At 50.6% G+C, this 115,343-nt stretch carries 106 protein-coding genes and 1 riboswitch (1 of these 107 running past the window's edge); of the genes, 74 read left to right on the top strand and 32 right to left on the bottom strand.

What is annotated here, in order from left to right; all coding sequences use genetic code 11:
- The 4 genes from I2I11_RS13000 to I2I11_RS12985 form a co-directional block, all read left to right on the top strand.
- Positions 1 to 662: the 3' end of a nitrite/sulfite reductase gene (locus I2I11_RS13000; RefSeq protein ID WP_196268153.1), read on the top strand. The gene continues 1,456 nt to the left of window position 1, outside the view; the window shows 662 of its 2,118 coding nt (coding positions 1,457-2,118); its start codon lies beyond the left edge, outside the window; it ends in the stop codon at positions 660 to 662.
- An 80-nt stretch (positions 663 to 742) separates the two neighbouring features.
- Positions 743 to 1,576, top strand: coding sequence for a uroporphyrinogen-III C-methyltransferase (cobA, locus tag I2I11_RS12995; RefSeq protein ID WP_196268152.1), 834 nt, complete (start codon positions 743 to 745; stop codon positions 1,574 to 1,576).
- A gap of 21 nt (positions 1,577 to 1,597) precedes the next feature.
- Positions 1,598 to 3,121 carry a TSUP family transporter gene (locus I2I11_RS21575; protein WP_196268151.1) on the top strand — a complete coding sequence of 508 codons (1,524 nt, stop codon included), beginning with the start codon at positions 1,598 to 1,600 and terminating at the stop codon, positions 3,119 to 3,121.
- Between the two features lie 211 nt (positions 3,122 to 3,332).
- Complete coding sequence (locus I2I11_RS12985) at positions 3,333 to 4,505, top strand: trans-sulfuration enzyme family protein (RefSeq protein WP_196268150.1); 1,173 nt, start codon at positions 3,333 to 3,335, stop codon at positions 4,503 to 4,505.
- A gap of 217 nt (positions 4,506 to 4,722) precedes the next feature.
- Here the strand turns inward: I2I11_RS12985 and I2I11_RS12980 are convergent, their stop codons facing one another.
- The 6 genes from I2I11_RS12980 to I2I11_RS12955 all read right to left on the bottom strand — a co-directional run bounded on the left by I2I11_RS12980 (position 4,723) and on the right by I2I11_RS12955 (position 10,520).
- Positions 4,723 to 5,148, bottom strand: a complete 426-nt coding sequence (locus I2I11_RS12980) for an OsmC family protein (RefSeq protein ID WP_196268149.1) — start codon at positions 5,146 to 5,148, stop codon at positions 4,723 to 4,725.
- A 201-nt stretch (positions 5,149 to 5,349) separates the two neighbouring features.
- Positions 5,350 to 6,603, bottom strand: coding sequence for a sulfate adenylyltransferase subunit 1 (locus I2I11_RS12975; protein ID WP_196268148.1), 1,254 nt, complete (start codon positions 6,601 to 6,603; stop codon positions 5,350 to 5,352).
- Position 6,604: 1 nt separating this feature from the next.
- Positions 6,605 to 7,513: a sulfate adenylyltransferase subunit CysD gene (cysD, locus tag I2I11_RS12970; protein ID WP_196268147.1), complete on the bottom strand. Its 909-nt coding sequence runs from the start codon at positions 7,511 to 7,513 to the stop codon at positions 6,605 to 6,607.
- A 127-nt stretch (positions 7,514 to 7,640) separates the two neighbouring features.
- Complete coding sequence (locus I2I11_RS12965) at positions 7,641 to 8,360, bottom strand: phosphoadenylyl-sulfate reductase (RefSeq protein WP_196268146.1); 720 nt, start codon at positions 8,358 to 8,360, stop codon at positions 7,641 to 7,643.
- A gap of 367 nt (positions 8,361 to 8,727) precedes the next feature.
- Positions 8,728 to 8,829: riboswitch (SAM riboswitch) on the bottom strand.
- A gap of 309 nt (positions 8,830 to 9,138) precedes the next feature.
- A complete protein-coding gene (locus I2I11_RS12960) occupies positions 9,139 to 9,858 on the bottom strand; it encodes a hypothetical protein (RefSeq protein WP_196268145.1) in 720 nt (239 codons plus the stop codon).
- Between the two features lie 110 nt (positions 9,859 to 9,968).
- Entirely contained in the window at positions 9,969 to 10,520 is a 552-nt protein-coding gene (locus I2I11_RS12955) for a hypothetical protein (protein WP_196268144.1), read from the bottom strand.
- Between the two features lie 396 nt (positions 10,521 to 10,916).
- On the opposite strand from I2I11_RS12955, the gene I2I11_RS12950 reads away from it, so the two are divergent.
- Both I2I11_RS12950 and I2I11_RS12945 read left to right on the top strand, forming a co-directional pair.
- Positions 10,917 to 14,321, top strand: a complete 3,405-nt coding sequence (locus I2I11_RS12950) for a ThuA domain-containing protein (protein WP_196268143.1) — start codon at positions 10,917 to 10,919, stop codon at positions 14,319 to 14,321.
- Between the two features lie 611 nt (positions 14,322 to 14,932).
- Entirely contained in the window at positions 14,933 to 15,292 is a 360-nt protein-coding gene (locus I2I11_RS12945) for a DUF1801 domain-containing protein (RefSeq protein WP_196268142.1), read from the top strand.
- On the opposite strand, the gene I2I11_RS12940 is transcribed toward I2I11_RS12945, so the two are convergent.
- Positions 15,289 to 16,206, bottom strand: coding sequence for a cation diffusion facilitator family transporter (locus I2I11_RS12940; RefSeq protein WP_196268141.1), 918 nt, complete (start codon positions 16,204 to 16,206; stop codon positions 15,289 to 15,291). The two genes, I2I11_RS12945 and I2I11_RS12940, sit on opposite strands and share 4 nt — an antisense overlap.
- Before the next feature lie 154 nt (positions 16,207 to 16,360).
- On the opposite strand from I2I11_RS12940, the gene I2I11_RS12935 reads away from it, so the two are divergent.
- From I2I11_RS12935 to I2I11_RS12920, 4 genes are all read left to right on the top strand, one after another.
- Positions 16,361 to 17,044: a response regulator transcription factor gene (locus I2I11_RS12935; protein WP_196268140.1), complete on the top strand. Its 684-nt coding sequence runs from the start codon at positions 16,361 to 16,363 to the stop codon at positions 17,042 to 17,044.
- Positions 17,041 to 18,435 (top strand): HAMP domain-containing sensor histidine kinase, encoded by a 1,395-nt coding sequence (locus I2I11_RS12930; protein WP_196268139.1) that lies wholly within the window; start codon positions 17,041 to 17,043, stop codon positions 18,433 to 18,435. Before I2I11_RS12935 ends, I2I11_RS12930 begins: the two co-directional genes overlap by 4 nt.
- Before the next feature lie 126 nt (positions 18,436 to 18,561).
- The gene (locus tag I2I11_RS12925; protein WP_196268138.1) at positions 18,562 to 20,133 is read left to right on the top strand and encodes a SulP family inorganic anion transporter; all 1,572 of its coding nucleotides are present in this window, start codon (positions 18,562 to 18,564) and stop codon (positions 20,131 to 20,133) included.
- 181 nt (positions 20,134 to 20,314) lie between these two features.
- Positions 20,315 to 20,983, top strand: coding sequence for a carbonic anhydrase (locus I2I11_RS12920; protein ID WP_196268137.1), 669 nt, complete (start codon positions 20,315 to 20,317; stop codon positions 20,981 to 20,983).
- Between the two features lie 133 nt (positions 20,984 to 21,116).
- On the opposite strand, the gene I2I11_RS12915 is transcribed toward I2I11_RS12920, so the two are convergent.
- Positions 21,117 to 22,031: an SWFGD domain-containing protein gene (locus tag I2I11_RS12915; protein WP_196268136.1), complete on the bottom strand. Its 915-nt coding sequence runs from the start codon at positions 22,029 to 22,031 to the stop codon at positions 21,117 to 21,119.
- Between the two features lie 461 nt (positions 22,032 to 22,492).
- Between I2I11_RS12915 and I2I11_RS12910 the strand changes: the two genes are divergently transcribed.
- The gene (locus tag I2I11_RS12910; protein WP_196268135.1) at positions 22,493 to 22,900 is read left to right on the top strand and encodes an Ig-like domain-containing protein; all 408 of its coding nucleotides are present in this window, start codon (positions 22,493 to 22,495) and stop codon (positions 22,898 to 22,900) included.
- 64 nt (positions 22,901 to 22,964) lie between these two features.
- Here the strand turns inward: I2I11_RS12910 and I2I11_RS12905 are convergent, their stop codons facing one another.
- Entirely contained in the window at positions 22,965 to 25,406 is a 2,442-nt protein-coding gene (locus tag I2I11_RS12905) for a type IA DNA topoisomerase (RefSeq protein ID WP_196268134.1), read from the bottom strand.
- Between the two features lie 774 nt (positions 25,407 to 26,180).
- Here I2I11_RS12905 and I2I11_RS12900 point away from each other — a divergent pair.
- The 4 genes from I2I11_RS12900 (at position 26,181) to I2I11_RS12885 (ending at position 28,922) form a co-directional block, all read left to right on the top strand.
- A complete protein-coding gene (locus I2I11_RS12900) occupies positions 26,181 to 26,999 on the top strand; it encodes a metallophosphoesterase family protein (RefSeq protein WP_196268133.1) in 819 nt (272 codons plus the stop codon).
- 12 nt (positions 27,000 to 27,011) lie between these two features.
- A complete protein-coding gene (locus I2I11_RS12895; RefSeq protein ID WP_196268132.1) occupies positions 27,012 to 27,623 on the top strand; it encodes a hypothetical protein in 612 nt (203 codons plus the stop codon).
- 49 nt (positions 27,624 to 27,672) lie between these two features.
- Positions 27,673 to 27,876, top strand: a complete 204-nt coding sequence (locus tag I2I11_RS12890) for a DUF2905 domain-containing protein (RefSeq protein WP_230680254.1) — start codon at positions 27,673 to 27,675, stop codon at positions 27,874 to 27,876.
- A gap of 281 nt (positions 27,877 to 28,157) precedes the next feature.
- Positions 28,158 to 28,922 (top strand): YdcF family protein, encoded by a 765-nt coding sequence (locus I2I11_RS12885; RefSeq protein WP_196268130.1) that lies wholly within the window; start codon positions 28,158 to 28,160, stop codon positions 28,920 to 28,922.
- Between the two features lie 247 nt (positions 28,923 to 29,169).
- Here the strand turns inward: I2I11_RS12885 and I2I11_RS12880 are convergent, their stop codons facing one another.
- The gene (locus I2I11_RS12880) at positions 29,170 to 30,534 is read right to left on the bottom strand and encodes an NAD-dependent succinate-semialdehyde dehydrogenase (protein ID WP_196268129.1); all 1,365 of its coding nucleotides are present in this window, start codon (positions 30,532 to 30,534) and stop codon (positions 29,170 to 29,172) included.
- A 200-nt stretch (positions 30,535 to 30,734) separates the two neighbouring features.
- Between I2I11_RS12880 and I2I11_RS12875 the strand changes: the two genes are divergently transcribed.
- The 8 genes from I2I11_RS12875 (at position 30,735) to I2I11_RS12840 (ending at position 36,708) form a co-directional block, all read left to right on the top strand.
- A complete protein-coding gene (locus I2I11_RS12875) occupies positions 30,735 to 31,289 on the top strand; it encodes an RNA polymerase sigma factor (protein WP_230680251.1) in 555 nt (184 codons plus the stop codon).
- Positions 31,282 to 32,112: an anti-sigma factor gene (locus tag I2I11_RS12870; protein WP_196268128.1), complete on the top strand. Its 831-nt coding sequence runs from the start codon at positions 31,282 to 31,284 to the stop codon at positions 32,110 to 32,112. Before I2I11_RS12875 ends, I2I11_RS12870 begins: the two co-directional genes overlap by 8 nt.
- A gap of 398 nt (positions 32,113 to 32,510) precedes the next feature.
- Positions 32,511 to 33,215, top strand: coding sequence for a TIGR04282 family arsenosugar biosynthesis glycosyltransferase (locus I2I11_RS12865; RefSeq protein WP_196268127.1), 705 nt, complete (start codon positions 32,511 to 32,513; stop codon positions 33,213 to 33,215).
- Positions 33,216 to 33,389: 174 nt separating this feature from the next.
- Complete coding sequence (locus I2I11_RS12860) at positions 33,390 to 33,725, top strand: arsenosugar biosynthesis-associated peroxidase-like protein (protein WP_196268126.1); 336 nt, start codon at positions 33,390 to 33,392, stop codon at positions 33,723 to 33,725.
- Positions 33,726 to 33,727: 2 nt separating this feature from the next.
- A complete protein-coding gene (gene arsS / locus I2I11_RS12855; protein ID WP_196268125.1) occupies positions 33,728 to 34,795 on the top strand; it encodes an arsenosugar biosynthesis radical SAM (seleno)protein ArsS in 1,068 nt (355 codons plus the stop codon).
- A 21-nt stretch (positions 34,796 to 34,816) separates the two neighbouring features.
- The gene (locus I2I11_RS12850; protein WP_370582976.1) at positions 34,817 to 35,338 is read left to right on the top strand and encodes a rhodanese-like domain-containing protein; all 522 of its coding nucleotides are present in this window, start codon (positions 34,817 to 34,819) and stop codon (positions 35,336 to 35,338) included.
- A complete protein-coding gene (locus I2I11_RS12845; RefSeq protein ID WP_196268124.1) occupies positions 35,331 to 35,939 on the top strand; it encodes a TIGR04282 family arsenosugar biosynthesis glycosyltransferase in 609 nt (202 codons plus the stop codon). Before I2I11_RS12850 ends, I2I11_RS12845 begins: the two co-directional genes overlap by 8 nt.
- A gap of 88 nt (positions 35,940 to 36,027) precedes the next feature.
- The gene (locus tag I2I11_RS12840) at positions 36,028 to 36,708 is read left to right on the top strand and encodes a DUF2461 domain-containing protein (protein ID WP_196268123.1); all 681 of its coding nucleotides are present in this window, start codon (positions 36,028 to 36,030) and stop codon (positions 36,706 to 36,708) included.
- 330 nt (positions 36,709 to 37,038) lie between these two features.
- On the opposite strand, the gene I2I11_RS12835 is transcribed toward I2I11_RS12840, so the two are convergent.
- From I2I11_RS12835 to I2I11_RS12805, 7 genes are all read right to left on the bottom strand, one after another.
- Positions 37,039 to 37,659, bottom strand: coding sequence for a haloacid dehalogenase-like hydrolase (locus tag I2I11_RS12835; RefSeq protein WP_196268122.1), 621 nt, complete (start codon positions 37,657 to 37,659; stop codon positions 37,039 to 37,041).
- Positions 37,660 to 37,799: 140 nt separating this feature from the next.
- Positions 37,800 to 38,405, bottom strand: a complete 606-nt coding sequence (locus I2I11_RS12830; RefSeq protein WP_196268121.1) for a hypothetical protein — start codon at positions 38,403 to 38,405, stop codon at positions 37,800 to 37,802.
- Positions 38,406 to 38,443: 38 nt separating this feature from the next.
- Positions 38,444 to 39,487: a PDDEXK nuclease domain-containing protein gene (locus I2I11_RS12825; protein WP_196268120.1), complete on the bottom strand. Its 1,044-nt coding sequence runs from the start codon at positions 39,485 to 39,487 to the stop codon at positions 38,444 to 38,446.
- A 133-nt stretch (positions 39,488 to 39,620) separates the two neighbouring features.
- Positions 39,621 to 39,899 carry a hypothetical protein gene (locus I2I11_RS12820; protein WP_196268119.1) on the bottom strand — a complete coding sequence of 93 codons (279 nt, stop codon included), beginning with the start codon at positions 39,897 to 39,899 and terminating at the stop codon, positions 39,621 to 39,623.
- Between the two features lie 182 nt (positions 39,900 to 40,081).
- Positions 40,082 to 41,416 carry an MptA/MptB family glycosyltransferase gene (locus I2I11_RS12815; RefSeq protein ID WP_196268118.1) on the bottom strand — a complete coding sequence of 445 codons (1,335 nt, stop codon included), beginning with the start codon at positions 41,414 to 41,416 and terminating at the stop codon, positions 40,082 to 40,084.
- Complete coding sequence (locus I2I11_RS12810) at positions 41,413 to 42,894, bottom strand: cellulose synthase family protein (protein WP_196268117.1); 1,482 nt, start codon at positions 42,892 to 42,894, stop codon at positions 41,413 to 41,415. The genes I2I11_RS12815 and I2I11_RS12810 overlap by 4 nt, the downstream gene beginning before the upstream one ends.
- Positions 42,895 to 42,908: 14 nt before the next feature.
- A complete protein-coding gene (locus tag I2I11_RS12805) occupies positions 42,909 to 43,601 on the bottom strand; it encodes a glycosyltransferase family 2 protein (protein ID WP_196268116.1) in 693 nt (230 codons plus the stop codon).
- A 157-nt stretch (positions 43,602 to 43,758) separates the two neighbouring features.
- Here I2I11_RS12805 and I2I11_RS12800 point away from each other — a divergent pair, with 157 nt between their 5' ends.
- The gene (locus tag I2I11_RS12800; RefSeq protein WP_196268115.1) at positions 43,759 to 44,229 is read left to right on the top strand and encodes a peroxiredoxin; all 471 of its coding nucleotides are present in this window, start codon (positions 43,759 to 43,761) and stop codon (positions 44,227 to 44,229) included.
- Between the two features lie 330 nt (positions 44,230 to 44,559).
- Here the strand turns inward: I2I11_RS12800 and I2I11_RS12795 are convergent, their stop codons facing one another.
- From I2I11_RS12795 to I2I11_RS12775, 5 genes are all read right to left on the bottom strand, one after another.
- Positions 44,560 to 44,808, bottom strand: a complete 249-nt coding sequence (locus I2I11_RS12795) for a hypothetical protein (protein WP_196268114.1) — start codon at positions 44,806 to 44,808, stop codon at positions 44,560 to 44,562.
- Positions 44,809 to 44,838: 30 nt separating this feature from the next.
- Positions 44,839 to 45,120, bottom strand: a complete 282-nt coding sequence (locus I2I11_RS12790; protein ID WP_196268113.1) for a hypothetical protein — start codon at positions 45,118 to 45,120, stop codon at positions 44,839 to 44,841.
- Between the two features lie 2 nt (positions 45,121 to 45,122).
- Entirely contained in the window at positions 45,123 to 45,314 is a 192-nt protein-coding gene (locus I2I11_RS12785) for a hypothetical protein (protein ID WP_196268112.1), read from the bottom strand.
- Positions 45,315 to 45,397: 83 nt separating this feature from the next.
- Positions 45,398 to 45,616 (bottom strand): hypothetical protein, encoded by a 219-nt coding sequence (locus I2I11_RS12780; protein ID WP_196268111.1) that lies wholly within the window; start codon positions 45,614 to 45,616, stop codon positions 45,398 to 45,400.
- Between the two features lie 367 nt (positions 45,617 to 45,983).
- Positions 45,984 to 47,348, bottom strand: a complete 1,365-nt coding sequence (locus I2I11_RS12775) for a neutral/alkaline non-lysosomal ceramidase N-terminal domain-containing protein (RefSeq protein ID WP_196268110.1) — start codon at positions 47,346 to 47,348, stop codon at positions 45,984 to 45,986.
- A 389-nt stretch (positions 47,349 to 47,737) separates the two neighbouring features.
- Between I2I11_RS12775 and I2I11_RS12770 the strand changes: the two genes are divergently transcribed.
- A complete protein-coding gene (locus tag I2I11_RS12770; RefSeq protein WP_196268109.1) occupies positions 47,738 to 47,905 on the top strand; it encodes a hypothetical protein in 168 nt (55 codons plus the stop codon).
- A 220-nt stretch (positions 47,906 to 48,125) separates the two neighbouring features.
- Positions 48,126 to 50,387 (top strand): Tex family protein, encoded by a 2,262-nt coding sequence (locus I2I11_RS12765; protein WP_196268108.1) that lies wholly within the window; start codon positions 48,126 to 48,128, stop codon positions 50,385 to 50,387.
- Between the two features lie 199 nt (positions 50,388 to 50,586).
- Here the strand turns inward: I2I11_RS12765 and I2I11_RS12760 are convergent, their stop codons facing one another.
- The gene (locus tag I2I11_RS12760) at positions 50,587 to 51,936 is read right to left on the bottom strand and encodes a PKD domain-containing protein (protein WP_196268107.1); all 1,350 of its coding nucleotides are present in this window, start codon (positions 51,934 to 51,936) and stop codon (positions 50,587 to 50,589) included.
- Positions 51,937 to 52,443: 507 nt separating this feature from the next.
- Here I2I11_RS12760 and I2I11_RS12755 point away from each other — a divergent pair.
- From I2I11_RS12755 to I2I11_RS12595, 33 genes are all read left to right on the top strand, one after another.
- On the top strand, positions 52,444 to 53,031 hold the full coding sequence (locus I2I11_RS12755) for a hypothetical protein (protein ID WP_196268106.1): 588 nt from the start codon (positions 52,444 to 52,446) through the stop codon (positions 53,029 to 53,031).
- A 229-nt stretch (positions 53,032 to 53,260) separates the two neighbouring features.
- Positions 53,261 to 54,148, top strand: coding sequence for a M48 family metalloprotease (locus tag I2I11_RS12750; protein WP_196268105.1), 888 nt, complete (start codon positions 53,261 to 53,263; stop codon positions 54,146 to 54,148).
- Positions 54,149 to 54,276: 128 nt separating this feature from the next.
- Positions 54,277 to 54,858, top strand: coding sequence for a hypothetical protein (locus I2I11_RS12745; protein ID WP_196268104.1), 582 nt, complete (start codon positions 54,277 to 54,279; stop codon positions 54,856 to 54,858).
- A gap of 270 nt (positions 54,859 to 55,128) precedes the next feature.
- A complete protein-coding gene (locus tag I2I11_RS12740; RefSeq protein WP_196268103.1) occupies positions 55,129 to 55,356 on the top strand; it encodes a hypothetical protein in 228 nt (75 codons plus the stop codon).
- 48 nt (positions 55,357 to 55,404) lie between these two features.
- A complete protein-coding gene (locus I2I11_RS12735; protein ID WP_196268102.1) occupies positions 55,405 to 56,310 on the top strand; it encodes a M28 family peptidase in 906 nt (301 codons plus the stop codon).
- A gap of 169 nt (positions 56,311 to 56,479) precedes the next feature.
- A complete protein-coding gene (locus tag I2I11_RS12730) occupies positions 56,480 to 57,235 on the top strand; it encodes an outer membrane beta-barrel protein (RefSeq protein WP_196268101.1) in 756 nt (251 codons plus the stop codon).
- 110 nt (positions 57,236 to 57,345) lie between these two features.
- Positions 57,346 to 58,365 (top strand): SDR family NAD(P)-dependent oxidoreductase, encoded by a 1,020-nt coding sequence (locus I2I11_RS12725; RefSeq protein ID WP_196268100.1) that lies wholly within the window; start codon positions 57,346 to 57,348, stop codon positions 58,363 to 58,365.
- A 58-nt stretch (positions 58,366 to 58,423) separates the two neighbouring features.
- Positions 58,424 to 58,939, top strand: a complete 516-nt coding sequence (locus I2I11_RS12720; protein WP_196268099.1) for an NUDIX domain-containing protein — start codon at positions 58,424 to 58,426, stop codon at positions 58,937 to 58,939.
- A 402-nt stretch (positions 58,940 to 59,341) separates the two neighbouring features.
- Positions 59,342 to 60,712, top strand: a complete 1,371-nt coding sequence (gene hemN / locus I2I11_RS12715; protein ID WP_196268098.1) for an oxygen-independent coproporphyrinogen III oxidase — start codon at positions 59,342 to 59,344, stop codon at positions 60,710 to 60,712.
- A 948-nt stretch (positions 60,713 to 61,660) separates the two neighbouring features.
- Complete coding sequence (locus I2I11_RS12710) at positions 61,661 to 64,057, top strand: heavy metal translocating P-type ATPase (protein ID WP_196268097.1); 2,397 nt, start codon at positions 61,661 to 61,663, stop codon at positions 64,055 to 64,057.
- 236 nt (positions 64,058 to 64,293) lie between these two features.
- The gene (gene ccoS / locus I2I11_RS12705) at positions 64,294 to 64,467 is read left to right on the top strand and encodes a cbb3-type cytochrome oxidase assembly protein CcoS (RefSeq protein WP_196268096.1); all 174 of its coding nucleotides are present in this window, start codon (positions 64,294 to 64,296) and stop codon (positions 64,465 to 64,467) included.
- A gap of 292 nt (positions 64,468 to 64,759) precedes the next feature.
- Positions 64,760 to 66,949 carry a cytochrome-c oxidase, cbb3-type subunit I gene (gene ccoN / locus I2I11_RS12700; protein WP_196268095.1) on the top strand — a complete coding sequence of 730 codons (2,190 nt, stop codon included), beginning with the start codon at positions 64,760 to 64,762 and terminating at the stop codon, positions 66,947 to 66,949.
- 111 nt (positions 66,950 to 67,060) lie between these two features.
- Positions 67,061 to 67,258 carry a hypothetical protein gene (locus I2I11_RS12695; RefSeq protein ID WP_196268094.1) on the top strand — a complete coding sequence of 66 codons (198 nt, stop codon included), beginning with the start codon at positions 67,061 to 67,063 and terminating at the stop codon, positions 67,256 to 67,258.
- Positions 67,259 to 67,275: 17 nt separating this feature from the next.
- Entirely contained in the window at positions 67,276 to 68,463 is a 1,188-nt protein-coding gene (locus I2I11_RS12690; protein ID WP_230680248.1) for a c-type cytochrome, read from the top strand.
- 520 nt (positions 68,464 to 68,983) lie between these two features.
- The gene (ccoG, locus tag I2I11_RS12685; RefSeq protein WP_196268092.1) at positions 68,984 to 70,393 is read left to right on the top strand and encodes a cytochrome c oxidase accessory protein CcoG; all 1,410 of its coding nucleotides are present in this window, start codon (positions 68,984 to 68,986) and stop codon (positions 70,391 to 70,393) included.
- A gap of 217 nt (positions 70,394 to 70,610) precedes the next feature.
- The gene (locus I2I11_RS12680; RefSeq protein WP_196268091.1) at positions 70,611 to 71,084 is read left to right on the top strand and encodes a FixH family protein; all 474 of its coding nucleotides are present in this window, start codon (positions 70,611 to 70,613) and stop codon (positions 71,082 to 71,084) included.
- Between the two features lie 4 nt (positions 71,085 to 71,088).
- A complete protein-coding gene (locus tag I2I11_RS12675) occupies positions 71,089 to 71,808 on the top strand; it encodes a sulfite exporter TauE/SafE family protein (RefSeq protein WP_196268090.1) in 720 nt (239 codons plus the stop codon).
- Between the two features lie 186 nt (positions 71,809 to 71,994).
- Positions 71,995 to 74,085 carry a phosphate acetyltransferase gene (gene pta, locus I2I11_RS12670; protein ID WP_196268089.1) on the top strand — a complete coding sequence of 697 codons (2,091 nt, stop codon included), beginning with the start codon at positions 71,995 to 71,997 and terminating at the stop codon, positions 74,083 to 74,085.
- A 91-nt stretch (positions 74,086 to 74,176) separates the two neighbouring features.
- Positions 74,177 to 75,388 carry an acetate/propionate family kinase gene (locus tag I2I11_RS12665; protein WP_196268088.1) on the top strand — a complete coding sequence of 404 codons (1,212 nt, stop codon included), beginning with the start codon at positions 74,177 to 74,179 and terminating at the stop codon, positions 75,386 to 75,388.
- Positions 75,389 to 75,690: 302 nt separating this feature from the next.
- Positions 75,691 to 75,993 (top strand): hypothetical protein, encoded by a 303-nt coding sequence (locus tag I2I11_RS12660; RefSeq protein ID WP_196268087.1) that lies wholly within the window; start codon positions 75,691 to 75,693, stop codon positions 75,991 to 75,993.
- Between the two features lie 183 nt (positions 75,994 to 76,176).
- Positions 76,177 to 78,057: a cbb3-type cytochrome c oxidase subunit I gene (locus I2I11_RS12655; RefSeq protein ID WP_230680242.1), complete on the top strand. Its 1,881-nt coding sequence runs from the start codon at positions 76,177 to 76,179 to the stop codon at positions 78,055 to 78,057.
- A gap of 54 nt (positions 78,058 to 78,111) precedes the next feature.
- The gene (locus I2I11_RS12650; protein WP_230680239.1) at positions 78,112 to 79,131 is read left to right on the top strand and encodes a cbb3-type cytochrome c oxidase subunit II; all 1,020 of its coding nucleotides are present in this window, start codon (positions 78,112 to 78,114) and stop codon (positions 79,129 to 79,131) included.
- Positions 79,132 to 79,148: 17 nt separating this feature from the next.
- Entirely contained in the window at positions 79,149 to 79,412 is a 264-nt protein-coding gene (locus I2I11_RS12645) for a hexameric tyrosine-coordinated heme protein (RefSeq protein WP_196268086.1), read from the top strand.
- Between the two features lie 34 nt (positions 79,413 to 79,446).
- Positions 79,447 to 79,692 (top strand): hexameric tyrosine-coordinated heme protein, encoded by a 246-nt coding sequence (locus tag I2I11_RS12640; protein ID WP_196268085.1) that lies wholly within the window; start codon positions 79,447 to 79,449, stop codon positions 79,690 to 79,692.
- Positions 79,693 to 79,840: 148 nt separating this feature from the next.
- Entirely contained in the window at positions 79,841 to 80,098 is a 258-nt protein-coding gene (locus I2I11_RS12635; RefSeq protein WP_196268084.1) for a hypothetical protein, read from the top strand.
- Positions 80,099 to 80,103: 5 nt separating this feature from the next.
- Positions 80,104 to 80,511, top strand: a complete 408-nt coding sequence (locus tag I2I11_RS12630; protein ID WP_196268083.1) for a cytochrome C — start codon at positions 80,104 to 80,106, stop codon at positions 80,509 to 80,511.
- Entirely contained in the window at positions 80,508 to 80,903 is a 396-nt protein-coding gene (locus I2I11_RS12625) for a group III truncated hemoglobin (protein WP_196268082.1), read from the top strand. Before I2I11_RS12630 ends, I2I11_RS12625 begins: the two co-directional genes overlap by 4 nt.
- 52 nt (positions 80,904 to 80,955) lie before the next feature.
- The gene (locus I2I11_RS12620; RefSeq protein ID WP_230680236.1) at positions 80,956 to 81,246 is read left to right on the top strand and encodes a cupin domain-containing protein; all 291 of its coding nucleotides are present in this window, start codon (positions 80,956 to 80,958) and stop codon (positions 81,244 to 81,246) included.
- A gap of 102 nt (positions 81,247 to 81,348) precedes the next feature.
- Complete coding sequence (locus tag I2I11_RS12615) at positions 81,349 to 81,630, top strand: cupin domain-containing protein (protein ID WP_196268081.1); 282 nt, start codon at positions 81,349 to 81,351, stop codon at positions 81,628 to 81,630.
- Positions 81,631 to 81,811: 181 nt separating this feature from the next.
- Positions 81,812 to 82,540 carry a DUF542 domain-containing protein gene (locus I2I11_RS12610; RefSeq protein ID WP_196268080.1) on the top strand — a complete coding sequence of 243 codons (729 nt, stop codon included), beginning with the start codon at positions 81,812 to 81,814 and terminating at the stop codon, positions 82,538 to 82,540.
- 122 nt (positions 82,541 to 82,662) lie between these two features.
- On the top strand, positions 82,663 to 83,100 hold the full coding sequence (locus tag I2I11_RS12605) for an RrF2 family transcriptional regulator (RefSeq protein ID WP_196268079.1): 438 nt from the start codon (positions 82,663 to 82,665) through the stop codon (positions 83,098 to 83,100).
- A 73-nt stretch (positions 83,101 to 83,173) separates the two neighbouring features.
- Complete coding sequence (locus tag I2I11_RS12600) at positions 83,174 to 83,911, top strand: cupin domain-containing protein (RefSeq protein ID WP_196268078.1); 738 nt, start codon at positions 83,174 to 83,176, stop codon at positions 83,909 to 83,911.
- 43 nt (positions 83,912 to 83,954) lie between these two features.
- Positions 83,955 to 84,131, top strand: coding sequence for a hypothetical protein (locus I2I11_RS12595; protein ID WP_196268077.1), 177 nt, complete (start codon positions 83,955 to 83,957; stop codon positions 84,129 to 84,131).
- A gap of 210 nt (positions 84,132 to 84,341) precedes the next feature.
- On the opposite strand, the gene hmpA is transcribed toward I2I11_RS12595, so the two are convergent.
- The 7 genes from hmpA to I2I11_RS12560 form a co-directional block, all read right to left on the bottom strand.
- Positions 84,342 to 85,556, bottom strand: coding sequence for an NO-inducible flavohemoprotein (hmpA, locus tag I2I11_RS12590; protein WP_230680233.1), 1,215 nt, complete (start codon positions 85,554 to 85,556; stop codon positions 84,342 to 84,344).
- Positions 85,557 to 85,883: 327 nt separating this feature from the next.
- A complete protein-coding gene (locus I2I11_RS12585; RefSeq protein WP_196268076.1) occupies positions 85,884 to 86,531 on the bottom strand; it encodes an SCO family protein in 648 nt (215 codons plus the stop codon).
- A gap of 198 nt (positions 86,532 to 86,729) precedes the next feature.
- Complete coding sequence (locus tag I2I11_RS12580; protein WP_230680230.1) at positions 86,730 to 87,533, bottom strand: formylglycine-generating enzyme family protein; 804 nt, start codon at positions 87,531 to 87,533, stop codon at positions 86,730 to 86,732.
- A gap of 10 nt (positions 87,534 to 87,543) precedes the next feature.
- Positions 87,544 to 89,019, bottom strand: coding sequence for a copper-containing nitrite reductase (gene nirK, locus I2I11_RS12575; protein WP_196268075.1), 1,476 nt, complete (start codon positions 89,017 to 89,019; stop codon positions 87,544 to 87,546).
- Positions 89,020 to 89,209: 190 nt separating this feature from the next.
- Positions 89,210 to 89,941, bottom strand: a complete 732-nt coding sequence (locus tag I2I11_RS12570) for a YoaK family protein (protein ID WP_196268074.1) — start codon at positions 89,939 to 89,941, stop codon at positions 89,210 to 89,212.
- Between the two features lie 151 nt (positions 89,942 to 90,092).
- Positions 90,093 to 92,393, bottom strand: coding sequence for a nitric-oxide reductase large subunit (locus I2I11_RS12565; RefSeq protein ID WP_196268073.1), 2,301 nt, complete (start codon positions 92,391 to 92,393; stop codon positions 90,093 to 90,095).
- Positions 92,394 to 92,658: 265 nt separating this feature from the next.
- Positions 92,659 to 94,473, bottom strand: coding sequence for a hypothetical protein (locus tag I2I11_RS12560; RefSeq protein WP_196268072.1), 1,815 nt, complete (start codon positions 94,471 to 94,473; stop codon positions 92,659 to 92,661).
- Positions 94,474 to 94,730: 257 nt separating this feature from the next.
- On the opposite strand from I2I11_RS12560, the gene I2I11_RS12555 reads away from it, so the two are divergent.
- From I2I11_RS12555 to I2I11_RS12530, 6 genes are all read left to right on the top strand, one after another.
- Positions 94,731 to 96,173: a hypothetical protein gene (locus tag I2I11_RS12555; protein ID WP_196268071.1), complete on the top strand. Its 1,443-nt coding sequence runs from the start codon at positions 94,731 to 94,733 to the stop codon at positions 96,171 to 96,173.
- Between the two features lie 328 nt (positions 96,174 to 96,501).
- Complete coding sequence (gene ric / locus I2I11_RS12550; protein WP_196268070.1) at positions 96,502 to 97,461, top strand: iron-sulfur cluster repair di-iron protein; 960 nt, start codon at positions 96,502 to 96,504, stop codon at positions 97,459 to 97,461.
- A gap of 232 nt (positions 97,462 to 97,693) precedes the next feature.
- Positions 97,694 to 98,194 (top strand): hemerythrin domain-containing protein, encoded by a 501-nt coding sequence (locus I2I11_RS12545; protein WP_196268069.1) that lies wholly within the window; start codon positions 97,694 to 97,696, stop codon positions 98,192 to 98,194.
- 9 nt (positions 98,195 to 98,203) lie between these two features.
- Positions 98,204 to 99,028 (top strand): DUF2249 domain-containing protein, encoded by an 825-nt coding sequence (locus I2I11_RS12540; RefSeq protein ID WP_196268068.1) that lies wholly within the window; start codon positions 98,204 to 98,206, stop codon positions 99,026 to 99,028.
- A 4-nt stretch (positions 99,029 to 99,032) separates the two neighbouring features.
- A complete protein-coding gene (locus I2I11_RS12535) occupies positions 99,033 to 100,340 on the top strand; it encodes a heme-copper oxidase family protein (RefSeq protein WP_196268067.1) in 1,308 nt (435 codons plus the stop codon).
- Positions 100,321 to 100,635: a metal-sulfur cluster assembly factor gene (locus I2I11_RS12530; RefSeq protein WP_196268066.1), complete on the top strand. Its 315-nt coding sequence runs from the start codon at positions 100,321 to 100,323 to the stop codon at positions 100,633 to 100,635. Before I2I11_RS12535 ends, I2I11_RS12530 begins: the two co-directional genes overlap by 20 nt.
- 73 nt (positions 100,636 to 100,708) lie before the next feature.
- Here I2I11_RS12530 and I2I11_RS12525 read toward each other — a convergent pair whose 3' ends face one another.
- Complete coding sequence (locus I2I11_RS12525) at positions 100,709 to 101,458, bottom strand: universal stress protein (RefSeq protein WP_196268065.1); 750 nt, start codon at positions 101,456 to 101,458, stop codon at positions 100,709 to 100,711.
- 232 nt (positions 101,459 to 101,690) lie between these two features.
- Between I2I11_RS12525 and I2I11_RS12520 the strand changes: the two genes are divergently transcribed.
- From I2I11_RS12520 to hemA, 6 genes are all read left to right on the top strand, one after another.
- The gene (locus I2I11_RS12520; protein WP_196268064.1) at positions 101,691 to 103,202 is read left to right on the top strand and encodes a sensor histidine kinase; all 1,512 of its coding nucleotides are present in this window, start codon (positions 101,691 to 101,693) and stop codon (positions 103,200 to 103,202) included.
- A gap of 11 nt (positions 103,203 to 103,213) precedes the next feature.
- The gene (locus I2I11_RS12515; RefSeq protein ID WP_196268063.1) at positions 103,214 to 103,657 is read left to right on the top strand and encodes a response regulator; all 444 of its coding nucleotides are present in this window, start codon (positions 103,214 to 103,216) and stop codon (positions 103,655 to 103,657) included.
- 188 nt (positions 103,658 to 103,845) lie between these two features.
- Positions 103,846 to 104,247 (top strand): hypothetical protein, encoded by a 402-nt coding sequence (locus I2I11_RS12510; RefSeq protein WP_196268062.1) that lies wholly within the window; start codon positions 103,846 to 103,848, stop codon positions 104,245 to 104,247.
- Positions 104,248 to 104,266: 19 nt separating this feature from the next.
- Positions 104,267 to 105,499, top strand: coding sequence for an ATP-binding response regulator (locus tag I2I11_RS12505; protein ID WP_196268061.1), 1,233 nt, complete (start codon positions 104,267 to 104,269; stop codon positions 105,497 to 105,499).
- Positions 105,496 to 106,557, top strand: coding sequence for a response regulator (locus I2I11_RS12500; RefSeq protein WP_196268060.1), 1,062 nt, complete (start codon positions 105,496 to 105,498; stop codon positions 106,555 to 106,557). Before I2I11_RS12505 ends, I2I11_RS12500 begins: the two co-directional genes overlap by 4 nt.
- A 319-nt stretch (positions 106,558 to 106,876) precedes the next feature.
- Positions 106,877 to 108,139: a glutamyl-tRNA reductase gene (gene hemA / locus I2I11_RS12495; RefSeq protein ID WP_196268059.1), complete on the top strand. Its 1,263-nt coding sequence runs from the start codon at positions 106,877 to 106,879 to the stop codon at positions 108,137 to 108,139.
- A 465-nt stretch (positions 108,140 to 108,604) separates the two neighbouring features.
- Here the strand turns inward: hemA and topA are convergent, their stop codons facing one another.
- The gene (gene topA / locus I2I11_RS12490; RefSeq protein ID WP_196268058.1) at positions 108,605 to 111,040 is read right to left on the bottom strand and encodes a type I DNA topoisomerase; all 2,436 of its coding nucleotides are present in this window, start codon (positions 111,038 to 111,040) and stop codon (positions 108,605 to 108,607) included.
- Positions 111,041 to 111,204: 164 nt separating this feature from the next.
- On the opposite strand from topA, the gene I2I11_RS12485 reads away from it, so the two are divergent.
- The 3 genes from I2I11_RS12485 to I2I11_RS12475 all read left to right on the top strand — a co-directional run.
- Positions 111,205 to 111,711 (top strand): SixA phosphatase family protein, encoded by a 507-nt coding sequence (locus tag I2I11_RS12485; RefSeq protein ID WP_196268057.1) that lies wholly within the window; start codon positions 111,205 to 111,207, stop codon positions 111,709 to 111,711.
- A gap of 122 nt (positions 111,712 to 111,833) precedes the next feature.
- A complete protein-coding gene (locus I2I11_RS12480; RefSeq protein ID WP_196268056.1) occupies positions 111,834 to 112,580 on the top strand; it encodes a ParA family protein in 747 nt (248 codons plus the stop codon).
- Positions 112,581 to 112,732: 152 nt separating this feature from the next.
- A partial coding sequence (locus I2I11_RS12475) for a HAMP domain-containing protein (protein ID WP_196268055.1) occupies positions 112,733 to 115,343 on the top strand: 2,611 nt, incomplete at its 3' end.

The following is a 115,343-nucleotide window of genomic DNA, read 5'->3' as shown; positions in this document are numbered from 1 at the left end:
GTACCGTGGGCAACGGCGAAGGCCGCGCCGCGCAAAAAATCCTCAAAGTGCCTGCCAAGAAAGCAACGGATGTGCTGCGCTACGTTATCAACGACTATAAAGCAAACAAACAGGACAACGAGCGCTTCAATGATTACTACGACCGGCAGGGCAAGGATTATTTTTACCAGATGCTGAAGCCGCTGGCCGATATCAGCAACCTGACTGCAGATGACTTTGTGGACTGGGGGCACCAGGATGCCTATGCGCCTGCCATAGGCGTGGGAGAATGCGCGGGTGTGATAATTGACCTGGTAGCGACGCTGCTGTATGAATCTGATGAGAAACTGGAGTGGGCGGCGGAAGCACTGGAAGACAAACGTTTTGCTGATGCCATCTACTATGGTTATGGTTCCTACATTAGTACAGCCAAGGCATTGCTGCTGGGTAAAGATGTAAAGTGTAATACGCAGATTGGCATTATGCAGGACTTCGATACGCACTTTGTGGCGACAGGCGAATTCACGTTTGAGCCGGACTTTAAAAGCACGGTAACGCAGCTAAACCAGCACGAGCCGGACGAGGAATTTGCACGGGCCTATTTAGAAGGAGCGCTGCTGTTCCTGCAGCAAGCTACCAGCTACCGCAAGCGGCAACACGAACTGACCGCAGTAGCGCAATAGTTTAAATTTAGAATGAATGACTAATTAGATTTCATTATTCACTCATTCAAAATTCAGTCATTCAAAACTCTAGTAAGAAGATGGCATTAACAAGAAAAGATATAACAGGCAGCCGGCAAGGACCGGCGCAGCCTGCTTCAGATAAACAGCCAAAGCTAACGCTGGTAGGTGCCGGTCCCGGCGATCCGGACCTTATCACCATGAAAGGCATAAAAGCCCTGCAGCAGGCCGATGTGGTGCTGTATGATGCACTCATAAGCCCGGAGTTGTTGCAGTATGCACCCGCAGCGGCGCTTAAAGTATACGTGGGCAAGCGTGCCGGGCAGCACAGCTACAAGCAGGGCGAGATCAACGAACTCATCGTAAAGTTTGCCTTGTCGCACGGCCATGTGGTGCGCCTGAAGGGCGGCGACTCTTTCGTGTTTGGCCGCGGCTATGAGGAACTTGCACATGCGGATAAGTTTAACATCGCAACGGCGGTTGTGCCGGGTATTTCCAGCAGCATTGCCGTGCCGGAATTGCAGCAGATTCCGCTCACCATCCGTGGCGTGAACGAGAGCTTCTGGGTGATTACGGGCACCACCAGTTCCGGCGAAATCTCAAAGGACATTCCGCTCGCTGCACAATCCAGCGCGAGCGTTATTATCCTGATGGGGCTGGGCAAACTGGCGCAGATTGCCGAAATTTATACTTTGGCGGGCAGGGCCGATTTGCCTGTTGCCGTTATCCAGAACGGATCAATGCCGGATGAGAAAATCGCCATCGGCAACATCCATAACATTGTGGAACGCGTGCAGGCGAATGCCGTGGGTGCGCCAGCCATCATCGTTATCGGAGAGGTGGTGGCCTATCATCCATCGCTGCGCTATACCCTGGAATTCGGCCTGCAGCAGCAAGGATTTGTTGCAGCCTGAACCTAAAGTATAAACAACACGATGAGCACCCACTCTCAAGCAGCTGAAACAACACTGCCCGCCAGTGTCGCGCCGCCGGCCAATCCGCTTTTCCCGGTTTTTTTAAAGCTCGAGGAACTGCAGACGCTGGTAGTTGGTGGCGGCGCCGTGGGCCTGGAAAAGCTGAATGCCATACTTAAAAACAGCCCGCAAGCAGCTGTAACGCTGGTAGCGCCCGACATTCACCCTGAGATTTATACGTTGGCCGCGCTGCATCCGAACCTGGCGCTGCAGCAGCGTGATTTTGCAGACGAAGATCTGACGGGCAAAGATATTGTGCTGGTTGCAACCGACGATGCGGTGCTGAACCGCGCTATCCGGGATCTGGCTAAGTCGCGAAAAATACTGGCCAATGTAGCCGATACACCGGAGCAATGCGATTTCTATCTGGGCTCCATTGTGCAGAAGGGAAGTCTGAAGCTGGCCATTTCCACCAATGGCAAGTCACCAACGGTGGCGAAGCGGATAAAAGAAGTACTGAACGAAGCCTTGCCAGACGAGATGGAACAGGTGCTGGACAAACTCACGCAGATCCGCGCAAAGCTTTCGGGCGATTTCTCAGAAAAAGTAAAGCGCCTGAACGAAATTACGGATGTGCTGGTAAGCCCGGCCACAAAGAAGCAGAGCAGATACAGTACAAAGTATATTTTGTTGCTGGTGCTGGCGGCTATTTCCCTGATGGTAACAGGGCACCTGCTGTTCAGTTACATCCCCATGCGCAGCATTGCCCATTTCGCGATGCAGGCGGTGTCGCAGGTAGATTCAGACATACTGGTATACATACTGGCCGGCTTTGTAGCCGAACTGATTGACGGTGCGCTGGGGATGGCCTATGGCGTCAGCGCAACCACTTTCCTGCTCAGTTTCGGCGTAACGCCTGTGGCGGCCAGCGCGAGCGTACACGCCTCCGAAATTTTTACTTCGGGCGTTTCCGGACTGATGCACCTAAAGTTTGGCAACGTAAACAGCAAGCTGTTCAAATCGCTGGTGCTGCCGGGGGTGCTGGGTGCCATTTGCGGTGCCTACCTGCTTTATAGTATGGAAGCATACCTCTACCTCATCAAGCCTGTGGTGGCCTGCTATACTTTAGTTCTGGGCGTGCTGATTATCCGCAAAACCCTGCGCAAGCGCAACCGGAAGAGCCCTGTCAAGCGTCTGGGATTTCTGGCCACTGCGGGCGGTTTTCTGGATGCGATTGGCGGCGGCGGCTGGGGTCCGATTGTGTCTTCCACGCTGATAGCCAAAGGCAGGCACCCGATGTACACAATCGGCTCCGTAAATCTGGCTGAATTCTTCGTTTCGTTTGCCAGCGCGGCTACCTTTATCTCACTCGCCGGTATCTCGCATTGGCAGGTTATAGTCGGACTCATTATTGGCGGCATGATTTCAGCGCCCCTTGGCGCTATACTTGCCCGCAGGCTTCCGGTTAAAACAATGATGATTACGGTGGGCATTGTGGTGATAGTTGTTAGTTTGCGCCTTATCTTTATGGCGTTTATGGGGTGATGGTGTAGATTGTTGAATGGTTAAACCGTTCATACTGCCTCCATTCAATAATTTGCATCTGCAGATGCGCGCCTATGGCTCCTCTGCAGGTGCTGGTGCGAGCTTGCAGCTCGCACCAGCACCTGCAGAATAAATACCAACTGCAAGCCCGCACCAGCAAACCCATTTAACAATTTAACAACCAAGCATTCAACTATCAACAATCTGATTCATGTCTGATAAAGAAACAAAAGCCATCCGCATACAGGCAAAACGCTCACAGAACCGCGAGCACTCGGTGCCCTTATACCTGACCTCCAGTTTCATGTTTGAAGATGCGGAACAGGCCCGGGCGGTGTTTGCCAATGAGGAAGAAGGTAATATTTACTCGCGCTTCTCCAACCCGAATGTGGATGAGTTGCTGGATAAAATGTGTTACCTGGAAAAGGCGGAAGATGGCTTTGCCTTTGCATCCGGAATGGCTGCCGTATTTTCGAGTATGGCGGCGCTGCTGCAGTCCGGCGACCATGTGCTGGCTGCCCGTGCGGTGTTCGGTTCTACACACCAGCTGCTTACAAGTGTATTTGCGAAGTGGGGAATCACGCATTCGTACGCCGATGCCAGTGCGCCCGAAACCTGGGAAAGCCTGATTACGCCGGCTACCAAAATGATTGTGGTGGAAAGCCCCTCTAACCCGGGCCTCGAGCTGATTGACCTGGAATGGCTGGGAGAGCTCAAACGCAAGTATAACCTGATTCTGGTGGTGGATAACTGCTTCGCCACACCCATACTGCAGACGCCTACCGATTATGGAACCGACCTGGTAGTGCATTCGGCTACCAAATACATGGATGGCCAGGGTCGCGTAATGGGTGGCTTGGTTGTAGGCCGCAAAGATCTGATAGCGGAGATACGTTTCTTTGCGCGCCATACCGGGCCTGCCATGTCGCCGTTTAATGCTTGGGTGATTTCAAAAAGCCTCGAAACATTGTCGCTGCGCATAGAGCGGCATTGTGAAAACGCGCTGCAACTGGCGCAGGTGCTCGAGAAGAATGATGCCCTGGAAGAAGTGCGCTATCCGTTTCTGCCTTCGTTTCCGCAGTATGAACTGGCTAAAAAGCAGATGAAGCAGGGCGGTGGCATTGTTACTTTTTCGGTGAAAGGCGGCTATAAAGGAGCGCAGCAGTTCATTGATAACCTGAAGATGATCAGCATTACTTCTAACCTGGGCGATACCCGTACCATCGTAACGCATCCGGCCTCTACCACACATTCCAAACTGACAGAAGAAGAAAGACAGGCAACCGGCATCACGCCCGGCCTGATCCGTATTTCGGTTGGACTGGAAAGTATAAACGACATCATCGAAGACATCGAGCAGGCGCTGGAGAAAGTAACGGTTTAGAAATAAAGTATAACCTGACCTCGCAGCGTGCGCAGCTCCTGCGAGCGTCTGATGCCAGTACTCAGATGCTCGCAGGAGCTGCGCACACCGCGAGGTCTTTGGAAAGTATAAGTATAGTATAGTCAGGAAGGCAAAAGCCGTTCGTCAAACTCTGACGAACGGCTTTTATACTTGATAGCGGGAGCGGTGACGTATAGCACCTCTCCAAATTTCCAAATCAACTTGCTGTCGGATTTACTTCAAAAGAATGCGTGATCGTGGCGGTTTTGTAAAGTATGGCTGCTACCGAGCAGTATTTTTCCAGCGACAGGTCAATGGCCTTGCGTACTTTTTCTGCTTCGAGCGGGCCGCCAAGTATAAAATGCACATGGATGCTTTTGAATACGGAGGGTACCTGGCCGCTTTCGCGTTCCGCATCTACTTTGATATCAAAAGAATCAATCTGCTGGCGCTGCTTTTTTAAAATCTGGATAACGTCGATAGCGCTGCAGCCACCCAGGCCCATCAGCAACAGTTCCATCGGCCGCGCGCCCGCATTGTGGCCGCCAATCTCCGGGGAGCCGTCGATGTTGACGGCGATGCCTGAAGTGCCCGTCGCCTCAAAATGGAAATCCTGATCTATACGTTTTAAATTTACCTGCATATTTTTTGACAAAGATAAAAGACTGCTATAAAAGGCTCATCCCGCAAGTTTAGCGATAACGTAACTTGTGGTAGTAAATGGCAGCAAGTTTTCAACTTGCGCAGGTTATACTATATATGCTCGCAAGTTAAAAACTTGCCACATGAAAAGCCACAAGTTACGCTGTCGCTAAACTTGCGGCATCCAGGTACAAAGTAACGTTTAATACACAACTTCCGCCACCATACCTGCGCCAACAGTGGCGAAGGAGGTTTCATCTACAAGTATAAACCCGCCGTTGGAGCGATTGTCTTCATACTTGTCGAGCAGTAATGGCGCAGCGGTTTTTACCAGCACACGGCAGATGTCGTTGAGCTGTACCTCTTCTATATCTTCCTCGTGGTCGAGGGTATTTACATCTACTTTATACTGTATCTCCCTTACCACGCAGCGCGTTTCCGAAGCATTGTGGCGCAGCAGCAATTTGGCGCCGGACTTTAGGGGTTTGTTGTGCATCCAGCATACCAGTGCTTCAAATTCCTGCGCTACTTCCAGGTTATCTGCCTGCTTCACTATCACATCGCCGCGGCTGATGTCTACTTCATCTTCCAGCTGTAATACCACCGACATGGGAGCAAAAGCTTCTTCCAGTACTGAGCCGCCTATCTCTACGGATTTAACTGTAGAAATTTGGCCGGATGGCATAATGCTTACTTTGTCGCCTTTGCGGTAAGTGCCGCTGATAACTTTGCCGGCATAGCCGCGGTAGTCGTGGTGGCTGGCTGTAAGCGGACGGATAACGTATTGCACCGGGAAACGGGCATCGTCCAGGTTTACATCTGAAGCAACCGGAACCTCCTCCAGGTGCTGTAGCAGGCTGGGTCCTTTGTACCACGGCATGCCCGTAGACGCGGCCGCAATGTTGTCGCCTCGCAACGCGCTGACAGGTATAAACGTGATGTCGCGGGTGTGCAGCTTCTTGGAGAAGCGGGTATAGTCTGCTACAATCTGGTTGAAAACAGCTTCGTCGTAGCCCACCAGATCCATTTTGTTGACGCAAATAACCAGGTGCGGAATGCCCAGCAGCGATGAGATAATGGAGTGGCGGCGCGTTTGCTCCTGCACGCCTTTGCGCGCATCTACCAGAATAATAGATAGGTTAGAGTTGGAAGCGCCCGTTACCATGTTGCGGGTATACTGTATGTGGCCCGGTGCATCCGCAATAATAAACTTGCGCTTATCGGTGTTGAAATACTTATAAGCCACATCGATGGTAATGCCCTGCTCGCGCTCTGCTTTTAATCCATCTGTCAGCAGCGACAAGTCTACGTCGCCATCTTCATTTACGCGGCCGGAGCTTTCCATGGCTTCGAGCTGGTCGAGGTATATCTGTTTGGTATCGTACAGCAATCTGCCGATGAGGGTGCTTTTGCCGTCGTCTACATTGCCAGCGGTAATAAATCGTAGTATATCCATGTTAAAAATAGCCTCCTTTTTTACGGTCTTCCATAGCGGTTTCCGATAGTTTGTCGTCGATACGGGTGGCGCCGCGCTCGCTCAATTTTGATTCCAGAATTTCAGCAATTACGCTGTCCACGTCAAAAGCCACCGATTCTACGGCAGCGGTACAGGTCATGTCGCCTACGGTGCGGAAACGTACCTGCTTTTTTACCACTACATCTTCCGGCTCCCGGAAAATAAAGTCAGACGAAGCCATCAGTTTGCCGTCGCGTACCAGGCACTCGCGCTCGTGGGTATAGTATATGTTAGGCAGGGCAATATTCTCCCGCTTGATGTAGTTCCATACGTCCAGCTCCGTCCAGTTAGAGATAGGGAAAGCGCGCACATTCTCCCCTTTGCGGACACGGCCGTTGTAAATATTCCACAGTTCGGGACGCTGGCGTTTAGGGTCCCACTGGCCAAACTCGTCACGCACTGAAAAGATGCGTTCCTTGGCACGGGCTTTTTCCTCGTCGCGGCGGGCGCCGCCAATGCAGGCATCAAAGCCAAATTCCTCAATCGTTTCCAGCAAAGTATAGGTCTGCAGTCCGTTGCGGCTGGCATAGCGGCCGGTCGGCTCCGACAGGCTTTGCTTTTTGATGGTATCTTCTACGTGGCGCACAATCAGCTTTTCGCCCAAGCGTTCGGCCAGCTCGTCGCGGTACTGGATGGCTTCCGGGAAATTATGGCCAGTATCGATATGCACCAGCGGAAACGGAAACTTGCCCGGGCGAAATGCCTTTTCAGCCAGGCGCACCAGCGTAATAGAATCTTTACCACCCGAAAACAGCAGCGCCGGTTTCTGGAACTGCCCCGCTACCTCGCGCATAATATGGATAGCTTCTGCCTCCAGCTGATCAAGGTAATCAAGATGTCTTGTGCTCATTTCTTTATTCTTATATTGATTCTCGTATTCTTCTTTTGACAAGTGACTGCTAGACAAAGGACTGATTGACAAAAGACGGCTTAGTAAAGAACTCCTTTGTCTTTTGTCAATCAGTCCTTTGTCTGATTTACCGGGCGTGCAGGCCGCATTCTTTTTTGGAGTTGTCTTCCCACCACCAGCGGCCGGCCCTGAAATTCTCGCCTTCCCGGATGGCGCGGGTACAGGGGGCGCAGCCGATGCTCACAAAGCCTTTGTCGTGCAAGGTGTTATAGGGTATGTTGTGTTCCTTTATGGCTGCGCGCACATCGTCTAAAGTATAATCCAGCAGCGGGTTATACTTGATGACTTTAAAATTATCATCCCACTCCAGCAGCTGCATGCTCTGGCGATTATCCGACTGATCGGCACGGAGGCCCGTTACCCATACCTGTACGCCCTGCAGCGCCCGCTTTAGCGGCTCCACTTTACGGATAAAGCAACACTCTTTGCGGTTTTCCAGGGACTCATAGAAGCTCTGCGGGCCCTTGTTGTGCAGCAGCTGCTCCACAGCCTCATGCTTCGGAAAGTATACTTCTATTTTCTGGTCGTAGCGCTGGTTGGTTCTGTGCAGCAAAGTATACGTTTCGTTGAAAAGGCGGCCCGTGTCCAGTGTAAACACCCGTATGGGCAGTTTGTTGTCGAAAATGTAATGCGTTACCAACTGGTCTTCGATGCCGAGGCTGGAAGAGAAGGCAATCGTGCCGCTGAATTTATCAGCCAGATAACGCAGGCCTGCTGCTGCCGGCAAGCCTTGCAAATCGGCAAGCAGGGCAGGGATACTGGTTTCTAAAGCAAGTAAATGACTCATGTATAAATAGGATAAATTCCTGGTGTGATTTAATGACGTGCTGCTCAGTAATTGCCTGATGCCTGCAGGTATGCTATTCCAGACGTTTGACGGCCGTGGCGGCTGCAAAACGGCTAAAAATAAATTTATAAAAACAGGGCATGGACAAAATAAAACACGGCCTGCCGTAGTGAAACGGTACAGGGCTTAACTGACGGGGTTAGTACCAGTAACTAGCACATGCAACAGCAACAACAGCTATAAAAAGGTGTTTGCTGAATTGGCATACTTGATCCGGCAACAATAAGAGAGGAGGAGATGCCCGGCGTGTGAAGCCGGCGGTCTGTAATGGTTGATGATGCGTGTACTTTCGTTTGCATTGCTATTAAATTTATATGTTCCCGTTCGTTCGGGATAGGATTTGGCACCTTCCATGCGGTGGTTGCCAGAGGGTCCGGGAGCCTAGTCTCTCGCCTCTTCTTTATAAATTTCTGCAGAACCTGATACATGTATGAATGTGTTCTGCCCTACAAAGATACGAATTTTTATTTTACCTGTATACAAATATGCAATAAATATATAAAATCTATGTGTTTGGTAGAGATTTAAAAAAACAGTAAACGTTTCAGGGGAGCACTGGCGGGCATTCCGCTGTTTTATCAGCTAAAATTATTTTAAGCATAATGCCGGCACATCCGGAGCAGGCGCTGCTTTAGTTTAAGGCACTCAACCGGCTTTCGTACAGCTAGCGTAATTCCTGTTCCTAGCCAGGCGGTGCTGCCCGGCAGGGCACAGGTGCTTACGCAGCCAGCCTGGTTACATATTTTACCAGCGAACGCTTGGCAATAGGAAGCAGCGCCTGCTCCAGGGGTACCGGAATTTTAGATATAGCCACAAAGGTAGCTGGATTTGGCAGCTCCTGCCGCTCGCGCAGCAGCTGCACTTTCAGGTTTTCGTGGGTTTGCACCAGGCCGCGGCGCACGGTTAACAGGTGGCGGGTGTTAATGCCGCGGTACTTCTCGTACGCGTTTTCAAAAACCGTAATCCGGTACACGTATACCTGTGTTTCTTTGCCCGGCAGCATTTCCAGGAACAAGTATCCTTCGTTATAATATATAGGTGTAATACCAACGGGCCTTAATTCGAGCTGGCGCTCCACAAAGTCGTATAGTTCTTTGCCTTCCGCAACCATCTCATTAAAAAGCGGGGCGGCAAACTGAATAATTTCGGCGAGCTGCTGCATGGTTTCATCATCCTCCACAATTTTCTCATACACCAGCTCCAACTTCTCAAAGTCGGCGCGGCTGATGCGCTGCGGAAACTGCTCGTATACCAGTTGCTTGTGCGCTTTTACCTGCAGGAGGTGGCGGTAGTGCATGAGCAAGTCAGAAAAAACAGGGTAGAGGTGCTGCTTGCCGAACTCAGCTTTTACGGCTTGCAGGTAAGCCAGCAGCACGTATTTTTTATACTCGAAGTCGATGAGTCCTTCGGTTAGCCAGTTGACGGGTAGGGTGTTCATAAGCCTTCAACTTTAAGGGTGTATACCTGATGCTTAAACGAAGAAGGTGCGTGCTTTGGTCTGCCTGCCGGGCAAAACCAACAAAATTATTAAGAGGGTTTTCGGCAGCGCTACAGCGGCCAGTTTCGGGGTAATTTTGCTTTTTGCGCCTGTAGCGGGGCGACTTTGCTGTGCAATTGCTGTAATACATAGTTTGCATCCGCCTCATACTCCACATACAAATCCTCGTGCAGCTTAGCCAGTTTGTGCAGCACAAACTGCATCCGTTTCACCAGGTAATCCTGCAGCGTATCGGCGCGGTAAAGGTGCGCTACTATAAAATCCAGGTGTGTTTGCAGCGTAAGCCGCAACAGGAGCAGGGTGAGTTGTATTTCGCCTTCCTTGTCTTTGGTATACTTTACGTGGCGTGTAATCAGGCTGTTCAGGCTGCGCATGTCCATCATCAGGTAGCCGGGCGAGTAGAGGTCATACGATGCCAGTTTGTTGATTTCCTGTTCTACCGCCTCACGCCTTTGCTGCAGCGTATCGCCCTGCTCCACTAATTCAAACTGCAGGCGGTTACACAGGTCCGGGTCCTTTTTCAGGAGGCGGAAGAGCAGCTTGTCTTTTTCAGCACCAGGCAGCCGGCTGATGGCGGTTTTAAACTCGGTGGTGAACTGCATCTGTTGTTTTGGTTGGCTTATGCAGAAATACGGGAAAGATATCAATAAGGCTTGGTTATCTCAAGATCTCGCGGTGTGCGTAACTCCCGTGCGTGTCTGCACCAGAAACCGGGCGCTCACAGATTATGTCATAACCATAGGTGTAATGCCGCCAGCAAATGGTATAATAGTTGTCTGTTTAAACTATTTTCCTTATACTTATCGGCTGTTAGCGTTTGAACATCATTAACCTGGAGAACAGGCACATGTATGTTTCTGGCAACGGTAGCACATTGATTGCTTCAGGATTGTGGCGCTTTGCCCGCGTGTGATACTTTTCTGTTGCTTTATAGTTATTTATCAACCGCATCCTATTAAATTTATACCCTTAACCATTAAGCATATACACAACTCAGCATGTTAAAAAAGAACCCATTAAACAAGGCGCTCTACCTGATGGCAGCCTGTTTGTTATTCCTCTGCTCGTGCAGTAAAGAGCGCTCCGACAAGCCGAAGGTGCTGGTCTTTAGCAAAACAGCCGGCTTCCACCATGCTTCTATCCCGGCTGGTATTGCGGCCATACAAAAGCTTGGCAGCGAGAACGGTTTTAATGTGGACACCACCACCAACGCCGCTTTTTTTAACGAAGACACCCTAAAGCAGTACAGCGCGGTTATTTTCCTGAGTACGACCGGCGATGTGCTCAACAATTACCAGGAAGCTGACTTTGAGCGCTATATACAGGCGGGGGGCGGCTTTGTGGGCATCCATGCGGCCACCGATACTGAATATGACTGGGGCTGGTACGGCAGGCTGGTGGGCGCTTACTTTAACGGCCACCCGAAGATACAGGAAGCTGTGCTGCATGTGGTAGACAAAGAAAATCCTGCCACCAAGCACCTGCCCGACCCGTGGAAGCGCACAGATGAGTGGTATAACTTTAAGCAACTGAACCCGGAAAACAAGGTGCTGCTGACCATTGATGAAAGCAGCTACGAGGGTGGCACCAACGGCGAAACCCACCCGATGGCCTGGTACAAAGATTATGACGGTGGCCGCTCTTTTTATACAGAGCTGGGCCATACGGACGAGTCTTACCAGGACCCGTTGTACCTGAAGCATATTTTAGGCGGCATTCAGTACGCCATCGGCCATAACCTGGCAGGGGAATATGGCAAGGTAAAGACGCAGCGGGTACCCGAAGAGAACCGTTTTGTGAAGACACCCCTTAGCACTGGCAAATTCTTTGAGCCAACTGAGATGGCTATCCTGCCGGATGAAAACATTCTGGTGGCGCAACGCCGGGGCGAACTGATGCTGTATGATCCAAAGGCAAAGGACATAAAGCAGGTCGGCGCTCTGAACGTATACTATAAAACCGGCGTTGACGGCGTAAATGCAGAGGAAGGGGTACTGGGCCTTGCCGCTGACCCAAACTATAAAGAGAACAACTATATTTACCTGTTCTACAGCCCGGCCGATACGTCCGTAAACCGCCTCTCGCGCTTTGTGTACAAAAACGGCAAGCTCGATAATAGTTCTGAAAAAGTAATGCTGCAGTTTTACTCGCAGCGCCAGATCTGCTGCCACACCGGTGGCTCTATTGCCTTTGGTCCCGGCAACCTTCTATACTTGTCTACCGGCGATAACTCAACGCCCTTTGATGAAAAGAACCAGGCTTATGCCAGCCATGGCTACGCCCCCCTGGACGACCGCCCGGGACACGAGCAGTATGATGCCCGGCGCTCAGCCTCTAATTCCAACGACCTGCGGGGCAAGATCCTTCGCATAAAAGTTAATGAGGATGGCACTTATTCTATACCGGAAGGCAACCTGTTTGCGCCAAATACGCCAAAGACGCGCCCCGAAATCTATACTATGGGCCACCGCAACCCGTACCGCATTTCTGTAGATCAGAAGAACGGTGTGCTGTACTGGGGCGAAGTAGGACCGGATGCCGCTGCCGACAGCCTGGAAACCCGCGGGCCTAAAGGGTATGACGAAGTGAACCGGGCCAGCAAAGCCGGCTATTTCGGCTGGCCTCTGCTGATAGGTAACAACTATGCCTATCATGAGTATAACTACGCCACGGGCACCCCGGGACCGGCTTTTGATCCAGCCCACCCTGTTAACAATTCTGCCAACAACACAGGCATAAAGCAGCTTCCACCGTCGCAGCCTGCCTTTATCTGGTACCCTTATGACGATTCTCCTGACTTTCCGCAGGTAGGTACGGGTGGCCGCAATGCCATGGCCGGCCCGGTATACTATACCGATATGTTTCCGGAAGAAACCCGCTATGCCGACTATTACAATGGGAAGCTGTTTATCTACGACTGGATCAGGAACTGGATGAAGGTGGTAACCATGACACCGGACGGCAAACTGGATAAGATAGAGCCCTTTATGCCCGGAACGAAGTTAACCGGCCTGATAGACATGGAAGTAGGACCGAATGGCAAGCTTTACCTGCTGGAGTATGGCTCTGGCTGGTTTTCTCAAAACGATGACTCCGGCCTTTCCCGCATAGATTACCTGCCGGGCAATCGTCCGCCCAAGATTGCCGAACTGACAGTGAACAAAACCAGTGGCAAATTACCATTAATAGTTACAGCAAAAGTGAATGTGAGTGATCCTGAAAAGGACAAGCTGCACTACATCTGGCAGATAGATAAAACCACCAAAGAAACCTCGGAACCAACGCTTACTTATACTTTTAAAGATAAAGGCGATCACCAAATCAGTGTAAAAGTACTTGACGAAGAGAAAGCAGCGGCTGAAAGCAGCGTGGCAACAGTGTATGCCGGCAACGAGCAACCCAAGGTAGACATCGTCCTGCAAGGCAACCACAGCTTTTACTTTGGCAGCAATCCGGTAAAATACAGTGTAAACGTGTCGGATGCAGATGGTAATGTGGATCAAAGCAACCTGTATGTGTCTACGGATTATATTAGTGGCAGAGATCTGGCCGGTGCATCTATGGGGCACCAGGTGGTTTCGGCGGAAATTCTGGGCAAAAACCTGATGCTGAGCCTGGACTGCAAAGCCTGTCACTCGATAACTGAAAAGTCTATCGGACCAGCTTATACACAGGTAGCGCAACGCTACCAGGGCAATCCGCAGGCATATGAGCACCTGACAAACAAGATTATAAAAGGCGGAAGCGGCGTTTGGGGGGAAGCAAATATGCCGGCGCACCCCAACCTGAGCCCAGCCGATGCCCGCCAGATTGTGCAATGGGTAATGTCGCTGAATAATAGCGAAGAGGCCAGAAAATCATTGCCGGCTACAGGAGCGATAACACCCAAAGTTGATCCGAAGCAGCGGCAAAACTCTGTGATAAAGCTGGCTGCTACTTACACCGACCAGGGAGGAGACGGTGTTCGCCCGCTGTCGGATTCAGAAGTACTTTACCTGCGAAAAAGCGTGCTGCAGCCGGGAGACTTCAACGACGCCAAGGGCTTTGCGGGTAAAGAGGTAGACGGAGGCCATTACTCTATTTTCCCGGCTGAGGAAGGATGGCTGCTGGTAAACCAGATTGATCTGTCCGGTATCAGTGGTATTCAACTTAATGCGCTGAGCGACGGAAGCAAGAGCCGTTACCAGGTAGAAGTGCGGTTGGGCAAACCTAACGGCAAAAAGATCGGTGAAGGAGAAATGACTTTCAACAAGGAAGGAAAAGTAACCACTACGATTCCGCTGCAACAGGTGGCGGCCGGAAACCTGCAGGATGTATACCTAGTAGTGCGCCCAATGGGTGCCGGAGAAGGCAACAAACCGCTGCTCGAAACAGTGCAGTTTATGCCGCAGGCTAACTCCTGATTTGCGAAGTATAGCCATTATAGCAGCGTAAAAGACGCAAAGCGCAGCCGGTATAAATAAGGTACTCGGCTGGTGCTTTGTACTAATACAGTTAAAGTAACGGTAAACAGATTACAAGCGGGCCGGTTTTCAGTGTTATGCAGAAGTATAATGCTGGAAACCGGCCCGCTTTTTTATGGGAGGTTCTGATGCTTTCTGCGCATTACAACGAGGGGAAGCTTAACAGCGGAATTATCCTGCAACAGCTAATTTGCCGGCCTTCACCAAAGAACAGTGCAGGAAGGAGACTGTATAGTTCTGCGGGATATAAGTATAAATCCAGCATGGCAGATAAAGCGCTTAAGTATAGCGCAACCCGCAATAAGCAAGGCAGTTCGCTGCGCTGTGACTTAACTGTTAAAAGAGCTATAGGAAGATGCTTTTGATACTGCCTGCAGGTATATGTGTCGTATCTGGCTCAGATACAGAGTGTTAATCAATTGAGGGAATTTGTATAAATACCTTAAGATTTTTTTTAAAAATAATAAGAAAATTGCTTTGATTTAATATTTAGAAAATAGTATATTTGAGCTGGGAAATACTTCCTCTTAGATGAGGATTTTTTAAATTTTATGAGAAGCAAAGCAACAACAAACCAGGTAGACGAGTATCTCGAGAAACTGGCACCCGAAAAACAACAACTGGCACAGGAAGTACGACGAATCGTTCATGCCTCCGTAGCTCACCTGGAAGAATGCGTGCGTTGGGATTGCGCCTGCTATTTTTTTTATGGTCCCGTGTGTTATTTCGCCTCATCGCGCAGTGGCATCCATTTCGGATTTTTCCGGGGCAAAGAGCTTGCTGATCCGGCAAAACGCCTGGTTAGCCGCAATGGGCAGCTGCCGCATATCAAAATCCGTTCTATGGAAGATATCGATGAAAACTACTTTGCTGACATGGTTCGCGAAGCGGTGCTGCTGAATCAGAACTAAATAATTTCGTCGCAGTTGTGCCGGCTGCATTCCTGGCCCGGCACCTCCAGTTCTACGGTTACATGGCTGATGTCCATGCCCGCCATGGCGGCGCGTACCCGTTGCTTTACGGCTTCTGCGTCCTGTAGCCGTAAATCAGCTTTTACCACAGCATGCATGGTGAGGATGTTGTAAGTGCCGTCCAGCGTCCAGATATGCAGGTCGTGCACTGAATTTATGTCCGGCAGTTGCTCCAACCGGGTCTGTACATCTCTGGGGTTCAGGTTGGCAGGCGTGCCCTGCAGCAATATCTTCATGCTCTGGCGCAGGTTGCGCACCACATTATACAGTACATAACAGGTGATGCCCAGCGACAGCAGCGGATCAATAACGGGAAAATTGAAGAAGTAAAGTATAATACCGCCCACCAGCACCGCCACCCAGCCCAGTACATCTTCCAGCAAATGCAGCCGCACCACACGCTCGTTTAAGGAACTGCCGCTTTTTAACCGCAGCACTGCCGCTCCGTTTACCACAATACCCAGTACGGCAAAGCCCATCATGCCGGCGGCATTAACCGGCTCCGGATGAAAGATGCGCGGAATAGATTCGTACAGTACCACAATAGAACCTACCAGCAATACCACCGAATTGATAACAGCCCCCAGCAGCGAAAAACGCTTGTAGCCGAAAGTATAATGCTGGTCGCGGCCACGCTTGGCCACTTTCTCAAAATACCAGGCCAGCCCCAGCGAGAGCGAATCACCCAGGTCATGCAGCGCATCCGACAGAATGGCCATACTGTTTATCCAGAGGCCGCCAAACAACTCCAGCACCGTGAAGCTCAGGTTTAGAAAAAAAGCTACCTTGATGTTATCCCCGGCATGATGGTGATGGTGTCCGGGGGCAGAATGGTCGTGGTGTGCGTGTGCCATACATTGTAAAACGATTTCTTGTGCAATAGGATTAGCCAGGCGCTGCCCCGGCAACAAAGAAGCATGTTAGTTGTTTTAAAGCGATGCTGTAACTTTACAACCCGGGCGGCGCACAAATTTACAGCAACTGCCTTAAAGTATAGCCAAAACGCGCATGAGAATATTGCTGATTGAGGATGAGCCGAAAGTGGCCGCCTTTATAAAGAAGGGGCTGGAGGAGCAAACTTACGAGGTAGACCAGGCCTACGACGGTACCTTTGGCGTAAAGCTGGCGCTGCAGCATGAATATGATTTGGTGCTGCTCGACATCATCCTGCCCCACATGAGTGGCCTGGACGTGTGCCGCGAAATCCGCAAACATAACCCCACCATCTCCATCCTGATGCTCACTGCGCTGGGCACCACCGACGACAAGATTACCGGGCTGGATGCCGGCGCCGACGATTACCTGACCAAGCCCTTCGAGTTTAAGGAACTGCTGGCCCGCATCCGGGCGCTCACCCGCCGCGGCTCCGACAGCAGCAATGGCGAAAAACTAAGTATAGCCGACCTGGAAATGGATCTGGTAAAGAAAACCGTTACGCGCGGCGGCAGCCCCATCAACCTGACAGCCCGTGAATTTGCCTTGCTCTACTACCTGCTGCGCAACCAGAACAGGGTAGTGTCGCGGGTAGATATTACGGAGCAGGTATGGGAAACATCGTTTGATACCGGCAGCAACGTGATAGACGTGTACATCAATTTCCTGCGCAAAAAAGTAGACAAAGGGCACCAGACCAGGCTTATCCATACATTGGTGGGCATGGGCTACGTGCTGAAAGTACAGGAGGACGCATGACCATCCGCACAAAACTAACCCTGCAGTTTGCCAGCATTTTCGCCCTTATACTTGTGCTGTTTTCGCTGGTGATATACTATTTCACGTCCCTCTACCGACAGGACGATTTCTACAAGCGCATCGGGCGGCGCGCATCCATTATGGCGCATCATTTTTTAGAGGCCGATGAGGTGGATGCCACCACGCGGCACCACAACGAGGTGCTGTCTTACCAGGTGCTGCCGCATGAGGCCGTGCGCATTTACCGTACTGATGGTCGTTTATACTTAGCGGAAGGAGAGGGCAACCTGGGCGTGGATAAGAAGCAACTGGCAGAGGTTGTGCAGAAAAAAGAAGTACGCTTTTCGGAAGGTGTACGGCAGGTGGTGGGTATTTATTACCCCGATAACCAGGGCAATTTTGTCGTGCTTTCTTCGTCCGTAGACGAGTATAGTCTGCAGAAACTACAGCACCTGGAAGTAATCCTGGTGGTAGGTTTCCTGGGCTCGATGGTGGTGGTACTGCTGGCCGGCTGGGTGTTTTCGAAGCAGGCGATGCGGCCCATTATTAAAGTGGTAAGCGAGGTAGAAAAAATCAGTGCGTCGGACCTGCACAGGCGCCTGAGCAATGCGGATGGTGCCGATGAAGTATCGCACCTGGCCCAAACCTTTAACAAGATGCTCGACCGGCTGGAACTGGCTTTTGAGATGCAGAGCACCTTTGTGTCCAATGCCTCGCACGAGCTGCGTACGCCGCTCACCGCCATGATGGGCGAGCTGGAGGTAGCCCTGATGAAACCGCGTGAGCCGCAGGAATACCAGCGCGTGCTGCAATCCATCCTGGAAGATGCCCGCCTGCTCACCGAACTGTCTAATGGCTTGCTACAGATTGCACAGGCAAGTATAGATGCCTCCAAAATAAAGAAAACCTACCTGCGGTTCGACGAACTGGTGTGGATGGCCCGCGAACAAGCACTGAAACGCCAGCCCAACGCCCACATCGATATTGATTTTGCCAACGTGCCCGAAGAGGAAGACCGCCTGGTGGTAAAAGGCAACGAAGCGCTGCTGCTGATTGCCGTGGTGAACGTGTTGGAAAATGCCCTTAAATTCTCTCCGCAGGAGCGCCGCAGCATCAGCTGCCAGCTGGAAGTACTGCGCCACGAGGTAGCGCTGCGGGTGCGGGACAGAGGGCTGGGCATCATGCCGGAAGACTTAAAACATGTGTTCGTGCCTTTTTTCAGGGCTGAAAACGTGCGCAACATTACCGGCCACGGCATCGGCCTGCCCCTGGCCGAGCGTATCCTGAAACTGCACCGCGGCACCATTTCCGTTAACTCTAAAATAAGCGAAGGCACCGAAGTAACCATCACCTTGCCGCAGGCTTATGGCTTTATTCCGTCCGAGCGCTGATTTTAATCGGATTTTAATATTGTTTTAATTCCGGCTTAATGTGGCCGCGATAAGTTTGTAGCACAAAGGCTGAGGAGCACACCGCTCCGGGCTATACTTACAAACGTTATTAACAGTCGGAATAAAATGAAAGAAATTACAAATTCACCGGGGTACCTGAACAGCCTTGGCAAGGACATACCCGCCGGTTTGGTCGTCTTTTTTGTGGCCCTGCCGCTTTGCCTCGGCATTTCGCTCGCTTCGGGTGCACCGCTTTTCTCCGGCGTCGTGACGGGCATTGTGGGCGGACTGCTAGTGTCCTGGCTTAGTGGCTCGCAACTCAGCGTGAGCGGCCCGGCTGCGGGCCTCACTGTTATTGTGCTCAACGGCATCGAAACGCTGGGCTCTTTTGATGCTTTTCTGCTGGCCGTGGTGCTGGCAGGTGTCATCCAGTTGGGGTTGGGTTTTTTTAAGGCGGGCATCATCGGTTTATACTTCCCCTCATCCGTTATCAAGGGGATGCTGGCGGCCATTGGTCTAATCCTTATCCTGAAACAGATTCCGCACTTTCTGGGTGCTGACGAAGATTTCTTTGGCGAGATGCAGTTTTTTCAGCCGGACGGCCGCACCACTTTTTCTGAAATAGGCCACGCTTTTGCAAGTATAGAGTTGGGCGCGCTGCTGATTGGCGTCATCTCGCTGGCTATACTTATCGGGTGGGACCGGCCGGCATTCAAGCGGTTTAAGTTCTTTAAGCTGATTCCGGGCGCACTGGTTGCTGTGCTGCTCGCTATTGTCCTCAATGCGCTGTTCGTTTCTTTCATGCCGGAGCTGGCGGTTGCGCAAAGTCATCTGGTAAGCCTCCCCATTATAAATGGTATTAGTGACCTGGGCAGTGAGCTGCGTTTTCTGAGTTTCGACCAGCTTGCCAGTCCTTCCCTTTACGTGGTGGCGTTTACCATAGCGATTGTGGCCAGCCTCGAAACGCTGCTGAGTGTGGAAGCCGTCGACAAACTGGACCCGCACAAGCGCCGCAGCAATACCAACCGCGAGCTGAAAGCGCAGGGCATCGGCAACATGGTGAGCGGGCTGGTTGGTGGCCTGCCGATGACGGCCGTGATTGTGCGTAGCTCCACCAATGTGGCGGCAGGTGGCCAGACGCGGGTAGCCAGTTTTGTGCACGGTCTTTTCCTGCTGCTGTCGGTCTTGTTTCTGGCAGGTTTCATGAACCAGATTCCGCTGTCTGCACTGGCGGCGGTGCTCCTGGTAGTAGGTTTTAAGCTTACCAAACCAAGTCTTTACAAAAGCCAGTTTAAGCTGGGGTGGGAGCAATTTATCCCTTTTATTGTAACCGTATTAGCTATTCTGTTTACTGATCTGCTGGTAGGTATTAGCATCGGGTTGGCCGTTGGCGTGCTGTACATCCTGAAAGCTAACTACAAATCACCTTATTTCTTCCACAAAGAGGAGCACAAAGACCGCGAAGAAATTCGCATCCGGCTGAGCGAGCATGTCTCGTTCCTCAACAAAGCCAGCATCATCCTCACCCTGGACCATCTGCCGCCTCACAGCCATGTGGTGATAGACGGCGAGAACTCCGCCTATATTGATTATGATGTGGTGGAAGCCATCCAAGAATTTAAGAAAACAGCCCACGAGCGGCACATTGAAGTAGAGCTGCGTAATGTGCCGGAGGTGCAGGTAATGGAGCTGCATTAATGCATTGCGCAGAGTAATAAAAGGAGCTTAAAACGATAAAATGAAAAAAACTGCCTATACTTTGCTGCTGATTCCTTAAACTTGCCTTCCGGAAATTTATGTAAACAACCGCAGGAACTTTACAGTTTAAGTAAAAAGAAGAAGTGTCTGGTATAGCAACAAGCCTGTAACTAAAGACTAAATGGAAAAGATTTTTGAGAACAATAAAAAATGGGTAGAGCAGCGGCTCACCGAGGACAAAGATTATTTTACAAAGCTGTCGCAGGGCCAGGAACCCCGTTACCTGTTTATAGGTTGCGCCGACAGCCGGGTGCCGGCCGGTGAGATTACGGGTACCGGGCCGGGCGAAATGTTTGTGCACCGCAACATTGCCAACATGGTGGTACACACCGATATGAACCTGCTGTCGGTGCTGCAGTATGCGGTGGAAGTACTGAAGGTGCGTGATATTATCGTGTGCGGGCATTACGGTTGTGGCGGCGTAGCGGCGGCGGCCAGCCACCGCCAGTTTGGTTTGATTGACAACTGGCTGCGCAACATCAAAGACGTGATTCGCCTGCATGAGCGTGAGGTGATGAGCATTTACGACGAGGAAAAGCGGCTGCGCCGGCTGGTAGAACTAAACGTAATAGAGCAGGTACACAACCTTTATCAGACCTCCATTATCCAGAATGCCCTTCGGACAGAAACTCCCCCGAAACTGCATGGCCTGGTGTATGATATCCGCGAAGGCTTGCTCCATAACCTCAACATCGATATAAATTCCTTTAAGCGCTACGAGCATATCTATGGCATGCAGGCAGCGCCGCTGGATGAAGAAAATACGCCGGATGATGTTGCGGCGGAGTAAAGTATAAATCCAACTGATAAAGACGCAAAAAGCCCCGCTATATTCGTAGCGGGGCTTTTTATGTGGAGATACATCCACTATTCTCAGGTTAAGAACAACCGTTTACCGTATAAAAACGGATGCCGGTTATTACTTACCACTCGTAATCTCTGCGTGAAGAGGAGCCATAAGAGTATGGAGGCCCGGTGTAGTTGTTTCTGCTGCTTCCATAACGGTTGTCGCTGTCATAGTCGCGGGCGTCGTCCATTCTTCTTCTGCGTTCGGCATCGTCGTCACCAAACCATGATTTTATTTCATCGCCTGCTTTGTCGAGGAATCCACGGTCATGATCGCTGTTGCGATCGTTGTCATAAGACGAGTAGCGGTTCGACGAACTGTAGCGACCTCTGTCATAGTCGTTGTAATCAGATGAGCCATAGTTTGTGCCATAACCTGAACCGTAGCTGTTATAGTTGTTGCTGCGGTTGTAAGACGAGTTCCTGTAACTGTCGTTATCGTTATCGTTTGTCACCCTGTCCCAGGCATTGGATACACGGTCTTTGGTGCGGTCCCAGGCATTTTCTATTTTGTTACCGGCACGATCCCAGCTGCTGCGGCCATTGTTATCTGAATCATAATCGTTGTAGCGGTTACTGGAAGAACCATAGTATCCGGAAGAGCCGTATCGGTCGCTGTTACCATAGTTGCCATAGTTCGACGAGCCATAGTAGTCGCTGTTGCCGGAGCCATAGTTAGCGCCGGAAGAACCATAATTGCTGCTGTAGTCGTTTGAGCCTGATCCGTAGCGGGAGCCTGAACCGCTGCTGCCATAGGTTGCGCCGGAGCCGTAGCCTAAATTGTTGTTATAGCTTGAGCTGGCATAGCCGGAGTTTGCAAACGTATCGCGGCCCGAGCCCATACCGTCCCGGCGGTTACTTACAAAACTGTTGCTGTGGTTGCCATTACCCAGTTCAAAGTCATTGGAATAATAATTTCGTCCTGCGCTCCTTGTTTCAGAGCGCTGGTTGTCGTTATAAGGGTTATACCCTGAATTTTCATAGCTTCTCATAGTTGTCGTTTTTATGTATTTAAAATAATTTCAAAGAATGTATGCTGCAGTCGTTCGCCGCAGTTTATATTTTTTACGGCTAAAAAGTCTATAATGTTATATGCGCCATTGTATCCGGCGCTACCTGATGCGCTTCTTTGGGACAGCAAAACCTATAGATTTCCGGCGGTAATCGCATACTGTGCGGCAACGGTATAAAATAATTGTATTATGAGGTATAAAGTTGAAAGTATGATATCTGATACGATTTATACTTTTAAAAGTCATGAGCTGTAAAGTAGTATAAGGAGGCTTGTTTTATTGGATAGATGTTGCAGGAACAAAATTGCTTAATTGTAATTATATTCATAATATTGTTTTGCGCAATCAACTTGCTTTGTAACTTTGTAGGGAAGTATAAATACCTCTGCAGCAGCTGGTAAACGCTGGCAGCCGCAAATACAAACATTAGCCATAATAGTATGAGCATGAAAGCAAAGCTGGCCGCTTTAGCTGCTGCAAGTATAATGATGTTTACAGCATGTGAGGATCTGTTGGAGGACGGTACCCTGCAGCCGGACGGGTCCAAACCAAGTATAACAGTAAACAACCCGGTCAATAACCAGTCTGTAACAGCCACCAAAGGGCTGCGCGTCAGCGTTACGGCTGTTGACAAAGATGAATTCAGTGATATTACTTTTGTGGTAAAAGGCAGTTCCGGCGAGAAATCCCTCCTTGACTTTAGCAAGGTGGCAGATAAAAATGTACTGGAACTTGATACGCTGCTACCCATCGGCAACTTTATGCCGGGCGATTATACTTTGTCTATCTCAGCGACAGACAAGCGTACCAACGTAATGGTGCAGGACGTGAAGTTTTCTGTGAGGTAAGGTGCCGGCGTCTTTATACCTTAGCAGTGCGGGCAAGTATAATTTTATACTTGCCCGCACTTTTTTAATCGAACTGGTAAACGACCTGCCACTGCTCATTCAGGGCAAGTGCCGCATCAAACGGCTGGCCTGTTTTTTCGGAAACGAAGCCTTTTATCTTTGGTGTTTTACCTTTTAGCAGCAGCGCAGACAGTTGTTTCTCTGTCAGCTGCCTGCCGCCTTTCTCAAACGGAACGATAAACTGGCAGCCCTCCCGGAACCGGCTGCAACCATAAGCAGCTTTGCCCTTGAGCAGTTTGCCCTGTTTGCAGCGCGGGCAAGTTGCAAATGGATCGGCTGCAGCGGCTTTCTCCACCTTTTCCGCAACCAACTGATGTGCCGCATCCAAAGTAAGTATGGCATCGAAATTCTGGCCCTGCGCATCCGTAAAACCTTTGATAACGGGCGTTTTGCCTTTGCTCAACAGCACCTGCACCTGCTTTTCCGTTAGTTGCTTGCCCTGCTGCGCTATCGGAATCAGGAAACGGCAGCCATCGTTGTAGCGGCTGCAGCCATAGGCTTTGGAGCCTTTCAGGATGTGGCCCTGCTTACAGGACGGGCATGTACCGAGGCCGGGCGTGGTAGCAGTTTTAGGTGTGGCAGTGTCTTTCTTCTTTTTGCTTTTGTCTGCGGGCTTTTGCTCCTCTGTCTGCGGCTCCAGCGTAACAGTTGCTTTGTCATACTTTACTTCCTGTACCAGGCTCACTACAAAGTCCTGCAACTCCTGCAGAAAGGCATCGGCTTTAAACTCACCTCCTTCAATCTGGCGCAGTTTGCGTTCCCACTGGCCCGTCATCTCCGCCGATTTCAGCGTCTGGTTCCGTACCACGCCAATCAAATCAATGCCCATCTGGGTAGGCACAATTTTCTTTTTCTCTTTGCGGATGTACTGCCGTTTGTACAGTGTTTCGATGATGGCGGCACGCGTGGAAGGGCGGCCGATGCCATTTTCTTTCAACGCTTCCTTCAGTTCCTGGTCGTCTATCTGGCGGCCCGCTGTTTCCATGGCGCGCAGCAGCGTGGCTTCGGTATACTCTTTGGGCGGGTTCGTCATCTTCTTTTCCAGGAGCGGCGCATGTGGCCCGTGCTCTCCTTTATCGAAGTGCGGCAATACACCAGCCGTTTCCTCTTCTTCTTTGTTCTCGCCTTCCTTACCGCCGGATGGTTCCGGTTTTATGTCTTCGGCGCCGTACAGCACACGCCAGCCCGGCTCCAGAATCTGTTTGCCCCGTACCCGGAACGCATAACCCGCCGACTCGGCCAGCACCGTGGTGTTGCTTACGATACAATCCGGGTAAAAAGCAGCCAGAAAACGGCGCGTGATGATGTCGTATACATCGGCCTCGCGCCCATACAAGCTGCCGGCGCTGGCTCCGGTGGGTATGATGGCGTGGTGGTCAGTTACTTTGTTGTTGTTGAATACTTTTCTGCTCTTGCGGATTTTGCCTTCCAGCAGCGGCGCTACTTCTTGCCTGTAGTTGCTGAGGCCCTGTAGTATACCCGGAATCTTCGGATAAATATCATCTGGCAGAAACACGGTATCAACGCGCGGGTATGAAACAACTTTTTTCTCGTACAGGCTCTGCACTGTTTTGAGGGTTTCGTCTGCCGACAGGCCCAGTTTGTTGTTGCACTCAATCTGCAGCGATGTCAGGTCGAAAAGCCTGGGCGGCGACTCGGTTCCTTTCTTCGTTTCTACGTCCGTTATGGTCAGCTCTGCCTGCTGTATGGCCCCGAGTATCTGTTGTGCCTCTTCCTCTTTCTGAAAGCGGCCGTTGGTGCTGGCAAAAGTGGTGTCGCGGTAAATGGTTTTGAGTTCCCAATAAGGCTGCGGCACGAAATTGGCAATTTCGTGGTGGCGGTTTACGAGCATGGCCAGCGTGGGCGTCTGCACGCGCCCGATAGAAAGTGTCTGGCGGCCCTGTCCATACTTGAGCGTAAAAAGGCGGGTAGCGTTCAGGCCCAGCAGCCAGTCGCCGATAGCGCGGCTCTTGCCAGCCTGGTACAGCGAGTCGAACTCGGAACCCTCGCGCAGCTGGGCAAAACCCTGCCGGATGGCCTCTTCGGTGAGAGATGAAATCCAGAGGCGCTTAAAAGGCTTTCTGTATTTGGCTTCCGTTAGCACCCAGCGCTGTATCACTTCGCCTTCCTGCCCGGCATCGCCGCAGTTAATCACTTCATCAGCCTCAGCCAGCAACTTTTTAATGATCCTGAACTGCTGTTCCACGCCTTTATTCTGTATCAGTTTAATGCCGTATTGTTCGGGCAGCATAGGCAGGTCGTACAGGCTCCAGCGCTTCCATTCGGGGCGGTAGTCGTCGGGCTCGCGCAGGGTACAGAAATGCCCGAACGTCCAGGTTACCTGGTAGCCGTTGCCTTCGTAGTAGCCGTCTTTCTTTGTCCTGGCGCCCAGCACCAGGGCAATTTCGCGGGCGACGCTAGGTTTCTCAGCAATGCAAACTTTCAAGCTCTTCAGGGATTACAGGATTCTACAGAAGCCAAATTTACGGTTTTTAGGGTGCATGTGCGAATTTTAAGAAGTATAAATAGTGGGTTTCCTGTGTAAGGATGCCAGGGTTTGCGTTATACTTTGTTGCAGGTTATACTTGTGGCTATACTTGGTAGCTGTTGTTCATCCTCAGTTTTATACTTGTCCTGTTTCATTTTTACATTGGCGCCCTCAAGGCCGGGAGGCCTCGTCCCTGGGCATCGCGCGGTGTAGCTGAAGCTGCCCTCGCCAGGGCTCATGCTGCCTTCGGCACCGCAACAGCTACAAGGCGCTCAACCCTCGGACTGGAGACATTTCAATAGCTCTGCCTTTTGCTTCTCGTAAAGTATAGACCTCACTTAATTTATTACCTCTTCTTTGTCATCCTGCAAGGATCATGGTGGAAGGGAGTTTAAGCTATCACTACAAAACTTGTGCTTTGGCGTAAGCATCAGAGTTCCCTCTCCTGCTTTGGGGTAGGAGTCCTCTAAAAAGGAGAAGGTTGGGGTGAGGTAAAGCTGCTTATTATTAAAGTATAAACATCTTGAAGGAGTAGCTACGGGTAAGTTAGAAGGCGATGCTTTGAGCCTAAATCAACCACGGGAGTATCGCAGTTATAAAATAGTTTAATACCATATCATGCTGACATTAAAATATTTATGAGAGATTTGCATTATACAGGAACAAAGCCAGAACTTTAGCCGCAACCTCTTGTTATAGGCCTGGTATACTACAGCATAAAAGAAAAACACCATGAGATTTGCTTTTAACTGCCGTTCCGCCGCAGGGGCGCTTTTCCTGCTGCTAAGCCTTGGCTTACAGGCCTGCGAGGAGTTTGAGTACAGCCCTTATGAGGTGCGGCTGGATGACGATGAAAAGGATATCAACACGCGCAACATCGCCAGAATCGAAGCACTGGATATTGCTCCCGGCGATACCCTGCGCTTTATACTTTCGGCTGATGTGCAGGGGTTTTATGAAGAGAACGAAGCCATGGTGCACAACATTAACCAGCGCCACGATATTGATTTCCTATTGCTGGGCGGCGACCTGACCGATTTTGGGCTGGCGCAGGAATTTAAGCTGATACATGAAGATTTTAAAACACTTCAGATACCGTATGTAGCGGTAATAGGCAACCACGATGCTGTAAACAACGGGCAGCTGGCATTTAAAGCCATGTATGGCGACTATAATACCAGCTTTGCAGTAGGCAACAGCAAGTTTATACTACTCAATACCAATTATATTGAGTTTGATAAGCAGGCTCCGGATCTGGACTGGCTGGAGAAAGAGCTGGCAGCTTCTGCGGGCTACGAGAATATATTTGTAGTTTCGCACATACCGCCGGAGAACTATGAGTTCGGGCAGGAAAATGCCGCACGCTACGGGCAGCTGTTGAGCCAGTATAATGTTACTTTTTCGCTACACGGCCACAACCATACTTTTAAGTATAGCTTTCCTTTCGACGGTACTGTGCCATACGTACAAACCACAACCTCTAAAGACCGGGAATACCTGGTGTTTACCGTAATGGGGGATGATGTGAGCTTTGAACGTGTTCATTTTTAGGATCAGAATTTCATGAGAATTAAGATGTTTTGGGGAATGATCTGCTTGCTGGCGGTTCCTTCTCTTGCCCACAGCCAGGATGCCGGAGACAGCAATGCTGCACGCAAATGGTATGCACCGGATGCTGTAACGCTGCAGTTTGCCGGCAACATCGGCATGTTTTCCATTGCACCGGGCTATAGTTTTGCCCATGATAAAATTAATGCCGAACTATCTTATGGCTTCGTGCCGAAGTTTGATGCCGCCGAAGCCCTGCACCTGCTCACGCTGAAAGGAATCTACAAGCCTTTCCGGAAAGTGCCTTTGCATAACGATTTCTCGCTAACCCCGCTGCGGGTAGGTATGGGGCTCAGCTATTACTTCAGGAGCCAGTTTTCTACCAATTGGTCTAACGCGTACCCTGCCAGCGATTATTACTGGTGGACGAGCAGCTTACGCCTGACGGGCGGTTTAGGCCCGGCTGTTAACTATGCCTTGCCCAACAGCAACACGTTCAAAGAGCTGAGCCTCTACGGTGAGGTAGGCACGTATGACCTGATCGCAACCTCAGCTTTCAAAGACGAAACCCTGACCAAGTGGGATATCCTTAGTTTCGGAATTGGTTTGCGGGCAAGTTTTAAATAAGTATAAACTTTAGGGCGGAGGCGTAAACCACATGCAGCCTATAGGTAAAATGATGGTAATACTCGGGGTTATACTGGTGCTGGTTGGCCTGGTGGTATGGCTGGCCGGCGACAAATTCAGCTGGTTCGGCCACCTGCCCGGCGACATCCGCATCGAACGGAAAAACATGCGGTTCTATGCGCCCTTTATGAGTATGCTGCTGCTTAGCCTGCTGTTTTCGCTGCTGTTGTGGCTGTTCAGGCGTTTTTTCTGATTCTGTGCCGCTGCTTTCGCTATACTTTTCTGACTTACCGGGGCAAAGCAAAAAGATTAGTTGGCTGGGATATGCGAGATTATGCAGCCGGCTTTTAAGATATAATAGCGCCTTTCAATATGCCCATCACAAAATAGAGGATTGTGAGAATTTTCATATCCGTATATTTGTATCTTTGTGCTGTAGTCTGTTCAAAATTAATAGCACAAGTATAACAGTGTTGCTGTGTAAGTATAGCTCCGGTTTCCCGGCTGCTCCGGCTGCTGTACCAACTATTCCCTATGTATTTTATTCTTTCCAAAACGCTTGATTTCCTGCTGATGCCTTTCCTGTGGGTGCTTTTGCTCCTGCTGCTTGCTCTCTTCCTTAAATCTGCCGCAAAGAAACGGTTTTGCCTGGTTTCGGCAGTTACTATCTTGCTGGTGCTATCCAACCCTTGGCTGGCCAACATAGCCTGGCGGGCGTGGGAAGTGGATGCTGTTCCTGTCAGCCAGGTAAAGTCCCACGATGTGGCCATTATCCTGACGGGTGTTACAAGTTACCGGAACGATATTCCGGATCGCATTCATACTGCAAAAGGTGCAGACCGGTTCCTGCAGGCCCTGCAGTTATACCGGCTGGGAAAAATCGATAAATTCCTGATTTCAGGCGGGAGTGGGCTTATTATAAAAGACAAGGTGCCTGAGGCAGTTCAAATCAAGAAAATCCTGCTGATCGCAGGCGTACCCGAAGGAGACATTTTCATAGAAAGTAACAGCCGCAATACCCGCGAAAATGCAGTAAATACCGGGAAGGTACTGGCAAAGCATCCGGAATGGGAGCGGCCGCTGCTGGTAACCTCGGCTTTCCATATGCGCAGGGCTGCAGGCTGCTTCCGGAAAGCAGGCATAAAAACCGATACCTACAGTACCGATTTTTATGCCGGTGAAAAAAGTTATGCCCTGGACGACACCATCATCCCCAGTATAGAAGCCTTTGATCGCTGGCACTTGCTGCTGCACGAGATAGCCGGGTATGCGGTATACAAGCTGCTGGGTTATTGTTGAGGTGCTAAGTAAAAGGACATAAGTATCAGGATATTTGACACAAGATTTGTTTGTGTTAGCGAGTTGATTGATAAGCGTTTCATATCAAAATCTCATCCTGAAAAACACATTATTATTTTTTGTCTGCTTACTTAATTGTTCAGAAGTTTGATAGTCAGTGATTTGAGAACGAACATCTTCAAATCACTACATCTTCAAATTTCCTGATTGTAATTAGCACATCAGCACATTAAAAAGCAGCACATTATTATGCTACCCAGATACTCTTTTGGTTTACAAACTCGCGTATGCCGAGGTAGGAAAGCTCGCGGCCGTATCCTGATTTCTTGATGCCGCCAAAGGGCATCTCCGGCGAAGAAGCAACCAACGCATTCACAAACATAGCGCCTGTTTCTACCTGCCGCGCTACCCGCAGTCCGCGTTCCCTGTCCTGTGTCCAGACGGCGCCACCCAGCCCAAAACGGGAGTCGTTGGCAATCCGGATGGCATCTTCCTCATCTTTGGCTATCATAACGGCGGCTACCGGGCCAAACATCTCCTCGTCGTAAGCCGGCATGCCTGGGGTTACATTTTTGAGAATCATGGGTTTAAAGTAGGCGCTTTCGGTGTCGGTGCGGCCACCATCCAGCACTACCTGAGCTCCTTTTCTGAGTGATTGCTGCACCTGTTCTTCCAGCTCTACAGCCAGATCTTTGCGGGCCATAGGTCCATAGTCACAGTCATCCGTAAGCGGGTTGCCAGTTTTCAGGGCGCCCATCATTTCCTTCATACGCTTCAGAAAGTCATCGGCTATACTTTGCACTACAATAAAACGCTTGGCGGCAATACAGCTTTGTCCGGTGTTCACCATGCGCGATTTTACGGCAAATGTAGCAGCTTGCTCAAGGTCTGCATCATCCAGTACAATAAAAGGGTCGCTGCCGCCCAGTTCCAGCACGGTCTTTTTTATCTGCTCCCCGGCTTTGGCAGCCACCATTGATCCAGCGGCTTCACTGCCCGTGAGGGTTACAGCTTTTACCAGCGGGTTCTCGATAACAGCGTCTACTTCTTTTGAACCGATCAGGAGCGTCTGGAATACATCATCCGGGAAGCCCGCCTTGCGGCAGATTTCCGCTATTGCCAAGGCACATTGCGGCACATTAGAGGAGTGCTTCAGCAAGCCTACGTTACCCGCCATCAGGGCCGGCGCCAGGAAACGGTACACCTGCCAGAAGGGGAAGTTCCAGGGCATTACAGCCAGCACCACGCCCAGCGGCTCGTAAGCAATCAGACTGCGGGAGGCTTTGGTTTCTACCGCTTCATCTTTCAGAAAATTTTCGGCATTTTCGGCGTAATAGCGGCAAACTGTGGCGCATTTCTTTACCTCGGCCACGGCATCTTGCAGGGGCTTGCCCATCTCCAGGCTGATGATGCGGCCATACGTTCCTGCTTCGTTTTCCAGGATATCCGCCTGCTGCTGCATGTACTGCGCCCGCTCCCCGAAACCAGTCTTTTTCCAGCTTCTGAAAGCAGCCTCAGCCGCTTCTATTTTCTGCTTCACTTCCTCAGGCGTGTGCGGCGTAAAGGTTTTCACTACCTCGCCGGTGGCTGGGTTTTTTGTTTCTATGGCCATGCTGTTTATGTTGCTTAATTTGTTCTGTAAGTATACGGCAGGGTATAGCCGGGATGTTGTTGTTGTTTCGTAGTTGAAAAGATATTTAGGTTACAGGCAACAATTTACTCTCAAAAGAGTTAGTAAAGCAGTTTCCCAAAATAAAAACATAAATTTGCTGTGGATGACAAAATTCATCCAGGATTTAAGCGTTAGCATCTTTGCCAAACCAACCGACATATAAACTAAGCGAGGAGGAACTGATAGCCCGGCTGCGCGCACGCGACGCACAGGCGCTTTCCGTGCTCTACGACATGTACAGCGCAGCGCTTTATGGCGTGGTGCTGCAGATTGTAAAAGTAGAGGAAACAGCGGAAGACGTGCTGCAGGAGGGTTTCGTTAAAATATGGAACTCATTCCACAGTTATGATGAGGCAAAAGGCAGGCTGTTTACCTGGATGATAAACATTTGCAGGAATTTAGCCATCGACAAAATCCGCTCAAAGCAGCACCGCGTAAGTCAGAAAACGCAGGATATCCCTGTATCGCCGCGGGCAAACCTGGGTACCGAATCCTTTCGGCCAGAGCACATTGGCGTGCGCGAAATCACGGAGAAATTAAGCCCCGATCAAAAGCAGATTATCGATCTGATGTATTTTGAGGGCATGACGCAAAGTGAAATCGCGGAGGAGTTTGATATTCCGTTAGGAACGGTAAAGACAAGAGCGCGCAGTGCAATTAAATTATTGGGAAAGTTTTTTAAAGGACGTGAATAGCGAAGAATACATAGCGTCCGGAATATTGGAAATGTACGCCCTGGGTGCATTGAACCAGCACGAACGGCAGGAGGTGGAGCGTATGGCCGCCAGCTCGGCAGAAATACAAGCTGCCCTGCAGGAGGCTTGCGAGGCAATAGATAATTATGCCCGGCTGCATGCCGTGCCACCAAGGCCGGAACTCAAGGCAAGCATTATGCAACACATTGCTGCAGTATCGCCTTTGGCAGGCGGCTATGCGGACGAAGCAGATAATGTGCGTCCGCTGTATCCTGCTGCGGAAAAGAAAGCGTTGCCTTACAGGTGGATGTTTGCTGCCAGTGTGGTGTTGTTTCTGCTATCAGGTTTCCTGAGTTATCATTTCTATCAGAAGTGGCAGCAGGCGGAAGGAAAGTTGTCTACGGCACTAGCCTCACAGCAAACGCTGGCGCAAAATTATCAGACGGCCTCTTACCAGCTTAACCAGCAGGAGCAGCTCCTGAGAATGCTGCGCGATGAAGATTACAGGCCCGTAAAACTGAAGGGTGTGGAAGCGCATCCTAACGCAAACGTGATGGTATACTGGAGCCCGCAGCAACAGAAAGTATACGTTGATGCTGTGCAACTGCCGGCACTGCCGGCGGGCAAGCAGTACCAGCTGTGGGCGCTTTATGACGGCAAACCCATAGATGCCGGAATGCTGCAGGCAAATGGCCAGCCAGGTATGCAGCAGATGAAGCAGATTGAAGCCGCACAGGCTTTTGCCATTACCCTTGAGCCGGTTGGCGGGAGTATAAACCCCACGCTTGACCAGATGTTCGTGATGGGCGAGATAAAATCCTGATAAATTTTCCGGGTGCCCGTTACTTGTAAAATGGCAGTATTAGGGCGTTGTATAGGTATGAAAACCGCAGCACCCGGCTTGCGTAACTTTGCTATACCTGCGTGCACTGTAACTTAACAAAACAAAAGTGTCTATCTTACAAGTATTCAGCTTGTTAAAATAGTGAAAGCTGTTTGGCTACCAGCGGCTGATGCTGTATTATACCTGACAATTTACCTGTAATGCCCGGCTTTAGGTACAATATAGCGCTGCTTTCCGCATCTGAAATCCCGCATTATGCTGCTGTCCGGCCGGAATAATTTGCAGCCGGATAGCAGAAATATCACTGCTTCTTTTACATTTTACTGTAACAAAATATACTGTAGCAGGTAGAGAGGTATATAAATAATGCGTCCTAGATGAACGAAACTGCCGATACCGCTATTTTGCTGTTTGCACACGATGCAGCCCACGAGACAAAGTATAAATCTTTCTGCTCGGGACATGCTGTCGCCAGGAACAAGGAAGTGGCAGAAGTATTGTTGCAGCACACCTTCAGCGTCGTGAAGCAGAGTAAATTGCCGCTCGTTACAGTTCTAACAGCACAACAGTCCGGCAGAACATTTGGCGAGCGCCTGGCCAATGCATTTCAGGATGCTTTTGAAGCAGGTTACCAGCGGGTAATATGCATTGGCAGCGACTGCCCGGCCCTTTCGGCAGCAGACTTGCGAACAGCCGGAGAATCGCTGCAGCAGCATGACATGGTAATAGGGCCCGCAGCTGACGGCGGCGCCTACCTGATAGGCATGCATATCAGCTGCTTCGACCCTGAGGCGTTTGCTATGCTGAACTGGCAAACCGGCAAGGTACTGGATGAGCTTACCTTGTACTCCTTCCGCCAGCATTCCACCCTCGGGTGTTTTGCCCTGCTTGCCCCGAAAGCAGACATTGACTCGGCCGAAGATTTTACCCGTGTCCTGCAGCGCCTGCCTTTCAGGCTCCGGATAAAGCTGCTGATCATCTACAAAGGACATTTCCTGAGATTCCCGCTGCTCCGTAACCTGTTACTAAAGCCGCTTGAATTATACCTGAGCAAGCTGCTGCTGCGCGCTCCTCCATTTTAAATCACCTTCTTCTGAACTTTGGTAGCCTTTTCCGGTTGCTGTAGTAAGGCTGCCTCCGGATTACAGGCTTGCCCGGCTTTTTTATTAGCATAGCAACTATAAAACAGCAGCTAAATCCGCTTGCGGGTATAGCTGCGTATCTATTGAGCCATATCACTGAAACTACCGCACCACATGGAAAATACGTATTACAACCCGGCTGATCTTGCTAAATTTGGCAATATATCTGAACTGCAGCCTGAAATGGGCCGCAAATTCTTCGACTATTATGGCGAAGTTTTTAAAGAAGGTGCACTGACGGAACGCGAAAAATCATTAATTGCCCTGGCCGTGGCGCATGCGGTGCAATGCCCTTACTGCATTGATGCTTATAGTACCGATTGCCTGCAAAAGGGAGCCGATGAGAACCAGATGATGGAAGCCGTACACGTAGCTGCTGCCATCAAAGGTGGTTCGGCGCTGGTGCATGGCGTGCAGATGATGAACAAAATCAAAGAACTGACCATGTAACAATGGGGTCCACTGTAAAATCATTAAAAGGCCAGCATCACCAGCTGGCCGATTCCGCCTTTCAACTCAATGTACTCCAGCAATCCAGGCGGCAGGGGGATGAATTCCCTGCTTTCGCAGAGCGCCTGCGCGAACACGGGCTGTATCCGTTAACACCAACGGGCACTACCATCCTGCAGGTAAATGTGGGCAAAATGTGCAACCAGACCTGCAGGCACTGCCACGTAGATGCCGGCCCCGACCGCAAAGAGATTATGACGCGCGAAACGATGGCGCTGTGCCTGCAGGCGCTGCAACGGGCACCACAAATCACCACGGTAGATCTGACCGGCGGCGCACCTGAGATGAATCCTGATTTCCGATGGTTTGTAGAGGAAATATCAGCTATGGGGCGGCACGTAATCGTGCGTTGCAACCTCACCATTATACTTGCCAACAAAAAATATCATGATCTCCCGGCGTTTTTTAAGCAACATGGTGTGCACGTAATATCGTCGCTGCCATACTTTCAGGCGTCACGCACCGATGCCCAGCGCGGTGAGGGTGTGTTCGAGAAATCCATCAAAGCCCTGCAACTGCTGAATGAGGTAGGGTATGGGCAGGAAGAAACAGGTTTGTTGCTGGATTTGGTATACAATCCCTCTGGCGCATTTCTGCCGGGCAGCCAGGCGTCACTCAAAGCTGAATTTAAGCGCAGGCTCAGTAGTGGCTATGGCATTGTGTTCAACGACCTGTTCTGCATCACCAACCTGCCCATTAGCCGCTATTTAGATTACCTGGTGCAAAGCGGCAATTACGACAGCTATATGCAGAAGTTGGTAGACGCCTTCAACCCGGCTGCCGCAGCCGGCGTGATGTGCCGCAACACCATTTCGGTAGGGTGGAATGGCTATCTCTACGACTGCGATTTTAACCAGATGCTCGACCTAAAAGTAGCCCCAAAAGCCATGCAGCATCTCCGTGATTTTGATGTTGCCGCCCTTGATGCGCGCCACATTGTGTTGAACCAGCACTGTTACGGCTGCACCGCTGGCGCCGGCTCCAGCTGCGGCGGCGAAACGGTGAAGTAAGGCGCGATATTATACCTGAGGATGATGCAAAAGAAACTATACCTGGTGGCAGCCCTTTGCTGCCTGTTGCTGATGCAGGCGTGCGGGCAATCATCCGGCAGTGCGTATCACCTCATGCTAAAGGGTATTTACAAAGATAATTTTCCACTTATTAAACCCGCACAATTAGCAGCACAGTTGCAGCAATCCGGTGGGCCAAAGCCTCTGCTGCTCGATATTCGCACACCCGCTGAGTTCCGCGTGAGCCACATCAAAGGTGCCCGCTTCGTAAACGCCGATAAATTTGATTTAAAGCAGGTACAGGACATTCCGAAAGATACGCCCATTGTAGTATATTGCTCCGTTGGCGCGCGTAGCCAGAAAATCGGGGAGGAGCTGAAAGAGGCTGGTTATCACCAGGTACAAAACCTATATGGCGGCTTGTTTGAATGGGTAAACGAGGGTTATCCGGTATACAACAGGCAGGGCAGGACCAACCGGGTACATGCTTATTCCAAAACATGGGGCGTGTGGCTGCAAAAAGGAGAAAAGGTGTATGACTGACAGGAGGCTGCTGTTGCTGTTTGTGCGTAATCCCGAACTGGGCAAAGTGAAGACGCGCCTGGCCACCACCATTGGCCCCGAAAAAGCGCTGGAAGTTTACCTGCACCTGCTGCAACATACGCGGCATGTAACGCAGTGCCTGCCGGTAGATAAGCGGGTATACTATACTGATAGAGTAGCGGAAAACGATCTCTGGCCTGAGGCGGAATACCAGAAGCGGTTACAGGCGGAAGGCGACTTAGGCCATAAGATGGAGGCTGCTTTTGCCGCCGCTTTTGCCGAAGGCTATACTTCGGTAGTCATCATCGGCAGCGACTGCCTGCAACTGACGCAGGAAATAGTGCAGCAGGCATTCGATAAGCTGCAGGCGCGTGATGTGGTAATGGGCCCCGCAGAAGATGGCGGTTATTACCTGCTGGGCATGAAAAAGCTATATCCTGCATTCTTCCGGAACAAACAATGGAGCACAGCAGAAGTCTTTCCGGCCACGCTTCAGGACATCGAACATTTACATTTAACTTGCGCCTTGCTGCCGTGCCTCTCGGATGTAGATTATGTGGAGGATTTAGGAACAGATTTCGGTTTGAACTTCTCCTTATAAAAGAACAAGACAGCTCTGGATCTGATGCCCTAATACGAATGTGTCTACCAAAGCCAGCTGCAAAGTATAAAATAAACAAAGAACAAAAATGCCTGCAACTATAGCTAAAAGCACCCTCACCTTTCTGACTGATTTAGCGGAGCACAACACGCGCGAATGGTTTAACGAACACAAAGGCCGTTATGAGGCCGCCCGCAAAGCGTATATTAATTTTCTCGATGAACTCCTGCAGGAGATGCAGCATTTTGAGCCTGCGGCGCGCGGGCAGCAGGGCAAAGACCTGGTGTTCCGGATTTACCGCGATGTGCGTTTCTCCAACGACAAACGTCCTTACAAAGATCATTTCGGCGCCTATATTGCCGAAGGCGGGCGCAAATCCGTGCTGCCGGGCTATTATATCCATTTGGCGGGCAACAACAATTCGTTCCTGGCGGGTGGGCTATGGTATCCCCCGGCGGAACAGCTCAAAGCAGTGCGGCAGGAGATTGATTATAACCTGGATGGATTTACAGGTATAGTGGAGGCGGAGGGTTTCAAGAGCCGCTTTGGCGCCCTGCAGGGCGAGCAGCTTAAAACCACGCCCAAAGGCTACGACAAAGACAACCCCGCCATCAATTACCTGCGCCACAAAAGCTGGAACGGCATCATGCCCCTGCCGGATGAGCTGGTGCTGCGCAATGATTTCCTGGAAGTAGTGCTTGCCGGATTTAAAGCCCTGAAGCCGCTGAATGATTTCCTCACAGCCCCGCTGCGGGAGCCGGAAAGCTAGTGGTGATCTGCACTTCCGGGTTTGTTTCAGTAGCAGCGCATTGCTTGCTGCTGGAAGTATAAATCGTTGCTGTAATGCTGTAATCAGGATATAAGTATAGCTATTGAACTGGCTCTATGCATCTGGCATCCTGAAAGAATCTTGTGGGCAAGCCGCTACTGCTTAACCTCCCGGAATATCCCTTTCAACCAAGATTCATTCAGGATGACAAAGAAAACCAAGTAGCATATTTCAAACTGCAATACTTTACTTCCAGCCACTGTTGGTGTTGTCACCAGCAATTTATACTTAAGTGCACCCATATAGGCGGTCTTCATATATGTTTTAATCTTAGCTATTGTATGGAGAAATTTCTCCATCCTCTACCAGAAAAGCTTTTTCTGCTGCGTCAAGTATGGCTTCCTTGCTGTCGGAGTAAGCTTCCACAATTTTGAAAGGCCGGCCTTTATAGTGTTCCTTTATTCTGCGTAGCTTTTCTTCCTGCTTGCAAGCTTTGCCCTGTACCAGGTAAGTGTCGTTTTCATACTTAACGATTGTCCCGGCCAGCCCGTCAATCGGGTATAGATCAAACAGAGGCTTTACATAGAGTTCAAGGCCACCGGTGGCGCAAAAAACTTCCACGCCATCTGCTTTCAGTTTGTCGAGGCGCTGTTTGAGCTCCTGATTGAATTCCTCCGGATATTCTTTCTCCCAAAACTCTTTAGCATAAGCCTCAACTTGCGCCGGCGGAATGTTATCCAGGTAGTTAAAAAAGTTTTCCTTAAATTCAGTCTGCCTTATCCGGTGCAGGTTTACCAGCAGTTTATAATAAAGCATCTGAAAATAGTACCTGGCATTCTGCGGCTTTTTGGTGCAGATAAATTTAAAGAATTCGTCCTTGGAGCTCTTGTTATAAAAAGTAAGATTCAGATCTATCACAACTACCTTTACTGCTTCTTCGCGGTTAGCCATTGCCTTTGGTTTGGGTTTAAGGTATCACGTATAAGCCGGCTGCTTTGTTCGTGTTTGGCGATGAATTGTTGCAAATAAGAAGTCAGAGGTGGCTGCAGGTTTGCCTTCCTGGTGGTTCCAGTTAGATATCAAATTTCCTCTTACTTTATACCTTTAGACAGGATGTAGGCAAACTGAACGCCTGCAGCCGGGTAAACCTGGCTGTTGTTGAAGTCGAAATCGGTGGCATAACCCAGGCCCAAGTGCATGTTGAAAATAAACTTTTGCCCGAGCGGCCGCTGTATGCCCCAGTGTATTTCGTGGAGCAGCGTTCTGTTTAAGGGATTAATCATTTCCTCCCATGCATTGCTCCTGAACACCCGGTTGGTGGTATACTTCGTCTGGAAAGCTACGTAATTGCCTGTGTTATGCAGGATTGATTTTGATTTGATCAGCCTTTTACGACGATTGTAAGTATACTTAAATTCTGATCTGAAATAGGCCACAGGCTGGTTGATGATGAATGAACTGTTGAAGTCATTCGCATTTCCGCTGTTTTCCAGGTAATACCCGCCTCCCAGTCCGCCGCTTAAATTCAGCGACCACTTCTCAGCAAACGGCACTTCATACCCAAGCCCCAATCCATGCAGTCCCAGCTCTAGTTTAAGCAGCCTGTCCAGTGCTACAGTTTGTGTTGCTTCCTCTGTTTGCGCCAATGCTTTGATGCTGCAAATGGAAAGTATGATTAGCAGGTAGATCTTTCTCATGGTTGGGTGGGTGTGCTTGGTTATAATACCTGATGTGGCTACCGCCTGTTCTTTTCTATTTTTTCGTTCAGGTCATGCTCTAACTCTTCAATAGAGGGGAGCTGCGTTTTTATATTTTCAGGAATTGCCTGGGTCAACTTGTATTCACTTATGCCCATAGGTTTATTAATGTCTCTCAGGGCGTATTCAGCTTCTATTTTATCTTTCTTCTTACACAGGAGTATTCCAATAGTAGAGTTGTCATGTGGTTTTTTTATCTGGCTGTCTACTGCCGAAAGATAGAAGTTAAGCTTACCCGCATATTCTGGTTTAAATTTCCCTGCTTTAAGTTCGATGACTACGTAACTGCGCAGGTCTAAGTGATAGAACAATAAATCTATGAAGTAGTCAGTTTCACTTATTTCGATTTTATACTGCCTACCCACAAACGCAAAGCCTTTGCCCAGTTCCAGCAGGAACTCTGTTATGTTGGCTGTTAACTCATTTTCTATTTCTCTTTCCAATGCCTCATCATGCAGGCCGAGGAAGTCGAAGTTGTAAGGGTCTTTAAAGGTTTGGGAAGCAATCCGGGACTGTTGCTCAGGCAAGGTGCTATCAAAGTTATGTGTAGTATTTCCTGTGCGCTCTACCAGCCTGCTATCCAATTGCATCTCAAGGACATCTCTTGACCAACCGTTCTTTATAGCCGCTTCACAATAAAATATGGCATCTGCAACATCCTTTATCTTGGAAACGATAAGCCGGTTATGTCCCCATGGCAATTGTGCCACAGCTTGTGGCACAAAATCATACTGCTGCGAATAGAATTGATACCATTGCTTTATCGCGTATAAGTTTCTGCGGGAAAAACCTTTGAGGTCGGGAAACTCATGCCTCAGGTCTGTAGAAATTTGTTCTATAATCTTAGAACCCCAATTTGAATTTCCCAGCTTCTCAGAAATATCTTTCCCTAAATCCCAGTATAGCTCTATTAGTTGCGCATTTACTGATAAAGCAACTTTGATTCTGGCTGACTGAATTTTAGATTTTAGCGCTTTAATCCAGGTTCTATACGCAATAATATGCTCGCTATCTTCAATCATATTACCAGATTAAGTATTGTAAACAGAATCTAAAGTTTTTCAAATATGCCCAAAACGGACTTGTGTAGACGATGTGTGAGGAGTAGCCGACGCTTTGCTCATGTGCTTTGTTAGGTAAATCAATTTCATTCGACTATTTAGTTTTGTTCAGCGACCTATAAACCAAATACCACATAACAAAGAACATTATAGCTTGAATAAGTAAAGCCAAGCCAAATCTTTCAGGCTCCATATAAAGTAAACCAAAGCTAGCGAAGGTCACAGGGAGAGTTATAAGCGCACCAAAAAACGCCCAGTCACCATATAAAGGCGAATCTGCGTACATAGACAAAAGGCACAGCGTACCCACACCCACATATATAAGCGAGATAAAAAAAGCTTTCTGAGAAGCCGATTTCTGTACATCATCCATTCTTCAACTTTACTCCTTTTTCTATGACTTTTATTTTACCTAATTATCCGTCAAAGGGAAAACTATTCAGCATATTTGTATTTTTTGAAAAATAAGCCGAATAAACTTCATGCTAAATATAGATAAAATCAGCAGCTATAAAATCATTCATCATTAAATTATTCTAATCCTTTCCTATTGCTTCAATCTGTCAGATTAGCATGGCGGCGCTGCCGGTAAAGGTATAATTCTATGAGCAGCCAGACGAAAACGATGCTATACTCGATAGCAACCAGCAAGAGATTTTCCTGGTAAGCTGGTGTTTGGTAGGCAGCGTAGCTAAGTATAGCCAGGCCCGACCACACCACGGCAAACCGGAAATGGCTGACCACTGTAAGGGCCAGCAGCGTGGTGATATACCAGGGATGCACGGTGGTAGCCAGGAACAGGTACACGGCCAGGGCTGCTGCCATGTAGCCCATCAGCCTGCGGGTGGAGCCCAGCCTTTTAACGGCGGCCATCGACAGCACAGCGCCCAGCGTAACCGCCGACAGCAAAGGGCCAATAACCATAATCAGGTTGAAGCCTGCCAGCCGGAAACCGAGCCAGCGCAGCACGTAATACAGGCTGGCATTAAACTCGAACTTCTGGAAGTATAAGTTCACGCTTTTCAGAATGTGCCTGAGTACCTCCGTAGATACTAGCGGGTAAAACACGGCCACTACTGTTGCCAGCATTATGGTTCCGAAAATCATAAATCTTTGCAGGCCAAGGCGGCGGAGCACCAGGGGCAGAAACAACAGGGGCAATAGCTTTACGCCCACGGCCAGCCCGAAAGCAAGGCCCGCAGGAAGCAGCCGCAGGTAGAAAAGCTGCAACAGCGCCAGCAGCAGGAAAAAAATCATAAGTGCCTCAAAGTGCAGGTTGCCGATGAGTTCTATAATCACGAGCGGGTTAAGCGCATAGAGCAGCACGTGTTTTTCGGGCAGGGCCATTTTGCGCAGCAGCAGGCGCAGCAACAGTATATTGCCCGCATCGGCCAGCAGCAGCACCAGCCGGATAATAACCACATTGCCCACCAGGTTACCAGGAAACAACTTTATAGCCAGCCAGCCCACCGCCTGCGCTACCGGCGGGTACACACTGTAGTAATCCTGCGAGTTCAGGTGCTGGTATAATTCCTGCGTTATACCAGAAATCTGCATTATATGCGGCTCCAGCAACTGACTGGGCAGGTATAAGTATGGGTTACTGCCTGCAGCCAGCAAACGGCCATCCCACACAAACCGGAAATAATCATCGGAGAGGGCGGGCACGGCAAAGAGCAGCAACAGCCTGAAAAGTATAGCCGCCGCCATGCCATACCAGAGGTTGAGTTTGTGGTTGATGAGATAAAGGTAAGCCCCGAAGCAAAAAGTGAAGAGCAGCAGCAATTGCGTAAATTCTGTGCGTTGCGTGGCATAACCCAGCGCAAGGTAGGCCACTGCCGACAAAGCCATTAAAGTATAGGTGGCCGTGTTGCTCCGGGGTATGTTCATGCGCGGCTGCTATGAAAAACGGAGTACGAGAACACCATGCCGAAGCCCAGCGTGAGCAGGACGTGGAACGGCAGAAACCCGAAATCGTGCAGCCGGAAATCCGCCCAGATCCCGAAAACAAAGTATAACGCTAATAATCCTTCCAGCCCCGTCAGCAGGCTTATACTTTCCATAGTATAGGCACGGTGCCGCCATGAGTCTTTTGGCTGGGCCAGGTTATACTTGGGCGTCCGGATGAAGGGTGTTTTGCGGCCCAGGTAACCTTCCAGCACTGCCAGGCTGTTGTGCAGCGACAAGCCCATAGAGATAGCCAGGAACAGGAAAAAGTCAGGTATAAAGCATTGTGCGGTTTTCCGGGCAGAATGCGTTTGCTGGTACAGCGCCGTCCAGTAAAACCCGATAAGTGCCAGCAGGCTCAGCAGCAGCAAAGCGCCCATGTTAAACAGGATATCCAGCTCCGGCAGATTATTTTTGATGTACAGCATCGGCACGCTTAGTATAGCCATGAGGAATACGCAGATAAATACGCCGCTGTTGAGCAGGTGAAAAAACGCATGCAGCCTGGTACTAACCGGCAGCGATGCTTGCAGCACACGGGTCAAATGTTTGCGGGCTGTTTCGGCGGCTCCTTTCGTCCAGCGGAACTGCTGCGATTTTAACGCACCCATGTCTGGAGGCAACTCGGCCGGCGTTTCTGTTTCTTCCAGGTACACAAATTGCCATCCTTTCAGTTGGGCGCGGTAGCTGAGGTCGAGGTCTTCGGTAAGCGTATCGGACTGCCAGCCGCCTGCATCCTCAATGCAGGCGCGCCGCCACAGGCCGGCAGTGCCGTTAAAGTTCATGAAGTGCCCGCCGCTGTTGCGCCCCACCTGCTCCACTGTAAAATGTGCATCCAACCCGAAAGCCTGCAGCCTGGTGAGCAGCGAATAACCGGCATTGAGGTGGCCCCAGCGGGTCTGCACCATTCCGGTGGCCGGGGAAGTGAAGGAGCGGAGCGTTGTTTTCAGGAAATTGGGAGCAGGTACAAAATCGGCATCAAAAATGGCGATAAACTCACCGGTAGCCGTTGCTAAAGCATCCTGCAGGGCACCAGCCTTGTAGCCTGTCCGGCTGGAGCGGCGGATGTGCTCAAAGCAGATGCCGCTTAAGGTATATTCCTGCAGTTTTGCTGCGATAATGGCTGTTGTTTCGTCGGTGGAGTCGTCGAGGATTTGTATTTGCAGGCGGTCGTGCGGGTAATCAAAAGCAACCACAGCGTCCAGCAGGCGTTCTATCACATAGCGCTCGTTGTATACGGGGAGCTGCACCGTAATCATGGGCAAATCCTGGTTTGGCAGGGTCGTACTAGCTGCTGCTGGCAGGTGGTTTTTCCGGCGCCAGTACATAATGGTGAGGTGCAGCTGTATCATACTATAGCAGAAAATAAAAGCAAGACAGCAACCATAAACCGTTATCACCATCACATCCAGTATACTCATATTTGCTGCTGCCGCTACATGTATTTAAAGATAGTAAAAATAATTTTATAGCCTGCTGAAAGCGTGCCTTTCACGGTGCCGGAAATTTTGGAGAACCCGATGCGTTTGCGGTAGTTTACCGGCACCTCGGTGTAGCGGATGCCGTGCTTTGCTGCTTTGGCCTGCATCTCCACCGTCCAGCCATAGGTGCGGTCGCGCATATCCAGCGCCAGCAGCGTATCCAGGCGTATAGCCCGGAAAGGGCCCAAATCGGTAAAAGATGCATTATAAAACAGGCGCAGCAGGGTTGTAGCCAGCCAGTTGCCGAATAGCTGCTGCGGCAGCATGGCCCCGTACTGCCGCTTGCCCAGGGCGCGGGAGCCAATCACAAAATCTGCCTCGCCTTCCAGTATAGGATGTAATAACCGGGGCATCTCTTCGGGATAATCCGAATAATCGCCATCCAGAAACACGATGATGTCCGGGCGGGTAGCAGCAGGCTTGGCTGCAACGTAGGCAATACCAGCCAGGCAGGCGTTGCCGTAGCCGGATACAGGTTGTTGCAGCACCGTAGCACCCGCTGCCTGGGAGGAGGCGGCGGTCTGGTCGGAGGAATTGTTGTTGACCACCACGATGTCGTCTGCCAGCCCGTCGGGAATAGCTGCTATTACTTTGGCAATGGATTTTTCTTCGTTGTAAGCAGGTATAATGACGTTTATTCGGGGCATAGCGGGTGTGCGTGGCACAAAGATGCTGATTTTATGTGTGGTAAACTATAGAACGATGGCTGTTGCGGACTTTTGATAAACACGTCCAGCTAAGCTTACCTTTACAACTATAACATAATGCAGCGGTATATGTTATCAACAATATAAAGCAACAACAATGAAAGAGAACCCTGTGAAAGTGGGCGACAAGGCCCCGGATTTTGAACTGCAGCGGCAGGACGGCAGCATGTTCAGCCTCTATGATTTGCTGAAAGAGAAAAACGTGGTGCTATACTTCTACCCGAAGGACAACACGCCGGGCTGTACCAAACAAGCCTGTGAGTTCCGGGACCAGTATGAGGTGTTTCAGGAGCAGGGGGCAGAGGTCGTGGGCATCAGTTCCGACAGCGTGGCATCGCACCAGCGGTTCGAGCAGGAGTTCCATTTGCCTTTCCTGCTGCTCAGCGACAAAGGTGGCCGCATTCGCGACCTGTATGGCGTACCGCGCAAATTAGGTCTGCTGCCCGGTCGCGTTACCTACATCATCGATAAAAAAGGAATCGTGCGGTATATCTTTAATTCCATGACCAAGCCGCTGGAGCATGTGAGCACGGCACTGGAGGTATTGAAGGATTTAGAGGAAGTATAGGTTAGATAAAGCTTGTAGATAATAATCTCGCTTCGTAGAAAATATTCTTTACAAATTTGAGGTTACAAAATTCATTGTTAGCTTTTCGCCTCGCCGGCTGGGCCCTACTTTTCTCCTTGATGAGAAAAGTAGGCAAAAGAATCAAGACCCTCCAAACTCGCTGAACGCTCGAACAGTGAAGGCTCATAAAATGCACATGGCAGATATTGCTTTGTTTTAGCCTCCCTTCTTTTAAGTATGACCCTTTGTAAAGCACGCCGGATTATTGTGAAAGTATAAAGGTATACAGGGCAACTGCTGTGCTTACTTTTATACTTTTTTCCGGCGTTGTTACTCCAGTTGAAGCAAGCGGCCGTCGTAGTATTCTGCGCTGATAAAGCCAGCTTCTTTGTTATACAGCAGACGTTTCAGGTCGGTGGGTTTGGTGCTGTCCGGCTTCACCTCAAATACATTGGTGTAGTTTGCCCCATTTACCTGTAGCACAGGGTATTGGGGATTTTTCTCCTCCAGTTCCCAGGAACCCTCGTTTTCTGCTGCCACCTGCACTATAAAATTGTCAGGACTGCGGCGGATGAACATGCCCAAAGGCGGATACTGGTGTTTGGTGTCCTAAATGATGCAGGATGCTTCCTCATTTTGTTTATCGATGCACTTGTCGGCAGTACTGTATCCTTCGGCAGGCACGTATGCTGTTGTGGCGCTTGTACAAGTATACAGCACTGTTGTCCCAGACTCATTTACAAACCGGACGCTGCTGCCCTGTTCGTATGGCAGCCACGTCCGGTCTTCAGACTTCAGCTGCGTAATAGTGGGCTTATCGCATTTGCTGCAGGAGCCGAGAAGCATCAGGCTGAAAAGCAGAGCCGGAACCAGGGGAAATAGCTTTTGCATGTTTAAAGGAAACGTTGGAAGTATGCATTACCCGTTCTGGCGTTCGAAGGCGCCGCCACTATAATAATGCCACGGATGTCGCAACCTTCCAGTGCCAGGTTATGGTAGCTGACTGGCTGCTGCCCGAAAGCAAAAGAGCCGGCCAGCACAAAAAGTATACACATCACGTTTTTCATCATCCGAAGCATTGCCAAAATAGGCTGGTATACTTTCAAAGATAATCAATCTGCGATAATACTTAATGCTGATCGGCTCTTGTTTAAAGCTGTCTGCCCGCTTAATTCTTTACAGGAATAGGTTGTGGCTGCAGTTTTGGCCCCAGGCCCAGCCAGCGCAATATATCTGCCAGTATACCTGACAAAAGAATGCCTGTTCCTACAGTCTGGTTAGTAATTCTATGCTGTGGCAGTATAGAACTAAGCCGAACCTTTATAAAATATAATAATCGGGTTATCAATAAGATTATGTTTGATGAAATCATTTCTATCAGCTCCATTATTTCGTTGTTTTTAGATCTCAGCCCAAAAGAGTTTTGCCTCTGGGTATACTTAGTTAAACTCTGATATCAGTTAAATGTTATTTAACTTTTTGAAGATAAGCATTTACTTTCATAAGTACAGGCTTATTATCTAATTGTATTTTAAACCCATTGCCAATTTTGTGCCAGATCTGCGTTCTACAAAGCCTCCCGGCAGCGCGGCCAGGGGCAGCAGTGGCACTGTAATCCCGGCCGGGATATTAAGCCTTGAGTATAGCCGATTAAATACAGATAATGCGAAACCAGGTGGATGAGCCAGGTATGGCCTGATGTGCCGTTCGCCTGGTCTTGGTAAGCTGAAATCCGGCCGGGTATTGCTGTATGTTCAGGGAGCAGTAGCAGGTATACCGGAGCGTTTTAGTAATTGCAGCAGGATGTCGGTAAGGTAACTGCCGGCATGAGGACCAAAGAAATTCATGGCCCGCGCCTCATACTTGTGCAGCTGGTAGTGCTCGTCCGGAATAATGTAGCCTACGTAGCCGCCGTTAAAGCCTGTTAGCAGCACATGCTGGTTCTGCCGTGCGGCCTGCGCCTCCAGCAACGGCATAAACTCCCCCGAATAATCGGCAGGTACGCCCAGCAGCACGATGTTGCCCAACTGCAAAAGGTTTACAGATGCAGTATACTTACCAAAGAAAGTATAAAACAAGCCCGGCGCAAAACGCCGGTGCTCGCCGATGCGCCATTGCGGCTGCGGCAGGTAGAGGGGCCTCTGGGCGGAACCGAGCCTGAAAGTATAAGCCATGGCAACCTGCGGCAACTTGCGCTGTATGGCTTGTGCCAGCTGGCGTCCTACTGCTGCCGTACTCTCAAACGTTTCGCCGGTATACACGGCCTGGTGGCTGCCCACGGCTCCGGCTGCAAAGGCAGCAAAAGTCACTTCCTTTTCCAGCGCATCTACCAGCTCGCCCGGATAATCCCTGGAAAGCACAGGCTGCATAGACGGCAGGATGGTAGGGTGGGCCGCAAACGTACAGAGTATAGCCGTGTTGCCGTCTGTTTGTTCAAATTTGATAAAGCGAAGGGTAGAATCGAGGTTGGCGGTAGCGCCGGTAAGGCGGTTGCGGACCAGCGCTGCAGCGCTCACCTGGCCGTAGCCGATGCGGGCGGGCTGCCGGTTTTGCTGCGCGAGTTGTATACTTTGCAGAATGGCCTGTACTGTTTGCTGTACTACCTGTGGGTTATACTTACCTGCCATGATGCGCCCGGCCAGCTTTCTCTGCCAACCGCCAAAGCTGGTGTGAGTATGGGTGGCCGTCAGGTATACCTGGCCGGGTTGCAGGCCCAGTTTCGGATATGCCTGCTCCAGTAACGCTGCTACGCGCATGGGCGCAATCAGCATGTCCAGCGACACAAGGTAAGCCTGGCTGCTGCCGTTGCTGAAGGCGAAAGTGCGTGCCCAGGCGGAGTCGTGTACCTGCTCGTACCGCATGCCGCGCCGCTTGCCATAACCTGCCATCGGAGTGCCCACGGGTGGCGTAATGTTTACTTTTGCCCAGCCCACCTGCAGGGTATCGCCTGTAGTGGCTTCTGGCACTGTTTGCTGCAACTGGTCAATTGTTTTTTTGTAATAGGCGGTTTGTGCGTAAGGCCTTTCGTCCAGTCGCGGTACCACGCAGCTTTGGCACAGCAGCAGCAACCAGCACAGGCAGCCGGAGAGGGAAGTATAACAATGGATGCGTTTCAACATGGCGAAGATAATACATCTGCCTCTTACAGCACAAAATATAAAGGCTGCTTATCATTCACCTGACAAAAATAAATCTGATGACTCTTTTTGCTGATTATCAACATACTTCTATATGTATAAATTTGAATAAACTGTTTTGACTGCTTCTTCGTAAAGTATAATATGATGTGGTGGTTAATTATATTAGGTTTTATTGCTGCAGGCGCTTTCTGGTTGCTTTTCCAGCCCGACAGCTTCAGAGACTACTTCAGGCATATGGAGGCGCACCGACGTCACTGGCGGCGCCAGCGCAACCGGCGGAGGGCTTCTGCAAACGCCCGTTAGTATTTGCGGTACAGGCTTTTTATGCTTCCGGCAAGTATAATGCAGTCATTTATACTTGCCGAAGCATGAGAGATCATTGTGCTTATGCACCACAGATAACAGCGGCTTTCTCTCCGGTATTGTCCCTTATACCCACTTTATACTTTGCCAGACACTGGCGGCAGGCATTCCGGTTTCCAAACCATACTTCGCTTATACTTTTCCCGGCATACTTCCCTGCCAAACAAGCATAACAACATCAGCATGAAGATATTGTGTCATTCTCCTGGATGGAGTAGAGGCGGCGGAAAAGTAAAAAGATGTATTTACCAGGGCACTTGTTTCTGTAATCGGCCAATATGCTTTAAATTTGCCGGCTGCTAACGAGCCGAATCAAAACTGAAAGCGTTGGAACGAGAGCGGCAAAGGCAGGTGCTTTGTCCTTCATCTTTTGTTTATTTCCCAAACTATACAATGGAATTGAATTTAGAACATCTTTTAAAGATTGCCACCGAACTTACCATTACTATTAAGCAGGTAGAGGCCACCGCTGCGCTGTTGGATGAGGGGGCTACCGTGCCGTTTATTTCCCGTTACCGCAAAGAGGCCACTGGTTCGCTGGATGAAGTGCAGATTGCCGCCGTCCGCGACAGGCTGGAGCAGTTGCGCGAACTGGACAAGCGCCGCGAAAGCATCCTTAAATCCATTCGCGATCAGCAGAAGCTGACGCCGGAACTGGAAGCGCAGGTTATGGCTGCCGAAACCATGGCTGCCCTCGAAGATATTTACCTGCCTTACAAACCGAAGCGCCGCACCAAAGCCACCATCGCCCGTGAAAAAGGCCTGGAGCCGCTGGCGGAGTATATTTTTCAGCAGGAGAACTTTGATGTGGAAGCTGAGGCTGCCAATTTTATCTCTGAAGAAAAAGAGGTGAAAGACACTGCCGAAGCGCTGGCCGGCGCCCGCGACATTATGGCCGAATGGATAAACGAAAACGCCGAAGCACGCGCCGCCATGCGCCAGCTGTTCGAGAAAAAAGGCGTGTTTAAAAGCCGTGTGATGGCGGGCAAGGAAGAAGAAGGCCAGAAGTATAAAGATTACTTTGAGTGGGAGGAGCCGATAGAGAAGTCGCCGTCGCACCGCATACTGGCCATGCGCCGCGGTGAAGCCGAAATGATACTGATGCTTAGTGCGCAGCCCGAAGAGGAAGCCGCACTGGCGAAACTGGAGGATATATTTGTGCAGGGCAACAACGCTGCTTCGGAGCAGGTGAAGCTGGCGATAAAAGAAAGCTACAAGCGTTTGCTCAAGCTAAGTATGGAAACCGAAGTACGCTTGAGTTCGAAAAAGCGCGCCGACGAAGAAGCCATACGCGTGTTTGCCGATAACCTGCGCCAGTTGCTGCTGTCCTCGCCGCTGGGCCAGAAAACCGTGCTGGCATTAGATCCGGGCTTCCGGACAGGCTGCAAACTGGTGGTGCTGGATAAGCAGGGCAAGCTGTTGCATAACGAAAACGTGTACCCGCACACCGGGCAGTACAAGGCGCAGGAAGCCGGACAAAGTATTAAAAGCCTGGTAGATAAGTATGAGGTGGAGGCCATCGCTATTGGCAACGGCACTGCTAGCCGCGAAACAGAAGCGTTCGTGAAAAGTCTGAAGCTACCCGCATCGGTGCAGGTGGTAATGGTGAACGAAAGCGGCGCTTCCATTTATTCGGCTTCGGATGTGGCCCGCGAGGAATTTCCGGATCAGGATGTTACCGTGCGTGGTGCCGTTTCTATTGGCCGCCGCCTGATGGACCCGCTGGCAGAACTGGTGAAACTCGATCCTAAATCCATTGGCGTTGGCCAATACCAGCACGACGTAGACCAGTCGGCTTTGAAGCACTCGCTGGATGATGTGGTGATGAGTTGCGTGAATGCGGTGGGCGTGGAAGTGAACACCGCCAGCAAGCAACTCCTAACGTATGTATCGGGCCTGGGGCCTGCATTGGCGCAGAACATTGTGGATTACCGCAACCAGAACGGCCCGTTCCGCACACGTACCGAGCTGAAAAAAGTAGCCCGCTTAGGTGATAAAGCCTTTGAGCAGGCGGCCGGTTTCCTGCGCATCCGCGATGCTGTAAATCCGCTGGATGCTTCTGCCGTACACCCCGAAAGCTACCCGGTTGTGGAGCAGATGGCCAAAGACCTGGGCGTAACGGTTCTGGATTTAATGCAGAAAGAAGAGTTGCGCAAGCAGATCAACCTTAAAAAATATGTGACAGATACGGTGGGTCTGCCGACTTTGCAGGATATTGTGAGCGAACTGGCCAAGCCTGGCCGCGACCCGCGCCAGACTTTCGAAGCCTTCAGCTTTACAGAAGGTGTGAACGAAATAAACGATCTGCGTGCCGGTATGAAACTGCCCGGCATCGTAACCAACATCACGGCTTTCGGCGCCTTTGTAGATTTGGGTGTGCATCAGGATGGCCTGGTACACGTAAGTCATCTCTCTGATCGTTTTGTAAGCAACCCGCACGAGGCGGTGAAAGTAGGTCAGAAAGTAGAGGTAACCGTGTTGGAAGTGGATGTAAACCGCAAGCGGATCTCGCTAAGTATGAAAGGCGACCCGAACGCCGCGCGGCCTGCAGGCGGTGGTAGTGCTAAGAAGGGCGATGGCCGCAAAGAGAAAGAAGAAGCGCCGATGGATGATTTTCAGGCGAAGCTGGCCAAGCTGAAAGGCATGTTTAAATAGACAATTTGCAGGTAAACTGGCGGGAATAAATCAGGCTCAATTTTTTACTTTCTGCAAGAGCCTTGGTAAAAAGTAATGAAGCGCCCGCTAGATGCTTTGAAACCTCGTGTTGCCAAAAGTGGATGCTGTATTTAATAGTACAAGGGCCCAGTAATTATTACCGGGCCCTTGTACTATTAAGTCTTGAGAAGAGCCTTTTCTATAGCTTTACTACCCTTTGTACAAGTGCAAAGCCTTTTACTTCGAATTTTACGTAATAGAAGCCCCTCTTAAAATTATTCAGATCCAGCCTGATCATGCCACCTGCTGCTGCCATTTTTTCTTCCAAGGCCACTCTGCCCATGCCGTCCAGTACTGTAATGGTAAGCGGAATATTAAGGGGCGGGAAAAAAATAGTGTAGCGGCCGTCAATGCTGGGGTTCGGATATATCAGCAACCTGCCGAAAGCGATAGGCTTGCTTTTTTTATCTACCCGTATAGTTTGCCGGTACTGCTGCATCATCCCGTTTTTGGCGGAGCCGCGCAGCGTAAGGGTATACGTGCCGGCTTTGCCATAAGTATGTGCCGGCGAAGTATAGTTACTGACTGTGCCGTCGCCGAAAGTCCAGTAATACAAACTGGCGCCTGAACTTTTATTTTGGAGCTTCACTGTAAGATCATCTTCCGTTTCATCAAACCTCACCCTGGGCAGCGGGCCCGTAACCGGCAGGTTTACGGGTACAGCATCATAAATCTGTTTCAGTTTGATATACTTCTGCATAAAGGGATTGGCCTGCAGCGTCTGTCGCTCCAGGGTTAGGAAACCCCAGGGGCTTTCAGCGGGCGGCGCATAAGAAGGGTAGTTCCAGTGTGTCTGCATAACGCTATGGTTGGCCACGTCCTGCAGCGCCGGTACTTCTGAGGGATGCGCCAGGCCAAAAGCATGGCCCAGCTCGTGTGCCATCGTACCGTGTGGCACCGCCGGCCAGGCATCTACCCCAACGCCTCCCGAGTAGTAGCTGTTAAATTGCGGAAAATTTTCGATGGCGGCCATGGCTACGCCGCAATAGCCGTCGCACCACTGAGCGCCCAGCCCTAAACCATAGCGGTTACCGGATTTAACCCAGAGGCTGGCCACCGTGCCGTTTTTCCAGATGGGTTGTCCCTGTGCCTGCATTTCGGGCAGCAGCTTGCCCCACCAGTCGCTCTGGTAATAGCTGGTTTCCTGTTTGCACCTGTACACCTGCACTGTATCTGGGTAAGAAAAAGTAAATGTAACCCCGCCGGTGTTTAGCTGGTACCAGGCCTGTATCTCACGCATCACTTTCACAATTGCTTTGTACTCCGCATCACTGTAGGGGGCGTCTTTCGGAAGCACATAAATAACTGCCACACGGTTGGCATTCGTCTGGCTTTGTGCACTTTCAACCGATTGCATACGCGAAACCTGCAGGCTTTGCAGCGCCGGGTTAGGGGTCCTAGTACAATTCAGGGCTTGGGAGCCGGTTTGCGCGAAAATCCGTCCATAAAATAATACAAAAAGAAACGTGAAGCGTAAAGTTGTTCTCATTACAAAAATTTAAGGGTATAATTATATAAGTAAAACAGGTAGCGCCAAATGCAAAAGCATCGGTACTGGGATGTAGCATTAAAACTGCCGTTATAGGATACTATGTACAATTATGTTTACTATTTCCAAGGTATGAGGTCATAAATAATGGTGTAAGTTGCTTTTTTATGGGTGGTAACCAGTTAATAGATAGGCAATGAATATGGTAAAATATGTATATGAGCGTATGAATAAACAAAGGCGGCTGTCAGATATGGAATAGGAGAGTCGCTTATACTGATGATAAACGTAGCTGCCTGAGAGGGCTGCATTCCGGTATTATCTATATTTAGCCACCTGCCAGAAGTCGTAACTTTGCTGCGTTGCTGCTGCTGTCGCTCTTGCCATTATAGCATATCTTGTGGAGGCGGGTTTTTCGCTATAATTACTGTTAACCACCAGGGGTGCAGTAAAAGACGTATAACTGGTGCATAATTTGCTGATGACGGAGTAGACAGATGAGACAGGATGAAGACGCAAACAATAATTTATACTTTACTGCTGCTGGTGTTGAGTTTGGGTTGCCGCCAGGTCAGCGATTTAAAAGCCTTTACAGAGGCAACTTACAGTTTAAGCGAGGTGCACGATGTAAAGCTCGATGGGATAGACGTAATGCAGAAACGCAGCCCCAATGATTTTACGACGCAGGAGGGCGACAGCTTGCTTGCCTCTATCTCTGATAACACGCTGAAAGCCTCAACCACTTTATACCTACACGTACAGCTGCCCGCACCGGACGAGGCGAGTAGTATGACTGTTACCAGACTTGAATGGCAGCTACTGGTGGATGGCGAAGAGACGCTGACAGGTACGATAAACCAGCCAATGATCCTGCATGAAGGTCTGAATAAACTGCCGGTAAACACCAGTGTGCTGATGGCAGAGCAGGAAGGCATTCGCAACTATGAGGGCCTTTCAAAGCTGATGACGCTGCTTGCCAAAAAGCAGAACCTGCGCCGGAACCTGACACTGCAAATAAAACCAACTATAAAAACGCCGGTCGGGGATGTGGAGGCGCCCGGCTATATTACGGTGGGCCAACCTGCGCAAAGCTAAATCAACAGGAATTTTAGCTGAAATTAAGTCTTTTGTGGCACTTAAAAGCATTGTTATACTTCGGCAACTTTGATTTTAGTACGTTTTGCTAAATCAAATATGCTGTTCACCTAAACTTTGGCAGAAAACTTGCTTAGATAAGTTATCCTTCCTGCTGTATACTTGCTGAAGCTTTCTTCACGTTGCATGTAATACAACCGGAATCTTCGCTTTAAACACAAGGTAATATATGCAATACTTAAAAAAAATAACTTTTATACTGGGTTTGCTGCTGGCCCCGGTACTTACACAAGCTGCAGTGCAACCTGCTGCTGCACCTGCAACAACAACCGTGGCTACCACCGGCGCCCGCGATATTGTGCAGGAAATAATCAACGTGATAGGCCTCAAGCCCAGGTTTGAATTGCGCCCTGCCGACATTGACAATGCTGCCGCAGTAATCTACAACGGCCAGCGCTACATTCTTTACAACGAGGATTTTCTGGCAGCTATCAACAACGCGGTGCATACCGACTGGGCCGGTGTCAGTATTCTGGCGCACGAAATAGGCCACCACCTGAATGGCCATACTTTAAAAGGAGGCGGAAGCAACGTGGCCGATGAGCTGGAAGCGGATGAGTTCTCGGGTTTTGTCCTGCGCAAGCTAGGTGCCAACCTGGCAGATGCACAAGCAGCAATCAACCTGCTGTCGGAGGAGGGCAATTCCAGCACTCACCCGGGCAAAAGCTACCGGCTGGCCGCTATCAGCAAAGGCTGGCGCAAGGCCAACGATCAGCTGCTGGCCAGTGCCAAGTCGCCGCAGCCGGATAGCCGTGCTATTGTGAGCAGGCCGGCACAGCGTGCTCCACGGCAGACAGTACAACGCGTCAGCCTCGACAGCCGCCAGGTGCTGACTCGGGTTAACTTCAACGCTGCGCCCGATGAGCAGTTTTATTTAACGAAAAGCATGCAACTGGTGCACCTGACCGAGGAGGGCGTACAGGTAATCGGCGCGCTAAATGAAACCGGTGATTCAGATTATCCCTATTACTTCGAAACCGAGTACCAGCCGCTGTTCATTACGGCAGATGGTGTAGTCGTAAACCGCCAGGGAGAGCGCGTTGGCTACTTTTCATAACCAGGCAGTATAAATTATCCGGCAGCCACTCCTGTTTTCTGAGCAGGAGTGGCTGCTGCATTTAGGGCTTCACTTATACTTTTGCTAAATTGCCCGTTCAGGTAAAATCATTAAAGGTAAAAATATACATGACTCAGAAAATTAGAAACGGTGCGTTGCTGCTGGCCTTGCTGTTGCTGGGCTTTGCCTGTAAAACCAAAAACGACATAGATGCTTTTAAAGAAGCGGAATATAGCCTGGAAAGTATAGATGAGGTGCGCGTAAACGGCATTAACATGCTGGATAAAAAAGGCGCTCAGGACTTTTCTATGGCTGATGCCACGGCTCTTTTCATGGCTTTCTCTGATAATAGCCTTCAGGCGAAGTCAACGCTGGGGCTAAACGTAAATTTAGGCGAAGGCAACGAAGATCGCACCATGACGGTAACGCAGTTAAAATGGCAATTGCTGGTAGACGAGCAGGAGGCAGTGAGTGGTATTGTGCAGGAGCCGGTAGAACTTAAAAATGGACTGAATACAATTACGGTGAATACGCCCCTGAAATTTGCAGAAGTAAACGGCGGAGCCGATTTAAACAACCTGCTGCGCCTGACTACGCTGCTCAACAGCGAGAAAGAAAAGCGGCCGGATGTTATACTGCAAATTAAGCCGACCATCCAAACCTCTGTGGGGCCGGTGGAACTTCCTTCCTTTATCAACATCAAAAAGTAAACAACAGAGCCGGGCCCGCAAGTCCGGCTCTGTTACTTTATCAGAACCTTTAATGCAGCGAGGATGATTGTTATCTCTCAAATGCTGGCGGCGGGCAGGAGCGCTTTAGACATATCAGGCAAAGCCTCTTAAATCCCTTTGATTCTTCAGTAGCACATATATTCTAAATTACCATTCATCAAGGCCCGTCATTATTTGCTTCCGATCAATGCAGTGCGGCATGTTCCTTGTATTACAAGATTTGATTTCGTCATTTTTAACATCAAAGCCATGGAATATGAGGTGATACAGGCAGGCAATCTGCAGTTGCTGGCCAGCACAGTAAAAGCATACCTGCAAAAAGGATGGGTGCTGAAAGGTGAATTCTGGGAGCAGAATGGCACGTATGCACAGGAAATAGAGCGCAGCCTGACTATTACGGATCAATCTGCCAAAAACCTCCGGCTTGCTGCACAGCAGAAAAGCTGGATATCCTGGTCAACTTTCAGGGCTGCATAGGTTTGGCGGATACAGCCGCTTCTGTTACATTCGTATTTTAACGCTGATATGAAAAATATACTTGTCCTGGCCATACTTGTGGCCCTGCCGCTGCTCGGCTGTTCACAGGGCGGCGTGCTGAACAAACAACAGTTGCTGCATGATGTTAAGGTACTTGCTGCAGACTCGATGGGCGGCAGGCTCAGCGGCAGCGAAGGCAACCGCATGGCGCAGGACTATATCCAACAACGCTTTAAGGAAATAGGCCTGCAAGCCTACAACAAAGATTATGTACAGCACTTCCGCTTCGAAAACAAGCGGTTGACAGTGGACAAGGCAACCAACCTGGTAGGCTTCATTCCGGGTAAGTCTACTAAAGCCATTGTGATAACGGCACATTACGACCACGTAGGCACCCGCAACGGAGAAGTATACAACGGCGCCGATGACAATGCCTCCGGCGTAGGCGCTTTGCTGGCAGCGGCCACATACTTTAAGCAGCATCAGCCCAAGCACACTATTATTTTTGCAGCCCTGGATGGCGAGGAGCAGGGATTGCAGGGAGCAAAAGCCTTTGTGGCCAACCCGCCGGTGCCGCTGCAAAATATCCTGCTAAACGTGAACATGGACATGCTCAGCATCAACGACAAAGGTGAACTGTATGCCAGCGGCGCTTACAACAATCCGCAGCTGAAGCCCTACCTGGCTCAGATTCAGCCGCGGCCCCACGCCAGGCTTGTTCTGGGCCACGACCGCCCTGAGCAACAGCACGATGACTGGACCAACCAGTCGGACCACTATGCTTTTTTTAAGCAGCATATTCCGTACATGTATTTTGGTGTGGAAGATCACCCGCATTATCACCAGCCATCCGATGAGTACCGCAACATCAACACCAGTTTTTATCCGGATGCCGCTGCATTGGTTATTGATTTTGTGAAGCTGATGGACAGAAACCTGGAGAAGCTGAAATAAAGGTAACACTGCCATAAACCCGAATATTTATACTTTGCCGCACCTGCCGCTTCGCAAAGCCGGCAGGATACTTCATCCATTTGGTGCACCATACGTAGGGAAGAGAACAAAATTATGTATACCTGCCGGAGCTTACATTCGGTACCCAACAATCAAATCCGGCCAAACTATGCACAGGCACATTTACACGTTTTTTATACTTGCTCTTGTTGCCCTGCTGCCATTCACCGCTTCTGCCCAACTGCGCTTTCTGAATAAGGACAGACCGAGCAATGTGCCGGAAAGAGGATTTGTGCTGCAGGTTAGCGGCGGTATGGCCGCCGTTAAAAGCGATATCTGTAAAGGCTGGGGCTGTAATAATTTCGGGCCGCAGGTAAGTATGGGCGTGTTGTATAAGATGTCGCCGTGGTTTGGCGTCAGTGGCAGCATAGGGTATGCACGCCTGGGCGCGCAGGAAAGTAACCCGCGCCATCCCCGCAATATATCTTTCCAGACGGATGTAATAGAAGTTACCGGAAGCGCTGTTTTTAACCTGGCAGACAGCTACCGCGGGAGCGGCAATTACCGATCGTCGCAGAAGCGTTTTATTGTGCCCTACCTGACAGCAGGGCTTGGCTTTATATACTATAATCCTACTTCTTATCCGGGCCAGGGAAAGCTGAATGAAGCACAGACCAAGTATGAGCCGGCCAGGAACTACCCGGCCATAGCAGCAGTTATTCCATTTGGAGGCGGGCTGCGGTTTCGTTTTACAGATGCATTAAGCGTGGCACCGGAGCTGATTTACCATGTAACCTCCTCCGATTACCTCGACAACGATGGCCGGAATTTGGGCCGCAACCTCATCTATAAAGATCACTATGGTGTGGCATCTGTCAAAATTATGTACACGCCCACTGTAGCAAACCGCCTTTTTTCCCGGTAATCAAAATAATACTGCACTTCTTGCCTGCCAGGAGGTTTAACCACTGGTGCAGGCTGCCGTACATGTATGCGGCGGCTAAACAGCCGCAGGAGCAAAACAAATCTGCAACCATGAAAACGGACGAAAAGAAATTGCTGTGGTGGCTGGCTGCCGGCGCAGGGGCATTGATGGCGGCCCGCACCATCAGCCGGACATTACAAGCCTATGATTTTAACGGGAAAGTCGTGCTGATTACGGGCGGTGCGCGTGGTCTAGGCCTGGTGATGGCACGGCAACTGGCAGACGAGGGCGCCCGGTTGGTGCTTTGCTCCCGCAACGAGCGCCAACTGGAAGAGGCGCATCGGGAACTAACCGGCAAAGGAGCCGACGTGCTTGCCCTGAAATGCGATGTAACGAAGGAGCAGGAAGTAAACGACCTGATCGTACAGGTGCAGAACACCTTCGGCCCCATCGATGTGCTTATCAACAGTGCCGGCGTTATTCAGGCTGGGCCAGTTACGGAAATGGCGGTGCAGGAGTACGAGGAAGCAATGAATACACATTTCTGGGGCGCGCTGTACACGATACTGGCGGTGCTGCCGGAGATGAGAGCCAGAGGCGGCCGCATCCTGAACATTGCCTCTGTTGGCGGCAGAATTAGTGTGCCGCACCTGGTGCCTTACAGCGCCAGCAAGTTTGCGTTAGTTGGCCTGTCGGAGGGGCTGCGGGCGGAGCTGAAGCAGTATGGCATTATGGTAACTACTGCTACGCCGGGGCTGATGGTAACCGGCAGTCCGCGCAACGCCATTGCAAAGGGGCATCACAAAGAGGAGTATGCGCTGTTTAAGATAGTAGATTCGAGCCCGCTGACGGCGATGAGCGCGGAGGCATCGGCCCGTAATATGCTGAACGCCCTGCGCCACGGCGATGCCACAGTAACCACCACTTTGCCTGCCAAATTTGGTGTATTGCTGCACGGCGTGGCGCCCGGCCTGACAGCCGATATCATGGGACTGGTGAACAGGATGCTTCCCGGAGAGGGCGGTATCGGAAAAAGCAGGGCCAAAGGGTACGAGAGCGAATCCAGGTTGTCGATGTCGGGTCTGACAGCGCGTACACAGCAGGCAGCCCGGAAAAATAATGAACTTTAGCATCAACCTTAATTTATACTTTCAGGGGCGGAGTTGCCCGGAAACTGATTTAAAAGCTATGGAGATCAAAAAAAGAGAAAAAGCTTACGATGGCTACTTTAAAATATACAAGCTGACGGTAGCGCAGGAAGGACAGACTTTTACCCGTGAGCAGTTTGAAAGAGGCAGCGCCGTTGCCGCCCTCGTATACGATACCAAAACTGAACATTACGTTCTTACCCGGCAGTTTAGAATTGGTTCAGAATCTGAACTGGTGGAGGTGGTGGCCGGTATGATAGATGAAGGCGAACAGCCGGAGCAAAGTATAAAACGCGAGATTGAGGAAGAAATCGGCTATACCGTAGATCACCTGGAGCAACTTTATACGTTCTATTCTTCGCCAGGCGCAGCTACCGAAAAAGTAACGCTATACTATGCTGAAGTATCAGAGCAGCATGCCAAAGGCGGCGGCAACAGCGGGGAGAACGAGCACATCCAGCTAATGAAGTACACTGCCGAAGAACTGGAGCAGCTTCAAACGCCGGATGCCAAAACCATTATCGCGCAGCAGTGGGCGCGGCTGCAGAGAAAGTAGTTGTTATTCGGTACTTGTTTATAGGTAGATAGGTTTAATAAGTATGAAGGACACTACAAGCGGTGGCCTGAGAGAGTAAACCTTGCAATGTTTTATTGGAAGGTTTTTATAGACAGCCATTGTTTCTTGCAGAAGAACAGATAGGGCGATAGATAACCCAGTGCCGAATGCCTCTTTGTGGTTATAGAAAATTTAGGCTACGCCTTATCCAAACAATTGCTTTTCTGTTTCTGCTCTGCCGTATCGAGATTCCTGCAGAAGCAGCCATTAATGACGAAAGTCACCTGCGGGGCTGCGGTGTATCATTTGCCGGCGGCCTGCCCGTGGCCAATTTTGCAGCTGAAATGTAAGCCAGCCACTTGGGTTGGGGAGGCAGCTCGAAAAACAAAATGGCCGCACACCATGAACACGCACAAAGAACAATTAGTACAAAAGTATAACGTACCCGCTCCGCGCTACACCAGTTACCCCACCGTTCCGTTCTGGGACGATGAGAAGCCGGAAGTCAGCCAGTGGCTGCAGGTAGTAAAACGCACTTTTGCCGAGTCGAACGCCACCAAAGGCATCAGTTTATACCTGCACCTGCCGTTTTGCGAAAAGTTGTGCACCTACTGCGGCTGCAACAAGCGTATCACCAAAAACCATGGCGTAGAAGGCGGCTACATCGAGGCCATACTGGCCGAGTGGGGACTATACCTGGCGCAGTTCCCCGAGAAGCCCATCATCCGCGAGTTGCACCTGGGCGGCGGCACGCCCACTTTTTTCAGTCCCGAGAACCTGCGGTTGTTGCTGGAACGCCTCTATGCCGGTGCCGAACTGCATCCTGAAAAGGAGTTCAGCTTTGAAGGCCACCCCAACAATACCACCACCGAGCACCTGCAAACGCTCTATGAGTTGGGCTTCAGAAGGGTAAGCTACGGCATCCAGGACTTCGACCTGCAAGTACAGCTCACCATCAACCGCTTTCAGCCCTACGAAAACGTAAAGCACGTTACGGACGAAGCCCGCCGCATTGGCTACGAATCCGTGAACTTCGACCTGATTTACGGCCTACCCTACCAGACGCTGAAAAGTGTAGGCGAAACCATTGACAAAGTGGCGACGCTGATGCCCGACCGCATTGCCTTTTACTCGTACGCCCACGTGCCCTGGGTGAGTCCCGGCCAGCGCAGCTATACCGAAAAAGACCTGCCCGACAACGTGGAAAAGCGTGCGCTGTATGAGCTGGGCCTGGAAAAATTTAAGGCATTGGGCTACACCGATATCGGCATGGACCACTTTGCCCTGCCACACGATACCCTCTGCAAAGCCCTGCAAAGCAAAGAGCTGCACCGCAACTTTATGGGCTACACCACCTGCCAGACGGACCTGATGATTGGCCTCGGCACGTCCTCCATCAGCGATGCCAAGTATGCCTACATGCAAAACAAGAAGACCGTTGAGTCCTACAAAGAAGTAGTTTTAGAGGGTGAATTGGCCGTACTGAAAGGCCACTTTTTAACAGACGAAGACCTGTTGCTGAAAGAGGCTATTTTAAGCATCGCCTGCAAAGGAGGGCTGCAACTGACCGAAGAATTGCTTCAACTCATTGGTGTAGCCGGGCAAACTGAACTGCAACAAATGGAAGCCGAAGGCCTGATTGCCTGCACTAAAACCTCCCTGCAAGTAACCACTCTGGGCCAAGCCTTTATCCGCAACATCTGCATGGTCTTCGACCAAAAGCTGCAGCACTCCGAAAGAGTAGGGGAACAGGTGTTCAGCAAAGCGATATGATTTTAATAATTAGAAATTAAAAATTAAAAATTAGAAATGGGTATTTGTCTGAATCTTTTCGAGGGCCCCTACCCCAGGATGGGCAGGTAATACTTTAGGTTAACTATACTTTAGTCTTTCGCTGGCGCGGGCTTGCAGCCCGTGTCCTTCGTTTACTACCGCAAGTTTGAGCGCAGCGGTAACTTGTGGTTGCGTATGATGCCAGTTTGTAACTGGCGTAAGTATAGGTACTGATAAGTATGATTGCTGAAGTAAGGTGATGTTTTTAAATACAGACCTAACCTATACTTCACAATCAAGTCTTCTAATCAGCTTTCGCCTCGCCGGCTAGGCCTTACTTTTCTCCTTGATGAGAAAAGTAAGCAAAAGAATCAAGACGATTTTGAACTCGCTGACGCTCAAACAAAAAATCGTCACGTTCTGCACTTGGCTAATGTGTCTGTTGCATAGCTTACAAGAGTAAGTCTAAAGTATAATTCTGTTCATCTTTTAATCTTATAAATCCTGATTCAGATGAATACTTACCCCAGTTACAAACTGGCATCATATGCAACCACAAGTTACCGCTGCGCTCAAACTTGCGGTAGTAAGAGGAAACTTGAAACAGGAACATTATCATATTCTAATCCTCACATCCTGTCCATCCATTAATCCTGAAAATCATGATTCAGACAAATCCTGTAAATCCTGATTCAAAACAGAAAAGGCAGGCTACAACGTAACCTGCCTTTTCGCGCTTTGTATACCTGGTGCAGCGCTGGCACCTCTTAAACTAAACACTTAAACTCTTTCAGTAAACAACTCACTTGTTGCTGTTTGATAGAACAAAGGTATAGCCGCCCATCCCTTTTCCTACTGACGATAATCACCCACAACCATGACCTTCATCATCTTTTAGGCCATCGTGTCAAATTACTTTTGTAGGAGAACTATAAAAGGAAAATTGAGATGGAAGCCGCACTCCAAACCGATATCCAGCATTGCTACCATTGCGGGGACACCTGCAATGAGGGGCCCATTGTGGCGCACGAAAAAGTGTTCTGTTGCGATGGCTGCAAAACCGTGTACGAATTGCTTGAGGAAAACAACCTCTGTACCTACTATACTTTAGAGCAAAACCCCGGCATCACAGGCAAACAGCCGGTGACCGAATCGCGTTTCGCTTACTTAGACGATGCCGGCGTGGAAGCGCAGCTCATCAGTTTCCGCAACGACAGCATCTGCAAGCTCACGTTTTATGTGCCGCAGATGCACTGCAGCTCCTGCATCTGGTTGCTCGAAAACCTGTTCAAACTCAACCCCGGCATCTCGGCTTCTACTGTTAATTTCCTGCGCAAAGAGGTTTCTGTTACTTACCTGCACCAGCAAACCAGCCTGCGCGACGTGGTGCAATTGCTGGCCCGCATCGGCTACGAACCCGCCATCACGCTGGCCGATACCGACGGTAAAAAAGCCACCAAACCCAACCGCGACATCATCTTTAAATTAGGCATTGCCGGATTTTGCTTCGGTAACGTCATGTTGCTGGCCTTCCCCGATTACCTGGCAGGGGCCGGTATCCAGCAAACCTACGGACAGTTCTTTAGTTACCTGAGTTTGTTGCTCTCGCTGCCCGTGCTCGGGTACAGTGCCCGCGGCTTTTTTACGGCAGCCTGGCAGGGCGTGCGCCAGCGCATCATCAACATCGATATGCCGATTTCGCTGGGGCTGGCGGCGCTGTTTATCATGAGCGTGTACCACATTGTTTTCCGCAATGGTGCCGGATACCTCGACTCCTTTACCGGGCTTGTTTTCTTTATGTTGATTGGCAAATACTTTCAGCAAAAGACCTACGATACGCTTTCCTTCGACCGCGATTATACTTCGTATTTTCCGGTTTCCATCACCGTAATCAAGGAGCGGGGCGAGGAGGTATCGGTGGCGGTGCGTAACCTGAAAACGGGCGACCGCATCCGTATCCGCAACCAGGAGCTTGTACCTGCCGATGCCATCCTGTTGCGCGGTCAGGCCATGATTGACTATAGTTTTGTGTCGGGCGAGTCGGAGCCGGTGGAGAAAGTGGTAGGCGAGGTGATTTATGCCGGTGGCCGCCAGGTGGGCGAAAGCATCGAGCTGGAAGTGGTGAAAGAAGTATCGCAGGGCTACCTCACACAGCTCTGGAACAATACCATCTTCTCCAAAAACGAAGCGCAGGGAATCGACACCTACGCCAACGTAGCGGCCAAATGGTTTATACTGGTTACGTTTCTGGTAGCCGCCGGCGCGCTCCTTTACTGGGTGCCCCGCGATACCGACATGGCGATGAAAGCCTTTACCTCGGTGCTCATTATCGCCTGCCCCTGCGCGTTGTCGCTTTCTACACCGTTTGTACATGGAAACACGCTCCGCATTTTCGGCAAGAACAAGTTTTACCTGAAAAACACGGCAGTGGTCGAAACGTTGTCCAAAATTGATACGGTGGTGTTCGACAAAACCGGCACCCTTACAGAGCCGAGTGCGGCAGAGCTGGTCTATACCGGGAAGGCGCTCACGCCTGCCCAACAGCAAAGTATAAAATCGGTGTTGCGCCACTCCACACACCCGCTCAGCCAGCGCATTTTCCAGAGTATGGCAGGGCAGGTGCAGGCGGTGCAACAGTTTCAGGAGTTTGCCGGAAAAGGATTGGTAGGCGAAGTAAGCGGCCAGTTGGTGCGCATCGGTTCGGCAGCTTATGTGGGCGTTCCGGCAGATAAAGATGCGTTGAAAACAACGGTATACGTGTCGCTGGATGGCATGGTGCTGGGCTTTTATACCTTCTACAACGTGTATCGCCCCGGCCTGAAAGCAATTCTGCACGACCTGCGCGACAAGCAACTTTCAGTTCTTTCCGGCGACAACAACCACGAGGCCGCGCGCCTGCGGGAGCTCCTGGGAGAGGAGGCAGAGCTGAATTTCAGCCAGTCGCCGGTGCAGAAGCTGGAGTATGTGCAGCATCTGAAAAGCGAGAACCGCCACGTGCTGATGGTGGGCGACGGCCTGAACGACGCCGGTGCCCTGCGCCAGAGCGATGTGGGCATTGCGCTCACCAACAGTATCACCAACTTCTCGCCGTCCTGCGACGCCATCCTGGATGCCAGTGCTTTCGACAAGTTGAGCCAGTTCATTGGCTTCTCCAAAAAGAGCATGAACATCATCCTGGCCAGTTTCGCCGTGTCGCTGGTGTACAATGTGGTCGGCCTCACCTTTGCCGTGCAGGGACTGTTCTCACCCATCGTATCCGCAATCCTGATGCCCATCAGCTCACTAAGCGTGATTCTGTTCGCCACGCTGGCAGTAAAGTTTTCAGCGAAACGGGCGGGATTATAGCAAATTGTCTGAATCAGGATTTACACGATTTTGAGATTGACAGGATTCAGAATAAGTACGAGCTACAAGCTCGCACCAGCGCTAAAAAGCATAATAGTCTGTATTGTTTAACTTGGAATCCCGCAAATCCTCTAATCCTGTAAATCCTGATTCAGACACTCGCGGGTCCAAGGACACCGCGAGGTCTTCAAGGCTTCCCTTTCTAACTTTTTAACTCTCTAACTTTTAAACTCAAAATGTACATCATCTTTCTTCTTATCGGTTTCAGCGTATCAGTGGCTGCCTGTTTCCTCGGTGCTTTCTTGTGGGCCGTAAAATCCGGTCAGTACGACGACGATTACACCCCCGCCGTGCGCGTGCTTTTCGATAATGAAGTCAGCGGTACGAAACAGCCTGAGCCGAAGAAGTAAGTTACTCTTGCTCACGGAAGTCTGGAGACTTCCATCATACTTCGTCACAAGTCATGCTGCGCTTAAGACTTGCGCCAGGAAGGATAGGATTGTGTCCGCACCAGCGGGATGCTTTATTGATTAATCCTGTCCATCCTATCATCCGGCAAATCCTGATTCTGACATCAATCACCCCGGAACATGACTTCCGTCATCTTTTCAGAAGCGGCACTTGCTCAATTTTGCAGTGTCAGAAAACACAAGCATTACCAATAAACTCATACATCATCTTAATTAATGGAGGACACCGCACATGTCAACTAGTGTAGCAACAGTCTTAGAAAATGCGCCCGACCGGAAAGTGCCCGACCACTCGGTGCACCGGGCAGCCGAGACCTTCTTTTATGACAACAAGATTGTCCGGAATTTTGGAGTAGCCACTATGTTCTGGGGCGTAACCGGTATGCTGATTGGCGTGCTGATTGCCTTCCAGCTGGCGAACCCGGCCGTAAACATGGGCACCGAATACACCACGTTTGGTCGTATCCGCCCCTTGCACACCAACGCCGTTATTTTCGCCTTTGTGGGCAACGCCATTTTTATGGGCGTATACTACTCGCTGCAGCGTCTTTGCAAGGCCCGCATGTTCAGCGACAAACTCAGCAAGATTCACTTCTGGGGCTGGCAGCTGATTATACTTGCCGCCGTAATTACCCTGCCGCTGGGCTTTACCTCTACCAAAGAATACGCCGAGCTGGAGTGGCCGATTGACATTGCCATTACAGTAGTATGGGTAATTTTCGGCTGGAACATGTTTGGCACCATTGCCAAGCGCCGTGAGCGCCACTTGTATGTGGCCATTTGGTTCTACATCGCTACGTTCTTAACAGTAGCCGTACTGCACACAGTAAACTCCTACGAAATTCCGGTTTCCTTCCTGAAAAGCTACTCAGGCTATGCCGGCGTGCAGGATGCACTGGTGCAGTGGTGGTATGGCCATAACGCTGTGGCGTTCTTCCTGACCACGCCGTTCCTGGGCCTGATGTACTACTACCTGCCCAAAGCGGCGAATCGCCCGGTATACTCGTACCGTTTGTCTATCATTCACTTCTGGTCTTTGATATTCATCTACATCTGGGCTGGTCCGCACCACTTGCTGTATACCGCGCTGCCTGACTGGGCACAATCCTTAGGGACGGCTTTCTCGGTGATGTTGCTGGCACCTAGCTGGGGTGGTATGATTAACGGCTTGCTGACACTGCGCGGCGGCTGGGACAAAGTACGCGAGGAGCCTATCCTCAAGTTCATGGTGGTAGCAATTACGGCCTATGGTATGGCTACCTTCGAGGGGCCGCTGTTGTCGCTGAAAAACGTGAACGCCATCGGCCACTTTACCGACTGGATTATTGCACACGTGCACGTGGGAGCGCTGGGCTGGAATGGCTTCCTGACATTTGCCATGCTTTACTGGCTGTTCCCACGCCTGTACAACACACAACTGTTCTCTAAAAAGTTGGCGAATGCGCACTTCTGGCTGGGCACGCTGGGCATCCTGTTCTACGCTATTCCGCTGTACTGGGCCGGCTTTACACAGGGCCTGATGTGGCGTCAGTTCAACGAAGAAGGCATGCTGCAGTACCCGAACTTCCTGGAAACAGTGATGCAGATTATCCCGATGTACTACATGCGTGGCGTGGGTGGTATCCTGTACCTGAGCGGCGTGTTCCTGATGGTGTTTAACCTCTACAAAACAGCAAAGTCTGGTGCCTTGCTATCCAACGAAGCCGCTGTAGCCCCGCCGATGGCAAGTATAGAAGAAGCCGGCAACCGCCACTGGCACAGCTGGATTGAGAAGCGCCCAACGCAAATGGCTATATGGGCAACCGTAGCGATTCTGATTGGCGGCCTGGTAGAGTTCATCCCAACCTTCGTCATCAAATCCAACGTGCCGACCATTGCCAGCGTGAAGCCTTATACTTCGCTGGAACTGCAGGGTCGTGATGTGTACATCAAAGAGGGATGCGTGAGCTGTCATACCCAGATGGTGCGTCCGTTCCGTTCCGAAACCGAGCGCTACGGCGAGTACTCCAAAGCCGGTGAGTTCGTGTACGACCACCCGTTCCTGTGGGGCTCCAAGCGTACTGGTCCGGATTTGCACCGCGTGGGCAGCAAGTACCCTGATTCGTGGCACTACCACCACATGATGGACCCAACCTCCATGTCGCCGGGTTCTATTATGCCGCCATACCCGTGGCTGTTCGAGAAAGACATCGACATGAGCACTACCGAGCCGAAGATGAAAGTGATGCAGAAACTGGGCGTACCGTACAGCGATGCCGACATTGCTAACGGCAACAAGGAATTGCTGGCGCAGGCCAACCAGATTACGGCACAGCTGAACAAAGAAGGCCTGGAGGTAAAACCAGCCCGCGAAATCGTAGCCCTCATCGCCTACCTGCAACGCCTGGGCACGGATATTAAAGTGAAAGAAGAGCAAAAGTAGATTTTAGACACAAGACGTTAGACACAAGACATAAGACAAAAATGGGAGAGAGCCTTACTCAAAAGTCCTGTGTCTTGTGTCCTGCGTCTTACGTCCCAAAACAAAATAGCCATGTATAAGAACGTATTGCAGAACATAGCCGGTATCGATATTTACCCGCTTATTTCGCTCAGCATTTTCTTCCTGTTCTTTATCGGACTGTTGCTGTACGTAACGTTGCTGGATAAAAAACACGTGGAAGCCATGAGCAAGGTGCCGTGTGCCGATGACGAGGAACTGGAGCTAACCAGGGGAGGAAGCAACCGATGAGCCGCTTCAATATGCCAATGAAAAACGGAGTGCTAGCCCTGACGGCCGGCTTGCTCCTGATGGGCACGAACTCCGCGCAGGCGCAGGACGCCGTTGCCGGGAAGGCCGTGTTCGAGGCTAACTGCGCCGTTTGCCACAGCATACAAAACGATGTAGTAGGCCCCGCGCTGAAAGACGTAGACAAGCGCCACGACATCGACTGGATTAAGAAGTTTGTGAAGAACTCGACCGAGGTGATTAAAGGAGGCGACCCGGAAGCTACGGCGCTGTTCGAGAAGTATAGCAAAATTCAGATGCCAAGTTTTGGCGGGCAGCTGCAGGATGCGGATATTGAGAACGTGGTAGCCTACATCAAACAGGAAAGTGCCGCACCCGCTGTGGCAGAAGCTGCACCGGCTGTGCCGGATGCTGCGGCCCCGGCAGTTGAGGCTGCGGCTCCCGCCGAAGTCGCTTTCCTGGATTTGCCGCCCGCCATTTTGCTCACGTTTGCACTGGCAGCCGCCATCCTGTTGCTGATTCTGGTAACGCTCGTTATCCTGTTCCGCCTGTTTGTGCCGATGCTGGGAGATTCTATTTACGATGAGGATTTCCGTACTTCCTTTGCCGGGCGTGTGCTGTTTTTGATGCGCGGTGATGCCACCTTGTTTACAGGCAAAGCCAAAGACGTGATTCACTCTACCCACGATTTCGACGGCATACAGGAGTACGACAACGACCTGCCACCTTGGTGGAAGACCATGTTCTACGTGTCGATTGTATTTGCCATTGGCTACATGCTATACTTCCACGTATTCAACAGCGGCGCTTTGCAGGCAGAAGAGTATGAACAGGAAATGCAGCAAGCCGCCCTGTTCACAGCCAAAGCCAACAACGACCCGAACGCCAAAACCGACTACACCGTGCTAACCGATGCTGCGGCCCTGGAAAATGGTAAGAAAACCTTTATCCAGAACTGCGCCGCCTGCCACGGCCAGAATGCCGAAGGTATGGTTGGTCCGAACCTGACAGACGAGTACTGGCTGCACGGCGGCGACGTAAACGACCTGTTCCACACCATTAAATTCGGTGTGCCGGCCAAAGGCATGGTGGCCTGGCAAGGCAGGCTCGGCAAAACCCAGATACTGGAAGTAGCCAGCTACATTCTAAGCTTGCAAGGCTCTAACCCCGCCAACGCCAAAGAACCACAAGGCGAGAAGGCGAAGTAGAAGTTGAGTTTCATTAAAAGCTGCAGGCATTTAAGTATAAATGCCGGCAGCTTTTATTTTGTCCCTGTGGATGCTAAGCTTAAGGAGAAAGAAGAAGCATTGTTTGCTAGTGCGAGCTTGCAGCTCGTACTTCCGCTTATGTGCCGGCTTTAGGAAGACCCTTACATCATTTGCTGCAGATAAACTACTAGGGGGCGAAGTAGTGCTCTACATGATGTAAAAGGTACGAGCTACAAGCTCGCACCAGCGGTGGGAGGTTTGAAAGTGCTACGCCGGCTTAGACAAACTATAGACTTCAAATTGAAAATCAAAAGAACTCCCATTCCTGACGACAATCACCTCCAGAAATGACCTCCGTCATCTTTAGCCAAGGGCAAAATATAGAATTTTGCAGAAGAAGATTTTGATGCACCGAGGAGAAAGGCAGGTAAAAAGACCTCCTCTATTCAGTCATTCAAAATTCAGTTATTCAAAATTTAAAAAATAGGCAGAAATAAAATCCGCACAACTTATCACTGCCATGGCAACTGCAACAAAAACAAAACCAACCGACGATTTCCGCGAACACATCGCTACGGTAGATGAGTCCGGGAAACGTGTTTGGGTGTATCCCAAAAAGCCGAAAGGTAAATTTTACAACAAACGCAAACTGGTAAGCTATGGCTTGCTGGCTTTTCTGTTTGCCGGACCCTTCATCAAAATAAACGGTTTGCCGCTCCTGATGCTCAACATCATCGAACGCAAATTCGTGATTTTCGGCGTGCTGTTCTGGCCCCAGGATTTCTTTATACTCGTGCTGGCGTTCCTGGCCATCACGGTGTTCGTAATCCTTTTCACGGTCGTATACGGGCGCTTGTTCTGTGGCTGGATTTGTCCGCAGACCATCTTCCTGGAAATGGTTTTCCGCCGCATCGAGTATGCCATTGAGGGCGATTATACCAAACAGAAAGCGCTGGACAAGATGCCTTGGAACACCGAGAAGATTCTGAAAAAAGGCTCCAAGACCGCCATCTTTTTAGCCATCTCCTTCCTGGTGGCCAACACCTTTCTGGCCTATGTGATTGGCATCGATGCGCTGAAGCAAATTATAACCGATAACCCGCTGAACCACCTGGCAGGGCTGGGTGCACTGGCAGCCTTTACAGGTGCCTTTTACTGGGTGTTTGCCTATTTCCGGGAGCAAGTGTGTACCATTGTTTGTCCGTATGGCCGCATGCAGGGCGTGATGCTGGATAAGAAATCGGTTGTGGTAGCCTATGATTATGGTCGTGGTGAGCCGCGGGGCAAGCTGCGCAAAGGGCAGGAACGCACCGAAGGCGATTGCATCGACTGCAACCAATGTGTGCACGTATGCCCCACCGGCATCGACATCCGCAACGGCGCGCAGCAATTAGAGTGTATCAACTGCACCGCCTGCATGGATGCCTGCGACGACATCATGCGCATGATTGGCAAACCCGAAGGCCTCATCCGCTACGCCACCGAAGAAAGTATAGCCGAAGGCAAAAAGTGGAAGCTGTTCACCTCGCGGGTGATGGGCTACAGCGCCGTACTCGTGGTATTGCTGGTGGCGGTTTCGACGCTCCTCTTGCTCCGCGACCGTGCCGAAGCGACCATCCTGCGCACCCCGGGCCAGCTCTATCAGAAAACAGAACAGGGCACCATCAAGAACCTGTACAACATTTCCGTCATCAACAAAACCAACCATAGAATGCCGCTCACGCTGAAGCTGATTGGCAAAAACGGAACCATCCAGGTAATTGGAAATGAGCTGGTGCTGCCGGCGCAGGGCATTGTGGAAGGCGTGTTCTTTGCCGAAATACCCAAGGACCAGCTCGAAGGCATGAACTCGGAAGTAGAGGTCGGTTTATACAATGGCGATGAGCTGATTACCACACAGGATACCAAGTTCCTGGCCCCGCCGAAGTAGGGCGTTTTGGACATAAGACATAGGACACAAGACACAGGACTTTCGGAAGTATAAAGTATGGTTCACGCAAGTCTGGAGACTTGCCCAATTGTAAGTCACAAGTGACGCTGCGCTTAACACTTGCGCCAGTAGAACTTGCATTAGTGAAAATTCCCCTCTTGGGAGGGGTAGGGGGTGGGTTTACATCAGCACATTAAAAAATTATCACATTACCAAAATGGCAACTAATCAAGATAAAAATAAAAGCTTCACCATCTGGCCTTACGCCGTTGTAACCGCCATGCTCCTGTTTATGGGCTATATCGCCTCGTTTGTGTACCGGGCCATGAGCCAGGACGTGGACCTGGTGAGCACCAATTATTATGAACAGGAACTGGCCTACCAGGACCACATGAACACCGTAGGCCGCACCAGAGCGCTGGGCGAGGTGGCAGTCAACTACGATGCGGCAGCGCAAACGATTTTGCTGCAATTGCCCGAAAGTTTTGCAGGTAAAAATATCAGCGGCAAAATTAATTTCTTCCGCCCCTCCGACGACAAGCTGGATTTTGAGCTTCCCCTGCAGCCGGACGCAAATCAAAGACAGTTGCTGAATGCCGGGAAGCTACAGAAAGGCCTCTGGAAAGTACGCCTGAACTATAGCGCAGCGGGTGAAAATTACTACACAGAACAAACGATTATCATAGAATAGCGCCATGATTTGGGCAGGATTCTTATTCGGATTATTAGGCAGTTTCCATTGTGTTGGGATGTGCGGCCCCATCGCGATGGCCTTACCATTTGGCGGGAGCAACGGCTGGCGTTTTTACGTTGGCCGGCTCCTGTACAATGGGGGGCGACTGACCACCTATACTTTGCTGGGTGCATTGGCTGGCGTGTTCGGTAAATCGCTGCAAATGGCGGGGCTGCAACAGGCTATTTCCATCACCTCCGGCATCCTGATATTGCTGTTGCTGGTGTTGCCGGCAAGCTCCAAAGGCAAAGCCGCCAAAGTATTCGGCACCGATAAACTGATGGTGTGGGTGCGCCAGAAGCTGGGCTATTTTTTCCAACAAAACTCTTTAGGAGCCCTGTGTATGGTGGGCCTTTTGAACGGATTGCTGCCCTGCGGCTTCGTGTATATCGCACTTTCGGGGGCAATCAGCGCGCCGGGCGTTACGGGAGCCATGCTCTATATGCTGTTGTTCGGGCTGGGCACTTTTCCGCTGATGTTCCTGGTATCTTTGTCCGGCAAGTTTATCAGCCTGAAGCTGCGCCATACTTTTAACAAGGCCGTACCCTACGTGGGCATGGTGCTGGCGATGCTTTTTATTGTGCGAGGCCTCGGCCTAGGTATCCCGTACATGAGTCCGAAAGTAACGGAAACAGCACAGCACAAAAAGGAAATGACCATGTGCTGCAGCAAGCCCGAATAGCGAACAGCCAAAGGAGCTCCAATCAACCTCACTTCCTTTATGTTATCCATTAAAAGGTAGTTTATACTTCCACAAGCGCTCGCTGCGATTCAGCAAATCTGGGCAGGGGATGATAAATTACCCTTCTATCTTCTTGCAAAAAGATGCGTACGTATACCTTTGCAGCAAAGCATCAAATTTAACTGAATGACCCGGAATATATTTATTGCCACAGCCGAACCTTACAGCGGGAAATCGATTATTGCCCTTGGGCTGGTGGATATGCTCCTGAGCAAAGCCCGCAAAATCGGCTACTTTAAACCCATCGTTAACTTTGCCCCCGAAACGGAAAAGGACCCGCACATCGAAACCGTTATCAACCATTTCGGCCTTTCCATTCCCTACGAAGAGACCTTTGCCTATACCCAACAGGAGGCCCTGCGGCTGATTGAGATGGGCTTGCAGGGTGAAATTATCGATAAAATCATCAGCCAGTTTAAGAAGCTCGAAGAGAGCTATGATTTTACGGTGATAGAAGGCAGCGACTTTCTGGGACAGGGCACAGCCTTCCAGTTCGATGCCAACGTAACGATTGCAAAGAACCTCGGCGCGCCGGTTATCATTGTGGTCTCGGCTGAGGGCGAAACAAGCGAGCAACTCATCAGCTCGGTGCGCACCATCAAGCATAATTTCGAGGTGCGCGATGTGCAGGTATTGGCTGTAATTGCCAACAAGGTGAATCCGGAACAGCTGGAGGAGGTAAACGCCTATTTCGGAAGCCAGCAACAGAGCCAGACCATCTATGCGGCCATTCCCGAAGACCAGAACCTGAAAAGCCCTACTATGCAGGAAGTGCTGGAGGTTTTGGGTGGTAAGCTTCTTTTTGGGCAGCAACAACTCTTTAACCAGGCCGACCACTCCATAATGGGGGCCATGCAGGTACCCAACTTCCTGAACCACATCCGCGAAAATGTGCTCATCGTGACACCCGGCGACCGGGCCGATATCATCCTGAGTGCGCTGCAGGCAAACCTGTCGGTAAACTACCCGAAGGTGGCCGGTCTGGTGCTTACCGGCGGTTTTGAGCCGGAGGAATCGGTGATACGGCTAATGGAAGGATTGCAGACTGTGGTACCGATTATCGCGGTAAAAGGCGGCTCTTTTCATACGGCCACGGTTATCGGCAATATCAAATCCAGGATTACGCCGGAGAATACGCGGAAGATACAGCTGGCTATCGATACCTTTAAAAAGTATGTGAATGTGCAGGCCCTGGAGGAGAAAATTGTTACGTTTACGCCCGAAGGCATTACGCCGCACATGTTCCAGTACCAACTGGTGAAATGGGCCAAGCAAAAGAAACAGCATATTGTGCTGCCGGAGGGCGAAGATGTGCGCATCCTGCGTGCCGCCGTCCGCCTGATACAGCAAGAGATTGTGGACCTGACGCTCCTGGGAGATGCCGACCGCATTGCCGCCCTGGTAAAGCAAAACGACATTAACCTGGACCTGGACCACCTGCGGATCATCAATCCTGTTGCGTCGGAATATTACCAGGAGTATGTAGAAACACTCTATGAACTGCGCAAAAGCAAGAACGTGCAGCTCGAGATGGCCCGCGACCTGATGACGGATGTGTCCTACTTCGGCACCATGATGGTGTACAAGGGCCACGCCGATGGTATGGTGTCGGGAGCGGTGCATACCACGATGCACACCATCCGGCCTGCGCTGCAGTTCATCAAAACAAAGCCGGGCGTATCGGTTGTTTCGTCGGTGTTTTTCATGTGCCTGCCCGACCGGGTATCGGTATTTGGCGATTGTGCCGTGAACCCGAACCCGACGGCAGCGCAGCTGGCGGAGATTGCCATTTCCTCTGCCGAAAGCAGCCAGCGCTTTGGCATCGAGCCGCGTGTTGCTATGCTTTCCTACTCGTCCGGCACATCCGGTGAGGGGGTGGATGTGGAGAAGGTACGCCAGGCCACTGAGATAGTGAAGCAGAAGCGACCTGACCTGAAGGTGGAGGGGCCGATACAGTATGATGCCGCCGTCGACCCAGTGGTGGGCAGGCAAAAGCTGCCACAGTCGGAAGTGGCCGGGCGGGCCAGTGTGCTGATTTTCCCGGACCTGAATACAGGCAACAACACCTACAAAGCAGTGCAGCGCGAAACCGGCGCCCTGGCCATCGGGCCGATGCTGCAGGGCCTCAACAAGCCGGTGAACGACCTGAGCCGCGGCTGCACGGTAGATGATATCTTCAACACCGTGGTGATTACCGCCATCCAGGGCCAGTCCTGACCAGCTGAATTAATTCACGCAGCGGAAGCCGGTACAGGCTTTCGCTGCAATTTCCGTTCTGCCACGGCAGAAGCTAAAATCGACTTAAAACATGAACATACTCGTTGTCAACTCCGGAAGCAGTTCCATCAAGTACCAGTTGTTCCGCATGCCCTCCGAAACACCTGTTTGCAGCGGTTTGGTAGAGCGTATCGGCCTGCCAAAAGCCATCATCACGCACAAAATAGGCACTGGCGAAGACGAAAAGATGATACGGCGCACGCTGGATTTGCCTGACCATGAAGCTGGTTTGCTGGCTGTAAATGAGTTGCTTACTTCCACTGAAATAGGAGTAATCCGCGACCCGCAGGAGATTGAGGTAGTAGGCCATCGGGTGGTGCACGGAGGCGAGGCGTTTGCCGCCACGACTTTTATAACGCCCGAGGTGAAGGCCGAGATAAAGAAGCTCTTTCCTTTGGCGCCGCTGCACAACCCCTCCAACTACCTGGGCATTGAGGTAGCGGAAAGAATCTTTACCAAAGCCCGGCAAATTGCGGTATTCGACACATCCTTTCACCAGACCTTGCCGGAAAAGGCTTTCCGCTATGCTATTCCGAATGCTTTTTATACCGAAGAAGGCATCCGAGTCTATGGTTTCCATGGCATTAGCCACAAGTATGTGGCGGAGCAGGCGGCGTTGTATTTAAATAAGCCCGAGGCAAAGCTAATCACCATTCACCTGGGAAACGGCTGCAGCATGGCGGCTGTTGTTAATGGCCAGTCTATCGATACAAGCATGGGCTTTGGTCCGCTGGCCGGCCTGGTGATGGGCACCCGCTCCGGCGACATCGACCCCTCCATCATCTTCCACCTCATCAACCAGCTGGGCTACACCCCGGAGCAGGTGAGCGCGCTTCTAAACAAGCAAAGCGGCATGCTGGGCCTGACCGGCCACAGCGACATGCGCGACATCAGCCAGGCCATTGCCGAAGGAAGTCAGGAAGCCGCGCTGGCGTATGATATGTATGCCTACCGCATCAAGAAGTACATTGGCGCTTATGCCGCTGCCCTCAACGGCCTCGATGCCATCGTGTTTACGGCAGGTGTAGGCGAAAACGACGCCACTGTGCGGGCAGACGTGTGCCGCGACATGGATTTCCTGGGCATCCAGCTCGATGAGGAGAAAAACAGCACCCGCGCTAAAGGACTGCGGGAGATAAATACCACCAATTCTCCGGTAAAAGTACTCCTCATCCCGACAAACGAAGAGCTGGAGATAGCGCAGCAATGTATGGCTTTGCTGCAGGAAAAATCGCTTCTTTAAATCATCCCATCCTTAAGACTCACAGCCTAAAATAGCATAAAAACAAAAATGCCATTATAAAATCGAAGTATAAAAACAACAGATTGTTGATGTAAGCTTATATAAATCAAGGCCTTACTTGTGCACTTTAAAAGAATGACTTTTATCAGTTTTCGGGCTGATAGAAGTCATTCTTTATTTTAGGCCTGGCTTCTACTTTTATGAAAATGGCAGATGGCGCAGGCGCGCTTTGTCAGTTTATGAAAGCCGGTCCGGCGGCCGCCAATTTGCCGGAAGGAGAGAGGCAGTAAAAAGAGCGTGTTATGCATCATTTTGAAACAGTATCGCAGGCAGTGCAGGGGCTTCAGCAACGGGGCTATGCCATCGATTTTAACCTCCAGGACAATTGCCTGGTGTGCCACACCGACCAGTTCGGGGCAAACGAATTTGAGATAACCGAGTGCTACCGTTTCGAGGGCGACTCCGACCCGGCCGACGAAGCCATTGTGTATGGCGTGGAAGCTTACAACGGCCTGAAAGGCATCCTGGTAAACGGCTATGGCATGTACTCCAGTAGTCTGACATCTGAAATTGCGCAGAAGTTGCGCTTCCATGCAACTGCCTGATTCAGCTAAAAAGCACATGAAAACAGCGCAACACTACCTTTTATACTTGCACAACAGGCAGCTACCCGGCTGGCAGGGGATGGCCGGTGCAGGCCTTTTTTTTATACTCATATTTAAGATAAAGTTGTCCTTTTAAGATTTAATACCGACTTGAAACAGGTTCTTTTAAACAAAACAAATCGCATGAAAGCAATTTCCCACACCCGGACATGGCCTTTGTTACCGCCGCTGCGCCGGGCCTTGTTCGTGGCTTTACTTTGTTTGGCCGCTACCACCGCGGCATCGGCGCAGGCAGATAACGTAACAACCGAAAGCCTGATGAGTATGCCCGGCATCATCATTACCATTACCCTGTTGGTGATACCGCTCGTCGCGGCCCTTTTTCTGGTGGTGGTGAAAGCAAACGCCCTGTTTAAAAACATTCAGGCCCGCAAAGACACCGATGAGGCCACCTGCTTTGCGGCCTACCTCAAAACCCTGAACGAGGAGCAACTGGAGGAACTGAACAAACACCGGGAGCACCGCGAATACCACCTCAGCGGACAGGAACTCTCCGGCCCTTTCTCACCCGAAGATGACAAAGGTTTGCTGAGCGGCATCAACGAGCAAGCCAACATCCGCTTTATAGAGGCCAAGCGCCACGCCCTTAAAAGGCCGGGTATCGACCCGAAACTCAGCCGGCTTATACTTTGGTTTCTGGGCACAGCCACCTTCTGGCTCGTTTTCGGCACTTCGGTGGGCGAGTATGTGGGCATCAAGTTCGTGGCGCCCGATGCCGACCACCTGAGTTGGCTGAGCTTTGGCAGGTTGCGACCGGTACACACCAATGCCGTGTTCTGGGGCTGGTCGTCGCTGGCGATGCTGGGGCTGGGCTACTATGTGGTGCCGCGCGTCAGCAACATTCAAATCCATAGTTTAAAAGCCGGCTGGTGGACGCTCGTCCTCATTAATGCAGCGGTGGTATTCGGTACTATTTCGCTCATGGCGGGTATCAACAATGGCGGCGGTGAGTACCGCGAGTATATCTGGCCGATTCAGCTTTTGTTCGGCATCGGGCTCATCATCACGCTGTTTAACTTTTTAAGAACAGTGGCCCACCGCAAAACCAGAGAAATTTACGTGTCGAACTGGTACATTATTGCGGCCATCATGTTCACGATTGTCATCTCGCTGGTGGCCTATATTCCTTACTGGCAAAACGGCCTCGGCGAAACCGTGGTGCAGGGCTATTATATGCACCAGGGCGTAGGTATGTGGTTTATGCTTTTCACGCTGGGCCTGGTGTACTACTACCTGCCGCAACAGCTCAACAAACCGATTTACTCCTACAGCCTGGGAATACTTGCCTTCTGGTCGCAGATACTGTTTTATACCCTCATCGGTTCGCACCACTTTGTGTTCAGCGCCATTCCGTGGTCGCTGCAAACGGTGGCTATTGTGGGCAGCGCAGGTATGGCCATTCCGGTTATTTCGGGTACCACCAACTTCCTGATGACCTTTAAAGGCTCCTGGCATAAAGTATCGGGCAGTTATACCTTGCCTTTCTTTTTGGTAGGCATCATCTTTTACTTTACCGGTTCTTTGCAGGGCACGGCCGAAGCTTTCCGCAGCACCAACCTTATCTGGCACTTCACCGATTTTACGGTAGCGCACTCGCACCTGACCATGTATGGCATCATCGCTTTCTTTTTGTGGGGCGGCATTTACGCCATCGTGCCCCGCCTCACCGGCCAGGAGCCACCGCTGATTACCGTGGGCATTCACTTCTGGATGGCTTTTGTGGGGATGATGTTTTATACTATTCCGCTGATGCTGGGCGGCACGCTGCGAGGCTTGTTTTGGCTGGAAGGCGGAAAAGCGTTTATCGACAGCGTGGTGCTGATGGCACCTTACTGGCTGTGGCGTGCCATCGGGGGCTCCCTGATGTGGACATCGCACCTGATTTTCGCCTTTAACATGTACCGCATGATAAATCCGCGCAAAACGGTGAACATCAACGATACGGCTATCCGGCAATTAAATGACGGGGAATACGAGTTGGTAGACTTCGCAAACGAAAAATAGCACTGAACTACAGGTTAAAAAAATCTAACAGATGCGCTTTAGCACACAACAGATATGATGGAATTTTTTAATAATCACAAGAAGCTATACTTAACGGCACTGGGCCTGTTCGTGGGCCTTACTATTCTGGTGGCCATTATGCCGGCCATCAACAACCAGAACAACAACAGCCCGCTGCCCAACGCCGAAGCGCTGAGCGAGGAGGCAATACAAGGCAAGGCGGTTTATGTGTCGAATGGCTGCGTGGCCTGCCATACCCAACAGGTACGCAACATCGAGATGGACAAAGTATGGGGCCGGCGGCCAAGTATAGCCGCCGACTATGCCGACAATCACCGCACCGATTTCTGGCGCAACACCGCCACCCTGATGGGCACCGAGCGCACCGGCCCCGACCTGGCCAACGTGGGCAGTCGCCAGCCCAGCGCCGCCTGGAACCTGTTGCACCTCTACCAGCCGCGCGCCGTGGTGGGCCAGTCCATTATGCCGGCTTACCCCTGGCTGTTTGAAGAAAAAGACGAGCTGGAAGAGGGCGATGTAGAGATTACCGTTCCCGACGAGTTCCGCAAAGGCGTGAAAGGCAAAATAGTCGCCACCGAAGATGCCATGCACCTGGTGGCCTATCTGCAGTCCTTAAAACAAGTGGATTTGCCCGAGGCTATGCCGGCACCAGAGTTCCTTTATAAGCGGCAGCCTAAAAACATAGCGGATGCAGCTGCAGGCGGAGGTGAAGACATGGGGCTGGATGGCGCGGCCCTCTATGCCGCCAACTGCCAGAGCTGCCACCAGGCCAACGGCGAAGGCCTGAAAGGTGCTTTCCCGCCGCTAAAAGGCAGCCCCGTGGTTACAGACGACAATCCTGAATTGCTGATAAACATTGTTATGAACGGCTATGACCCACGTCCGGAATACGCTACCATGCCGGCGGTGGGCGCCAACAGCAACCTGTCGGCCGCCGAGGTAGCTGCCATCATCAACCACGAGCGTACCAGCTGGGGAAATAACGCCCGCAAAGTACCGGTAGCCGAAGTGCAGAAAATTATAGATATGTTGAAGCAAACAGCTAAAAAGTAGGAAGTATAAAACGTCGCATGCCAAACCAGGGAGGGGTTAACCTGTCGGGCCTGATTACAGCCACGCCGTACGAAGGGCGGCAACTGGCTATAAAACTTGCCCGCAAACTTATTAGCGGCAATCAGCCTGATAAGGAGCTCAGGGAGCAACTGACACAGGGATGCGCTTTTAACCCAAGCCATGCCGCCGCCGCGTCGGGAAACGCCACCTATTGTAAAACATGTGCCCGGAATATGTTTCAGGAAATTGCGAAAGCTAACAATTACTGGAGAAAAAAGTAACGTGACACCAACACGAAGTATAAACGATAGAACCATGCAAAATCAGGAAGAAGATTACGTACCCAGTTTGCTCACCGCCACACCTTTTGAAGGACGGCAGCTTGCCATTAAACTGGCCCGCAAGTCTGTTGGTGCCATCCAGCCCGACCCCGATATCCGTAAACAGTTGCGGGCTGCCTACGCTACTGACACAGCCCAGCTGATTGCCTCCGCTCAGGTGATAGCCCTGGAGTTTCAGACCATCGCGCAGGCCAACAATTACTGGCGCACTAAAGAGTAAGCGGCTGATGAAAGCTTCTGCAAACATAGTACCCACCCCTACCCCTCCCAAGAGGGGAATTGAAATTACTCCTTCAGGAATTCCCCTCTTGGGAGGGGTAGGTTTACTTTCCAGCGGAAGAATTTATACTTAACCAAAACCAAAACACATGAAAATTTTCCTTTTAACTATAACCGCAACTTTACTAAGCGTGGTGGCTTTTGCCTGCCCGGTATGCGAAAAGCAACAGCCTAAAGTGCTGCAGGGCATCAGCCATGGCGTGGGCCCGCAAAGCAACTGGGATTATGCCATCGTATGGGCTACGGTAGCAATTGTGTTGCTCTGCCTGTTTTTTAGTATCAAGTGGCTGGCCAAACCCGGCGAAAAAGCCAATAACCATATCAAAAGAACGGTCTTAGATTTCTGATAAAAATGGAAGATAAAAGCTCTGTCGTAATATTTATTGATGATAACCAGCAACCGGTTGGTACGTTTAAAGCGCCCATCAATTTTGAGCTGGATACCCGCAAACTAATAGACGGCGAACACGTGCTGCGCATTGTCAGCAAAGACCCCTCCGGGAGAGAGGGCATCCGTAAGATACCGTTTGTGGTACGCAACGGCCCCGATATTACCGTGGAAGGCATCAAAGAAAACGAAGTAGTGGACGGTGTGCTGCCCCTGATGGTGAGCGCCTACGGCAAAGGCGACCAGAAAGTATTTTTAATTGAAGGCAGCGAAACGCCCCGCAGCATTCCCGGCTGGGTATGGATTTTGCACATCGTATTCGGCGGCTGGGCCCTCTATTATTTAATTACACAATTTACCATGACCCCATGACAGCAAAACACGATATAACCGGACTCGACGACATAAAGGTGCTGGTAGACGAATTTTATACGCTGGTGCGTAACGACGAATTGCTCGCGCCTATCTTTCTGTTCCGCCTGAATACCTACTGGAAGCCGCACCTGGAAAAGATGTATACCTTCTGGAACGCCGCCCTTTTCGGTGTGAAAGGCTACACCGGCAACCCCTTTGCCAAACACGCCACCATGCCTGTAGATGGCGAGCACTTCCAGCGCTGGCTTTCGCTCTTCAACACTACCGTGGATACTTATTTTGAAGGCCCCATGGCCGAAGACGCCAAGAAGCGCGCACTGATTATGGCCACCAACTTCAACCGCCGCATCGATGGCCTGAAAGGAACAGACAAAGTAACGCTGGTCTGAACAGGAAGCGGGACTGAGGGGACAACAGCTTATACCCTAGCTTCAGGGAAGTATGGACAAATACGTTAAGAGAGAAAATTTACGCGCGACTGATATGGAAGTGAAAGAGATATACGGCAACGGTGCTTATAAAGTACTGGAACTTACACTGGCAGGCGGCGAAACCATGCCGCGCCATTTTGTTACATCCGATGCCTTTATCGTCACGGAAAAAGGACAGGCGGAGGTGGTTTTCCAGGACAGGAGCGCTACACTACTACCCGGTGAAACGCTGCATATTCCCGTCAGGGAGGTCCATAGCGTAACGGCTTCGGAGGATTTTAAAGCCATTGTTATCTTTTAATTGCCGGCGCTTACGAAGTACAAACGAGAGGCCGGGCGCTGGCTTTTGAAAGCCTCATCCCGGCTCTTAACAAAAGTATAGTTCAACCTAAAACCAACTGATATGGAAATGAAAGAAGTACACGCCAACCCGGCGTACAAAGTATTGGAAGTAACGCTGGATAGCGGGGAGAAAATGCCGCAGCATTATGCTTCCTCCGACGCCTTTCTCATCGTGACAAAAGGCAAGGCAAAGGTACAACTCCCGGACAGGGAAGAAGTGCTGGAACCCGGTACGCGGCTGCACATTTCGGCCAGCCTGCCCCATAGCCTGCAGGTAGAAGAAGAAGTGAAGGCATTTGTGGTACTGGCCGCTGATGCGCAGATAGAATTTACGGATTTCTGAACAGACAAAAAGCACTTGCTGCAATAAGCAATGAGAGAAGCCGGAAAGGAATGTTATTTCTTATGATATAACACCTGTTTGGTAACGGCCGGAGCTTTGAAAATTAAAGCCACTATATCTTCTGTACAGCCTTGAGCAGAGGTGCATCAATCCTTTGAAACAGCAACGTAATTGAATAAAAATGGAAACATTCTTAAATAAATCACTCAGTGCGATAGTAGCAGATGATTACAGAACAGCGGCTGTTTTCCAGAGATATGGAATAGCTTTCTGCTGCAAAGGGACAAGCACAATACAGGAGGCTTGTGAAACAAGAAAGCTTGACTTTGCTGAAGTTAAAAAGGAAGTTCTGGCCATTTATGCTAACAAAGAAACCACCGGAGCCGATTATACCTCCTGGCCTTTGCCGCTGCTGGCAGATTACATCGAAAAGAAACACCATCGCTATGTAATCGGCAAAATACCGGTTCTGAATGCTTACCTGGGTTTTATTACCACTGTACACAAGGCCCAACACCCGGAATTACAGGAGATTTATACTTTTTTCACCGAATCCGCAGCAGCATTGCAGCGCCACACAAAAGAACAGGAGGCAACACTTTTCCCTTCTATCAGGAAACTGTTCCACGCCGGGGCTGATATGCAAACTATGGCTGCCTCGGCTTCTGGCACCTTGCAAAATCTTATAGAGGCAATGATGAGCGAGCAGGAGCAGGAAGGAGAAAGATTTATGAAAATAGCTGAACTGAGCAACCAGTACAGGCCTCCTGCGGGTGCATGCCCAACCTACAAAGCTGCCTTTGCCACTTTACAGGAGTTCGAGAAAGACCTGCATACCCATATTCACCTCGAAAATAATATCCTCTTTCCGGGAGCCATGGAACAGGAGAAACAGTTGTTTCCGCACTAGGAGCGGGAGCCGGGCGAATAGGAATAACGTATAAGGCCAATCCTGCAAAGGACGCACGCAAGTATACCTAAAGCGCTGACGCTTTATTTTTGCAGCAAAATGTTAAAAGGGATAAGAATCATATGATATCCAAAGCATGTAAATACGGCATCCGGGCGGCAGTGTATGTGGCCACAAAGGCAGACAAAGGCGTAAAGCTGAACGTGAAGGATATTGCCCGCGAGGTAGATGCGCCTGAAGCCTTTACGGCTAAAATTCTGCAGATACTTAACAAGCATCGCATCATTACTTCGCTCAAAGGGCCCTATGGTGGCTTTTATATTGAGAACTACCAACTCAGCCAGCCGGTCATCAACATCGTAAATGCCATAGACGGTACGTCGGTTTTCTGGGAGTGCGGACTGGGCCTGAAGAAATGCTCTGAAACGCATCCTTGCCCCATGCACCATAAATTTAAAGCCGCCCGCGACTCCCTACGTGATATTTTCCAGAATACGACACTCGGGCAACTGGCCACCGAGATAAACGAAGGCACCGCCTTTATCAAGAACCTTACCTGAGTATTGCGGTATAAAATAGAGGCTTGTCGCGGAGCCGGTAACAAGTTGTTATACTTTAATAAACCCATTTGCTATGCATACCATGACCACCGTTTCGGAAGTATTAAACAAGCTCAAAAAGGAAGGCTATACTGTAGATTTTAACCTGGATGATAACTGCCTTATTTGCCACGGCAATGCTTTGCAAATCCATCCGGATGAGTTTGTAGTGGATGAATCTTACCGCTTCGAGGGTGTTTCGGATCCCGCCGATGAAGCAGTGGTGTATGCCATTTCCTCTACCAAGCACAACCTGAAAGGCACGCTGGTAAACGGCTACGGCATGTATAGCGAAAGTATGGCCGATGAGCTGGTGAAGGCGCTGAATGGGAATAGGCCTTCTTCAACTGCCGGAAAAGCAGATACTCTCGGCGAGAAGTATAACCAGGCCACGCCCCAGCGCCCCGCAGGCGACCGCCCGCTAAACGCCCCTTTGGTGGAGATGAACCTGAATGCCTTTCGGCAACAGATAAAACAGGAAAAAGCCTGGCAAAGTAGCGACCGGAACGCCATCACGCTGTTTAAGAGCGAGGGCATGCGCGTCGTTTTAGTAGCCCTGCACGAGGGTGCCGAAATGAAAACGCATACTGCGCCCGGCACTATCAGCGTGCAGGTGCTGGAGGGGCAGATCAGGTTCAGCACAGAACAACAGGTGGCCGAAATGAGCGTAGGACAAATGCTGACGCTCCAGCCCGGAATTCCGCACAGCGTACTGGCCCGCCAGGAATCGGTGTTCCTGCTGACGCTTGCAATTTCTCCGGCAGGTAAATAAAGCTAAAGCCAGCCTGCTGTTTCTGATTTCGCGTCAGAAAAGCTTGCCATTATCATTCAAAGAGCCAGATCAGGGAAGGCAGGACTTTATCGCTCCAAAGTATGGCAAAGTAGCAGAACTTCACCATGCACCATTACAGTCAGGGCTAGCCGGGTATAGCCAAGTGCGGCGGCAACTTATCGGCAAAATCGTGGAACTGGTGATGCCCGTACTTTTATAAGATTAGCTGCTTTTACTCTTATGGCGAAGACTTGTACTGTAGACAATGCTGTGCCGGAATGTGTGACGCCGGAAGCAGGTGCCATATGTATGGCAATGTTTCCTAAGCAGCCGCTCATCGGCTGGCTAAACTATTTGGAACAAAAAAAGGACTGCCCTTACCGGCTTTGCGAAGCTGGTAAGGGCAGTCCTTTTTTGTTCGATTTCAGGTTTAGGAAAGAACCAGGTTAGCCGGCCCGAATTCCTCATAGTGTATGGCCTCCGGGCTGATTCCCATCGCCGCGAGGTCTTCAAACTGCTTTCGGATAAAGGGGGCCGGACCGCAAACATAATAATCCGCATCCTCCAAAACAGCCTCCTCTTTTAACAGGTCCAGTTCCACAATTCCTTCATAGTAGCCATCCACCTGCATCTCAGCGTCCAGCGAATCATAGAAGATGTGCTTTTGCAGCTTGCCGTGGCGTGCCTCCAGCGTGGTAAGTGGTTCACGGAAAGCATGCACTTTCTTGTTCCGGCAACCGTGCACCCACACAATCTCCCGGCTGCTGTCGGTGCTGGTCAGGTACTCGAGCATACTTAACAGCGGGGTCTGGCCCACACCGCCACTTATAAATACCACCGGTGTCAGCTTGTCTGTATCCATGGTAAAATCACCTGCCGGCGGCGCTACTTCCAGCACATCGCCTTCCTGCACCGCATCGTGCAGCCTGTTGCTGATCATGCCATTGGGATGGGTTGTTGATCCTGCTTCCTTTTTAATGGAAATACGGTAGTAGCTGCCATTCGGGGCACTTGAAAGGCTATACTGCCGGGGCTGAAACAGGTTCAGTTCCGGCAGAAACAGCCGTATGCTGATGTACTGGCCCGGCAGGAAATCCGCCACTGTTCCACCGTCGGCAGGGTAGAGGTAGAAAGACGTGATCTCCTCCGATTCCTTTATTTTCTGCTTCACAATGAAAGGCCGCCAGCCGGTCCAGCCTCCTTCTTTGGCTACTGCGTCGCTGTACAGGTTCTTTTCAAGTCCGGTCATCAGATCAGCCAGTTGTTGATAGGCTATACCCCAGGCACTGATCAGTTCCGGTGTTGCACTTTCTCCCAGAACTTCGCTGATAGAGGCAAGCAAGTGTTTGCCTACAATGGCATAATGCTCCGGGCGGATGTCGAGACTTATGTGTTTATGGCCGATTTTAGTCACGGCTTGAACCAGGACAGAAGGGTCCTCGATATTCTCTGCATAGGCCAGCACTGCCATTGCCAGCGACAGCTGCTGCTTGCCGCTCCCCTGGTTGCCCATGTTAAACACGTTCTTTAATTCGGGGTTATGCTGAAACATGCGGCTGTAAAAATGGGTGGTTAAGGTTACGCCATGCTCTCTCAACACCGGCACTGTAGCCTTAATCAACTCTTTTTGTTCCGTCGTAATCATATCTATTATGTTTGATGTTGCATCAAAGTTGCAACATCAAAGCCGGTAAAAAAATGACATCCGTCACTCCGGGGCTTTTATACTACTTTAACAGGCATGCGTACAATATAAAGCACTTCTTCCATTCGCAACTATTAGCGCGTTGCTGTTATATTGTAAGGGACGGTTATACCCGGTATAGGGCGCTGGAATATTTAACACGCCGTACTAGCAAGCTAAGCTTTTTGAAGTATAACCGAGCAGAAAGCCATGAAGTATAGCTGAGCTATGGGCTCCTTAAATACGGCTCAGAATTCCCACGATCTTTTAATAGTCAGATTTTACCTGCTACATAGCCTGTTGCAACTGCTCTACTGCCTTCACCGTCTCTGCAGGATTCGTGCCCAGGCCTTCCTGCTGGTATATGATTTCTCCTGCTGTGTTTAGCACGGTGATGACGTTGGAGTGAGAGATATTGCCTTCAAAATCGTTTGTATACTTCACATTCAGGAGGGCGGCCAGTTCCTGTATGTTGTCCGGCTGGCTGGTCAGGAGGGTCCATCGGCGGGCATCCAGGTGGTGGGCGGCGGCAAATGCTTTAAGCCTGGCTGGTGTGTCGCGGGTAGGGTCCAGTGTTACGAGAGTGATGCCCAGTTCTTCGGGCTTATACTTGCGGAGCGCGTGTTCGAGTACCTGCAAATCGGCAATGGTTCTGGGGCAGGCGTAACCGCAGCTGGTATAAATCATGGCTACGAGCTGTACTTTGCCGCGCAGCTTTTCGAGCTTTATAGGTTGCTTATCCTGGTTGGTCCAGTCAGATGCCAGGTTGTAGAGCGAGAGGTCAGTGAGGGCACCGGTGGTGTTAGCAACAGTAGTTGCAGTTGTTTTGCCGGCAGCTGCAGCGGTTGGTTTTACGCAGCAGCTGTGCCCGGCTTGCTCGCAGGCAGTAAAGCTTAGTGTCAGCGCCAGGAACAGGAAATAAGTGAAGCGTTTCATATCTGTAATATTAAGATTTATACTTTGAGAGGTTGCTTAGATTCCGGGGAGCTCAGGTTCAAAGAAGTTGTCATCCCCCTACCCCCTTCAAAGGGGGACGCTCTGAATACATTTACATTTAATTTATTTAAAATTACCTGGAAAGTCCCCCTTTGAAAGGGAGTAGGGGGATGATTACATTATCAAATAAGCCCATTGCTACCTCTTTGCCAGCTGTGTATTTATACTTTGGGCACACCGGAAACCAAGGTTCCCGACGGTGTAGTTAGGTTTTAAACTGGAGCGGAAGGCGTAGCGCATAAAAGCTACATAGTTTTTAACGTTGGTCGCGCTGCTGGCCCCGGCGCCGCAAAATTGTTGCTGATTGTTGCTCTCCGTGGTCCGGGCATCGCTTACCAGCATGGTTGAGTTGTAATCTGCCGTCCATTCCCACACCAGCCCAATCATACCATACACACCATAGTAGTTCCGAAAGCTGCTTTGCACTGAAGGCAGGTATTCCGGGTTTGGCTGGCTGTACCACTCCAGGCTGCGCTGGTAGAATTTTTCATCGTTGGTCGCATCCGCCTTTGTTTCGCTGGCCAGTGCGGCGTACTCCCATTCATTTACCGTCGGCAAGCGCTTGCCCTGGCATTCGCAATAAGCTTTGGCTGCAAACCACGACACATTGATTACCGGGCTGTTGTTGATTTTTGCTGCGTCGGTACCTATACTTTGGCCGGTGGTCCAATGGCGCAGGTACTGGGCATCGGCAAAGATTCTTTTTACTTCTGATTTGCGCCATTTCGGGTTCTGCTGCACAAAGGCGAGGAACTCAGCGTTTGTTACCGGGAATTTATCCAGCTGAAATCCTTTTACAGGAACAGCGGTTTTGCCGGCACCATAGAGCGGCACAAACGTGCCGCCCTTGATACGTGCCATAGTTGCTGGAGCACTCTTTTGTGCCAGCGCCAAGTGGCAGGTGCTCAGTACCAGCATCAGGATAAAAAGCTGTCGTGCCATGGGTTTAGTTTTATTCTTTACTGATTGCTTTTGTTTTAATCACCTCTTCCGTGGTCACCACGCCGCCCTTGTTGCCCCAGCTGTTCAGTACAAAGGTGAGCACGTTCGCTACCTCTTCGTCAGATAGTTGCAGCTTCGGCATGGTGCTGTTGTAAAGCTGGCCGTTTACTTTTATCTGTCCTTCCAAACCATTCGATACAACTCCGATGGCGCGGTGCACGTCGGCATTCAGGAAATCGGATTTGGCGAGCGGCGGGAAAGCGCCTTTCACACCCTGACCCTCGGCCTGGTGACAAGCCTGGCAGTTGCGGGCGAAAATGGCTTTACCCAGTGCAATGCGTTCTTCTTTGCTCTCGGCCACAGGTGCCGCCGGTGCTTTGGCTGTTGGCATTTCCTGGATGGTACCGCCTTCGGGCAGGTAGATTTTATCGAGTATCTGGCCGGAGTATATTTCCTTGTTTTCAGGACCTTCTACTTTCAGCATGCCCAGTGCCCCTTTGTTAAAGGCCCGGAAGATGGCGTGGTCTACCAGCACGTAGTTGCCCGGTACATCGGTTTTAAACTCTGCAATGGCTGCGCCACCAGCAGGTATCAGCGTCGTTTGCACGTTAGATTTTGTGGTGAAGCTGCCCTCGGGGTACACCGTATCGAAGATTTCGCCGATGAGGTGGAAAGAAGAAACCATACCGGGGCCGCCGTTGCCCACATACAGGCGTACTTTTTCACCGGTCTTCGCTTTGAGGGCATTTTCGCCGGTCAGGGCGCTCACCGAGCCGTTAAACACCACATAAGTAGGTTTTTCGTCCATTGCTTTCTTCATATCGAAGGGTTGCAAACCGGGGTCGCCGAAATCGCCTTTGGTGTAAAAATCGCCCTGCATCACATAAAATTCCTTGTCTACAGTAGCCATACCTTCTTCGGGCTCTACCAGTATCAGGCCATACATGCCGTTGGCAATGTGCATGCCTACCGGAGCCGTAGCGCAGTGGTATACATACAGGCCGGAGTTGAGGGCTTTGAAAGAAAATACAGTTTCGTGACCTGGTGCGGTAAAGGTAGAGTTGGCGCCGCCACCCGGGCCGGTTACCGCGTGCAGGTCTATGTTGTGTGGGTTCTTGCTGTCAGGGTGGTTCATGAGGTGAAACTCTACCTCATCGTTCTGGCGGATACGGATGAACTTACCAGGCACGGTGCCGCCAAAGGTCCAGAAGGTATAATCCACGCCATCGGCCAGTTGCTTCACAACCTCTTTTACCTCGAGGCGCACAATAACTTTGGCTGGGTGCTTGCGGGTGATAAGAGCCGGCACCTGTGGCGGGGAGGTAAGTTCAGCCTCCACAACCGGCAACTCTTTGGAAACGCTGGCGCCGGCGGACAGCACGCTCTCTGCTTCCGAGGCTTGGGTACTGCAGGAACTGAGAATGCCAGCACTGTAGATGGCCACGCTCAGCAAGTATACTGCTCTGTTTACTAAAGACCGTTTCATGATCGTAGGTGTTAAGATAGATTTCTTATGACAAAGGTATAGCAGGGCTGCTGTCTGCAGGATGACGCTGGTCATACTACCCACTGATCTTCATCATAAGTGATGCAGTAGGAGGGAGGGAATGATAAAAGCAGGCCTGCTATACTTAGCCAGCAGCGCTTTAGACGTGTGGCAGTATCAGACTTTAAGTTTATGCCTGCTGCTTTCTTCTGGCCAGGCGGTAGTAGTTATACCTGGCCGAATCATAAAGGAGGGTTACGAGCAGGAGAACGGCCGCAACAGCCAGTGTGCCCATCTCCAGCACCCCATGGATGTAACCGCCCAGCACGCAGCCCAGGAAAAAGAAGGTAATAATAACCAGCCGCAACCGGACGCTTTTAGTGAGCTTTGTGCGCTGCTCCTGTGTGCCCGGAAAACACAGTTGTGCCAGTTCGATGCCTAGGTCAGTAAACAGGCCGGTCAGGTGGGTAGTGCGCACCACCGATTTGGACACATGCGTCACCAGCGCGTTTTGCAGGCCCATCGAAAAAAGCATCAGCATGGCCACAAAGAAGCCACTCGCGTCGCTGCCAAGTATAAAGTTGCCGGTGAGGCCAAGCACAAACAGGATCAGGATTTCGGCCGCCATCGGTGCCACATGCGGATTTTTGTAACCCTTGCGGAGGGAAAGGTGTGTACTGAAACTGGAGGTAAAGGAACCTGCCAGAAATGCCAGGATATACAGCAGCGACAACCACGCAAGGCTATAGTGCTCCTGCTCGACGTCTTCAGCAAAAAAAGCAAAGTGGCCCGTTACATTGGTGGTGAGCGTATTGACCGACAGCACGCCGGTAATATTAACCATACCCGCAATAAAAGAGAGCGCGGCAGCCAGCTTGCGGTTGTGCTTAAACGTCCGGACTTTGCCCTGGTGGCGAAACATTTTAAAAAGGTATTACTTAGGGGTGCTGAATGTAAGGACTGAAAATTACATATTATTTGTATATCCGGGCCTTCCTTTGTGTTCTTAAAAGAGCTAAACCCACAAACCGGGTTTGTTTCCGGAATGTGGGTTTAGCTAAATGTACAAAAACTTATTTTACAATGTCCTTGCGTCTGGCCGAAGGGTAGTTTTCCTGTGAAATATCGACATCATCCTCCAGCGACCAACCGGTTTTCAGGCCGATGATAAACCAGCCCAGTGCTACCACGCCACCGGCAAACACGGTATCGCCTACCACGCGGAGCCAGCGCAATGTTTCCATGGTATCAGTTTGCATAAATTCCATGGAGCGGGCATACCACAAGCCGTATTCTACGCTGGCCCAGGTCTGCATCAGGCCAATGGGCAGCAGACTTATCAGAATCATCAAACTCAGGCCAATGTTGATGGACCAGAAAGCGAAGCTGATGACACCGTTTTTCCAGCGACGGCGCGCAGCCATACTTTTCAGCACGAACAGCATCAGGCCAATTCCAAGTATACCGTACACGCCGAATAAAGCTGCGTGGCCGTGCACCGCTGTTGTGTTCAGGCCCTGCATGTAGTAGAGCGCAATAGGCGGGTTGATGACGAAGCCAAACACACCGGCGCCCACCAGGTTCCAGAAAGCCACGGCAATGAAACAGTAAATAGGCCATTTATAGGCTTTGATCCATTCAGTGGCGCGGCTCAGCGTCAGGTTGTGATACGCCTCAAAACCGATGAGCACCAGCGGTACTACTTCCAGCGCACTAAAGGTAGCGCCCAGCGCCAGCACCGAAGTAGGCGTGCCGCTAAAGTATAAGTGGTGAAACGTACCGATGATACCGCCAAACAGGAAGATGATGGTAGAGAAGAGCACTGTACCCGTAGCAATTTTGGTCTGTAACAAACCCATCCGCACGAACAGGAAGGCAATCACCACTGTGGCAAATACCTCGAAGAAGCCTTCTACCCACAGGTGCACCACCCACCAGCGCCAGTACTCAGCAATGGCCAGGTTGGTATGCTGTCCCCACATTAAGCCGGCAGCGTAAAACAACGCAATAGCGATAGAGGAAATCAGGAACATGCCCAGCAGGTGGCGGCCTTCGGCCTGCGATTTAAAGGCTGGCCAGATAGCGCGCGTCATCAAAAACAACCACAGCACCAGGCCTACCAACAGGAATATCTGCCAGAAGCGGCCCAGGTCCACGTACTCATAGCCTTGGTGGCCAAACCAGAAGTTCTGGGTGTAGCCTAGTTTCTGCATCACGCCATACCATTGCCCAATCATGGAACCCGCCACGATGATGAGCAGACAGATAAAGAGGAAGTTAACGCCTAAACGCTGAAACTTTGGTTCATGCCCCGAAACTGCTGGTGCGATGTATAAACCAGTTGCCAGCCAGGAGGTAGCTATCCAGAGGATGGCCAGTTGCACGTGCCAGGTGCGGCTCACGGAATAGGGCAGAAAGTCGGCCAGCGGCAGCCCGTAGAGTTTCTGACCTTCCACGCCGTAGTGCGCTGTTACCACACCCATGGCAACCTGCACCAGTATCAGCGCGGTTACCGTCCAGAAATATTTGAGCGTGGCCCGCATGGACGGGGTGGCCTGCAACCCAAGCAAGGGGTCCTGCTGCGGGAGGTTGTTTACGTCCAGTTCTTCGTCGTTGTGCGAGGCATAATAGTAGGCCAGCAAACCGATGCCGGCAATCAGGATAATCACGCTAAAGCCTGTCCAGATGATCAGGTCGCTGCTGGGGCGATTGCCTACCAGCTCTTCGGCGGGCCAGTTGTTGGTATAGGTAACTTCGGAGCCGGGCCGCTCGGTTACGCAGGCCCAGGTAGCCCAAAAGAAAAAGGCATTCATCTGGCGCATGCGCTCGGGGTCTTTCACGGCATTGTCGGCAATGGCATAAGCCTCGCGGTATTCGGCCATAGCCGGGTCGTTGGTAAACAGGCCGGCATAAAACTGTCCTGTGTGGGCAATCGCCGCAGCGCGTGTATCGGACACCGTAATGGTGCCGGTGGCTTTGTTGTAGGTGTTGGCGCGGATCTGCTTCTGCAGGCGGGCCTGTAGTTGGGCCTTTGTTTCTACATCCAGTTGCGCATACGAAGTGCCTTTTGCCTGCTGCGCCCAGCTGTCAAGTATAAACATGGCCTCCTTGTGCAGCCAGTCAGCCGTCCAGTCGGGGGCAACGTAAGCGCCGTGGCCCCATACCGAGCCTAGTTCCTGGCCGCCAATCGACTGCCACACGTTCTGCCCGTTCCGGATATCTTCTCCGGTAAAGAGCACTTTGCCGGAGGCGGTTACTACTTTGTCCGGTATAGGTGGGGCCTGCCGGTAAATCTCGGAGCCATAGTAGCCCAGCACCGCAAATGAGCCGATGATCACAGCCAGAAACCCGAGCCAGAGTTTTTTGTACTTCATGGTAATATAATTTTAGTGTGACTTAAACCTGAGCAGGAGCTATTTAAATTAGAATGGGTTGCGCTGAACATTATATAACTGTTGCAACTGGCAATGCCCGCCATAACATACTTCTGCTTTCGTGGCCAAAGGTCCGGCAAGCATGCTGGCTTAAAAATGACAGAGATCATCTATAAAAGAGATTGAAGTCTTTTACACCGAAAGTGACCTTCCGCTGCTTTTGGCTCATCAATAATCACCAGGCGCCTAATCTGCTGCAAAGCACTCATACTATACCCGTTTCTTTTAGCCGTGCCAGCCAGAGTTGATCTTCTGCTTCCAGCAACTCATCCAGTACTAGAACCTGCTTTTCCAGCTGATCGGCAAATAGGGCGGGCAGTAACTGCTTGTAATAGCTGATGCCTTCCTGCAGGTTTTGCCAGAAGCTTTGCAGATATTTCTGCTGTTTGTCGGTGAGTGTTTCCAGCTGCTCGGCTTTCTTGTTTTTCCAGTAATCGATGTACATTTTCAGCTCGTTTATGAACACGTGCGGGCGATACGTTTGGTTAAGGGCATTAAAGCGGCCATAGATGTGGTCTACCATCTCCTGCAACCTGAACACGCCCGAGAAAAAGGCCAGGTTAGGACCAGGGCAAATGGTAACAGCATTTGAGGCGGCTTTTTTGCCGATCCGGAGCTGTTGAAGCGCGGCATTTGCCAAACCATCGCAGAGACACTCTTTGGCCAGCACTTTGGCTTCTTCGGCCAGGTATACATGGGGAGCTAAGTTCTGTGCCTGCAGCTGCACCAATTTTCGGCGCTGGTATTTGCGCGAAGCAGTGCAGATGGGCTCGCTGGTAAATTCGGTGTTTGATACCAGGTGCTTTTTGATGCAGGGACTGCCCGGCTTTCCTTTGGCAATGCGCTCCTGTTTCTGCTGTTCGCTGGATGTGCCGCGCAGGGCATTGAATGGAACTCCCAAAGGTGAAATAGGACTCAGGTACAGGTCATCAGATGTAGCCTGCACAAGTTTCGCTAGTGTGTCGTCATCTACGGTGGTGGCTTCGGGCACCAGCAGGAAGGGCGTTCCCCAGCCGGTGGCATCCAGTTCATAGTGGCGGAGCATAAACGCGTTTTCCTCCGCTGTGCCCAGTCCGCCCTGCACGGTGATGCGTTGGACGGGCGGATTTTGTGAAACAGGTAAACCTTTGCCAGCCAGTGCCGCGCTGCACATACTATAGAGCTCCGAACGCATGGCCTGCCGGTTCTGCTTAAACTCCTCCAGTATTGGTCCCAGCAGATAACCATCCGTTGCAAAGGCATGGCCGCCACAGTTCAATCCCGACTCTATCCGGAACTCCGATACCCAGATTCCTTTTTTAGCTAGGATCTTACCCTGCACAAAGGCAGAACGGTAATCGCTTACTTTGATGATGATCTGCTTTTCGGACGTACCCTTTTTATCCGGGAAAAAGCACGGGAACTGCTCCAGGTAACTATACAGCCGCATGTTCATCCCGGCCGAAAAAACAACCGAAGCACGAACTGTGCTATGGGCAAAACCACGCAGCGCCGCCAGCGCATCCGAATACTCGGCTGGCAGCGGCTCCCCGCTTTTCGCATAATTTGTTTTGTCGAGCTTGGTCATGATGTTGATGTCGATACTCCCGGGCACAACGGCCTCGCGCAGCGCCTGCTGCAGATGGTGCTTCTGCTCCGCATCCACGGTTTGCCGCATTTGTAAGTATAAAGCCTGCAAAGGCGAGCTATCCGGCAGCAACTCAAAGTATGTGGTAAGATCAGAACCGGGTATAAAATCCTGCTGCCGGAGGCCGTGTACCTGTTCCTGTACCAGGTTATCCAGCAGGTTGAGGTAAGTCGTGATGCGCCGGGCGCGGTAATCTTCCTGGTCGATGGTAATGGGTGTGTAGGTGCGCTGGTACTGCTGGCTGTAGTGAGCGCGCATCTGCTCCAGCAGGCTGTCGTCGCCCACCGAAACAACCGACGAAATGCCAAAGCGGGCTACTTTTAAAGGAGAATCAACGGTAAAAGCCAGGCCCATAACGGGGATGTGGAAGGTGTGTGGGGAGTTTGGGTACATGTGGCAATATTTAAGATGTGTTGTGGTTGCAGTTTGAAAGCATGGCAAGGTAGGTGGGGAGGAGGGTGCCCCTGAATGAGCAGCAACAGCTGCCGGCATGACTTATATCATTGCAATATTCAGAAGTATAAATAATGACGAACGGCACCGGAAAACCAGGCAGGAAATGATAAGCGTCATTTACAAGGCGGCTGTATAAGATTAAACTTGCAAAAAGCGTTTGACAGATGAATTTGTATACAACATCAGCCCCGACGATGCGAAACCCGCACTCTTATGAGGCATACAGAAGCGAGATGGGGGAACTGGTAAGGCAGCAGAAAACAACAGGACCGGAACAGACCGAAGAGCAGATTGGCTACACCAAACTGGATTTGCAGGGCCTGAAGCGGGTAGAAAAACAGTTGGTGCCTTTTGCTTTAAAACGTAATTGGTTGTTGGTAGCGCTGGCAAACCTGGTGGTAGTGGCCTGTTTGGGCCTGCTGCTGCGCTGGATGTTTGTGGCGCCCATTGCGGCCATCAACTATAAGTTTTTACTGCACGGGCACTCGCATGTGGCTTTGCTGGGCTGGCTGTACTCGGCACTTTTTGTAGCGTTGCTGTATGCTTACCTGCCACCTGAAGTGCAGCGTAAAAAAGTATACGCCCGGCAATTCTGGCTGTCGCAGGGGGCAGTGGCAGGCATGCTGGTGAGTTTTCCGCTGCAGGGCTACGCCTTGTTTTCCATCACTTTCTCCACGCTGCACATCCTGCTGAGCTATTGGTTTATCTACCAGTTTCTGCGCGATGCCAAGGATCTGAACCTGAGTCAGGGCCCGCATGGTTTCTCCTTTAAATTTATACGTGCCGCCCTCTTCTTTCTAGGGCTTTCCACGCTGGGGCCCTGGGCCATGGGCCCGATTATGGCTACCGGCCACATTGGCGACAGCTTATACTTTAACGCCATTTATTTTTACCTGCACTTCCAATACAACGGCTGGTTTACGTTTGCCGTGCTGGGCCTGCTGTGCTGGCTGCTCGAGAAGTATGACCTGCGTTTTAACCGGAAGCCGGCGCTTGCTTTTTTCCGGTGGATGTTCTGGTCCTGCCTGCCTGCTTACGTGCTTTCGGTACTCTGGACAAAACCCGCTGCTATACTTTACATAGTGGGCGGGGCGGCAGCTTTCGGGCAGGTGGTGGGTCTGGTACTGCTGGTGCGCCTGCTTTATCCTTTACGCAAATCTTTCTTCGGTTTGTTTGATAACTGGAGCCGGGGAGCGCTGCTGCTGTCCGCACTGGCCTTTATTTTGAAAATACTGATGCAGTTCTCCACGGCTTTCCCCTACATGGCCGACCTGGCGTACCGGCAGCGCAACTTTGTGATTGGCTACCTGCACCTGGTATTGCTGGGCTTTGTGAGCCTGATTGTTTTTGCCTTTTTCGCGCAGCGGGGCTGGCTGAACTTTAAATCAAGTATGAGCCGCTGGGGCAGTAGCCTCTTTTTAATTGGACTCATAGGCAGCGAAGCGCTCCTTTTTCTGCAGGGCGTGCTTTACTGGGCCGGTGCCGGCATGTTGCCGCATTATTTCGGGCTTTTGTTCAGCATTAGTATTGCGCTGCCTCTCGGAATCCTGCTGTTTTTCGCAGCGCAGTTCTTAAGGCGTAAAAGTATAACCAGGCAGCCCAAAGCCATATCGGAGTTACAGCATAGCGAAGTATAAAAAGCCTTCGTAGGATGGGTCGGAACCTGCCCAATCGTGCACCGGCAATCGTTCCTCAATTTGTCTGAATCAGAATTATAGAATTTACAGGATTTTATAACAACAGCCATTTGCTATACCTGCTGCGGTGTTTTATAGCAGGGACAGGTCGCAACCTGCCCCTACGAATTCTTGTTTTGTAACAGCCTCTTCTTCAGCCTTTCCTTAAAAGATGACGAACATCATTTCCATAGAAGACATTTGTCTCTTTTATTAAGCGGGAGGTTCTATACTTTTACATCGTTGATTATTTACAGCTAAACTTATTCAAAAGACAAAAACAAATACCATGGAGAATACAGCAACCATCGAGATTCTGGATGTAACGGTAATAGAACCGCGTTTAAAACACCCTACCATTTTCGACCGTTTCGATAACCTGCAGGGCGGCGAAGGTTTCATCATCCACAACGACCACGACCCCAAGCCGGTATATTACCAGCTGCTGGGTGAGCGCGGCAATATTTTTAAATGGGAGTACCTGGAGCAAGGTCCCGAAGTATGGGAAGTGCTCATTACCAAGCTGAACCTGGAAGCCGGCGACACCGTGGGCGACCTGGTAGCCAAAGATTTCCGTAAGGCGCAGGTGTTTAAAAAGTATGGCATTGATTTCTGCTGCGGCGGTAAAAAATCCATCAAACAGGTATGCGAAGAAAAAGGCCTGGACCCGAATAAAGTAGAACAAGAACTGAATGCCCTGCCCGACGCCAACACCACCAACGAAACCGATTATGCCAGCTGGGAGCTTTCTTTCCTGGCCGATTACATCGTGAACGTGCACCATAAGTATGTGCGTGAGGCCATTCCGGCGCTTTATGAGTATACTTCTAAAATTGCCCGTGTGCACGGCAAAAATCATCCCGAGCTGTTCGACATTGCCAGGCACTTTGCCAATGTGGCCAGCGAACTGGAAAGCCACATGCCGAAAGAAGAGCGCGTGCTTTTCCCCTTCATCAAACAGCTGGACGAAGCGAAAAAGAGCAACATAAAGCTCGATAAGCCTGCTTTTGGATCCATCCAGCATCCTATCAACATGATGGAGATGGAGCACGAGGTAGCCGGAAACGATATGGAAGCGATACGTGAACTGAGCGGCAACTATACTCTGCCCGCTGATGCCTGCGCTACCTATACCGTTGCCTTTAAAAAGCTGCAGGAATTTGAAGACGACCTGCACCGCCACATCCACCTCGAGAACAACATCCTGTTCCCGAAAGCGGTGGAACTGGAGAAGGAAATTGTTAAATAAATTTGTCTGAATCAGGATTTACAGGATGTTAGGATTAAGGGGATTTTTGAGAATACTCCTTCAGGAGAAATCATCCCCCTACCTCCTTCAAAGGGGGTAGGGGGATGATAATCTCTGTGAAGTATAAATAGTTTTCTGAGAATAAAAGGAGTAGCGAATTTATACTTCATTCTATCAAAAAAATCCTGCTAATCCTTACATCCTGTAAATCCTGATTCTAACTAATAAAGCCATGGAAAAGTCCGAAAAAAATCCGCAGAAAAGAGACAAGAGCTTGGTGCCGCTCTCCCGGGAGCACCACTTTAGCTTGCTGTTTTGCTGGAAGCTGCGGCAGGGGCTCAAGAACGGAACCGGCCCGGAGGTGATGCGTGGGTATGTGCGCTACTTCTGGGAAAACAACCTGAAAGAGCACTTTGAAGAGGAAGAATGGCTGCTGAAGCGGCTGCTACCCGCCAGCGACGCGCTGTATATCCGCATTATGGAAGAGCATCGCCTGCTGCGCGAGATTATTCATCTGGTTAATACCGGGGACCGCCAAATAAATGAGCTGCTCCAGACACTGCAACAGGACCTGAACGACCACATCCGCTGGGAAGAACGGGAGCTGTTCCCCTACATGCAGGCAGCCGCCAACTCCGACGATCTGGAACTGGCTGGCAAGCTGCTGGAGCACAGGCACACCGTGCGCACCGATGATTTTACACCTGAATTCTGGGTAAACCGCAAAAACTGAAGTATAACCATGCACCTGGCAGCTAACACAAAGATATCGGCTATCCTGAAGGCCAACCCGGCTGCGATAGAAGCGATTGCCGGTATCAGTAATCACTTCGAAAAGCTTCGCAACCCTTTGCTGCGCAAGATATTGGCCTCGCGTGTAAGTATAGCCGACGCCGCCCGCATAGGCGGATGCCGGGTGGAGGATTTCTATGAAAGGCTGGCGCCGTTTGGCTTCACCACAGTGCCTGTTGCTGTGCCGGAAAGTATAGCGGCAACTCCGAATGCTGCTGCCGGAAAGCCTGAGTTTCTGCGGAAGTTATCGTTCGAAAGTATCATCTCGTTGGATGTGCGCGAAAAGATTGCTTCCGGCAACGACCCTTTCCGGCTGATAATGGATGCGGTAAATAACCTGGCAGCGGGCAAGGCGCTGTTGCTCATCAACACCTTTGAGCCGACGCCTTTGCTGGCTATACTTAAAAAGAAAGGCTTAAGCTACTTTGTAGAAACGTTGAGCCCGGAGCTGGTGCATACTTACTTCTGGCACAACACTACTGCCAAACCACCTTCTGAAGCTGTGCCGCAGCCGGGCGCTGCTGCTGATTTTGAAGATTTGCTCGCTACGTACGCCGGAAAAGTACGCCGCGTGGACGTGCGTCCCCTCGAAATGCCACAACCTATGGTAACGATTTTGCGGGAACTGGAGCAACTGCCATCGTCCGAAGCTTTGTATGTGCTGCACAAGCGTGTGCCGCAGTTCCTGCTGCCACAGCTGCAGGAGCGGGGCTTTGCCGTCAGTATAAAAGAGGCAGGTCCCGGCGAAGTATACTTGCTTATCTATAAAAAATAACGCTATGCCTACTGCCACTGCCTCCAACTCGCCTGCCAAATGGATGGTACTGCCGCACTATGCTTTTGCCGCTTTTTCTTTTGTGGTGATGAGTGTGCTGCTGCTGTTTTCTACCGATGCTTTTGGCGGTCACTACTTCAACCCCAAGTTGCTCACTATTACGCATGTAACGGTGCTGGGCTGGGCCACCATGCTCATTTTCGGTGCGCTGTACCAGCTGCTGCCTGTGGTGCTGGAGTGCCGCCTGTACAGCGAAAAGCTGGCTGTTTATACTTTCGGATTACTGGCAACAGGTACGGTGCTATTGGCCTGCAGCTTCTGGCACTTCTGGGTGGGCACGCTCCTGCAGGTGGCCGCTATACTTTTGTTTTCGGCCTTTGTGCTGTTTACCATTAACATTTTCCAGACTGCCCGGAAAGCCCCTAAATGGACCATAGAAGCTGATTTTATAGTTACGGCGTCTGTCTGGCTGCTGGTAACAGGCTTTGTAGGTTTGCTGATGGCCTTTAACTTTACCTTTGCTTTTCTGCCCGAGCAGCACGTGCATTACCTGCAGCTACACGCCCACATTGGTATGGCGGGCTGGTTCCTGCTGCTTATCATAGGCGTGGGCTCTAAGCTGATCCCGATGTTCCTGCTGTCTCACCCTGGAAGCACTAAAAAGCTCAATTGGGCTTACAACTTCATAAACGGCGGGCTCGTGGTTTTCAGCTTCGACCACCTGTTTCTGCACACCGGGTTTGTGCCGTTTTATGCAGCACTGGTAACTGCTGGCGTGGGGTTATTTTTGTGGTATTTATACGATGCCAATCACACCAAACAGCGTCATGATATCGACCTGGGTATGAAGCAAACCTTTGTGGCGCTCGGTCTGCTGCTCCTGCCGCTGCTGCTGGTATTTATAGTAAGCAGCAAAGGGGCATTGCCGCAGGATCTATTATCGTCCATTTACCTGGTGTACGGCATCTCTGTTTTTCTGGGCTTTATCTCGGCGCTTATACTGGGGCAAACCTTTAAAACACTGCCCTTTATCATCTGGATGCACGCATACGAGGATTACGTGGGCCGTTTTAAAACGCCACTGCCCAAAGATATGTACAGCCATACCTTGCTGCGCTGGCAGAACATTTTTTACCTGGCTGGCTTTATACTTTTGATTACGGGTGTGCTGCTGCGCATGCAACCGGTTATACTTGCCGGTGCACTTTGTTTTACGGTAACAGCGCTGCTGTATGCCTCCAACGTATTCCGGATGCTCCTGCACAAAGTTCAAGACTTAAAACCATTTACCTATGGAAACGCAAACGCCTGATATTGGAAATGAGGTTTTCGAAACACTCAAGTATATCATCGACCCAGAGGTGGGTATCAATATTGTAGATCTGGGCCTGGTATACAAAGTGAGCCTGGCGGATGATTTGCTCGAAATAGAACTAACACTTACTACACCCGGCTGCCCTATGAGCGGCACCATCACCACAGCCACAGAACAGATATTGCGCAAACGCTTCCCCCACCTCGATATAAAAGTAAATCTGGTCTGGTCGCCACCCTGGTCTACGGAAATGATTACGGAAGAAGGCATGCGGCAACTGGAAGGAAGGTAATTAAGCAAAACAGGTATAAACCTTGCCTCCGGTTTATACCTGTTTTGCTTTGTATCTAAGGTTTTGGGTGATACTATACCTGGCGCGGAATCAGTAGCAAGGGACTCGCCTGTTTTATTCCCATTTCGCTGAAGTATGAGAAATCCTCCTGTAAATCTCGGGCAAGCAGCACAAGCAAACTTGCTGCAGGCAAGGCATCAACAGGTTCAACAACTGGTATACTTGTTTCATTCGTCCCGGCAACATCGGCAAAAAGCGTATTCTCCGGCACTACCGCTTTTGTGAGCAAAGCGACAACTTTGGCGGACTCGTACACCTCCTGAATTTTAAAGTACAAACTATGCTCCTGCGGTAGTGCAGATTCAGGTTCATCACGAAGATAGGTTATACCGGCATACGGATTAAATACAGCCTGGGGAGGAACGCACAAAACACCAAAGTTACCACTGCCAAGTATAGCTGCTGTTATGTAGCCAAAGGCGGCTCCGGGTTTGCGGCAGCTCCCTAAAACCACCAGTTCGGCTTTTACTCTTTTAGCCAGGGCCGGAATTTCATCAGCAGCAAACCCGGGCCTTAGCAGGCGGGTAACGGATACGCCATACGTTGCATGAAGCCCATGCGCCAGCGCATCCAGTTTCGCTTGCGCGCCTGCTTCCAGATCGATTAAAGCATTATCTTCTGCATCCGCTGCTTTCAGCAAAGGGAGCACATGTAGCAAAATAATTCTGCCACCGGCATAGTGGGCCAGTTGCGCCGCATATAGTGCTGCCCACAACGCGCTATCCGTAAAATCTGTTGCTATAAGTATGTTTTTCAGTTTCATGGAGTCTTTCTTTGTCAGGCAATAAAATATCAGCGCAAAGGTTCAAACTGCCAGCCTAAGTGGTTGTTTGAGCCTGTAAAATTAGCCTTTCCCGGTAGTTTCGCTTATGATTTCCGGCACTCCGGATAATGACAATTATCATTATCCGGCAACCTGTAGCCGCAGCGTTGGTAATTCTTTCCAGAAGTACCTATTTTTACGGAAAGCTAATTTAGAAACTCCAGTGAATGCTATGGAAAACAAGTCGCGGCTGAAGGCTATCATCGACACGGCTATTGATGGGATTATTACCATTGACACCCGTGGAATTGTCGAGACTATGAATCCGGCGGCAGCAAAAATATTCGGCTACGAGGCGGAAGAAGTTATCGGGCATAACATCAGCATGCTGATGCCCGAGCCCGACCGCAGCCGCCATGATCAGTACCTTGCAAACTATCTTCGCACCGGCGAAGCGCAGATCATCGGGAAAGGCCGGGAAGTCCTCGGCAAAAAGAAAGACGGCACCGTTTTCCCGTTCCTGCTAAGTATAAGTGAGGTAGAACTGCCGGATAAGCTGATTTTTACCGGCATCGTGCACGACATCACGGAGCTCAAAAAAACAGAAGCGGCCCTGCGCGAAAGCGAAAACAAGATTAACTCTATCATTCAGGCGGCAGTAGACGGCATCATTACCATCAATAACCGTGGTATTATGGAAATGATAAATCCTTCGGCTGCCAGGCTGTTTGATTATGATGCCGAGGAACTGCTGGGCAAGAGCATCAACATGCTGATGCCGGGACCGGACAGCAGCCGTCACGACGGGTATATACGCCATTACGAAGAGACAGGGGAGAAACGGATTATTGGTATTGGCAGGGAAGTGACAGGAATGCGGAAGGATGGCAGCGTTTTCCCTTTTTACCTGAGCATCAGCGAAGTGCAACTCTCTGATCGCAAAGTATACACAGGTTTTGTGCACGATATTACGAAGCAAAAGCTGGATGAGGAGCGGTTGCGCCGTTACGCCGCGGAGCTGGAGCGCAGCAACCGCGAACTGCAGGACTTTGCGTATGTCTCGTCGCATGACCTGCAGGAGCCACTTCGCAAAATACAGGCTTTTGGCGACAGGCTGCTGACCAAAGAGTATGATAACCTGAGCGAGCAGGGCAAGGACTACGTAGACCGGATGCTGAATGCCGCCTCGCGCATGCAGAACCTGATTAATGATTTGCTTGGCTTTTCGCGGGTAACGGCTAAGTCGAAGCCCTTTGTAAAGGTGAAACTGGATGACATTCTGTCGGAGGTGATTTCTGACCTGGAGGTTACTGTTGAGCAGACAGGAGCCGAGATAATTCGCTCGCCCCTACCCGAAATTGAGGCTGAACCAACCCAAATCCGGCAGCTGTTCCAAAACCTGCTAAGCAATGCCATGAAATTCCGGAAGCCTGATGAGAGCCCCATCATAAACATTTATGCCAAAAACCTGCAGCGCCGGGCACACCTCACCGCCACCCCCGGCGACGAGGTAACGGAGATTTATATAGAAGATAACGGCATCGGCTTCGATGAGAAATACCTGGACCGCATCTTCAATATTTTTCAGCGGCTAGAGGGGCAGAAGTATGCAGGTTCCGGCATCGGCCTCGCTGTTTGCCGCAAAATCGCTATCCGGCACGGCGGTGATATCACTGCCAGCAGCCAGCCGGGCGTAGGCACCCGTTTCATCATTACGCTTGCACTTAAACACCCACAGGAATAGACCAAAGAACAATGTCCAAAAAAACGATAGTTATACTTATTGCCGACGACGACGCCGAAGACCGGATGCTGGTAAAGGATGCGCTGGAGGAAAGCCGCCTGAAAAACAACATTCATTTCGTGGAAAACGGGGAGGAACTGATGGATTACCTGCACCACCAGGGCCGGTTTGCCGATAAGGCACTGTATCCTACGCCGGGCCTTATTCTGCTGGACCTGAACATGCCCAAAAAAGACGGCCGCGAAGCGCTGAAGGAAATAAAGCAGGACGAGCACCTGCGCCTGATTCCGGTGGTGGTACTAACTACTTCCAAAGCCGAAGAAGATATTCTCCGCACCTACGATCTGGGCGTAAGCTCTTTTATTACCAAGCCGGTTACGTTTGCTTCCCTGGTAGATGTGATGAAAACACTGAGTAAATACTGGTTCGAGATTGTAGAATTGCCAAAGCTTTAGTTAGACGCTGGACTTTTGAAGCAAGACACAAGACATAAGATAGAAGTATAGGAAATGCGTTCTGAACATTTTCATACTTCAGGTTTTTAACTTGGAGTATAAATGATACCGGTTTTCAAATGGCAAAGCTATACATGCTCTCCTGTATTGCCAATCCGAAAAAGCAGAGTAGTTAAGTTAGAATGTACATGGCGAACAGATTGCATCCAGTAAAAAGAATTGCTAAATATATTTTCTATATTATTTATAATGTAATATATCAAATTGTATCCTTTTGGTTTCTGCTGTATTTGGACGTTTATATTAATGGTGGAATTATCCCAAATAGCTTTATATGGAAGAACAATTTGCCGCGAACAGATTTAACTGGTTTAGTTAGTACAGCTATCGTACATATACTAATATTAAGTGTTGAGGCGGCTTTTTTAATCCTTTTTATATACTTTGTTAATAAGTTAGTCCTAGGTGATACTGAAAGAGGGAACTTTAGAAATACCGTTATAAACCGAACAGCAAAAATCAATACTATCTCATTTTTAGGTTTTATAGCTGTTCTTATATGGGGCAGTTTTAGAGGATATTTATGGTAGTGTTGAAAACAGCCTACATATGCAAGATAAAATCCGCATACTGCTGGTTGATGATGACGAGGACGATTACATCATCACCCGGGATATTATAGAGGATATACCAGGTCGCCATTACCTGCTTGAGTGGGCGGGTTCTTTTAGGGAGGCGCTGGCGCAAATCGAACAAAAGCGGCACGATGTATACCTGGTAGATTACCGCCTGGGGGCGCATGATGGATTGGAGTTGATCCAGGAGGCGGTGAAAAAGGGTTCTATGGCGCCTTTTATTCTGCTCACCGGTCAAAGCGACCGCGAAACAGACGAAAAAGCGATGCGTGCCGGTGCATTAGACTACATTGTAAAAGGTACCATCAGCCCCAACGAACTGGAGCGCTCCATCCGCTATAGTATAGAACATGCCAAAAGCCTGGCCGTAATTCAGCGGCTGAATACTGAACTGGAGCAGCGCGTAAAGGAGCGCACACAGGAATTGGGTGCCGCCATCCGCAAACTGGAGCAAACCAACAAGAGCCTGTACGAGGCCGAACAGGAAGTGCGCAAGGCTCTGCAGAAAGAGAAAGAACTGCACGAACTCAAATCGCGCTTCGTCACCATAGCCTCGCATGAGTTCCGTACGCCGCTCAGCACCGTTTTATCTTCCGCCTCGCTCATCGGCAAGTATAAATCCACCGAGGATGATGACAAACGGCAAAAGCACGTAGACCGGATAAAATCTGCCGTAAGCAACCTGACCAGCATTCTGAACGATTTTCTGTCCATCAGCCGCATCGAGGAGGGCAAGATTTACAACGTGCCTTCAGAGTTTGACCTGGTAGCTTTTTCAGCGGAAGTGGCAGACGAAATGCAGGGCTTCCTTAAAACGGGCCAGCGCATCCACTACAAAAACTACCGCGACAAAGCCATCATTACCCTCGACAGGCAGTTGCTCAAAAATATTCTGTTTAACCTGCTCTCTAACGCCAGCAAGTATTCGGGCGAGGACAGAAACATATACTTTACCACCGAAACAACCGATGAGGCCATCAGAATAACGGTGCAGGACGAGGGCATTGGCATTCCGGATGCCGATAAAACGCACCTGTTTACGCCCTTTTTCCGGGCCCAGAACGTAACCAATATCCAGGGCACGGGGCTTGGGCTCAACATCGTAAAAAAGTATGTAGATATTATGGAGGGCACGCTCAGCTACCAAAGTGAACTGGACAAAGGCACTACCTTCACCATTGTTTTTCCGCTAATCGCTAATTCATGAAAAAGATACTGCTGATAGAAGACAATCAGGAAATCCGCGAAAATATTGCCGAAATTCTTGCGCTGGCTAACTATAATATACTGGAAGCGGCAAATGGCAAAGCAGGTGTAGAACTGGCTAAAAAAGAATTGCCCGATCTGATTATCTGCGACATCATGATGCCCCAACTGGATGGCTACGGTGTGCTGCACCTGCTCGGCAGCAACCCGGCAACAGCCGGCATTCCCTTTATATTTTTAACGGCCAAGTCGGAGAAGGAAGACTTCCGGAAAGGCATGAACCTGGGCGCGGATGATTACCTGATCAAACCATTTGACGACCTGGAACTGCTGGATGCGGTGGAGATGCGCCTGCGGAAAAATGAAGCTTTGAAAGCAGGATTCCAGAAAAATGCGGAAAGTCTGAACGAATTTATACAAGAGGCCAAAGGGCAGGAGAACCTCAGCCAGCTGACATATGACAAGCAAAAGCTACAGCATTTTAGAAAGAAACAGCCGCTGTTTTTAGAAGGCAACTACCCCAACGCGTTATACTTCCTGAACAAAGGCAAAGTAAAAACCTATAAATCGAATGAAGAGGGCCGCGAGTATATCACCAACCTGTACAAAGACGGCGACTTTATCGGCTACCTTGATCTGATTGAGGAAAAAGCCTACCGCGAATCGGCGATGGTGATGGAGGATTCGGATATTTATACTATCTCCAAAGAAGACTTTTTCCTGCTGCTGCACAACAACCGTTTGGTGGCCAGTAAATTCATCAAAATCCTGTCGGATAACCTAGCCGAAAGAGAGGAACGCCTGCTGCGGCTGGCCTACAACTCGGTGCGCAAACGGGTGGCCGAGGCGCTGCTTTTTGTAGAGAAACAGTATAAACAGGAACAGCAGGATGTGTTGCAGGTTGTTATTTCGAGGGAAGATCTGGCCAGCATCGTGGGCGCCTCCAAAGAAACCGTAATCCGCACCCTGGCCGACTTTAAAGATGAAAAACTCATCGACAGCCACGGCAGTAAAATCACGATCCTGAACCTGGAGAAGCTCAAACGGATGCGGAATTAATAGTGATTTGTCGGAGGTGTGCTTCGTAGTACCGGCAATCCAACCACCCCCAACCCCTCCTTGTCTAAGGAGGGGAGTTTACTACTGAGGCATACTATTTATTAAGTGTATTTATGGCTTTTTTCCCTTTTGTGGAGAGAAAGAAATAACTATAGTATTTATACTTTATGCTGGCAAAGGCAGGCTCCCCGCCTTAGATAAGGAGGGATTGAGAGTGGTTGGACCCAAGACTGACATTTCTCCTCCTCTAAACTGACAATTATCATGTTTTCTGCCAGCATATTTGCTGAAATTTGCATTGGAAAGTAACCCGTAAAAGATGCAAAACCAGTTTAAAGCGCTTACCTTATCCTATAAAAACGCTCCGATAGCCATTCGCGAAGAAGTGGCCCTGAACGAGATAGCCTGTAAAAACCTGCTGGACAAGATCCGGGAGTTTACGGAAGCGCAGGATGTGCTGGTGCTTTCTACCTGTAACCGCACCGAAGTATACTATACTTCCGGGAAAGACCTCTCGCGCGAAATTGTAAAACTGCTTGCTATCGAAAAGGGATTTATTGCCACTAAACGCATACAGCCATACTTCCGGCATATTACCAATCATGAGGAAGCGGTGCAGCATCTTTTCCGGGTGGCGCTGGGGCTGGAGTCGCAGGTGGTGGGCGATATGCAAATCATGAACCAGGTGAAAAACGCTTACCAATGGTCGGCGGATGCAGGTATGGCCGGGACTTTTTTGCACCGGCTGCTGCATACTGTCTTTTATGCCAACAAAAGAGTGGCCAACGAAACAGCTTTCCGCGATGGCGCAGCGTCTGTGTCGTATGCCACGGTGGAACTGGTGGAAGAACTTACAAATCATCTGCTGAACCCGCGCGTGCTCATGATCGGTGTGGGCGAAATCGGCGCTAATGTGTGCGACAACTTCCGGAAATCAAGTATAGATAATATTACCATCGTAAACCGCACGCACCGCAAGGCGCTGGAACTGGCACAGAAAAGCAGCGCAAAAGCGGCTTACTGGGAAAATGTATGGGAGGAGATAAAACTGGCGGATGTCGTAATATGCTCTGTGCCTGGCGATTGCTTTTTTATCAGCAGGCAGGAGTTGGAGAAGCAGGGCCTGCAGGTACCAAAATTTTTCATAGATCTCTCCATGCCGCGCAGCATCGACAGCGAACTGGAGCAGTTGCCCGGTACCAGCGTTTACAACATCGACACCATTCGCGGCCGCACAACCGAGGCGCTGGAGATGCGGCTGGCTGCTATTCCGCAGGTGCAGCAGATTATGGCAGAGGCGGTGGCCGAATTTCAGAACTGGACGCGGGAGATGGCCATGTCGCCGGCTATACAGCAGTTCAAAAACCGCCTGGAGCAAATCCGGCAGCAGGAAATTGCACGGCATCTAAAAAAGCTCGGTGCTGAAGAGAAGGAACTGGTGGAGGCTATCACAAAAAATATTCTGAACAAAATAGTAAAAATGCCGGCTCTGGAGCTAAAGGCCGCCTGTCAGCGCGGTGAGTCGGAGGCATTGCTGGAAGGCCTGAGCGCTTTGTTCGACCTGGAAAAAGAAATGGCGTAGTATGGCGGCAATAAAAAAGAATAAGACTATTATTTCCCAGTACTGCATGCTGTTGTTTTAATAGCAGAAGATAAAGTATTGCCACCATTGGCTGCAGTGTGATACTTCGACTCTAGCAAGTTTATACTTTAAGTTACAAGGTGCTGTTGTTATCCTAAATTAAGCATAGCTGAACAAAAACTTATAAAGCTACAATAAAAGCTTATACCGCTACCGCTGGCTGAGTATAACCAGTTTACAAGCGATGCCTTTAGTATAGCAATAATGTTCTTCTAATCGTGCCAAAACGGGATAATAGCAAAAGAGCAAGCCACTCTACAGAGTGGCTTGCTCTTTTGCTATTTGAGTAATTAGACGGGAAAAAGAATATGGCTCAAGTGCCTTATGATCAAGTATAAGACTCTGGCTGTCAGGCATAAATCAACATAAAAAGCTTATGTCTAACGTCCTGCTACTTGGCTCCTGTTACTTACTGGCTGTTTTCTTTTTCGGCGGTGCTTTTTTTGCGGCTGCTTTAGCTTTTGGCGCTGCCTTGGTTTTGGCGGCGGGCTTTTTCTCCGCAGCTGGTTCTGCTTTCTTTTTAAAACCGCCGCGGCCTTTTTTCTCAGGCGTCGCTTCTGCTAAATCCAGGCACTCTTGCAGGGTGAGTTCCTCCGGCTCTTTGCCTTTGGGGATCTTCACGTTCTTTTTGCCAGCTACAATGTAGGGCCCGTAGCGGCCGTTCAGTACCTGCACATCCGGATTTTCAGGGAAGCTTTTGATTAACTTCTCTGCATCTGCCTTGCGCTTGGCATTGATAAGTTCTATCGCTTCCTCGGCTGTCAGCGTCATCGGGTCCAGCGTTTTAGGCAGCGAGTAAAATTTGCCCTCATGCCGGATATAAGGACCGAACCTGCCGATAGCGGCAATCATTTCCTTGTCTTCGTACATGCCTACAATGCGCGGCAGCTTAAACAAATCCATCGCTTCTTCCAGGCCCAGGCTTTCGATAAACTGGCCTTTGCGCAGGCTGGCATAAATGGGTTTCTCGCCCGTTTCAGTATTTTCCTCGCCTAACTGCACAAAAGGACCGTAGCGCCCGAGCTTTGCCAGCACAGTTTTGCCTGTTGCCGGATCTGTACCCAGTACACGTGCCCCAGACACATCGGCTCTGTTTATACTTTCGCTTGATTCTATCTTCTCATGAAATTTTCCATAGAAATTATCCAGCATGTCTTCCCATACTTTCTGCCCCTGGGCAATCTCATCAAATTCTGCCTCCACGCGCGCCGTAAACGAGTAGTCGATCACGTTCGGAAAGTGCTCGATCAGAAAGTCATTCACCACCATGGCCATATCGGTCGGGAACAACTTGGCTTTTTCTGCGCCCGTAATTTCTGTTTTTGTTTCAGAAGAAATAGCATCGTTCTTCAGTGTGAGCACCTGGTATGGCCTTTCTTTGCCTTCGCGGTTGTCTTTTTCTACATAGCCGCGTTTTTGTATAGTCGAAATAGTCGGCGCGTAGGTAGACGGACGGCCGATGCCCATTTCCTCCAGCTTCTTCACCAGGCTGGCTTCGGTGTAGCGGGCGGCTGGCCTGGTATAGCGTTGCGTCGCCAGCATCTGGCGCAGTTTTATACTTTGCCCTATACTCAGCGGCGGCAGCATCCCTTTCACATTTTCGTCATCGCCGTCTTCCTCATCATCCTTGGATTCGATGTATACTTTCAGGAAACCTTCAAACTTGATGACCTCGCCCGTGGCCTGCAGCTTTTGCTCCGGCTGGGTAGAAATACCGATGGTAACCGTTGTTTTCTCAATCTCGGCGTCAGCCATTTGTGAGGCGATGGCGCGCTTCCAGATAAGCTCGTACAGGCGCTGCTCGTTGCGGTCGTCACTGGCTGCCATCCTGGAGAAATCGGTGGGGCGGATGGCCTCGTGTGCCTCCTGCGCCGAAGCCGACTTGGTCTTGAAGCGGCGTGTCTTCACAAAACGCTCGCCAAAAGAAGTCTGAATTTCACGGCTCGCTCCTTGTATCGCCTCTTCCGACAGGTTAACGGAGTCGGTACGCATGTATGATATTTTACCTGCCTCGTACAGGCGCTGCGCTACCGTCATGGTCTGGGCCACGGAAAAGTATAACTTGCGGCTGGCTTCCTGCTGCAGCGTGGATGTGGTAAACGGCGGGGCAGGCGTGCGCTTCAGCGGCTTCTGTTCGAGGTTCTCGATAGTATAGCCCGCGCCGATGCATTGCTGTAAAAAAGCTTGGGCTTCTTCTTCGGTTTTATACTTGGTAGGCAACTCGGCCTCCAGCGTACGTCCCTGCACATCGAAATTAGCAGTGATGCGGAAGGAGGCTGTCGCTTTGTGGCGCTCGATCTCGCGCTCGCGCTCCACTACCAGGCGCACCGCCACCGACTGCACACGCCCGGCTGAAAGGCCTGTTTTTATCTTTTTCCACAACACCGGCGATAACTCGAAGCCCACGAGGCGATCCAGAATGCGGCGTGCCTGCTGTGCATTTACCAGGTCCATGTCGATGCCGCGCGGCGTGCTGATGGCGTTAAGGATAGCGCTTTTGGTAATTTCCCGGAAAACGATGCGGCGTGTCTGCTTGTCATTCAGGTTCAGCGCTTCAGTCAGGTGCCAGGAAATGGCTTCCCCTTCGCGGTCATCGTCCGAAGCAAGCCAGATGGTTTCGGCTTCTTTGGCCAGCTTGCGCAACTGCGCCACCACCTCTTTCTTGTCCTCCGAAACAACATAAGTAGGTTTAAAACCGTGCGCCACGTCAATAGCATTATTGCCTTTCGGCAAATCGCGCACATGGCCAAAACTCGATTTCACCACAAAGTCTTTTCCTAAATAACCTTCTATTGTTTTGGCCTTGGCAGGCGACTCTACTATTATTAAGTTTTTTATCATCCTTTAATTTTACAGGCAGGTGGGGTCAAAGTTTGCCCAAAGTTCCAATAATTTTTCTAACAATTACAACCTCGTTCGTATAACATAGGTTTAACACGAATAAATGAACCAGTAGTTCAGCTACAGTAATTTTTATTGCGCTATACGGACATCTTACTATTTATATGCAAAAAACTGTACTCCTCTGCCGCCACGCCGAAACAGCAGACCCTTATCCTTTACAACCCGATTTTGAGCGGGCCTTGACGCCGCATGGCCATCAGCAGGCCCTGCGCACTGGCCAATGGATACGTGATAAATTCCGGAAAGTAGACGCCCTGCTAGCAAGTCCTGCCCAGCGCGCCAGCGCCACTGCCCGCATCCTGGCCTCCCGTTTATACTTTGATGAAGAGCAGATCAGCTACGATCCGGATTTATATAATGCACGGGAAACGCAGCTGCTTCGTTGCCTGGCAGCCCTGCCGGAGCAGGTAAACACGGCCTTGCTGGTGGCCCACAACCCCGGCATTACGCGCCTGGCCCGCAGCCTGAGCGAAAAATATATCAGTTACCTGGAGCCTGCCACCGTTGTGGCGATTAGCATGGACCTGGCTTCGTGGCAGGATATACATACTACCACCGGCACCCTGAGCAGCGACAATATTGCGGAGAACAGCAGGTTTGAGGCTTGAGTGCCTGCGCTACCAATCTATCCTAAAGTAATGCCTTCTTTTTTGATAGCAAAGGTTCTGCTATTTTTGTGTAATTTAGTGTTTAACCAACTTTATACCTGCATTCGCCTCAGAAGCTTTTTATGAAAACAATCACTGTTGCTGTTATTAACCAGAAGGGCGGCACTGGCAAAACCACTACGACCATCAACCTGGGCAGCGCCCTGAGCAAGCTGGGCCACAAAGTGCTGCTGCTGGATTTGGATCCGCAAAGTAACTTGTCTTACTCTTTAGCAGCTTCCGATCCGGACAATACGCTGGCAGAGGTTTTTCTGGGCAGTAAAAGTATACAGGACATCATTGTTGAGAAAGACGGACTCTGGATTGCCCCGGGCTCTAACGAACTGGTAGACATTGAAATTTCGCTGGTGCAGCAGCCGGAGCGGGAATTGTTTCTGAAAAAGATACTCGCACAGGTAAAAGGCTTCGATTATATCCTCATTGATTGTCCGCCATCCTTATCCGTGCTAACCCTGAATGCGCTTACGGCAGCGCAGGAGGTGTTGATACCCTTGCAGATGGAGGTGCTGACCCTCCAGGGCCTCGACCAGATAATGCGTACTGTGCAGAAGGTGCGCAAGGCCTTTAATCCTAAACTGAAAATAAAAGGCATTGTAGTAGTAATGTTTGATGTGCGCCGCAAATTAAGCCAGGAAGTGCTGGAATACCTGCAGGAAAACGTGAAGGAAAAAATCTTCAGAAGCTACATTCGCCTCAATGTAAAACTGGCCGAAGCTCCTTCTTTCGGCAAGAGTGTGCTCGACTATGAACCAGCCTCAAATGGGGCAAAAGACTACAAAGCGCTGGCCGAAGAATTTGTTGAATCCTGATCTGCAGCAAATGTTGCAAAAGCAATTTTAAGCATCGGAGAAAATTGATTAAATTGCACTGATTTATTGCCTGCTCAGGCTCGCGGCGCCCCACGAAAGGAGTGCTTATACTTGTAACGCAGGATTGTAAGACCCAACTCAATCGAACATATATGGCCTTAGGTAAAAACTTGAAGTTGAGCAAAGACAAGCTCATCAGTGATGTGGAAGCCGATAAAAACAACAAGCCTGCCTCCATGGCAAAGCAGGAGGGTCAGCCCGCCGCTACAACCGCTGTTACCGATGCCGCGGCACCGCTTGCAGTAAACGGCAATGGCAACTCTAAAGAAGCAATAGGTAAGAAATCTGCTGCCGTGAAAGATGGAGCTGCAGCAGCGGGCACACAGGAGTCCGGCCGGAAGCAGGTTTTGCCGCAAAGCCCGGCATACATCAGCGAACAGCTGAACAAAGTATTGTACGCCCTAGATGCCTTCAAGAAAGGGGACATTTCTGTGCGCCTGACCAAGCAGAACAACGACATTTTTGCGGAGATTGCCGAAGCTTACAATTCCATGGTGGAGATGATTGGCGGTGTGGGCGGTGAAGTATCGCGTATCTCGAAGGTAGCCGGTGTAGAGGGAAACCTGAAGGCCAGGGCTTCTGCCGAGAACGCTTCGGGCTTCTGGAAAGATATGATCAACAACATCAACGGCCTTGTTGATTCGATCGCGGTGCCGGTACTCGAGGTGGGCAAGGTGTTGAAAAATATCTCACGTGGCAACCTGGATGAAACATTCCAGATTCCGGTTTCGGGCGATTTCAAGGTCATGGCCGAAACCATCAACCGCACCATCGATAACCTGAACCTGTTTGCCGGCGAAGTAACGCGCGTGGCGCTGGAGGTGGGTACCGAAGGCAAGTTGGGCGGGCAGGCATCGGTGCCGAACGTAGCAGGGGTATGGAAAGACCTCACTGATAACGTGAACACCATGGCCAGTAACCTGACAAGCCAGATGCGGGATATCTCCAACGTCGCTACTGCTGTAGCGAAAGGCGACCTGACGCAGAAAGTATCGGTAGACGTAAGGGGTGAGTTTGCGCAGCTGAAGGAAAATATCAACCAGATGGTGGATTCGCTCAACATTTTTGCCGATGAGGTAACGCGCGTGGCCCGTGAGGTGGGTACCGAAGGCAAGCTCGGAGGTCAGGCAAGGGTGCCGAACGTAGGCGGGGTGTGGAAAGACCTCACTGATAACGTGAACACGATGGCCAGCAATCTGACCTCGCAGATGCGCGACATTGCCAACGTAGCTACTGCTGTGGCGAAAGGCGACCTGACACAAAAGATTACAGTAAATGTGAAAGGTGAAATAGCCGAGTTGAAGGACATCATCAACCAGATGGTGGACTCGCTCAACGTTTTTGCCGGCGAAGTAACCAGGGTGGCCCGCGAAGTAGGAACGGAGGGTAAGCTGGGTGGTCAGGCCAATGTGCCAAAAGTGGAAGGTACCTGGAAGGAACTGACTGACAACGTGAACCTGATGACCAGCAATCTGACAAGTCAGGTGCGGGATATTGCAGATGTAGCTACTGCGGTTGCCAAAGGCGATTTGACGCAGAAAGTATCGGTGGACGTGAAAGGTGAGCTGGGCGATCTGAAAGACATACTAAATGAGATGGTGGACAGGCTCAATGTGTTTGGCGCGGAAGTAACGCGTGTGGCACGTGAGGTGGGCACCGAAGGCATACTGGGCGGCCAGGCCAATGTGCCGAACGTAGCTGGTATCTGGAAAGAGCTGACCGACAATGTAAACTACATGGCCAGCAACCTGACAAGCCAGGTGCGGGACATTGCCAATGTCGCCACTGCTGTAGCAAAAGGTGACCTGAGCCAGAAGATTACAGTGAATGTGAAAGGTGAGCTGGCCGAGCTGAAGGTGAATGTGAACCAGATGGTGGACTCGCTGAACATCTTTGCAGACGAGGTAACCAGAGTGGCCCGTGAGGTAGGAACAGAAGGCAAGCTCGGGGGTCAGGCATCGGTGCCGAATGTGGGCGGGGTTTGGAAAGACCTGACAGACAACGTGAACACCATGGCCAGCAACCTGACCAGCCAAGTGCGGGACATTGCAGATGTCGCCACTGCCGTAGCCAAAGGTAATCTGACGCAGAAAGTATCGGTGGATGTGAAAGGCGAGCTGGGTGAACTGAAGGAGAACATCAACCGCATGGTTGATTCCCTGAATATATTTGCCGGCGAAGTAACGCGCGTGGCCTTGGAAGTAGGTACGGAAGGCAGACTGGGCGGACAGGCCAATGTGCCAAATGTAGGCGGCGTATGGAAAGAGCTGACCGACAATGTAAATACGATGGCCAGCAACCTGACAGGCCAGGTGCGCGGTATAGCCAAAGTAGCCACCGCCGTAGCCAAAGGCGACCTGACGCAGAAAATTACGGTAGAGGCAAGAGGGGAGATTCTCGACCTGAAGGAGAACCTCAACCAGATGGTGGACTCGCTCAACATTTTTGCCGATGAGGTAACGCGTGTGGCCCGTGAAGTAGGCACAGAAGGAAAGCTCGGAGGACAGGCAGCGGTGCCAAATGTGGGTGGTACCTGGAAAGAACTGACTGACAACGTAAATACGATGGCGAATAACCTGACCTCACAGGTACGGGACATCGCTAAAGTTTCAACAGCCGTATCAAGAGGCGACCTGACGCAGAAAATTACGGTAGAGGCAAGAGGGGAGATTCTCGACCTGAAGGAGAACCTCAACCAGATGG

The organism is Pontibacter rufus (assembly GCF_015694705.1).
GTDB classification, from domain to species: Bacteria; Bacteroidota; Bacteroidia; order Cytophagales; family Hymenobacteraceae; genus Pontibacter; species Pontibacter rufus.
This window is presented reverse-complemented; position numbering and strand designations above follow the sequence as displayed.

Bases quoted from the DNA above. Each gene is read 5' to 3' on its own strand.
- cobA (WP_196268152.1), top strand. From the start codon at position 743: ATGGCATTAACAAGAAAAGATATAACAGGCAGCCGGCAAGGACCGGCG.
- I2I11_RS21575 (WP_196268151.1), top strand. From the start codon at position 1,598: ATGAGCACCCACTCTCAAGCAGCTGAAACAACACTGCCCGCCAGTGTC.
- I2I11_RS12985 (WP_196268150.1), top strand. From the start codon at position 3,333: ATGTCTGATAAAGAAACAAAAGCCATCCGCATACAGGCAAAACGCTCA.
- I2I11_RS12980 (WP_196268149.1), bottom strand. From the start codon at position 5,148: ATGCAGGTAAATTTAAAACGTATAGATCAGGATTTCCATTTTGAGGCG.
- I2I11_RS12975 (WP_196268148.1), bottom strand. From the start codon at position 6,603: ATGGATATACTACGATTTATTACCGCTGGCAATGTAGACGACGGCAAA.
- cysD (WP_196268147.1), bottom strand. From the start codon at position 7,513: ATGAGCACAAGACATCTTGATTACCTTGATCAGCTGGAGGCAGAAGCT.
- I2I11_RS12965 (WP_196268146.1), bottom strand. From the start codon at position 8,360: ATGAGTCATTTACTTGCTTTAGAAACCAGTATCCCTGCCCTGCTTGCC.
- I2I11_RS12960 (WP_196268145.1), bottom strand. From the start codon at position 9,858: ATGAACACCCTACCCGTCAACTGGCTAACCGAAGGACTCATCGACTTC.
- I2I11_RS12955 (WP_196268144.1), bottom strand. From the start codon at position 10,520: ATGCAGTTCACCACCGAGTTTAAAACCGCCATCAGCCGGCTGCCTGGT.
- I2I11_RS12950 (WP_196268143.1), top strand. From the start codon at position 10,917: ATGTTAAAAAAGAACCCATTAAACAAGGCGCTCTACCTGATGGCAGCC.
- I2I11_RS12945 (WP_196268142.1), top strand. From the start codon at position 14,933: ATGAGAAGCAAAGCAACAACAAACCAGGTAGACGAGTATCTCGAGAAA.
- I2I11_RS12940 (WP_196268141.1), bottom strand. From the start codon at position 16,206: ATGGCACACGCACACCACGACCATTCTGCCCCCGGACACCATCACCAT.
- I2I11_RS12935 (WP_196268140.1), top strand. From the start codon at position 16,361: ATGAGAATATTGCTGATTGAGGATGAGCCGAAAGTGGCCGCCTTTATA.
- I2I11_RS12930 (WP_196268139.1), top strand. From the start codon at position 17,041: ATGACCATCCGCACAAAACTAACCCTGCAGTTTGCCAGCATTTTCGCC.
- I2I11_RS12925 (WP_196268138.1), top strand. From the start codon at position 18,562: ATGAAAGAAATTACAAATTCACCGGGGTACCTGAACAGCCTTGGCAAG.
- I2I11_RS12920 (WP_196268137.1), top strand. From the start codon at position 20,315: ATGGAAAAGATTTTTGAGAACAATAAAAAATGGGTAGAGCAGCGGCTC.
- I2I11_RS12915 (WP_196268136.1), bottom strand. From the start codon at position 22,031: ATGAGAAGCTATGAAAATTCAGGGTATAACCCTTATAACGACAACCAG.
- I2I11_RS12910 (WP_196268135.1), top strand. From the start codon at position 22,493: ATGAGCATGAAAGCAAAGCTGGCCGCTTTAGCTGCTGCAAGTATAATG.
- I2I11_RS12900 (WP_196268133.1), top strand. From the start codon at position 26,181: ATGAGATTTGCTTTTAACTGCCGTTCCGCCGCAGGGGCGCTTTTCCTG.
- I2I11_RS12895 (WP_196268132.1), top strand. From the start codon at position 27,012: ATGAGAATTAAGATGTTTTGGGGAATGATCTGCTTGCTGGCGGTTCCT.
- I2I11_RS12890 (WP_230680254.1), top strand. From the start codon at position 27,673: ATGATGGTAATACTCGGGGTTATACTGGTGCTGGTTGGCCTGGTGGTA.
- I2I11_RS12885 (WP_196268130.1), top strand. From the start codon at position 28,158: ATGTATTTTATTCTTTCCAAAACGCTTGATTTCCTGCTGATGCCTTTC.
- I2I11_RS12880 (WP_196268129.1), bottom strand. From the start codon at position 30,534: ATGGCCATAGAAACAAAAAACCCAGCCACCGGCGAGGTAGTGAAAACC.
- I2I11_RS12865 (WP_196268127.1), top strand. From the start codon at position 32,511: ATGAACGAAACTGCCGATACCGCTATTTTGCTGTTTGCACACGATGCA.
- I2I11_RS12860 (WP_196268126.1), top strand. From the start codon at position 33,390: ATGGAAAATACGTATTACAACCCGGCTGATCTTGCTAAATTTGGCAAT.
- arsS (WP_196268125.1), top strand. From the start codon at position 33,728: ATGGGGTCCACTGTAAAATCATTAAAAGGCCAGCATCACCAGCTGGCC.
- I2I11_RS12850 (WP_370582976.1), top strand. From the start codon at position 34,817: ATGATGCAAAAGAAACTATACCTGGTGGCAGCCCTTTGCTGCCTGTTG.
- I2I11_RS12845 (WP_196268124.1), top strand. From the start codon at position 35,331: ATGACTGACAGGAGGCTGCTGTTGCTGTTTGTGCGTAATCCCGAACTG.
- I2I11_RS12840 (WP_196268123.1), top strand. From the start codon at position 36,028: ATGCCTGCAACTATAGCTAAAAGCACCCTCACCTTTCTGACTGATTTA.
- I2I11_RS12835 (WP_196268122.1), bottom strand. From the start codon at position 37,659: ATGGCTAACCGCGAAGAAGCAGTAAAGGTAGTTGTGATAGATCTGAAT.
- I2I11_RS12830 (WP_196268121.1), bottom strand. From the start codon at position 38,405: ATGAGAAAGATCTACCTGCTAATCATACTTTCCATTTGCAGCATCAAA.
- I2I11_RS12825 (WP_196268120.1), bottom strand. From the start codon at position 39,487: ATGATTGAAGATAGCGAGCATATTATTGCGTATAGAACCTGGATTAAA.
- I2I11_RS12820 (WP_196268119.1), bottom strand. From the start codon at position 39,899: ATGGATGATGTACAGAAATCGGCTTCTCAGAAAGCTTTTTTTATCTCG.
- I2I11_RS12815 (WP_196268118.1), bottom strand. From the start codon at position 41,416: ATGAACATACCCCGGAGCAACACGGCCACCTATACTTTAATGGCTTTG.
- I2I11_RS12810 (WP_196268117.1), bottom strand. From the start codon at position 42,894: ATGAGTATACTGGATGTGATGGTGATAACGGTTTATGGTTGCTGTCTT.
- I2I11_RS12805 (WP_196268116.1), bottom strand. From the start codon at position 43,601: ATGCCCCGAATAAACGTCATTATACCTGCTTACAACGAAGAAAAATCC.
- I2I11_RS12800 (WP_196268115.1), top strand. From the start codon at position 43,759: ATGAAAGAGAACCCTGTGAAAGTGGGCGACAAGGCCCCGGATTTTGAA.
- I2I11_RS12795 (WP_196268114.1), bottom strand. From the start codon at position 44,808: ATGTTCATCCGCCGCAGTCCTGACAATTTTATAGTGCAGGTGGCAGCA.
- I2I11_RS12790 (WP_196268113.1), bottom strand. From the start codon at position 45,120: ATGCAAAAGCTATTTCCCCTGGTTCCGGCTCTGCTTTTCAGCCTGATG.
- I2I11_RS12780 (WP_196268111.1), bottom strand. From the start codon at position 45,616: ATGGAGCTGATAGAAATGATTTCATCAAACATAATCTTATTGATAACC.
- I2I11_RS12775 (WP_196268110.1), bottom strand. From the start codon at position 47,348: ATGTTGAAACGCATCCATTGTTATACTTCCCTCTCCGGCTGCCTGTGC.
- I2I11_RS12770 (WP_196268109.1), top strand. From the start codon at position 47,738: ATGAGAGATCATTGTGCTTATGCACCACAGATAACAGCGGCTTTCTCT.
- I2I11_RS12765 (WP_196268108.1), top strand. From the start codon at position 48,126: ATGGAATTGAATTTAGAACATCTTTTAAAGATTGCCACCGAACTTACC.
- I2I11_RS12760 (WP_196268107.1), bottom strand. From the start codon at position 51,936: ATGAGAACAACTTTACGCTTCACGTTTCTTTTTGTATTATTTTATGGA.
- I2I11_RS12755 (WP_196268106.1), top strand. From the start codon at position 52,444: ATGAAGACGCAAACAATAATTTATACTTTACTGCTGCTGGTGTTGAGT.
- I2I11_RS12750 (WP_196268105.1), top strand. From the start codon at position 53,261: ATGCAATACTTAAAAAAAATAACTTTTATACTGGGTTTGCTGCTGGCC.
- I2I11_RS12745 (WP_196268104.1), top strand. From the start codon at position 54,277: ATGACTCAGAAAATTAGAAACGGTGCGTTGCTGCTGGCCTTGCTGTTG.
- I2I11_RS12740 (WP_196268103.1), top strand. From the start codon at position 55,129: ATGGAATATGAGGTGATACAGGCAGGCAATCTGCAGTTGCTGGCCAGC.
- I2I11_RS12735 (WP_196268102.1), top strand. From the start codon at position 55,405: ATGAAAAATATACTTGTCCTGGCCATACTTGTGGCCCTGCCGCTGCTC.
- I2I11_RS12730 (WP_196268101.1), top strand. From the start codon at position 56,480: ATGCACAGGCACATTTACACGTTTTTTATACTTGCTCTTGTTGCCCTG.
- I2I11_RS12725 (WP_196268100.1), top strand. From the start codon at position 57,346: ATGAAAACGGACGAAAAGAAATTGCTGTGGTGGCTGGCTGCCGGCGCA.
- I2I11_RS12720 (WP_196268099.1), top strand. From the start codon at position 58,424: ATGGAGATCAAAAAAAGAGAAAAAGCTTACGATGGCTACTTTAAAATA.
- hemN (WP_196268098.1), top strand. From the start codon at position 59,342: ATGAACACGCACAAAGAACAATTAGTACAAAAGTATAACGTACCCGCT.
- I2I11_RS12710 (WP_196268097.1), top strand. From the start codon at position 61,661: ATGGAAGCCGCACTCCAAACCGATATCCAGCATTGCTACCATTGCGGG.
- ccoS (WP_196268096.1), top strand. From the start codon at position 64,294: ATGTACATCATCTTTCTTCTTATCGGTTTCAGCGTATCAGTGGCTGCC.
- ccoN (WP_196268095.1), top strand. From the start codon at position 64,760: ATGTCAACTAGTGTAGCAACAGTCTTAGAAAATGCGCCCGACCGGAAA.
- I2I11_RS12695 (WP_196268094.1), top strand. From the start codon at position 67,061: ATGTATAAGAACGTATTGCAGAACATAGCCGGTATCGATATTTACCCG.
- I2I11_RS12690 (WP_230680248.1), top strand. From the start codon at position 67,276: ATGAAAAACGGAGTGCTAGCCCTGACGGCCGGCTTGCTCCTGATGGGC.
- ccoG (WP_196268092.1), top strand. From the start codon at position 68,984: ATGGCAACTGCAACAAAAACAAAACCAACCGACGATTTCCGCGAACAC.
- I2I11_RS12680 (WP_196268091.1), top strand. From the start codon at position 70,611: ATGGCAACTAATCAAGATAAAAATAAAAGCTTCACCATCTGGCCTTAC.
- I2I11_RS12675 (WP_196268090.1), top strand. From the start codon at position 71,089: ATGATTTGGGCAGGATTCTTATTCGGATTATTAGGCAGTTTCCATTGT.
- pta (WP_196268089.1), top strand. From the start codon at position 71,995: ATGACCCGGAATATATTTATTGCCACAGCCGAACCTTACAGCGGGAAA.
- I2I11_RS12665 (WP_196268088.1), top strand. From the start codon at position 74,177: ATGAACATACTCGTTGTCAACTCCGGAAGCAGTTCCATCAAGTACCAG.
- I2I11_RS12660 (WP_196268087.1), top strand. From the start codon at position 75,691: ATGCATCATTTTGAAACAGTATCGCAGGCAGTGCAGGGGCTTCAGCAA.
- I2I11_RS12655 (WP_230680242.1), top strand. From the start codon at position 76,177: ATGAAAGCAATTTCCCACACCCGGACATGGCCTTTGTTACCGCCGCTG.
- I2I11_RS12650 (WP_230680239.1), top strand. From the start codon at position 78,112: ATGATGGAATTTTTTAATAATCACAAGAAGCTATACTTAACGGCACTG.
- I2I11_RS12645 (WP_196268086.1), top strand. From the start codon at position 79,149: ATGCCAAACCAGGGAGGGGTTAACCTGTCGGGCCTGATTACAGCCACG.
- I2I11_RS12640 (WP_196268085.1), top strand. From the start codon at position 79,447: ATGCAAAATCAGGAAGAAGATTACGTACCCAGTTTGCTCACCGCCACA.
- I2I11_RS12635 (WP_196268084.1), top strand. From the start codon at position 79,841: ATGAAAATTTTCCTTTTAACTATAACCGCAACTTTACTAAGCGTGGTG.
- I2I11_RS12630 (WP_196268083.1), top strand. From the start codon at position 80,104: ATGGAAGATAAAAGCTCTGTCGTAATATTTATTGATGATAACCAGCAA.
- I2I11_RS12625 (WP_196268082.1), top strand. From the start codon at position 80,508: ATGACAGCAAAACACGATATAACCGGACTCGACGACATAAAGGTGCTG.
- I2I11_RS12620 (WP_230680236.1), top strand. From the start codon at position 80,956: ATGGACAAATACGTTAAGAGAGAAAATTTACGCGCGACTGATATGGAA.
- I2I11_RS12615 (WP_196268081.1), top strand. From the start codon at position 81,349: ATGGAAATGAAAGAAGTACACGCCAACCCGGCGTACAAAGTATTGGAA.
- I2I11_RS12610 (WP_196268080.1), top strand. From the start codon at position 81,812: ATGGAAACATTCTTAAATAAATCACTCAGTGCGATAGTAGCAGATGAT.
- I2I11_RS12605 (WP_196268079.1), top strand. From the start codon at position 82,663: ATGATATCCAAAGCATGTAAATACGGCATCCGGGCGGCAGTGTATGTG.
- I2I11_RS12600 (WP_196268078.1), top strand. From the start codon at position 83,174: ATGCATACCATGACCACCGTTTCGGAAGTATTAAACAAGCTCAAAAAG.
- hmpA (WP_230680233.1), bottom strand. From the start codon at position 85,556: ATGATTACGACGGAACAAAAAGAGTTGATTAAGGCTACAGTGCCGGTG.
- I2I11_RS12585 (WP_196268076.1), bottom strand. From the start codon at position 86,531: ATGAAACGCTTCACTTATTTCCTGTTCCTGGCGCTGACACTAAGCTTT.
- I2I11_RS12580 (WP_230680230.1), bottom strand. From the start codon at position 87,533: ATGGCACGACAGCTTTTTATCCTGATGCTGGTACTGAGCACCTGCCAC.
- nirK (WP_196268075.1), bottom strand. From the start codon at position 89,019: ATGAAACGGTCTTTAGTAAACAGAGCAGTATACTTGCTGAGCGTGGCC.
- I2I11_RS12570 (WP_196268074.1), bottom strand. From the start codon at position 89,941: ATGTTTCGCCACCAGGGCAAAGTCCGGACGTTTAAGCACAACCGCAAG.
- I2I11_RS12565 (WP_196268073.1), bottom strand. From the start codon at position 92,393: ATGAAGTACAAAAAACTCTGGCTCGGGTTTCTGGCTGTGATCATCGGC.
- I2I11_RS12560 (WP_196268072.1), bottom strand. From the start codon at position 94,473: ATGTACCCAAACTCCCCACACACCTTCCACATCCCCGTTATGGGCCTG.
- I2I11_RS12555 (WP_196268071.1), top strand. From the start codon at position 94,731: ATGCGAAACCCGCACTCTTATGAGGCATACAGAAGCGAGATGGGGGAA.
- ric (WP_196268070.1), top strand. From the start codon at position 96,502: ATGGAGAATACAGCAACCATCGAGATTCTGGATGTAACGGTAATAGAA.
- I2I11_RS12545 (WP_196268069.1), top strand. From the start codon at position 97,694: ATGGAAAAGTCCGAAAAAAATCCGCAGAAAAGAGACAAGAGCTTGGTG.
- I2I11_RS12540 (WP_196268068.1), top strand. From the start codon at position 98,204: ATGCACCTGGCAGCTAACACAAAGATATCGGCTATCCTGAAGGCCAAC.
- I2I11_RS12535 (WP_196268067.1), top strand. From the start codon at position 99,033: ATGCCTACTGCCACTGCCTCCAACTCGCCTGCCAAATGGATGGTACTG.
- I2I11_RS12530 (WP_196268066.1), top strand. From the start codon at position 100,321: ATGGAAACGCAAACGCCTGATATTGGAAATGAGGTTTTCGAAACACTC.
- I2I11_RS12525 (WP_196268065.1), bottom strand. From the start codon at position 101,458: ATGAAACTGAAAAACATACTTATAGCAACAGATTTTACGGATAGCGCG.
- I2I11_RS12520 (WP_196268064.1), top strand. From the start codon at position 101,691: ATGGAAAACAAGTCGCGGCTGAAGGCTATCATCGACACGGCTATTGAT.
- I2I11_RS12515 (WP_196268063.1), top strand. From the start codon at position 103,214: ATGTCCAAAAAAACGATAGTTATACTTATTGCCGACGACGACGCCGAA.
- I2I11_RS12510 (WP_196268062.1), top strand. From the start codon at position 103,846: ATGGCGAACAGATTGCATCCAGTAAAAAGAATTGCTAAATATATTTTC.
- I2I11_RS12505 (WP_196268061.1), top strand. From the start codon at position 104,267: ATGCAAGATAAAATCCGCATACTGCTGGTTGATGATGACGAGGACGAT.
- I2I11_RS12500 (WP_196268060.1), top strand. From the start codon at position 105,496: ATGAAAAAGATACTGCTGATAGAAGACAATCAGGAAATCCGCGAAAAT.
- hemA (WP_196268059.1), top strand. From the start codon at position 106,877: ATGCAAAACCAGTTTAAAGCGCTTACCTTATCCTATAAAAACGCTCCG.
- topA (WP_196268058.1), bottom strand. From the start codon at position 111,040: ATGATAAAAAACTTAATAATAGTAGAGTCGCCTGCCAAGGCCAAAACA.
- I2I11_RS12485 (WP_196268057.1), top strand. From the start codon at position 111,205: ATGCAAAAAACTGTACTCCTCTGCCGCCACGCCGAAACAGCAGACCCT.
- I2I11_RS12480 (WP_196268056.1), top strand. From the start codon at position 111,834: ATGAAAACAATCACTGTTGCTGTTATTAACCAGAAGGGCGGCACTGGC.